This window comes from Planctomycetota bacterium (assembly GCA_035384565.1).
Classification (GTDB): Bacteria; Planctomycetota; PUPC01; order DSUN01; family DSUN01; genus DAOOIT01.
This window is the reverse complement of record DAOOIT010000019.1, coordinates 1-91797: the sequence shown is the minus strand read 5'-3', so window position 1 is coordinate 91797 and position 91797 is coordinate 1. Positions and strand designations below refer to the sequence as shown.

68 protein-coding genes are annotated in these 91797 nt (G+C 68.6%); 38 read left to right on the top strand and 30 right to left on the bottom strand.

Going from position 1 to position 91797, the window contains the following annotated elements:
• The 7 genes from PLE19_09380 to PLE19_09350 form a co-directional block, all read left to right on the top strand.
• Nucleotides 1-1021: glycosyltransferase (locus PLE19_09380; protein ID HPD15151.1), on the top strand; the 1021-nt coding region annotated here is incomplete at its 5' end.
• Between the two features lie 4 nt (nucleotides 1022-1025).
• Nucleotides 1026-2270: a glycosyltransferase gene (locus PLE19_09375; protein HPD15150.1), complete on the top strand. Its 1245-nt coding sequence runs from the start codon at nucleotides 1026-1028 to the stop codon at nucleotides 2268-2270.
• Nucleotides 2245-3078 (top strand): WecB/TagA/CpsF family glycosyltransferase, encoded by an 834-nt coding sequence (locus PLE19_09370; GenBank protein HPD15149.1) that lies wholly within the window; start codon nucleotides 2245-2247, stop codon nucleotides 3076-3078. The genes PLE19_09375 and PLE19_09370 overlap by 26 nt, the downstream gene beginning before the upstream one ends.
• A gap of 213 nt (nucleotides 3079-3291) precedes the next feature.
• Nucleotides 3292-4338 carry an NAD-dependent epimerase/dehydratase family protein gene (locus tag PLE19_09365; protein ID HPD15148.1) on the top strand — a complete coding sequence of 349 codons (1047 nt, stop codon included), beginning with the start codon at nucleotides 3292-3294 and terminating at the stop codon, nucleotides 4336-4338.
• Between the two features lie 286 nt (nucleotides 4339-4624).
• A complete protein-coding gene (locus PLE19_09360) occupies nucleotides 4625-5563 on the top strand; it encodes an NAD(P)-dependent oxidoreductase (GenBank protein HPD15147.1) in 939 nt (312 codons plus the stop codon).
• A gap of 20 nt (nucleotides 5564-5583) precedes the next feature.
• The gene (locus PLE19_09355) at nucleotides 5584-6969 is read left to right on the top strand and encodes an FAD-dependent oxidoreductase (protein HPD15146.1); all 1386 of its coding nucleotides are present in this window, start codon (nucleotides 5584-5586) and stop codon (nucleotides 6967-6969) included.
• A gap of 95 nt (nucleotides 6970-7064) precedes the next feature.
• Nucleotides 7065-8600, top strand: a complete 1536-nt coding sequence (locus PLE19_09350; protein ID HPD15145.1) for a glycosyltransferase family 39 protein — start codon at nucleotides 7065-7067, stop codon at nucleotides 8598-8600.
• Nucleotides 8601-9963: 1363 nt separating this feature from the next.
• Here PLE19_09350 and PLE19_09345 read toward each other — a convergent pair.
• Nucleotides 9964-10971, bottom strand: coding sequence for a hypothetical protein (locus PLE19_09345; protein HPD15144.1), 1008 nt, complete (start codon nucleotides 10969-10971; stop codon nucleotides 9964-9966).
• 92 nt (nucleotides 10972-11063) lie between these two features.
• Here PLE19_09345 and PLE19_09340 point away from each other — a divergent pair, with 92 nt between their 5' ends.
• From PLE19_09340 to PLE19_09330, 3 genes are read left to right on the top strand one after another with little or no spacing between them, the layout of a single operon-like run.
• Nucleotides 11064-11789: an SGNH/GDSL hydrolase family protein gene (locus tag PLE19_09340; GenBank protein ID HPD15143.1), complete on the top strand. Its 726-nt coding sequence runs from the start codon at nucleotides 11064-11066 to the stop codon at nucleotides 11787-11789.
• 53 nt (nucleotides 11790-11842) lie between these two features.
• The gene (locus PLE19_09335; GenBank protein HPD15142.1) at nucleotides 11843-12709 is read left to right on the top strand and encodes a carbohydrate-binding protein; all 867 of its coding nucleotides are present in this window, start codon (nucleotides 11843-11845) and stop codon (nucleotides 12707-12709) included.
• 30 nt (nucleotides 12710-12739) lie between these two features.
• Complete coding sequence (locus tag PLE19_09330; protein ID HPD15141.1) at nucleotides 12740-14785, top strand: beta-galactosidase; 2046 nt, start codon at nucleotides 12740-12742, stop codon at nucleotides 14783-14785.
• A gap of 170 nt (nucleotides 14786-14955) precedes the next feature.
• Here PLE19_09330 and PLE19_09325 read toward each other — a convergent pair whose 3' ends face one another.
• The gene (locus PLE19_09325; GenBank protein HPD15140.1) at nucleotides 14956-16317 is read right to left on the bottom strand and encodes an SGNH/GDSL hydrolase family protein; all 1362 of its coding nucleotides are present in this window, start codon (nucleotides 16315-16317) and stop codon (nucleotides 14956-14958) included.
• Between the two features lie 13 nt (nucleotides 16318-16330).
• Nucleotides 16331-18550 (bottom strand): M60 family metallopeptidase, encoded by a 2220-nt coding sequence (locus tag PLE19_09320; protein HPD15139.1) that lies wholly within the window; start codon nucleotides 18548-18550, stop codon nucleotides 16331-16333.
• Nucleotides 18551-18699: 149 nt separating this feature from the next.
• Between PLE19_09320 and PLE19_09315 the strand changes: the two genes are divergently transcribed.
• Nucleotides 18700-20892 (top strand): glycosyl hydrolase family 28-related protein, encoded by a 2193-nt coding sequence (locus PLE19_09315; GenBank protein HPD15138.1) that lies wholly within the window; start codon nucleotides 18700-18702, stop codon nucleotides 20890-20892.
• Between the two features lie 61 nt (nucleotides 20893-20953).
• On the opposite strand, the gene PLE19_09310 is transcribed toward PLE19_09315, so the two are convergent.
• The 3 genes from PLE19_09310 to PLE19_09300 all read right to left on the bottom strand — a co-directional run bounded on the left by PLE19_09310 (nucleotide 20954) and on the right by PLE19_09300 (nucleotide 22761).
• Nucleotides 20954-21949 carry a Gfo/Idh/MocA family oxidoreductase gene (locus PLE19_09310; GenBank protein HPD15137.1) on the bottom strand — a complete coding sequence of 332 codons (996 nt, stop codon included), beginning with the start codon at nucleotides 21947-21949 and terminating at the stop codon, nucleotides 20954-20956.
• A 199-nt stretch (nucleotides 21950-22148) separates the two neighbouring features.
• A complete protein-coding gene (locus tag PLE19_09305; protein HPD15136.1) occupies nucleotides 22149-22565 on the bottom strand; it encodes a PIN domain-containing protein in 417 nt (138 codons plus the stop codon).
• A complete protein-coding gene (locus PLE19_09300; protein HPD15135.1) occupies nucleotides 22549-22761 on the bottom strand; it encodes a type II toxin-antitoxin system VapB family antitoxin in 213 nt (70 codons plus the stop codon). Before PLE19_09300 ends, PLE19_09305 begins: the two co-directional genes overlap by 17 nt.
• A gap of 158 nt (nucleotides 22762-22919) precedes the next feature.
• On the opposite strand from PLE19_09300, the gene PLE19_09295 reads away from it, so the two are divergent.
• Nucleotides 22920-27314, top strand: a complete 4395-nt coding sequence (locus PLE19_09295; protein HPD15134.1) for a carbohydrate binding domain-containing protein — start codon at nucleotides 22920-22922, stop codon at nucleotides 27312-27314.
• A 48-nt stretch (nucleotides 27315-27362) separates the two neighbouring features.
• Here PLE19_09295 and PLE19_09290 read toward each other — a convergent pair whose 3' ends face one another.
• The 4 genes from PLE19_09290 to PLE19_09275 form a co-directional block, all read right to left on the bottom strand.
• Complete coding sequence (locus PLE19_09290) at nucleotides 27363-28925, bottom strand: hypothetical protein (protein ID HPD15133.1); 1563 nt, start codon at nucleotides 28923-28925, stop codon at nucleotides 27363-27365.
• Nucleotides 28926-29113: 188 nt separating this feature from the next.
• Nucleotides 29114-30535 carry a twin-arginine translocation signal domain-containing protein gene (locus PLE19_09285; protein ID HPD15132.1) on the bottom strand — a complete coding sequence of 474 codons (1422 nt, stop codon included), beginning with the start codon at nucleotides 30533-30535 and terminating at the stop codon, nucleotides 29114-29116.
• 87 nt (nucleotides 30536-30622) lie between these two features.
• A complete protein-coding gene (locus PLE19_09280; GenBank protein HPD15131.1) occupies nucleotides 30623-31753 on the bottom strand; it encodes a DUF362 domain-containing protein in 1131 nt (376 codons plus the stop codon).
• A 168-nt stretch (nucleotides 31754-31921) separates the two neighbouring features.
• The gene (locus tag PLE19_09275; protein HPD15130.1) at nucleotides 31922-32785 is read right to left on the bottom strand and encodes an NAD(P)-dependent oxidoreductase; all 864 of its coding nucleotides are present in this window, start codon (nucleotides 32783-32785) and stop codon (nucleotides 31922-31924) included.
• Nucleotides 32786-32952: 167 nt separating this feature from the next.
• Between PLE19_09275 and PLE19_09270 the strand changes: the two genes are divergently transcribed.
• Genes PLE19_09270 through PLE19_09260 form a run of 3 tightly spaced genes read left to right on the top strand, consistent with a single transcriptional unit; the run spans nucleotide 32953 to nucleotide 36420 of the window.
• Nucleotides 32953-35082 carry a LamG domain-containing protein gene (locus tag PLE19_09270; protein HPD15129.1) on the top strand — a complete coding sequence of 710 codons (2130 nt, stop codon included), beginning with the start codon at nucleotides 32953-32955 and terminating at the stop codon, nucleotides 35080-35082.
• Nucleotides 35083-35107: 25 nt separating this feature from the next.
• Entirely contained in the window at nucleotides 35108-35887 is a 780-nt protein-coding gene (locus PLE19_09265) for an N-formylglutamate amidohydrolase (GenBank protein HPD15128.1), read from the top strand.
• The gene (locus tag PLE19_09260) at nucleotides 35884-36420 is read left to right on the top strand and encodes a cysteine peptidase family C39 domain-containing protein (protein ID HPD15127.1); all 537 of its coding nucleotides are present in this window, start codon (nucleotides 35884-35886) and stop codon (nucleotides 36418-36420) included. Before PLE19_09265 ends, PLE19_09260 begins: the two co-directional genes overlap by 4 nt.
• 161 nt (nucleotides 36421-36581) lie before the next feature.
• Here PLE19_09260 and PLE19_09255 read toward each other — a convergent pair whose 3' ends face one another.
• Nucleotides 36582-38876, bottom strand: coding sequence for a right-handed parallel beta-helix repeat-containing protein (locus PLE19_09255; protein HPD15126.1), 2295 nt, complete (start codon nucleotides 38874-38876; stop codon nucleotides 36582-36584).
• Between the two features lie 229 nt (nucleotides 38877-39105).
• On the opposite strand from PLE19_09255, the gene PLE19_09250 reads away from it, so the two are divergent.
• The gene (locus tag PLE19_09250; GenBank protein ID HPD15125.1) at nucleotides 39106-42081 is read left to right on the top strand and encodes a discoidin domain-containing protein; all 2976 of its coding nucleotides are present in this window, start codon (nucleotides 39106-39108) and stop codon (nucleotides 42079-42081) included.
• A gap of 69 nt (nucleotides 42082-42150) precedes the next feature.
• Here PLE19_09250 and PLE19_09245 read toward each other — a convergent pair whose 3' ends face one another.
• Together PLE19_09245 and PLE19_09240 are read right to left on the bottom strand one after the other, a co-directional pair.
• Nucleotides 42151-42942, bottom strand: coding sequence for a Nif3-like dinuclear metal center hexameric protein (locus tag PLE19_09245; protein ID HPD15124.1), 792 nt, complete (start codon nucleotides 42940-42942; stop codon nucleotides 42151-42153).
• Nucleotides 42939-43373 carry a CGGC domain-containing protein gene (locus PLE19_09240; GenBank protein ID HPD15123.1) on the bottom strand — a complete coding sequence of 145 codons (435 nt, stop codon included), beginning with the start codon at nucleotides 43371-43373 and terminating at the stop codon, nucleotides 42939-42941. Before PLE19_09240 ends, PLE19_09245 begins: the two co-directional genes overlap by 4 nt.
• A gap of 140 nt (nucleotides 43374-43513) precedes the next feature.
• Here PLE19_09240 and PLE19_09235 point away from each other — a divergent pair, with 140 nt between their 5' ends.
• The gene (locus PLE19_09235; GenBank protein ID HPD15122.1) at nucleotides 43514-44365 is read left to right on the top strand and encodes a hypothetical protein; all 852 of its coding nucleotides are present in this window, start codon (nucleotides 43514-43516) and stop codon (nucleotides 44363-44365) included.
• Nucleotides 44366-44384: 19 nt separating this feature from the next.
• Nucleotides 44385-45338 (top strand): PmoA family protein, encoded by a 954-nt coding sequence (locus PLE19_09230; GenBank protein HPD15121.1) that lies wholly within the window; start codon nucleotides 44385-44387, stop codon nucleotides 45336-45338.
• Nucleotides 45339-45513: 175 nt separating this feature from the next.
• On the opposite strand, the gene PLE19_09225 is transcribed toward PLE19_09230, so the two are convergent.
• Nucleotides 45514-46374 carry a DUF362 domain-containing protein gene (locus PLE19_09225; GenBank protein ID HPD15120.1) on the bottom strand — a complete coding sequence of 287 codons (861 nt, stop codon included), beginning with the start codon at nucleotides 46372-46374 and terminating at the stop codon, nucleotides 45514-45516.
• 102 nt (nucleotides 46375-46476) lie between these two features.
• Between PLE19_09225 and PLE19_09220 the strand changes: the two genes are divergently transcribed.
• Nucleotides 46477-50838 (top strand): hypothetical protein, encoded by a 4362-nt coding sequence (locus PLE19_09220; protein HPD15119.1) that lies wholly within the window; start codon nucleotides 46477-46479, stop codon nucleotides 50836-50838.
• A gap of 321 nt (nucleotides 50839-51159) precedes the next feature.
• Here PLE19_09220 and PLE19_09215 read toward each other — a convergent pair whose 3' ends face one another.
• Entirely contained in the window at nucleotides 51160-52440 is a 1281-nt protein-coding gene (locus tag PLE19_09215; protein HPD15118.1) for an AGE family epimerase/isomerase, read from the bottom strand.
• A 23-nt stretch (nucleotides 52441-52463) separates the two neighbouring features.
• Entirely contained in the window at nucleotides 52464-53357 is an 894-nt protein-coding gene (locus PLE19_09210; GenBank protein ID HPD15117.1) for a sugar phosphate isomerase/epimerase, read from the bottom strand.
• 159 nt (nucleotides 53358-53516) lie between these two features.
• Here PLE19_09210 and PLE19_09205 point away from each other — a divergent pair, with 159 nt between their 5' ends.
• The 12 genes from PLE19_09205 (at nucleotide 53517) to rbsK (ending at nucleotide 67253) form a co-directional block, all read left to right on the top strand.
• Complete coding sequence (locus tag PLE19_09205) at nucleotides 53517-53690, top strand: hypothetical protein (GenBank protein ID HPD15116.1); 174 nt, start codon at nucleotides 53517-53519, stop codon at nucleotides 53688-53690.
• 426 nt (nucleotides 53691-54116) lie between these two features.
• On the top strand, nucleotides 54117-55163 hold the full coding sequence (locus PLE19_09200) for a hypothetical protein (protein HPD15115.1): 1047 nt from the start codon (nucleotides 54117-54119) through the stop codon (nucleotides 55161-55163).
• A 99-nt stretch (nucleotides 55164-55262) separates the two neighbouring features.
• Nucleotides 55263-55934, top strand: a complete 672-nt coding sequence (locus tag PLE19_09195; GenBank protein HPD15114.1) for a protein-L-isoaspartate(D-aspartate) O-methyltransferase — start codon at nucleotides 55263-55265, stop codon at nucleotides 55932-55934.
• Nucleotides 55935-56084: 150 nt separating this feature from the next.
• A complete protein-coding gene (locus PLE19_09190) occupies nucleotides 56085-57143 on the top strand; it encodes a MotA/TolQ/ExbB proton channel family protein (GenBank protein ID HPD15113.1) in 1059 nt (352 codons plus the stop codon).
• Nucleotides 57140-57565, top strand: a complete 426-nt coding sequence (locus PLE19_09185; protein HPD15112.1) for a biopolymer transporter ExbD — start codon at nucleotides 57140-57142, stop codon at nucleotides 57563-57565. Before PLE19_09190 ends, PLE19_09185 begins: the two co-directional genes overlap by 4 nt.
• A 95-nt stretch (nucleotides 57566-57660) precedes the next feature.
• Nucleotides 57661-60207, top strand: a complete 2547-nt coding sequence (locus PLE19_09180) for a tetratricopeptide repeat protein (protein ID HPD15111.1) — start codon at nucleotides 57661-57663, stop codon at nucleotides 60205-60207.
• Between the two features lie 21 nt (nucleotides 60208-60228).
• Nucleotides 60229-62028 (top strand): VWA domain-containing protein, encoded by a 1800-nt coding sequence (locus PLE19_09175; GenBank protein ID HPD15110.1) that lies wholly within the window; start codon nucleotides 60229-60231, stop codon nucleotides 62026-62028.
• A 25-nt stretch (nucleotides 62029-62053) separates the two neighbouring features.
• Entirely contained in the window at nucleotides 62054-62656 is a 603-nt protein-coding gene (locus PLE19_09170) for a hypothetical protein (GenBank protein HPD15109.1), read from the top strand.
• The gene (locus PLE19_09165) at nucleotides 62653-64212 is read left to right on the top strand and encodes an O-antigen ligase family protein (protein HPD15108.1); all 1560 of its coding nucleotides are present in this window, start codon (nucleotides 62653-62655) and stop codon (nucleotides 64210-64212) included. Before PLE19_09170 ends, PLE19_09165 begins: the two co-directional genes overlap by 4 nt.
• Before the next feature lie 51 nt (nucleotides 64213-64263).
• Nucleotides 64264-65304 carry an N-acetyl-gamma-glutamyl-phosphate reductase gene (gene argC / locus PLE19_09160; protein HPD15107.1) on the top strand — a complete coding sequence of 347 codons (1041 nt, stop codon included), beginning with the start codon at nucleotides 64264-64266 and terminating at the stop codon, nucleotides 65302-65304.
• 28 nt (nucleotides 65305-65332) lie between these two features.
• The gene (locus PLE19_09155) at nucleotides 65333-66310 is read left to right on the top strand and encodes a cation diffusion facilitator family transporter (protein HPD15106.1); all 978 of its coding nucleotides are present in this window, start codon (nucleotides 65333-65335) and stop codon (nucleotides 66308-66310) included.
• A gap of 19 nt (nucleotides 66311-66329) precedes the next feature.
• A complete protein-coding gene (rbsK, locus tag PLE19_09150; protein HPD15105.1) occupies nucleotides 66330-67253 on the top strand; it encodes a ribokinase in 924 nt (307 codons plus the stop codon).
• Here rbsK and PLE19_09145 read toward each other — a convergent pair.
• The 13 genes from PLE19_09145 to pheA form a co-directional block, all read right to left on the bottom strand.
• Nucleotides 67225-68559, bottom strand: coding sequence for a CCA tRNA nucleotidyltransferase (locus PLE19_09145; protein HPD15104.1), 1335 nt, complete (start codon nucleotides 68557-68559; stop codon nucleotides 67225-67227). The genes rbsK and PLE19_09145 overlap by 29 nt on opposite strands.
• Nucleotides 68560-68586: 27 nt before the next feature.
• Nucleotides 68587-69675, bottom strand: a complete 1089-nt coding sequence (locus PLE19_09140; GenBank protein HPD15103.1) for a hypothetical protein — start codon at nucleotides 69673-69675, stop codon at nucleotides 68587-68589.
• A 73-nt stretch (nucleotides 69676-69748) separates the two neighbouring features.
• Nucleotides 69749-70504 (bottom strand): 3-deoxy-manno-octulosonate cytidylyltransferase, encoded by a 756-nt coding sequence (gene kdsB / locus PLE19_09135; protein ID HPD15102.1) that lies wholly within the window; start codon nucleotides 70502-70504, stop codon nucleotides 69749-69751.
• Nucleotides 70504-71649: a glycosyltransferase family 4 protein gene (locus tag PLE19_09130; GenBank protein ID HPD15101.1), complete on the bottom strand. Its 1146-nt coding sequence runs from the start codon at nucleotides 71647-71649 to the stop codon at nucleotides 70504-70506. Before PLE19_09130 ends, kdsB begins: the two co-directional genes overlap by 1 nt.
• A gap of 25 nt (nucleotides 71650-71674) precedes the next feature.
• Entirely contained in the window at nucleotides 71675-73219 is a 1545-nt protein-coding gene (gene amrB / locus PLE19_09125) for an AmmeMemoRadiSam system protein B (protein HPD15100.1), read from the bottom strand.
• A 72-nt stretch (nucleotides 73220-73291) separates the two neighbouring features.
• Nucleotides 73292-73975 (bottom strand): phosphopantothenoylcysteine decarboxylase, encoded by a 684-nt coding sequence (locus tag PLE19_09120; GenBank protein HPD15099.1) that lies wholly within the window; start codon nucleotides 73973-73975, stop codon nucleotides 73292-73294.
• Nucleotides 73976-73999: 24 nt separating this feature from the next.
• Nucleotides 74000-74554, bottom strand: coding sequence for a flavoprotein (locus PLE19_09115; protein HPD15098.1), 555 nt, complete (start codon nucleotides 74552-74554; stop codon nucleotides 74000-74002).
• A gap of 17 nt (nucleotides 74555-74571) precedes the next feature.
• Nucleotides 74572-74817, bottom strand: a complete 246-nt coding sequence (locus tag PLE19_09110) for a DNA-directed RNA polymerase subunit omega (protein ID HPD15097.1) — start codon at nucleotides 74815-74817, stop codon at nucleotides 74572-74574.
• A gap of 20 nt (nucleotides 74818-74837) precedes the next feature.
• A complete protein-coding gene (gene gmk, locus PLE19_09105; GenBank protein ID HPD15096.1) occupies nucleotides 74838-75440 on the bottom strand; it encodes a guanylate kinase in 603 nt (200 codons plus the stop codon).
• Between the two features lie 4 nt (nucleotides 75441-75444).
• Nucleotides 75445-76329 (bottom strand): YicC family protein, encoded by an 885-nt coding sequence (locus tag PLE19_09100; protein HPD15095.1) that lies wholly within the window; start codon nucleotides 76327-76329, stop codon nucleotides 75445-75447.
• Entirely contained in the window at nucleotides 76326-76841 is a 516-nt protein-coding gene (gene secG / locus PLE19_09095; GenBank protein HPD15094.1) for a preprotein translocase subunit SecG, read from the bottom strand. Before secG ends, PLE19_09100 begins: the two co-directional genes overlap by 4 nt.
• A 45-nt stretch (nucleotides 76842-76886) precedes the next feature.
• Entirely contained in the window at nucleotides 76887-77636 is a 750-nt protein-coding gene (gene tpiA / locus PLE19_09090; GenBank protein ID HPD15093.1) for a triose-phosphate isomerase, read from the bottom strand.
• 83 nt (nucleotides 77637-77719) lie between these two features.
• Nucleotides 77720-78817, bottom strand: a complete 1098-nt coding sequence (gene pheA / locus PLE19_09085) for a prephenate dehydratase (GenBank protein ID HPD15092.1) — start codon at nucleotides 78815-78817, stop codon at nucleotides 77720-77722.
• Between the two features lie 730 nt (nucleotides 78818-79547).
• On the opposite strand from pheA, the gene PLE19_09080 reads away from it, so the two are divergent.
• The 5 genes from PLE19_09080 to PLE19_09060 all read left to right on the top strand — a co-directional run bounded on the left by PLE19_09080 (nucleotide 79548) and on the right by PLE19_09060 (nucleotide 83776).
• A complete protein-coding gene (locus PLE19_09080) occupies nucleotides 79548-80684 on the top strand; it encodes an aminotransferase class V-fold PLP-dependent enzyme (protein HPD15091.1) in 1137 nt (378 codons plus the stop codon).
• A 46-nt stretch (nucleotides 80685-80730) separates the two neighbouring features.
• Nucleotides 80731-81342 (top strand): sulfurtransferase-like selenium metabolism protein YedF, encoded by a 612-nt coding sequence (gene yedF / locus PLE19_09075; protein HPD15090.1) that lies wholly within the window; start codon nucleotides 80731-80733, stop codon nucleotides 81340-81342.
• Entirely contained in the window at nucleotides 81339-81569 is a 231-nt protein-coding gene (locus tag PLE19_09070) for a DUF3343 domain-containing protein (protein ID HPD15089.1), read from the top strand. Before yedF ends, PLE19_09070 begins: the two co-directional genes overlap by 4 nt.
• Before the next feature lie 84 nt (nucleotides 81570-81653).
• Nucleotides 81654-82931, top strand: a complete 1278-nt coding sequence (locus tag PLE19_09065) for an ATP-binding protein (GenBank protein HPD15088.1) — start codon at nucleotides 81654-81656, stop codon at nucleotides 82929-82931.
• A gap of 44 nt (nucleotides 82932-82975) precedes the next feature.
• Nucleotides 82976-83776, top strand: coding sequence for a hypothetical protein (locus PLE19_09060; protein ID HPD15087.1), 801 nt, complete (start codon nucleotides 82976-82978; stop codon nucleotides 83774-83776).
• Here PLE19_09060 and PLE19_09055 read toward each other — a convergent pair.
• The gene (locus tag PLE19_09055; protein ID HPD15086.1) at nucleotides 83766-85250 is read right to left on the bottom strand and encodes a glycosyltransferase family 39 protein; all 1485 of its coding nucleotides are present in this window, start codon (nucleotides 85248-85250) and stop codon (nucleotides 83766-83768) included. The two genes, PLE19_09060 and PLE19_09055, sit on opposite strands and share 11 nt — an antisense overlap.
• A gap of 167 nt (nucleotides 85251-85417) precedes the next feature.
• Between PLE19_09055 and PLE19_09050 the strand changes: the two genes are divergently transcribed.
• Both PLE19_09050 and PLE19_09045 read left to right on the top strand, forming a co-directional pair.
• Nucleotides 85418-88591: a glycoside hydrolase family 2 TIM barrel-domain containing protein gene (locus PLE19_09050; GenBank protein ID HPD15085.1), complete on the top strand. Its 3174-nt coding sequence runs from the start codon at nucleotides 85418-85420 to the stop codon at nucleotides 88589-88591.
• Nucleotides 88592-88718: 127 nt separating this feature from the next.
• Nucleotides 88719-91553, top strand: coding sequence for a tetratricopeptide repeat protein (locus PLE19_09045; GenBank protein ID HPD15084.1), 2835 nt, complete (start codon nucleotides 88719-88721; stop codon nucleotides 91551-91553).
• Nucleotides 91554-91797: the final 244 nt, after the last annotated feature.

The following is a 91797-nucleotide window of genomic DNA, read 5'->3' as shown; positions in this document are numbered from 1 at the left end:
ACTATCATCGCACACTGGCCTCAACTTGGAAAGATGTGCTTCACCGGACGGTTACATCGCATTGATGTGGCGCACTGGCGAACCGGGGCTCCGTGGGCGGGCCAGGCACTTCGCCTATCTGCTGGAGGCGATGCTGCTCACGCGTCTGATGACGTTGGCCGGGGTCCAGCATCTGCACAACCATTTCGGTGAGAACTCGGCGACAGTCGCCATGCTTGCATCCTGCATCAGTGGCATCCCATATAGCATGACCATACATGGGTGTTATATCTTCTTCCACCCACGCCGATGGGCCCTGGGGGAGAAGATCGCCCGGTCTCGGTTCACAGCCTGCGTCAGCCACTACTCCATGAGCCAGTGTATGGTCTTCACGCCAGAGCAGGCGTGGGGGCGCATGTACTTGGTGCGCTGCTGCGTGGCCCCGGAATTCCTCAGCGCGACGATCACTCCCGTGCCGGAAGCTCCGAGATTCGTGTTTGTGGGGCGGTTCTGCGCCGAGAAAGGCATTCCTCTGCTCCTGGAAGCCGTGAGGCGGCTCTCTAGCGACGGGGTGGACATCCATCTGGCGATGATTGGTGACGGGCCGCTTCGGGAGGGAATCGCGGCGAGGATAGGCGAACTGGGCCTCACGAACAGCGTAACACTGAGCGGCAACCAGGATAGCTCGTACGTGCGCCATGCCATCCGGAATTCTCGGGCTCTTGTTCTGCCGAGCCTCGCCGAAGGTCTCCCTGTAGTGCTCATGGAGGCCATGGCTCTTGGCAGGCCTGTGATCGCGACGCGGGTAGGCGGCGTTGGGGAACTGGTTGAGCACGACCTGAACGGCTGGTTGGTGGACCCAGCCTCTGTTGACGGGTTGGCCGAAGCGCTGCGGGAGGCCCTGAGCTCGCCGACCAACCGACTTGAGGCCATGGGCAGGGCCGGCGCCGCCCGCGTGGCCGAACTGCACGACGTCCGAAAGGAAGCGACGAAGCTCGCGGCGCTCTTCCGTGATGGCACGACGGGAAAAAGCGGAGAATAGACGCGTGCATCTCGCGGTCAACCTCCTCCTCCTCGGACTGGCAGTCGGGCTGCTCATCCCGGTCGCCGTTCTCTTTCTGGAGTGCGCTGCCGCCGTGCTGCTGCGAAGGCGAAGTGCCGACCGCCCCGAGGCGCCGCGGCCATCCGTTGCCGTGCTAATCCCTGCCCACGATGAGGAACCCGGGATCGGGGCGACGATCTCATCGTTGCTTCCTCAACTGACCCGGGAGGACCGGCTGCTCGTGGTGGCAGACAACTGCGCCGACGGGACGGCTGAGGCAGCGCGCCGAGCGGGCGCTACCGTGATCGAGCGTTATGACCCGGAGCGGCGGGGCAAGGGCTATGCACTGGCGTACGGTATTGACTACCTCAGAGATGATCCGCCTGATGTAGTGGTGCTCCTGGACGCAGACACGCAGGTCGATCCGAACGCGCTGGTAAGTCTGGTGCGTGCGGCATGGTCCACCGGATGCCCGGCTCAAGCGGTCAATCTGCTCGATCCACCGCTCGATCCCGCGCCACGCGATCGCATCTCCTGCCTTGCCTTCACCATCAAGAACCTCGTCAGGCCGACTGGCCTCGCTGCGCTCGGGCTCCCTTGCCCGCTGACGATGGGCGTCGCCATGCCGTGGGCAGTTGCCGCTAGGGCGCCGTTGGCGAGCGGCAGCATAGTGGAAGACATGCAACTGGGCCTCGACCTTGCCATCGCGGGACACCCGCCCCGATTCTGCCCCCAGGCGTTGGTGAAGGGGCGACTTCCCGGCAAGGAAACCGCCGCGGTGTCGCAGCGGACCCGGTGGGAACACGGGCACCTTCAGACGCTGCTCAGGCAGACGCCACGGCTGCTCCGCGAAGCCCTCAAGCAGCGGCGAGGGGACCTGCTCGCCATGGCCCTTGACCTCGCGGTCCCCCCCCTGTCCCTGCTTCTCCTTGCGTGGACTGTGGCGGCGGGAGGCGCACTGGTCGCATGGTTGCTCGGGGCAAGCCCGTGGCCGGCAGCGCTGCTCGGGGTGAGCGGGGCGATGCTCGCCGGCGCCGTGCTCATGGCGTGGGGGCGCTTTGGGCGAGAGATCATCCCCTTGCGTGTCCTCCTTCGCGTCCCGGTCTATGTAGCCTGGAAAGTGCCGATCTACCTGGCGTTCCTCATCAACCGCCAGAAAACCTGGCTACGCACCGAACGGGACGCCTGCCCCGCCTCACAGGCCTGCTACCCACGGGTGGAAGATGGCGACGGCAGAACTGGCCAGTAGACTGGCCCCCGGATTGCCTGCCGTGACGCTGTGTGGCGTCAGGCTTGACGCTGTCCGCGAGGCCGAATGCGTGTCCCTCATCCTCGAGCGGCTGAAGGCGGGCCGAGGGGGGTGGGTGGTGACGGTGAACCTTGACCACCTGCGCCGCCTCGTGCGCGACGCCGAGTATGCTCGGCTCTGCCAGGGGGCCTGCCTGATGGTGGCCGACGGGATGCCGCTCGTCTGGGCGAGCCGCCTTCAGGGCACGCCGCTGCCGGAACGTGTCGCGGGCTCGAACCTGATCTCAAGTCTCAGCGCTGCGGCTGCGCGGGAAGGACGGTCGGTGTACCTCCTCGGCGGCGCTGCGGGCTCGGCCGTGGCGGCGGCCTCTCGCCTCCAGCAACGCTACACGGGCCTCAAGGTGGTCGGGACGGACTGCCCCCCAATGGGGTTCGAAGGCTCTTCCGACCAGATGGGGGCGATCGAAGAGCGGTTGCTTCGCGCACGGCCCGACATCGTCTACGTAGGCCTCGGCTCGCCCAAGCAGGAGCGGCTGATCGGTCGCCTGCGGGGCGGCTTGCCTGGCGCCTGGTGGCTCGGGGTGGGCATCAGCTTCAGCTTTCTGGGCGGCCAAGTTCGCCGTGCCCCCCGATGGATGCAACTGGCCGGGCTCGAGTGGGTGCACCGTCTGGCGCAGGAACCGCGGCGACTGGCTACGCGCTACCTCGTCCAGGGAGTGCCCTTTGCCCTGTTGCTCTTCGCGCGCGCCTGCGCCGCGCGTGGCCTCGCGCGGCACGTTGGGCCCGGCTCTGATGGTGGCTGCCGCTGAGCCCGGGCTGAACGGCCTGCTTGCGGAGGCGGGAAACCTGGGCGGTTTGCGCAAGCGGCCTCCCTGAAGTTGAGGCACCCAGTGCTGGTTCGCAGCCGGGCGCAAGAGAGGGAACTGAGCGGTTTCACGGGGGAGTGCACGCTCGGGCCATTGTTGTGGCGCGAGGGTGGATGTGACGGCGGTGTGCCCCAACCTGAAGTTGGAGGAGCTATGATGGTCGAGGGCAGAACGATCTTCATCACGGGCGGCGCCGGGTTCATCGGTTCCACTCTGGCCGGGCGACTGGTTGAGAGGAACCGGGTGATCATTTTCGACAATATGTCCAGGAACTCCCTGAAGGACAGGGCTTTCGCGGATGCCCCGAATCTCAGAGTGGTGCGAGGTGATGTGCTCGACTTCGATGGCCTGAGGAAGGCGATGCAAGGGGCCGATATCGTGGTGCACTGTGCCGCCATTGCGGGTGTCCCGACAGTCAGCAAGAGCCCAGTGACCACCATGAGGGTAAACATGATTGGCTCGGCGAATGTTCTAGCCGCGGCGGCCGAATTGGCGCGGTGCGACCGGGTGGTCTGCTTCTCCACGAGCGAGGTTTTCGGGTCCCAGGCCTTCAACTCCGAGGAGAACGACGGCGCGGTTACAGGGACTGTCGGGGAGGCCCGATGGACGTATGCAGTAAGCAAACTCGCTGAGGAGCATCTCGCTATCTCTTACTTTAACGAGAAATGGCTCCCGACCACTGTCGTGAGACCCTTCAACATCTATGGCCCTGGCCAGGTGGGTGAAGGCGCAATGCGGACATTCGTCCTCCGCGCGTTGAGGAACGAGCCCCTCGAGGTCCACGGAGACGGTACACAAATTCGGGCCTGGTGCTATGTTGACGACATGATTGAGGCTGTGCTGGTGGCCATGGGACATCCTAGGGCGGTAGGCGAATGCTTCAACATTGGGAATCAGAGAGCCGTAGTCACGATCTATGGTTTGGCAAACACAGTTGTTCGCGTCCTGCAATCGAGGTCGCCAATTGTCTTTGCGCGCAAGGAGTATGCCGATATCGAGCTTCGCATCCCCTCTGTGAGGAAGGCCAAGGAGGTGCTGGGCTTCGAAGCGAAGGTGGACCTGGAGGAAGGCATCTTGCGTACGGCGGAGTACTACAGAACTCAGCTTGCTGATGGGTTGCAGGCTGCTGTCCTCCGAAGCGAGCGAACTGGATGCCTCGGAGCCCCTGTCGATGTGGGCTCCTCTCGGGCTGCTTCGCGCTAGAGCATCTCTCGTGTGAGGTCGACATGCACGGACCAGGCCTGTGTGGACCTGGTTGGCGCGCTCCACCGTGAAGGACACGCGTGGTATAGCGGTGCTCTCGGAGGCGCCAACTGGCGTTGCGATTCCAGTGAGATGCCAGTTTTCTCCTTCGGCTTCGGTGCCAACCTGGCCATGCGTCGAGTGCCGCCAGCATCCGACGGATCGCTGAGGGTGCCCGTGGCGCCTCTACCATCATCACCGCATGGACGTGCAGGAACCCCATTAGTCCTATCTACGGTGAGCATCTGTGAGAGTCCTGATCGCAGGAGCATCCGGGTTTGTTGGGCGCAACGTGCTAATGGCCTGTCCCCGGTCATGGGATGTGGTGGGGACGTGGTGCCGGCGGGGAGATCTTGTGGGCTTCATTGAGGCAAATGGACTGAACCATGTACAACCGTTCCATTGCGACCTGGGGACACCTGAAGGCGCTGAAGCGCTATCATGCTTTGTCGGTGGGCGGGTCGACGCTGTGTTACACTTGGTCTCAAGCAGCGACCCAACGTGGTCCATTGCTCACCCTGCCGAGGAATTCAATTACACCGCGCTCCCACTCGCGCGACTCTGTGAACGGGTGAAGTCGGACCGTTTCGTCCTTGTCTCATCTGGCGCGGTGTACGAAGGGCTGACAGGAGTGGTAGGACCGAGTCGGCCATTGCGCCCGACCTTGCCCTATGCGGTTGCCAAGCTTGCCGCAGAACGTCTCGTGGAGTTCTTCCGCCAGAGAGGAAGTGTCGGGAGCTATGTGATAGTGCGGTTCATGGGCGCCTATGGCCCGTACGAGCCGCCACGGAAGATCTATACGAGGCTTGTGGAGGCATTCGGTGTGCGCCGGCAACGACAGTTCAAACTCCGCGGCGACGGGGAAAACTGGATCGACGCGATGTACATCGACGACGCTGTCCGGGGACTCCTTGCCATGCTCACTGGCGAGCCATCAGACTTGACGGTTGACTTCGGCATCGGCATGCCGCTAACGCTGAACGACTTGGTCCGAGCAGCGGCCCGCACTTTCGGTGTTGAGGATGTCCAGATCGCGTACGAGGGGGCAGTCGCCGAACACCATCGATTCCGCGTCTCTCCGGCGCGCGTGGCCGAGTTGTACAATTTCGTGCCCCACGTACCGCTGGAGGATGGACTGCACCGCCTTCACAGGTTCATCTTGGAGCACGCCGGACTGGAAAGCTGAACGGACGAAGGAGCCACATGATGCGCGTCGCAGTTCTAGGGGCAGGGCCTGCGGGGCTAGCTGCGGCCTGGCGGTTGACGCAGGATGGCCACGAGGTAACCGTCTTCGAGCGCGAAGGCCGCGTCGGGGGCCAGTCGGCAACCTTCGAAGCCGATGGGTTCCGCCTGGACTACGGGCCACATGCCTATCACGTTCGAGGAACCCGTGTCGATGCGCTATGGCGCGAGGTCCTCCACCACCGCCAACCACCGAAGCGGATTGATCAGCAGGTCTTGTTGGGTGGCAAGCGCTTCCACTACCCGTTCCAGTTCTACGAAGTACTCCGCGGTCTGCCGAAGGCTCTGGCAGCGCGCATGCTATTCGACTACTGCTGGGGCTCGCTCACAGACCTCCTCAAGAAGAGGCCCGAAGACTCATTCGAGGCATGGGGCATCAAGAGGTTTGGACGGACACTCTACGAGCTCTGTTTCGGTCAGTACACGCGCCGAGTATGGGGGATGCCACCTTCCCAGATATCGGCAAAGCTGGCGGCACAGAAGCTCTCGCAGCTCACCCTTCGCGACATCATCCTGAAGCTTCTGGGCGGCCGTGGCGAAGAGCAGAAGACCTACTGGACTGAGTTCTTCTACCCTGAGCGCGGGATCGGTGCCTTCTTCGATGCGTTGCGCAATGAGATAGTTGGAGCCGGTGGCACCATCCATCTGCATGCGGTCGTCAATACGGTACGCCTTGCAGGCGGTCAGGCAGCTGAGGTCCAGGCTGGAAGCCCCGATGGGCCACTTGTCGCCCGCGCCGACTGGGTGCTGTCAACCATTCCTATCGCTGCTCTAGCGAGAGCTGTTGCCCCGCCACTCGATGCGACGGCGCAGCGGGCAGCGGACCTTCTCCGCTTCCGCAGTCTGATGCTTGTGAATCTGGCTGTCGACCTCCCGACAGTCATGCCCCAGCACTGGGTATACCTACTAGACCCGAAGTTTCGCTTCAACCGCGTCGCGGAGCAGAAGAACCTGGGTAGGCTCTGCGCGCCTGCGAGTCGCACAGCCCTCGCGTTCGAGCTCTCGTGCAACGAGGGCGATCAGCTCTGGCAGACACCTGATCAAGCCCTCTATGAACTCGCCGCCGAGGAAGCCCGAGCCACGGGGCTCTTTCCCGAGAAGCCGATGGAGGGTATCTGTGTTCTGCGCCTCGCGGAAGCGTATCCCATCTACGACCTGGAGTTCGAACGGAACCTGGATGCCGTCCTTAGCGCGCTACGGGGGGTACCGAACCTGCTCACCTTCGGGAGAGAGGGGCTCTTCCTCAACTGCGATATTCACGACTCCATGCTGATGGGCATTGAAGCTGCCGAGTTCGCCACTGGCAGCACGGGGTCACCCGCCGCATGGTACGATAGGATGTGGGCCTGACAGGGCAAGGGGCAGGAGACCACCCTGCGGTTCCCTTGTCTCCCGGGGGCGAAGTTTCGCGACGACTCACCGGCCTCTGGCCACGGAACGCATGCATGGCACTCACATCGCCCGGAAGGCGGAACCTCATCGGAGTTTTTCTGGCCATCGCTGCCTTGTACCTTGCCCTTGTACCGAGGATCTGGCAGCTTACACCGGACAGCGCACTGTACATGGGCCTCGCCCGCTCGCTCGTGGAGGGGAAAGGCTATACGTTCAACTTCGCCCCGCACGCCATGGTGCCCCCCGGGTATCCTCTGATGCTGGCGGCTGTCCGCCTCGCTCTGGGGCAGAACTTCTGGGCCATGCAGGCTGTGAGCGCCGTGTGCGGTGTCGGCGCACTGCTCGCGGTGTACGGCCTCGTGAAGGCAAGGGCCGGGTTCTGGCCGGCGCTGGCGATTGTCCTGCTCACAGCCACGAACCGATTGTTCGTGCAGAACTCCTCGCGACCATTGTCGGACATGCCCTACGCGTTCCTGTCGCTTGCCGCATTGTGGTATGTAGAGCGAGAGCTGAGGTCGGCTAGATTGTCGGTAGCAGGATGGATGGCCGCCACAGTGCTGGGGTTGGCCGCCATCTACACCAGCCTCCGGGGCGTCGTGCTCATTCCAGCGGCGCTCTACGGTGTGCTTTTCGCTCGGGGGCGGATGCCCCGAGGCCGCTTCCGCTGGATCGCAGGAGGACTGTTGTGCGTTGTCTGGTCTGGAGCGGTTGTTTTCTGGGTCCTAAGGGGGTGGGCGCTGCCTGGCCAAGCATCGTATGCTGGGTACCACCTGACGCAGGCACGAAGTGTGCATTATGTCATGGCCGCTGTGGGGCTTCGCCTGCGTGAGTGGGCTGCGGCTCCTTTCGGGATAAGTGGGTGGCATGTGCCGACAGGCTTTGCGGCAGCATTCCTTGCTCTCGTGATTGTGCCTGGCATTGTGAAAGGGATGCGGGCACTCAGGGGGTGCGCCGAGGCCTATCTGTGCGCGTACTTTGCGATGTTTGCACTGATCCTGGGGCCTGATCCGTCCGGTGAGCCGCATCATGACATGCGGTACGCGATGCCGATCGTGCCGCTGTTGTTTTACTGTGGCTATCTGACCCTGATGGCTCTTGCGGAGTGGGCGGGCCAAAGGGGGCGCGCTCCGCGCCTGTTCCGCTCTCTGCCTGTGTTGGCCGGGTCCGCCATGCTCGTCTGGGGGCTTGCGGCTTCGGCGTGGTGGGGACTGGTGATCCGGCCTCGTGACCTCCAGGCGGTCGCTCGGTGCGTGGCATCCTTGGAGGAAGCGGGCCATTGGGCACGGGACCACATGGCTCCGGCCGCCAGGGTCTGCACCCATTTCGGCAACATCGTGCACTTCTCTACCAGACGCAAGACCACCGAATTGCGCTTGCGCACCGAAGACACCAGCGCGCCACTCCGGCGCGTCGTCGAATCCAAGTGCGAGTTCCTCGTCGTGACCAACACGCCATGTGCGCTTGGGCCCGATTGGCGCCTTCGCAAGGTTGCTGTGGACTCTCCCGAGTGCTTTGAGCTTGTGCACAGGAACGAACTTCTTTCAGTCTACCGTATCAGCGTTCAACCGGTCGCCGGCAAACCGGAATGAGGGAGAGCCTGGGCGGTCGCCAATCACGGGCAACGGCCTGGCAAGGCGCAGGTGGGGCAATGGCTCGGCCCTGGGCAGTCAAGGAGGCTGAGGCAGGCATGATCTCCGGTGGCGCCCAGAAAGGCTCGTGCCCGTCAACGGGCACCGACATGCGGTCTCCGCGCCTCGCGCGTGGGCTTGCATCAGACCCGCGTGGAAAGGTGAACCCGATGCACAAGGTCACGCTCATTTGTGTTGGGCTGTCGCTGCTGGCCTGGGGGCGGGCGGAACCTGGGACCGTCGGGATCAGCAGCTACTACCCTAACCGGACCGCCGCCATTCAAGCGCCATCCGCGCTACAGGCGCCCCTGAGCCTGGCTGCCCGGTCGCCCAGTCTCGGTTCATCAGGGAATGGGTCGCTGTCCTCGGGGGGAGTCGGCCAGAGATGGACGCCGCCACCGAGCAGCTATGGGCTCTCCAGGAACCCCGGCGCAGACCTCAGGTATGGCTACCAGGACCCGAGAACGCGTGCGTTGCTCTACCCGTCCACGTACCTTGGGCTGAGTTCTCAGTCCTCTCTGGATGCCCTGTGGCGTCGGGAGACGCCGTCGCTTGGGATGAGCGCTCCGCGGAACATGGAGCTTTTCCAGGCTGACCCGCCGTCATCGTTGGATGGGTTGCCTCACCGGCGGATTCCTCTGGGCATGGCGGTCCCCGGCAACATGGAGTTGTTTGGACGGTGATGACGCGCAGAGACTGCGCGTAGCCCTTGCCCTGCGCCAAGGGGCGTCGTGGTGCGGGGCAAGGGCTGGACCCGAGCGGCGGCGGGCGCCGCCGAGGGATGGGGTGTGTGCGGAAGGGCAGGGGGCTGCCAGACAGCTCCCTGCCCTTCGGTCATTTGGGGGCGGCGCGCTGCGAAGTGCGCGTCGGGTCCGGGTGTTCGGAGGCGACGTGGTGAGTCCGGCGCCAGATGCTCCAGGGCCAGTTACGCCCCCCGGGTTGGGCGGTCGTGGCTCGGCTGGCCTGGGACATAGGTGTGGGTGTGGCCGCTCGTCGCGGACCCGGGGGTTCCTCGGGGAGGCTGTGCCGAGTGCCTGGTGGGCGCAGCCTGTCCATGCTGTATCAACCCTGTGAGGTGGGAAGTGATACAGCATGGGTGGATGGCCGAGAATGGGCGATTCCTGCGGCTCCGGCCATACTCGCTCATCTGCGCGATGAGCAAGCATGGGAGGGGGGATGGCCTGGGAGCGTAAAGTGTTGCGGCATAGATGGTTATGGGGCGGACCTGGCTGGCGCAGCAGCCCCCGCCCCACGATCCCCACCGGCGGCCACGGCCGGGGCGCCGAACGCGGGTGAGCTCTAGCTGTCCTTCGGCCGCTGTACGTCAGCGGGGCTTCAGAGGGCCGATGTAGCTGCGGGCCAGCACGAGGTCGTCGAACCATACCTTGCTCTCGTGGCCCTGGGGGGTCTTGGTGATGTAGACGAGGACCCAGAGGAAGTTGAGCTTGAGGGCGTCGGTGTTGCGCCAGCGGAAGCCCTCAAAGGGCTCGCCGCCCTGGGCGACGCGAAAGGTCTCGCGGTCGCCCTTCTGGTCGTTCCAGCGGATGCACTCGCCGCCTTGGCCGGGGAGGAACCGGTCGAAGGTCCACTTGCCCTTGGGAAATCCCTTGCCCAGGTGCCCCGCGAGCTTGCCGTCCACCCACAGGGCCTGCTCGCCGTTGGAGTCGCCCACGTCGTTGAGCTTCATCATGACTTCGATGCATTGCCACTGGCCCTTGGGGACGGGCGGCTTGGCGTCGCCGAGGAACGAGTTGCCCCAGCACTGCCCGCGCGGCGGGCTGCCGCGCATGTCCATCCAGTAGCTATAGAAGTCCCACTGCCAGGCGTTGCCGTAGGGCTCGATGCCGGTGGTGAAGCGCTCGTGGCCTTTGGGGCGGGTGCCCGCCCCGCCCTGGGGGTGAGGCGTCGGCGGGTTGTAGCCGCCGAGGTGCATGAAATGGTGGATCTGGCCGCAGTCCTTGTCGAACTTGACGTAGAAGCGGAGGAAGAGCTGGTCGAAGCCGGGCTTGAAGTTCTTGTAGAGGTGGCCGCCCTCGCCCTGGCCGCCGATGTGGGTGAAGAGGATGGACTTCTTGCCGCGGCTGGCGGATGGCACGTCGCTGGAGAGGGAGGTGATCTTGTCGTTGACCTGGTTCCAGCGGCCCTTGAGGGCGTCGAGGGACGGGGCCTCGAAGTTCTCGACGAACACCACGTCGGGGTGCTTCTCGATTCCTGCGTCGCCCGGGTGTTTCGCCGCGATGCCGGCGTCGCCCTGGGGGAGCTTGGCGGTGCCGGCAGCGGCTGTGCTTGCCAGCACGGCGGTCCATAGCAGGCCGGCCCCGCGGGTGCGCATTCGCTTCTCCTTGCAGCGCTCTTGCAATCTCCGCCCCTCTCATTATACTGCTTCCGGCTGAGAAAATGTTCCATTCGACAGGAGGCAGGAAGATGAGTCGGCTCTGGCCTATGGCCCTGGCGGCCGTGTGTCTTGCGGCGATGCCCGCCGCGGCCGCCGAGGGGGGAAAGGAGAAGCGTCGCGTGGACCCCGCTTTCGAGCCTGTGCCGGATGAGCCGGGCCTGCCGCGTGTGCTGCTGATCGGCGACTCGATCTCCATTGGCTACACGCTGCCCGTGCGCGCGCTCTTGAAGGGCCAGGCCAATGTGCATCGGCCGCCGACCAACTGCGGCTCCACGACGACGGGCCTCCAGGAGCTCGACCAGTGGCTTGGGAGCGGCAAGTGGGACGTCATCCACTTCAACTTCGGCCTGCACGATCTGAAGTATGCAGATGAGCGGGGCAATCTCGTGGCGGTGGACCGCGGCACGCAGCAGGTGCCCGTGGGGCAGTATGAGAAGAACCTCGAGGAATTGGTCACCCGCCTCGAGAAGACGGGAGCCAAGCTCATCTGGGCCTCGACCACGCCGGTGCCCGAGGGCGCCCAGGGCCGCGTGCCGGGCGACGAGGTGAAATACAACGCCGCCGCGAAGCGGGTGATGGACAAGCACGGCGTGGCGATCAACGACCTTCACGCCTTTGCGAGCCAGTTCAAGGACGAGAAGGCGATTCAGATGGAGAGGAACGTGCATTTCATGCGAAGCGGCTCGGTCGAGCTGGCCAGGCAGGTTGTCGCCCACATTCTCAAAGCCCTGGGCAAGCCAGCGGCGGAGAAATGATGAGGAAGCCGGGAATGCAGGAAAGGAAGCGGGGAGCCAGGGGGAGGGCGTGCATGCGCGCACGCGGAATCTTCGTTGCCGCGCTCGCGGCGGCCGCGGCCTGGGCCGGCGAGGCGGCGCGGTCTGTGGGGATCGAGGTGCTGGATGCGGCGGGCGCCGTCGTCGCGCAACGAGCGGCATCGGCCGATGGGATCGCCACTCTGGCCTTCGAGCGGGAGTTTGCCAAAGGCGACCGCGTCCGCATCACGGGGCCAAAGCACCTCGTCGTCCGCCTCAACGAGAAGATGCCCCAGTGCCTGGTCTATGCTCCGCAGGGCGTGGTCGAGTATCCGATCCCCTCGGGCACCGAGCGGCGCGTCTACCCGCCCGAGCAGTTCGCCGGCGTCCGCCACTCGGCCATGGCCCGGCCCGCCGCGGCGGAGGACCTGGCCACCTACCGCAACGTGGCCTTCAACCCCTACGACGTGCGCGGCACGAGCACCTTCTTCCCGCACGCCACCTCGAACAGCGAGTGCCGCAACGAGCCCGACTTTGCGGCGCGCAACGCCATTGACGGCCTGTCGAAGAACAAGGGCCACGGCCCCTGGCCCCACCAGTCGTGGGGGCCGGACAGGCGGGCCGACCTGTGGTGGAAGGTGGAGTTCGGCCGCCCCGTCGAGGTGGACAAGCTCGTCCTGCACATCCGCGCCGACTTCCCGCACGACCGCCACTGGCACGCCGCGACCGTCGAGTTCTCCGACGGCTCCCGCGAGAAGATCGAGATCAGAAAGCAGGCCGAGCCGCAGACCTTCGAGTTCACGAAGCGCGCGGTCGCCTGGCTTCAGCTCACCGATCTGATGCAGCAGCCGCCGCTCGGCTGGTGCGCTCTCACCGAGGTCGAGGTCTGGGGCAAGGACGCGCCGCCCGCTTCCGTCCAGTGACGCGAGCCGTCCACAACGAAAGGACCTGTGATGCCCAACCGCTACCCGCCCATCAATCCGAAGTGCCCCCACTTCCTCCACGGTGGCGACTACAATCCCGACCAGTGGCCGCCCGAGGTGTGGGACGAGGATATGCGCCTGATGACGCTGGCCCACTGCAACGCCATGTCCGTGGGCATCTTCGCCTGGGCGCGCCTCGAGCCGGCCGAGGGGCAGTTCGACTTCTCCTGGCTCGACACCATCATGGATAAGCTGGCCGCGAACAGCGCCTACGCCGTCCTCGCCACCCCCAGCGGCGCCCGGCCCGCCTGGCTCTCGCAGAAGTATCCCGAGGTTCTCCGCACCCGCCCCGACCGCACGCGCAACCTGCACGGCGGCCGCCACAACCACTGCCTCACCTCGCCCGTCTACCGCGACAAGGTGCGGATCATCAACACCAAGCTGGCCGAACGCTACAAGGACCATCCCGCCCTCCTCGTGTGGCACCTCTCCAACGAGTACAGCGGCGAATGCCACTGCGAGCTCTGCCGCGCCGCCTTCCGGGCCTGGCTCCGCGGCAAGTACGGCTCGCTCGACGCCCTCAATCGCGCCTGGTGGACCGCCTTCTGGAGCCACACCTACACCGACTGGTCGCAGGTCGAGCCGCCCAGCCCCATCGGCGAGGGCAGCGTGCACGGCCTCAACCTCGACTGGAAGCGCTTCGTCACCGACCAGACGACCGACTTCATGCTCGCCGAGATCGAGCCGCTCAAGCGCCTCACGCCCGACGTGCCGGTGACGACCAACATGATGGGCACCTACCCCGGCCTCAACTACTGGAAGATGGCCCCGCACCTCGACGTGATCTCGTGGGACAGCTATCCCCAATGGCACGGCGAGCGGCCCGACGAGCAGCTTGCCTGCGAGGTGGCCTTCGTGCACGACATCAACCGCTCGATGAAGGGCGGCAAGCCGTTCATGCTCATGGAGAGCACGCCCAGCATGACCAACTGGATGCCCGTGGCCAAGCTCAAGCGGCCGGGCATGCACCTCCTGTCGTCCCTCCAGGCCGTGGCCCACGGCGCCGACACCGTGCAGTACTTCCAGTGGCGCAAGAGCCGCGGCTCCGCCGAGAAGTTCCACGGCGCCGTCGTGGACCACTGCGGCCACGAGCGGACCCGCGTCTTCCGCGACGTGGCCGAGCTCGGCCAGGTCCTCGAGCGGCTCGACCCCATCGTCGGCACCACCGTCCGCCCCGACGCTGCCGTCCTCTACGACTGGGAGAATAACTGGGCCATCGCCGACGCCCAGTGCCTGCGGCGCGACAAGGGCTACCTGGCCGACTGCCTCGCCCACTACCGCCAGCTCTGGCGCCGCGGCATCCCCGCCGACGTGATCGACATGGAGCAGGACTTCGCCCGCTACAAGCTCGTCATCGCCCCGATGCTCTACATGGTCCGCCCCGGCGTGGCCGAGCGGCTCGCCGACTTCGTCGCCAAGGGCGGCACCCTCGTCGCCACCTACTGGAGCGGCATCGTGGACGAGAACGACCTGTGCTTCCTCGGCGGCTTCCCCGGCCCGCTCCGGGAACTCCTGGGCATCTGGGACGAGGAGATCGACTCCATCCACGAGAGCGAACGCAATCATGTCGTGCCGATCGCGCGGAATGGCCTCGGCCTGAGCGGCGAGTACGAGGCCCGGCAGCTCTGCGCCCTCATCCACGCCGAGACCGCCAGGGTGCTGGCCACCTACCGCGATGACTTCTACGCCGGCCGCCCTGCGCTCACGGTGAACAAGGTTGGCAAAGGGCGGGCCTTCTATGTCGCCTCGCGCAACGACGAACGGTTCCTCAGCGACCTCTATGGCGCCCTGGCCGACCAGCTCGACCTGTTGCGCGCTCTCGACGCCTATCTGCCCCAGGGCGTCAGCGCTCAGGTCCGCACCGACGGCGAGCGGCAGTTCATCTTCCTGATGAACTTCGCCCCGAACGAGGCCGCGGTGACGCTGGGCCGGACCCGCTTCACCGATCTGCTCACGGGCCAGCGCGTGCGCGGCAAGGCCACCCTGCCCGCCTATGGCGTGATGGTGCTCGGCTAGGAGCCTGTCCAGGAATCCGCGTGAGGCTGCGACGCCTGCGATTCTGGCCGCAGGCAACGCCATGCGACGGATAGGACCGATGGGGCGGATAGGCCAGAGCGGACAGGGCAGGAAACGCCCCCCAGCCTGTCCGAGAGGGAGTGCCTGCGGCAGCGGCTAGCGCTCCATCGCTACGGCTCCGCTTGCGCACGGATCGGCGGCTTGTAGATGCGGATAGCCTTCAGGGCCGCCTTGCCCACGAGTTCGAGCTTGTGCCGTGTGTTGGGCAAGCCCTGGGCGAGGGTCGTGGGCAATTCCTGGCCCAAGTAGTCGCCGAGCGTGGGGGCCTCGAACTCGTCGCGGAACAGCGGGAGGACCCGCCAGCGGACCTTGAATCCGTCGGGCGTGGGCTTGTTCGACACCTTGCGGTCGTAGGCGAAGACCCAGTCGTCGGGCTGGATGACGATGCGGCCCGACTTCGAGACGAAGCGCTCCTTCGCCGTGCCCTCGCCGTCGGGGCCGGTCACGGAGCCGACGACGCTGAACCGGAACTCATCGGCCGCGTCGTTGAAGCCCGTGCACGTGGCGGTCCACTCCTCGAGCACGAGCGGCTTCTCGTGCCCGATGGCCTTGATGGCGGGCCAGCCGATGTTGGCCGTGCCGGTGGGGCGGGCGTGGTAGTAGAGCTCGGGGAACTCGCTCGGCCTCCTGCCGTCGAGAAGCACGCGGCACTTGCCGCCGCCGGTCGGCTCGGCGAGAGCGACCACGCGGTTGCCCTCGAACTCCAGTGTCAGGCGGTCGCCCTCCCACTTCACGTCGTCGCCGACCGCGTAGTCGCGCACCAGGCCCTTCCACTCGTCCTGCGGCAGGTCGGGGCGGTAGACGAGCTCCTGATTGACCAGCTCGGCCATCAGGAACTCGCCATGCTCGTTGAGGTGGACTCCGTCGCGAAGGAGTTGCTGGGGCTTGAGGGCGCGGTCCGCGAGGTACTGCTTCCACGACTCGCGGATGCGGCTGAGCTGGCAACCGTATCTCGCCGCGTAGGCGGGGAGGAACGTGTAGTTCATCTTCTTCGTCCAGTCGTCCTCGGCCTCCTTGGTCACGTGGTCGGTCTGGATGAGGATTTCGGCGGTCGTGCGCTCGCGGGTGCGGCGGATGATGTCCTCGTAGCGCACGTGGTGGCCGTAGACGTGGAAGATGAGCAGATCGGGGTAGAAGGGATAGAGGTCGTACTCGGCGGTTCGCACGAGGAGTTGCGAGGCGAAGCCGCCGATGGCGAGGTTGGCGCACTCGAGGTCGGCATGGGGGAAGCGGCGGCGCAGGTCGGCCTCGACCCGCTTCCACCACGGCTGCACCGTGATGCTTTGGCCGTAGAAGAGGATGCGCACCTTGTGGCGCTTCTCGGGCGTGCTTGTGGCGAGCAGCGTCATCGTGCGCTGAATGTGTTGGCCATAGCCCGCCGTGTCGGCGGGCGGCTTAGGCTTTGGGTACTCGCCCGCGGTCGCGGCGATCGCGGCCAACGCCAGCATCGCGCACATCCAGGGCTGAGGCATTCGGGCCTCCTGCTCAAGGGTCGAGGGTGAAGGGGATGCCGCTCTTGAAGTCGGGCGGCAGCCAGACGGGCAGGCCCGCGAGCGACTTGCGGGCGGCCTCGCTGGTGGGGATGCCCCAGGCGGTGAAGAACGGGCCGAGGTCGCGCCCCACTTCGCGCGAGAAGCGCACGAGGAACTGGTCGCGCTTCTGGTCGTCGTTGTGCGGCAGATCGCCGGACCGCGCGGCGCGGTAGCCGGCGAACACGCGCTGGTAGGCGCCCCAGCCGAACGCCTGCTGGAGCTGGGCGTAGAACATCAGCGACAGGGCGGGGTCGCGGCACCAGTCCTCGAACTTCGCGCCGTCGGCGAAGTACTTGGCCACGGTCTTGTTGCGTTGGGGCGGGTTGAGCCACGAGTTCTTCGCCACCGGCTCGTTGCTCACGCGCTCGCAGCAGTAGAGGCTGAAGAGGTTCACGGTGGTCTCGCCCGTGCCGCCGAAGGTCCAGTGGCCGCTCTGGTGGTTGTGGCCGAGTTCGTGCCAGAAGCCCCAGCAGGTGCTGGCGCCGCCCTTGACCAGCTTGTCGCGGTCCACCATGGTCGGCGGCACGTCGAGGAAGGTCATGATGGGATAGCCCGAGTGCATGTAGCCGGCGCTGATCTGCTGGTCGGAGCAGATGCGCTCGGGGCGTTCGCGGTCGCGCGGCATCGCCGCCAGGTCGGCGATGGCGTCGAGGCCGGCGTCCCACACGTTCATCAGGGCCTCCGGGTCGTCGAGGCCACGCACGACGGAGGCGGGGATGATGAGGATGATCTTACGGGTGGCCAACTCGGCGAAGGGCGCGGGGCGCTTGCGGATCTCGGTGCGCCACAGGTGCAGCGGCGTCTCGCCCTGGACGAAGTACGGCATTTCCACGGCGCCCTTGATGCGGACCTCGATGCGGCCGAGCTTGCAGCCGCGCGGGACGGTGATGTAGACGATGCCGCCGAAGGGATTGCCGAACCGCGTCGTCGGCGCCGTGAGGGCGGTCGCATAGCTGATCTCGGGAAAGCGGCTCCAGCGGTCGTGGCCCCAGATGTGGTCGGTGTGGGCTCCGATGCGCAGGCCCAGGCCGGCCTTGGCCGCCTCGGGCGGCAGCGTGACCTCGAGGGCCTCGCCGGGCGCGGCGTAGAGGCCCGTGCTCGCCCAGTCGGGCACCGCGGTGTCCACAGTTACGGTCCTCTCGACGCGCCTGGCCTCGGGCGGCACGGGGCCTGGGAAGCCGGCGGCGGCGGGATGAGCCTTAAGCTTCTCGGCCGGGGTACGGCGCATCTCGGCGTTCTGGAGCACGCAGGCGATGCGCCCAATGGGGTTGTCGAGCCCGAGCGGCTGCTTCGGCATGGGCACGGCGGCTTCGCCCTGCTTCGCGATGAGGGCATGGAGCTTCGGCAGGAGCAGCGTGTCGCCGTCCGGCACGGCGGCGCACGCGCTGGTGAGCGTAGCGCCCACCTGCGCAAGGTCGTCCTTCGACAGCTTGGGGCCGTCGTTCGCCTGGCGCTCGAGGGCGGCCAGGGCGCGGCCGGCGTGGGTGAGGTCGAGCCCGCTCCGGTCGGCCAGGAAGCCCTCCTTGCCCGTGTTGCCCACGATGCCATCGGCGATGACGAGGCCCATCTGCGCCGTCAGGCGGTTGCCGCCGTGGTCGTTGGGCAGCGACAGGCGCGGGTTGAGCTGCTGCCAGCCCCAGCCGGGGATGCCGTCGAAGTAGCCGCCGCCGCCCTCGATGAAGGCCGCCACCGCGTCGCGCAACGGCCCGCGGTCGGGCGCCGTGAACTGGTTGCCGCTGACGAACAACACGTCGGCCTTCGGCAGGCTGTCGGCGAGTTGCCCCACGCCGAGGACCGAGACCTCGAAGCCCGCCTCCTTGAGCACGGGCGCGACCTGGCGGTGGTCCACCACCAGCACGCGGATCGGCTTCGGGCGGTCGCCGGCCAGCCACGTGGCGGTGTTCACGATGAGCTGGCGCTGGTCGGGCCGCTGCGTGGTGCCGTAGAGGCCCTCGTGGCCGGCCAGCACCACCCGCCCCTTGCCCCAGCGTGCCGCGGCGAGCACAGGCAGGCGGGCCTTGCCGTTCCGCCCTGTCATCACGGGAAATGCCTTGTCGCCGAACACGGCCACGGGGCCCACGGCCGCGCCGGGCGCGACGATTTCCGTCACGCCCTTCAGCAGCGCCTCCAAGTCGGCCGGCTCGGCCCCCGCCAGCCGAAGTCCGGCGAGCACCGCCCACAGAAGGCCCCACGAACGAACGAGGTTGGGTTTCAGGGTTGATTCCTCTCTTTCTTTGTGCCATGCTTCAGACGGCCCATCCCTGAGTCTACCGGTTGCTCGGGGTCGTGGCAAGCCGCCTCATCTCGCCGAGGAGCCCGCAAGTGGTCCGCGCCGCCCTGTCGTGCCTTGGTCTGGCTTTGGCCGCCTCATCGTGCATGCCCGTTCAACTCGCCGCGACCGATGAGGAATTCGCCGGCCCCTTCCCCAGTTGGGCCGATGCCAGGCGCGATTACGGCGCCGTGGGCGACGGCCAGGCCGACGACACGGCCGCGCTTCAGAAAGCCCTCGACGACCTGCGCAAAGAGGACGCCACCCGCAAGGTGCTCTGGCTGCCCGCCGGCACCTACCGCATCACCCGCACCCTCGAACTGCTCCGGGCCAAACACCACGAGTCCACCGGCATCAGCATCCTGGGCGAGGACCCGCGCACCACGACCATCCGCTGGGACGGTGCGCCCGCCGGCGTGATGTTCCTCGCCAATCCCTGGTATGCCCGCATCGGGCGCCTGACCTTCGACGGCGCGGGCAGGGCCCTCACCGCCCTCCGCCACGGCGAGGCGTTCACCACCTTCAACGAGCTGTCCGACCTGGCCTTCCGCGACGTGGCCTTCGGCATCGAGGCGGGGATGAAGAACGGCATCGCCGAGACGGCCGTCTACCGCTGCAAGTTCCTCCGCTGCTCGAAGGCGGGCATCAGCATCCAGAACTTCAATTCGCTGGACTGGTGGATCTGGAACTGCGAGTTCAGCGATTGCGCCGTGGGTGTCACCAACCGCTACGGGGCGGGCCACTTCCACGTCTACGACAGCGTCTTCCTGCGTTCCGCCGAGGCCGACATGTCCATCGGCAACACCCAGTACTTCAGCGTCCGCAACAACACCTCAGTCGGGTCCAAGGCGTTCTTCGTCGCCGGGCCGCAGGGCGCGGGCGCCCAGATCACCTTCCAGGGCAACACCACCGATTCGCCGATCACGATCGGCAACCGCGGCCCCGTGCTGCTCCTGGACAACGTGTTTCTCCTCGACGCGGGGCCGGCCGTGAAGCTCGCCGAACACACCCATGCCGCCTCGGTGGGGAACACGTTCCTGCATAACGACGCTGTGCGGCATGGAGCGCGCTTCCGAGCGCTGGACGACCGCGTGACGCGGCGTGAGAAGGTGCCCCCGGGGTTCCTCGACCTTCCCGAGCCGCTGTCGCGCAAGGCGCGACCCGTCATCGAGGTCGCCGCGGGCGCCGACGCCGCGGCGATCCAGAGAGCGATTGACGAGGCCGCTCGCCTCCTCGGCCAGCGGCCCATCGTCCACCTGCCCGCGGGCAAGTACCGCATCGAGGCCACGCTCACCGTCCCCGCGCGCTGCGACGTGCAGCTCGTGGGCGATGGCGTGCTCACGGCCACCCGCCTCGAGTGGGCGGGCAAGGGCGAGGGGCCGGTCGTCCGGCTCCAGGGGCCGTCGCGGGCCACGCTGCGCGAGTTGAGCATCAGCGGCGGCAAGGAGGCCGACGGCCTCGTCGTCGCCGGCTGCGACCAGCAGGGGGGCCGCGTGTTCCTCGAGCAGGTGCTCGCATCGAGCAGCGAGGTGGGCCTGCTCGTCGAAGGCCTGGGCCGCACGAACGTGGTGGCGCGCGACTTCGGCCACGGCTCGAACAAGGGGGTCGGCGTCAAGGTCGTCGGCACCGGCCAGCCGCCCGTCGAGGGCGGCAAGGTGCTCATCTTCAGCGGCGCATCGAGCAACAACGGCCTCAGCTACGACGTCTCGAAGCACGGCTGGCTGCTTGTGCGCGATATGTGGTACGAGTCGGGCAACGAGCCGCGGTTCATGCGCTGCACCGACGCCGGCACGTTCACGCTGCACAACGCCGTGGTGGCGCACAACCGCAAGAAGGTGGCGCCCGGCATTGAAGTCGAGGGCTTCCGCGGCAGGCTCGCGTTCCTCGGGTGCTGCTTCACAGGCGAGCCCGCGACGCTGCCCGCCATCGTCCTCAAGGGCGACGGCAAGGAAACGCAGTTCCTCGCCCTCGGCGCGCATGGCAACGGCGAGTACTATGCGAACGAGTCAGCGGGCGCCCGTGCGGCCCGTCTGCTCAGCGTGCAGTACACCCCAGGCGGCGGCGCAAAAGAGATTGACGACGCGGGCGAGTGGGACGACGCCTTCCTCCGCGACATGCTCGAACAGACCCGTTCGCACCATCCTGAGCCGCTCGCGCGCACGCCTCTGGGCGCCACCGACGCGCGCCTCTTCCGCCTCACCGTCAGCGGGCGCACGGCAGTGGTGGTCAAGTCTGCCCTGAAGTAGATCAGGAGTTCTTGGGGGGCTGGGGGGAGCTTCTTGCAAGAAGCTCCCCCCAGGGCATTTCTCAGCAGCCTTCGGCCATGCAGGCCTTTTCAACGTCGGCCAGGCGCACGCGGGCGCCGTCGTGCAGGGCGGAGCGGTGGACGGCCGCCTCGAAGAGCAACTCGTTCCACGCGGCGTCGCCATCGGCGGGGAAGGGCTGGCCCGCCTTCATCGCCTCGATGACGGCGGCGGCCATGCGGCCGAACGATTCCTTGTACTCCTGCACGCCGGGCTCGACCTCCCAGGTCTCTTCGACCGCGGTCGGCCACGAACTGCCCTTGCAGCGGCGATACCAGCCGTCCAGGCCGCGGGCCTCGCCGTAAGCCGTGTCGCCGCAGATCTGGATGCGCAGCGGATGGTCGTCGTAGCCCCAGAGGTTCGAGCCGTCGAGTTCGCCGATAACGCCGTTGGCCCACTGCATGCGAATGAACCGCGTCCAGCCCCCCGGCTCGCTGGGGTTGCCCGACACGCTCACCCACTCGGGGCGGCCCATCGTCCAGAGAATCTGGTCAATCACGTGCGACCAGCAGTTGAAGTGGGCGCGGGCGCGCACGAGGCGCAGCGTGCCGAACCTGCCCTCGACCGCCTCGTTGTGCAGGCGCTGGAAGTGGCGGAAGAAGCGGTAGTTGTAGTTGATGCCGAACTGGAGTTTCGACGCCTTCCACTCCTTGATGGCGGCGGCGGCGATGCAGGCGTCATGCTCGCGCACGCGGTACTGGCCTTCCATGCCGCACAGGGGCTTCTCGGTGAACACGTGCTTGCCGGCGGCGAGCAGTTGGCGCAGCGGCGGGATGCGCCGCGTCTCGTTCGTGATGAGCAATGCCAGCTCGAACTCGGCGCCCGCCAACAGTTCCTCGATGGACGCGAAGCCGGGCGCCTTGAACTCCGCCTTCGCCGTCTCCAGCAGCTTCGGGTCCATGTCGCACACGGCCACCACCTTGGAGTCGGGCAGGCCGTGGAAGTTCTTCCCGTGCAGAATGCCCATGCCCTTGCCACTGATCAGCGCGCAGCGAATCACGGACGGCTCCTTTCCGGCCACGACGCAGGATTGCTCTCCCACACCGCAGGGGATCATAGTGGGCGGCGTCTGCCCTGTCAAATGCCAGATGGGACCCAGGGGACAAAAGGGACCCAAGGGACGCGAAGGTGCAGCATGTCTCCTTCGTCCCTTGGGTCGCTCTGGTCCCTCACGGTCGGCCTATCGCGCGGAGGCGGTCTCAGGCAGGAAGGGGCGGCAGGAGGATGAGTTCGCAGTGCTCGGCGATGCGGGCGAAGTCGGTGTCCGAGGTCAGGAGCGGCAGACCCTGCTCGATGCAGGCGGCAGCGATCAGGGCGTCAGTGTGGCCGGCCTGGACGCCCCGGCGCTGGCACGCGTTGCGGAGGCGCGCTGCGGCCACATAGGTGTCGCGCCCCAACGGGACGAGTGGGAACGACCGCAGGGCCTCGACCAGGCGGTCGAAATCGCGCGCCAGCCGCAACCCCTCCAGAAGTTCCTCGAGGATTGGCCCGATGAGGTGAATCTCGTCGCCCCGGGTCACATGCGCGTGGAAGGCCCGAACCCACTCATTCGCCGCATCGGGTCGCGGACGACGGAGCACAAGCGACCAGACGCAGGTGTCAATGACGATGTTCACGGCCGCGGCGGTCCTGCTTGTAGTCCCAATCGCTTCGGAACTCGAACGTGCCGAGGTGCTTGATGATCTTGCGCTGCTCGCGGCGCTCGATCAGTTCTTCGAGGGCCGTGGTGACGGTCTCTTTCTTGGTGCGGAAGCCGCCCACGCGCTTCGCCTTGTCGAGCAGCGCATCGTCAATCGCCAGATTCGTTGCCATGGCCTTGCTCCTGAGTGTGTAGCCTTTACACATAGCGTATCACTGCCTGGGCCGCCTGTCAACGGCAATTGCCGTGCGACCGAACCAGGGCTTGATCTCCCGCCCCGATTCGGCGATGGTAGAGGCGCGCGGCCTCAAGCCCACTGGAGGAGAGCCCCATGCATCTGCCCTCGTTGTTTACCGTGGCTTCGCTGCTCGTTGCCGCAACCTGGCTTGGGGCCGCCGAGAATGCCCCGAGACCCGTCTGGGACCTGGCGAAAGCGTACCGCGAGACGACGCCGACGCGCGAGCGGGTGTGCATCAACGGCCTGTGGCGCTGGCAGCCGGCCGCGCCCGATGCCACGCAGCCTGCGGCCGGCAGCTGGGGCCTCTTCAAGGTGCCCGGCTCCTGGCCCGGCATCACCGACTACATGCAGAAGGACTGCCAGACGGTGTTCCCCCACCCAAGCTGGCAGAACGACAAGCTGAGCGGCGTGACGGCGGCCTGGTATCAGCGGGAGATCACGGTTCCGAAGGAGTGGAGCGGGCGGCGCATCGCGCTCGCCGCCGATTACGTGAACTCGCTCGCCTCGGTCTTCGTGGACGGCAAGAAGGCGGGCGACATACGGTTCCCGGCAGGCGAGGTGGACCTCACGGCGGCCCTCCGCCCGGAGGGCAGGCACGTGCTGTCGCTTCTGGTCACGGCGCTGCCGCTCAAGGGCGTGATGCTGTCTTACAACGACACGAACGCGGCTCGCCAGGCGAAGGGCTTCGTCGCAAGGCGCGGCCTGTGCGGAGATGTCTTCCTCGTCAGCACGCCGGAGGGGGCGCGAATCGGCGACGTGCGGGTGACGACCTCGGTGCGCAACGGCGAAGTGACGTTCCAGGCGACGCTCGATGGCCTTGACCCGGCAAGGACCTACGTCTTGCGCGCGGCTTGTAGTGCGGGCCTCAGCCCGTCGGAGCCCAGGATACGGCCTGAAGGCCGCACTACGAGCGAAGTCGAGTTCACGAGCCAGCCCTTCAAGGGGGCCGAGGTGAAGGACGGCCGTATCGCCTTCACGGGCAAATGGAAGCCTGAGAAGTTGTGGGACACGCATACACCGCAGAATGTTCACGCCGCTCGCGTGTCTCTGCTCGATGGCGATGGCAAGGCGCTGGATGCCGCGTTCCCCGTGCGTTTCGGCTTCCGCGAGTTCGGGATTGACGGGCGGGACTTCTATCTGAATGGCAGCCGCATCTGGCTCTCCGCCGTCCCCTTCGATAACGCCCAGGTGGGCGCGGCCTGGGCGAGCTATGAGGGGGCGAAGGAGAGCCTGCTTCGCCTCAAGAGCTTCGGCATCAACTGCGTCTACACCCACAACTACGGCTGCGAACCCGGCTCCCACCTCGGCTTCGAGGAAATCCTCCGCGCCGCCGACGACGTGGGGATGCTCGTCTCCCTCTCCCAGCCCCACTTCGGCCACTACGACTGGAAGATGGACGACGCGGACAAGGCCAACGGCTATGCCCGCCACGCCGCCTTCTACACCCGCGCCGCGGGCAACCACCCCTCCGTGGTCTTCTACTCGATGAGCCACAACGCCACGGGCTACGCCGAGGACATGAACCCCGACCTGATAGACGGGAAGTTCGCCGACCGCGACCCGTGGTCGCTCAACAACGTCAAGCTCGCCCTCCGCGCCGAGGCCATCGTCAACAAGCTCGACCCCAGCCGCATCATCTACCACCACTCCTCCGGCAACCTCAGCTCGATGCACACGAGCAATTTCTATCCCAACTTCGTGCCCATCCAGGAGATGTCCGACTGGTTCGAGCACTGGGCCACGGAAGGCGTCAAGCCGGTCTTCACCTGCGAGTACGGCGCACCCTTCACCTGGGACTTCGCCATGTATCGCGGCTGGTTCAAGGGCAAACGCGAGTTCGGCTCCGCCGCCGTCCCCTGGGAGTTCTGCTTCGCCGAATGGTGCGCGCAGTTCCTCGGCGACAGGGCCTACAAGCTCTCCGAGGCCGAGAAGACCAACCTGCGCTGGGAGGCCAAGCAGGCCCGCGCCCGCGAAGGCTGGCGCCGCTGGGACTATCCGCACGAGATCGGCTCGCGCATCTTCGACGACCGCCACGAAGTGATCGCCATGTACACCACCGACAACTGGCGCGCCTTCCGCACCTGGGGCGTCTCCATGAACTCCCCCTGGGAGCACGGCCACTTCTGGCGCCTGCGCCCCGGCATGGACCGCAATGCCCGCACGGAGCTGAGGGTGGACTGGGACAACCTCCAGCGCCCCGGCTTCAGCCCCGACTACCTCGAGGACCGTTACGAGCGGATGGACCTGGCCTACGACCTCAAGGATTGGGAGGCGACAGCCGACGCGAAGGCCCTTGTCCGCAACAACGGCCCGCTCCTGGCCTACATCGCGGGCAAGCCGGCCCGCTTCACGAGCAAGGACCACAACTTCCTCCCCGGCGAAACGGTCGAGAAGCAGATCATCGCCATCAACAACTCCCGCGTGCCCGTGACGTGCGAGTGCTCCTGGACGCTCGCGCTCCCCAACGCGGTGAAGGGCGCGAAGCAGGTGAGCGTCGAGACGGGGCAGCAGGCTCGCATCCCGCTGAGCATCCTCCTGCCGCAAGACCTGCCGCCGGGCGCCTACAGGCTCTCGATGGCGGCGAAGTTCGGCACCGGGGAGACGCAAGCCGATGAGTTCGTGGTTCACGTCCTGCCCTCGCCTCCCACCGCCAAACCAGCGGTCAAGATCGCGCTCTTCGACCCCAAGGGCGAGACGGCGAAGCTGCTGAGCGCGATGGGGGTGGCCTTCGAGGAGATACGCGGGGCGGAGATGCCCCGCCCACAGACCGAGTTGCTCATCATTGGCAAAGGAGCACTAAGCGCCACGGGGTCGGGGCCGGACCTCGCCCGTGTGCGCGACGGCCTGAGGGTGCTGGTCTTCGAGCAGACGCCTGAGGCGTTGGAACAACGGCTCGGGCTCCGCATCGCGGAGTACGGCCTACGCCAGGTCTTCCCCCGCGTGCCCGACCACCCCGCGCTCGCCGGGCTCTCCGTGGAGAACCTGCGCGACTGGCGCGGCGAGGCGACCATCCTCCCGTCCCGTCTCAACTACACACTGAGCCGCCGCTACAACATGACGCCCACCGTCGCCTGGTGCGGCCTCGAAGTGCCGCGCCTCTGGCGCTGCGGCAATCGCGGTAACGTGGCATCCGTCCTCATCGAGAAGCCCGCCTGCGGCGACTGGTTGCCCATCGTGGATGGCGGCTACAGCCTCCAATACAGCCCGCTGATGGAGTACCGCGAAGGCAAGGGGATGGTCCTTTTCTGCCAGATGGACGTGACCGGCCGCACGGAGAGCGATCCTGCGGCCGAACGCATCGTGCGCAACCTGTTCAATTACCTCGGCTCCTGGAAACCGGCTCCGAGGCGCGAGGTAGTCTATGCCGGTGACGCGGCCGGCCGCTCCCACCTTGAGAAGGCGGGCATCCGCGTCGCCGCGTTCGCGGGCCAACTCAAGCCCGGCCAGGTGCTTGTCGTCGGCCCGGGCGGCGGTGCCGCCCTCGCTCCCCACAAGGCCGCCATCGTCGCCTGGCTCAAGCAAGGGGGCCAAGTGCTCGCCATCGGTCTGGCCGAGCGCGACGAGCCCGCTTTCCTGCCCTTCGCGCTTTCGTTGAAGCGGGCCGAGCATATCGCGGCCACCTTCGAGCCGCCCGGCGCCCAGTCGCCCCTGGCCGGCATCGGACCGGCCGATGTGATGAACCGCGACCCCAGGGAGATGAACCTCGTCTCAGGGGGAGCCACCGTCGTGGGCGATGGTGTCCTCGCAGTCGCTAAGGACGCCAACGTGGTCTTCTGCCAATTGGCCCCCTGGCAGTTCGACTCCGAGAAGATACCGACCCGCCGCACGTTTCGGCGGGTGAGTTGTCTTGTCTCGCGGCTCCTGGGCAATCTGGGCGTGGGGGCGGAGACGCCGCTCCTCGCCCGCTTCGCCGAGCCAGTGGGCGCCGGTCCACAGGCCGCCAATCTGCTGAAGAACGGCGATTTCAGCGCCGATGCCGACCGCGACGGTGTGGCCGACGGCTGGCAGCTCAGCGGTGGCATCGGCAAGATGTCTGCGCCACCAGAGGGTGGAGCAGGCCGCGCTCAGTGTCTCACGCTTGCGGCGCCGGTTGACCAGAAGCCCGCCACGATCATGCTCGCCCAGCACGACGTGCCGATGCAGAAGGGCCAATGGTATCGCATCTCGCTGCGGGCGAGGGCCGAGGGGATGAAAGGCGCCCGCGTGAGCCTCGTTGTTCAGAACACCGCGACCTGGCGGCAGTTCTTCGACTACCAGGAGTTCGTCCCGGGCGATGCCTGGAAGGCCTTCACCTTCACTGTGGAGGCCAACGACACGGCGGCCAAGGGCACGAAGTTCCAGGTCTGGCACGGCGCCCCGGGCACCCTGTGGCTCGCCGAGCTGCGGATGGAGCCGTGCGATCCGCCGAAGCAGGGCCGCTGGCTCGCCGGCCTCTACCTCGACCGGCCCGAGGAGTGGGACGACCCGTATCGCTTCTTCCGGTGGTGAGGCTCTCGGAACCTCCCGCAGGTTACGAGCCTGCGGGAGGTTAGCCGTTCACGCCTCCTCGACGATCTTCATGCCCGTGGCCTTGGCGAACTCCTCGACCTGGGGCCGCAGGTCGCCGTAGAAGGTCACGCGGTGCCAGCCCCAGCCCCAGTTCGTGGTGAGCTTCTCGAGGTCGCCCTTGAGGTCGCCCGCGAGCTTGGTGCGGCAGGCCTTGTCCTCGTCAATGTTCTCCACGCTCTTGGACTGGTGGAAGAGGATCTGCTTCGAGCCGCAGTTGAGTTCGAGGGTGGTGGTCATGTAGCCCAGCGGGAGGAGGGAGCGATAGACGGCGCCCTTGCGGTCCTCGGAGTGGCTGCGGATGTCGGCGGGGTTGGAGGGGCCGCTGGGGCCGAAGACCTTCCGCGGCGCCACGCAGTGGGCGTAGATGATCTGGTTCTTCGATGTGTCCACCACGGGGTCTGAGATGAAGCCGGGGCGGCCCGTGAGGGTGCCGAAAACCATCATCGTGATGGTGGACATGATGTCGGCCTCGCAGGCGCCAACGAGGCCGTCGTCGTTGAGCTGGGTGAAGCCGAGGCAGGGATAGGCCTTGATGTGGCCGCCATAGAAACCGCCCAGGCAGTTGATGGTGATGGCCTGGGCGTTGCGCTTCTTCAGCACGTCCAGCATGGCGAGGTACATGGCGCCGGAGCGCTGAATCTCGTCGGGCGTGGGCTCGATGAGTCTCGTGTCGGGGGTCTTCAGCCACTTGTCGGCCCATTTCGCCGCCGCGTCCTTCTCGGCGGCCTCGTAGGCGGCGTGCAACTCCTTGAAGTCCACGGGCACCACTTTGACGCCGACGGCGTCCTCGATGGTCTTGGCGATGCCGGGCATGCCCCATCCGCCGCCGACGGTGAGCATGGTCTTCTCTTTGAGGCGCTTGAGGCACTCAGCCATGTCAAGGGCCTGCACCCTGTCTTCCTTGCAGGCCGTCATGTCGCCCATGGGCGCGGAGTTCTTCAGGCGGGCGGCTTTGGCCGCGGCCACGAAGTCCTCGGCGGTCTTGCCCTGCTTGAGGAGCGCGAAGCAGTTGGCCGAGGCCACCACGTCGTCGAGGCGCGACGACGAGACCCACTCGACGGGCTTCTTCGAGCGGAGGACGCCCGGAAGCTGCGTGAGGAACTCGCCCGAGCCGCCGTAGAGGTCATCCACGAACAGCGAGGGCTTGCCGGTGGTGGCGAGGAGGCCCGAGGCGCCGGTCCAGAGGCCCAGGAGGAAGACGAGGTAGCCATCGAAACCGGCGTCCTTGTCCTTCTCGATGAGTTCCTCGGCCTGCTTGCGGTTGAGGACGTCGGCGGGGACGAACTCGACGTTGGGGCAACCGGGGACCAGCTTGTCGAGGATCTCCTTCTTGCGCTTCTCGAAGTCGTAGCCAATGTTCGGCCAGATGGGGCCGGTCGAGGGCACATAAGTGAAGGCCAGTCGCACCTTGGCCTTGCCGCCCGCGGCCGGAACGGGGGCATCGGCCGCGCCCGCCCTCAAGCCCATCAGCCCAGCGGCTCCTGCCGCGCAGCCGCCCAGGAACGCCCGGCGGCTGAGGGGGCAACGGCAACAACCCATCGGTCTGTTCATGCCCGTCTCCTTTCAGAGCTGTGCGGTAGTTCGAACGGGTGTCATCCCGAGCCTGTCGAGGGATTTTCCAGCAGGCTCAGCCGATTTGAGAGTGCGGTGCTCCATCGCGGCGGCAAGCCCCCGAAAGGTCGTTCGACAAGCTCACGACAAGAAGACTGGCCACCTGCCCTGGACCGTGGCGTGGGTGATCAGGCTTCCTCCACGATTTTGAAACCCATCAGGGCGCCCAGGTGCCTGATGTCCTGCGTGTGGTCGCCGTAGAAGACGGCGCGGTGCAGCAGCGCCATCACGCCGCCTTTGAGCACGCCGGCGCCCCAGTTGTGGAACATCGAACGCGCGTCCTTGACCTCGGTAACAAACTGCGTGCGGCAGCCCAGCGGGCTGTGGGTGACCTCGATGATCTTGCCCGTCGAGATGAGCATGGTGTCGAGGTTGATGAGCTTGGCGCACGTGACCACCTGCCCCACGCGGTTCTCGACCTCCAGGGCCACGCCGCCCTGGGTGTCGGTCTGGCAGCGAATGTTGAACGGCTGCCGCTTGCCCGACGGCCCATCCAGCTTCGTGGCGGACGTGCAGTGGAAGTGGATGAGGGCGTTCTTCGCCGTGTCGAACACGGGGTCGGTGATGAAGCCGGGGACGCCGAACGCGTAGCCGAACATCAGCATGGTGAGGGTCGAGTCAATATCGCCCTCGCAGGCGCCCACGAGCCCCTCGTCGTTGAGCTTGCTGAAGGTCAGGCAGCCGCGCGGGTTGCCCATGCAGTGCGAGCTGGTGATGGCCCGTGCCCGCTCTCTGGCCATCATGGCCCTCACCGCGAGGTACATGCGGGCCGACTGGATCACCTCGTCGCGCTTCGGCTCCACGAGCTTCTGGGCCGGCTTGAGCCAGTACTCCTCGGCCTCGGCCTCCGCGGCCTTGAGGTCCACCGCGTTCATCGCTTCCAGCACCTGTTCGTTCTTCACGACGAGCGCCTCGGTGCCCAGGCGCTCCTTCACCTGCTTGAGGTCACAGGCCGCGGCGGTGCCCACTGGGCCGCCCACCACGAGCACACGGGTCTGCCGCATCCAGGCCGGCACGCGGAGCAGCGCGACCATATGGTCGAGTTCGCCCCAGTCGCTCGTGGGCAGCAGCACCACCTTCTTGCCCGCCTTGGCGAGGGCGGGGAAGTACATCCAGCCGTGGCCGCTGAAGGGCTGCGAGAAGACCGCCGCAGGCACCCCCGTGTCGAGCAGCTTGCTCAGCACCGGAGCATCGCCGCCGTGGCCCGACAGGTGGAAGAGCAGCGCACCGTCCGCGTTCTTCAGCTTCGCGGCCACCTCCTCGACTTTCACGTCGGGGATCAGGTCGCCGCCGACGAACTCCACGCCGCCGAGCTTCCTGGCCACGCCGTCGAGGTACTGGTTGAACTTGCCGATCTCGTCGGTTGGCCTGGAGAGATAGTGGCCGCCGGTGCGTCCGGCAAACACCTTGTAGATCTTCACGGTCGGCAGCTTGGGCGGCCAATCCTCTCCGTCGGCGCCTGAGACCAGGTCCCTCCACGAACCTGCCAGCAGCGCCCCGGCCGCCGCGGACGCGGCGAGGAACTCGCGGCGAGTAACACTCTTGCGCATGGTTCCCTCCTTTCGACCTGGATGGCGAATGGGCCGGCCGGAACCAGCTATGGCATGCGCCGACTATAGCCCGCCAGCAAGGCGTTGTCAACTGCAAACAGTGGCCAGGAAGTCCTTGATTCGCGCGACCGAGGGCGGGCAACCGGGGAGGTAGCGATGGCCGACGGCGTGCTCGGCGGCGCAGCGGCCGATGAGGATCGCGTCGGGTTCGCGGGGTGCAGAGCCCTCGCCCACAACCTTGCCAATCGCGATAGGACGCCCTGGGAGCGAGATGCCCGCCTGGCGGTTCTCGCGCAGGGCGCGGATGACGTTGAGCTTGCATGCGCTGCACGCGGTGGTCATCTGGAGGCGCAGGCCGGGCAGCTCGCGCATCATCGCCTCGTAGGGGCGCTCGAAGCGCCGGCGGATGGTCTCGACGGGCACACCGACGACGCGGATGGCCGCGGGGTCCAGCAGCCCCTCCTCGAAGGCGTACTGGAGGGTCCGCGCTTCAGCGATCTCGACGCCCATTGCCGAGGCCGCCACGGCGTCCACCGACGGCGTGTGCCGGCTGGCGAAGATGTGGCCGAAGTTCGCCGGCCGCCCGGCGTGCGGGCCGATGCCCTCCATCCCCAGCGTGCCGTCTACGATCGTCAGGTCGGGCGTGATCAGGCGGTTGAGGGCCACGAGGGCGCGGTTGATGTCGAGATCGTTGTGGAACGCGCGCTTGTCCTCGTTGCGGATGCAGCCCTTGAGGTTCTTCATCCCAAGGGTCACGAGGCAGTCAATGTGCGTCTTCATTACGGCCACGTTGATGAGCCTGTCGCACTCGAAGACGAACTGGCTGATGCCGGTTTCGGGCGGCAGAAGGGGCGAGGCGTTGGCGAAGACGCGATAGCCGTGGCTCGGCATCGCCGCCCATTCGGCCCCCGCCGCCTCCACTGCCGCGGCCATGCCGGTGTCAACGAAGACTTGCTCAGGTTTGGGTGTGCCGTAGTATGAGCCGTCGGCCACCACAATGCGGCCGGCCCCTCTCGCCCGCGCCCACTCGATGAGAGCGACGACAAGGGCGGGGTTGGTCGTGCCCGCGGTTGTCCAGTGCTGCGCCGCGTGGAGGTTGGGCTTGATCAGCACGGAGTCGCCGGGCCGCATCACGTCGTCGGCTTCCGCCAACGCCAGCACGCGGTGCAGGGCGCTGCTGTGGTCAGCGCCGCTCTGCACGACGGCAACTGTGTTCATCCTGACGTGGCCTCATCGCATCCCATGGCGTGTCATCGTGAGCCTGTCGAACGACCTTTCAAGGGCTTGTTGTCGCAATGCAGGCTCCCCCACTCTCTGCGGCTCCGAGCCCCCGAAAGCTCTCTCGACCCCCTCGGAAGAGGTCATGGGGGCCTGGGCTTCGCTCCTCTAGGCGGTCTTGGCCAGCGCCTTCTCCAGCCATTCGCCGAAGCTCCACTTCGGCTCATAGCCCAGCAGCCGCTCGGCTTTGGCGAGGCTGTACCAGCGGTCAATCTTCTTCGGGAGTTGAACGCCGCGTTCCTCCAGGAGCGCTGCCTTCGGGAAGTAGCGGAGGATCACCGGCCGCGCATCGCTGAGGAGGGCAGGGGCGTCGGCGCTTGTGAAAGGCACCTTGGCCGTGATGATGATCGCCTCGTTCCTCAGGTCGCTCCTCAGTGCCAGCACGTGCGCCATCGCAATGTCGGACACGTGGAGCCACTGGGTGAGCAGCGAAAGCCCCCAAGCGGGGTCAGTCTCGTCGCGAGGGATGAACGTGCCGGGCCGCAAGGCGATGTAGGGCATGCCGTGGCGGTGGCGCATCATCTCGCAGAGCTGCTCGCCCACGTGCTTCGAGACGCCATAGAGATCCTCGCACGGGCGGCAGGGGCGCGATTCGTCGAAAGGCAGCTCTTCGGGCCGCTCGTAGCGGTAGCCCATCGCCGCGATGCTGCTGGTGTAGATGACCCGCTTCACCCCCGCCTCCGCCGCGGCCTGGAGGATGTTGTAAGTGCCCTTGATATTGCAGTCCAGATACTGCTGCGGCGTGTACTGCTTCCACGGGTGGATCGCCGCGATGTGAAGCACCTCGTCCACGGCGCGGCAAAGCCCATTCGCTTCCTCCCAGTTTGCCAGGTCGGCCTGGAGGAACTCGTGGCGCGTCGCCAGCGGCACCACGTCGGTGAGCCGAAGCCGTACGCCCGGCTCGCGTTCGAGGAGCGCCGTCACCGCCTTGCCCAGCACCCCCGCCGCGCCCGTGACGAGGACCGTTTTCACGCTCTGCTCCTCTGCGCCTTGACGCCTGCCCCTGAGCCTGGTAGGGTGTACGTACTTGCACACCGACGCTCCGCGTGCGGAGACCGGCCCGAGGGCTTTCGAAGGCCGTGCACGCCCCATGAGTATGAGCACAAACGGCCGCCAGGGTCAAGTTGGAGGTCTTGCCGATGGAGGCGCTGACTCGACGCGAGCTGGTGATGACGGCAGCGGCCACGGCGGCCGCGCCCTTCGTGTTGCCCGCGAGGGCCTCTGCGGCGGGCGAGGGGGCGGGGGCGTTCCGCGCAGGGGCTTGCGCGGTGGACGTGATGCCGAAGACGTGGCCGGTCCTCGTGAGCGGCGGGTTCCTCGAGGCCAAGGCGACTGGACCGGCGGGCACGCTCCACGCCCGCTGCCTGGTGCTCGACGACGGGACGACGAAGGTGGCCCTCGCCATCGTGGACACGCTGATGATGACCCGCGAGTTCTGCGACGAGGCGAAGGAACTGGCCAGCAAAGCCACGGGCATTCCCGCCAGCCACATCCTCATCTCCGCCGTCCACACGCACTCCGCCCCGTCGGTGATGGGCGCGCTCGGCACAGGCGTGCAGGAGGACTACGTGCCGGTGCTGCGCGACGGAATCGTCCAAGGCATCGCCCAGGCGGCGAAGAACCTCGCGCCCGCACGGGTCGGCTGGACGGTTGCCGATGCGCACGAATGGACCAACTGCCGCCGCTGGATTCTGCGTCCCGACCGCATCGGCACCGATCCCTTCGGCCAGCGAAATATCCGCGCCATGATGCACCCCGGCTATCAGAGCCCGAACCACGTCGGCCCCTCCGGACCGATAGACCCCGACCTCACGCTGCTCGCCGTCCAGTCGCCCGATGGGAAGCCCATCGCAGTGCTGGCGAACTTCTCGATGCACTACTTCGGCGCAGCCGCCGTGTCGAGCGACTACTTCGGCATCTTCTGCGCCAGGCTGGCCACCATGCTGGGAGCCGAGACGCTGGAGCCTCCCTTCGTCGCCCTGATGTCGCAGGGCACCGCGGGCGACCTGCACTGGATGGACTACAGCCAACCGAAGAAAAACATCGGCCTTCAGCAGTACGCCGAAGCGGTGGCCAGAGTGGCCGCGGAGGCCCACAAGAAGATCGAGTACCGCGACTCCGCTACGCTCGCGGCCTGCGAGAAGAAGCTCACACTCGGCCGCCGCACCCCCGACGAGAAGCGCCTGGAGTGGGCGAAGGCCATCCTCGCCAAGATGCAAGGCCCCGTGCCGCGCAGCCAACAGGAGGTCTATGCCAAGGAAGCCATCTACCTGCACCAGGAGCCGACGCGCGAACTCAAGCTCCAGGCCATTCGCGTGGGAGACTTGGGCATCACGGCCATTCCGTGCGAGGTGTTCGGCATCACGGGGCTGAAGCTCAAGGCCCAGAGCCCGCTTCAGCCCACCATGAACATCGAACTGGCGAATGGCGCCGAGGGCTACATCCCGCCGCCCGAGCAGCACACGCTGGGCGGCTACACCACGTGGCCCGCCCGCACGGCCGGCCTCGAGGTCCAGGCCGAGCCGAAGATCGTCGAGACCGTGCTCCAGTGCCTCGAGGAGGTCGCGGGCAAGCCCCGCCGCAAGCTGGCCGTGACGAATGGCCCCTACGCCCAGGCCATCCTCGCCTCCAAGCCGCTGGCCTATTGGCGAATGGAAGAGATGGTTGGCCCAACCGCGGCCGATGCCGCGGGCAACTGCCCCGCGACCTATGAGGACTGCATCGCCCTCTACCTTGAGGGCCGCGTCGGCCGCTGCCCCCACTTCGCCGGCGGGCGCCTCAAGGCCGCCATCAATGGCCTCGGCCCCGCCTACACCGTAGAGTTCTGGTTCTGGAACGGCCTGCCCACCGACGCCCGGGAGGTCACCGGCTACCTCTTCTCCCGCGGCTCCGATGGCGACAAGGAGGCCCGCGGCGACCACCTCGGCATCGGCGGCAAGAAGGACGCCCAGGGCAAGCTCATCTTCTTCAACGGCAACATCGCCCAGGAGCTACTCACCGGCAGCACCGACATCGCGCTTCGCACCTGGCACCACGTCGCCCTGGTCCGCGACGGCAGGAAGGTGACGGTCTACCTCGACGGCAAGCAGGAGATTTCGGGCGAAGCCGCGGTCACGACGCCCGACGGCTGCGAGACCATCTTCCTTGGCGGCCGGAACGACAACATCGCCAACTTCGCGGGCAAACTCGATGAGGTGGCTGTCTTCCCCCGCGCCCTCTCGGCCGAGGAGATCGCCAAACACTTCGCCGCTGCGAGAGGGGTCCGCTGAGCGGCGGCCAGACGGAGGAGAAGCGGTGTTCGCGGAGCTGCTCGTCGTCATCCCTCACAGCGGCCTCGCCGTGCCAGCCGAGGTGCCGCTGGACGCGCTGGCTGACGATTTCGCCGCCCTTGCGCGGAACGTGGACTGGTTCACGAACTGGCTCTACGACTTCCGCGACCTGCTCGGAAACGGGCAGATCGTGTTCCCCTTCTGTAGTCTGATCCTCGAGGCCAACCGGCACCCTGCCCACATCGAGGACTGCGTGCCGCTGAAGGACGTATTCGGCCGCCCCGTCTACAAGCCGGGCCGCGAGCCAGACGCCGCCCTCCGCGAGCGAATGGCGCGCAAGCACCTCGACCCCTTTCACGCGGCGATCGAGGCCGAGATCGCAGGGGGCAGGCAGTTCCTGCTCGACGGCCACTCGACGATCACGGCCCGCGGCGTGGCCGCCAACCAGATCGAGCTGATGAGCTTCCAGCACTCGACGCTCGACGCCGGAAGGGTCACCTACTGCCCCGACCTCTACATCGAAACCTATGCGGCCGAACTGCGCCGACGCCTGCCCGACGTCAAGGTCACGGTCAACGAGTCCGAGTACTGGCGCGTCTACGGCCACGTGTGCGCGGCGCATTCCGTCCACGCGATGGGCCGCGTGGGCACCCGCTGCCCCGCGCTGCTCCAAGAGACGAACGACAGCCTCTACCGCAACCCCGACGGCAGCCCCAACATCGGCGCGTTGAACCGCCTGCGGCGCGCCTTTGCCGAGGCCCTTGCCGCCATGCGCCGCACCGTGAACGAGGAGTCCGCCCGGTGATCAACCTGAGGGTTGGGAGGCAGACATTCGACTTCGACTGCGGCCCGAAGGCCCTTCAAAGCGTGCTCGCCTACTATGGCATCGAGGTGCGCGAGGACGCCTTGATCCGGGAACTGGGCGCCGACAGGGGCGGCACGCCGCCCGAGCGGATGGTCGCCGTGGCCAGACGCATGGGCTTCGACGTCCACGCCCACGACGGCTTTTCGCTCGACGAGGTGAAAGCCTATGTGGACCACGGACACCCCGTCATCGTGCTGCTCCAGGCCTGGGCCGACAGGTACATGACGCTCCAGGACTGGGCCCGGGACTACGACAACGGGCACTACGCCGTCGTGATCGGCCACGTAGAAGGCGTGATCATCTTCGAGGACCCCGCATCGTTTCGCCGCACATGGCTCACCGAGGAGGAGTTCCTGGTCCGCTGGCACGACATGCACCCGCACACGAAGCGGCGGTATCAGCACTTCGCCATCGTGCTGCTGGGCCGCGAGCCGGTGGGGAGCGGCGAGGACGAGGCCCAGCACATGGACTGATGGGTTCCTCGCGACGCCGTTCCGCGCCCGCCTCTCAGATCAAGATGGCCACCAGGGATGCCAGCCTCCCCGCTGAAGCTCCGGAGCGAGAGGCACAAGTGCAGGCCCGCGTCCGCCCGCGAGCACTTCCGGCGGGGCCGAGGCAGCGAAGCGGGCAGAGATCAGTGTGGCGGCTCGGGCTTCCAGGCGGGCAGGAGGCCGATGTCGTCGGCGAAGGCGGCACCCGCACCGGGCTTGGCTATGAACACGGTGGCTTTCGTGTTCGCTGCGCCTGTGGTGAAGTCGAGCGTCACAAGCTGCCACTTGTTCCCAGAGACAGCTTTGAACGCCTCCGCGCCACCGTGCCCGCGGACGCCCAGGCGGATGCTCGCGGCGTCCTTGGCCTTGAGCCAGCCGGCAAGGAGATACTTCGTGTTGGGCTCGAGGGTGGTGATCTCCTGCTCCACGCCGTCGTCGGACGGGCCGCTGAGGCAGAGGCCCTGGCCGATGATGGAGTCGCGCTCGTCATAGTGGGTTTGGATGCCGCCGCGGCCGGGGACCGGCTTGCCGGCCTTGGCGCCTGTGAGGGTCCAGGGATTCAGGGAGTCGTTGACGGGGAGGGTGGTGACGCGGTTCAGATCGAACGAGCCGTTGCGCACGTGGTTGCGGAGCGGCGTCTTCGGGGGCTTGTAGGCGGCCCGGTGCGCGAGGGCGAAGTCGTGGCCCGGCTTCCAGGGCGGGTCGTCGCCCTTCTCGTAGGCGCCGCAGTCGGGAGCCTTGCCGAGGAACTGGTCGGCGATGCCGGGGACCACGATGCCCACGTCCACGCCCGGCCGATCCTTGCCCGTGCGGATGCTGGCCGTGTCGAAGGCAGCATTGGCCGCGTTGTGCGAGAGGATGAGGTCGGGATGCTTCTGGATGCCCTTGGCGACGAGGTTGTTGTAGAGGCGCACGGCGAACATGCGGTCGGTCTCCCAGCGGCCCCAGTTGGCGACGGGGCCGACGAGGGTGTTGTTGGCGATGAGGTTGTAGGTGGAGGGCTTGTTGAGCCGCAGCGGGTCATCGCAGTTCCAGACGAGGTTGTGGTGGACGAGGTAGTTGGAGGTGAAGTTGTCGAGGTAGATGCCGAGACCGAGACCCGCGGCCTTGTTGTCGTGGAACCAGTTGTGATGGATCTCGGTGTTGCCGCCGTCGTTGCCCACGGTGTAGAGGAGGCCGGTGTCGCGGGCGAGGCGGCCGGTGTTGTAGACCTCGCAGAACTGCACGATGTGGGCCTGCCCGCCGAGGAGAATGCCGTCGCGGCCGGTGTCGTGGATGGTGCAGTGGCTCACCAGGTGGCCCGTGCCTGAGAGGGCGAGCGGGGCGCCGTAGGAGCCCAGATAGCTGGTGTGGTGGATGTAGCAGTTGACGATGCGGTTATCGTTGCCGCCGACGCGGATGCCGTCGCCCGCGCTGAAGGCGATCTCGCAGTCGCGGATGGTGTTGCCGTCGCCGGCGATGTAGAGGGCGCACTTCTCGTTGAGCGATGCGGCCGTTTGCCCGCCGCGTGTGTGGGCGATGTAGGTGGCCCGCATCCGCTCAATGAGGCAGCGGTGCGCGTCGTCCATGTCCACCCCGCCGGCGTGGATGTGGATATCGGCGAACTGGATGTGCGAGCGGCCTTTGAGGTCAATGGCCGTGGTTCGGCGGCGGGCGAGAACCTCGTGCTTGTTGGGGTCATCGTCCACGGGCGGGATGAGGTAGAGGGTCGAGTCGCCCTTCTCGTAATACCACTCGCCTGGAGCATCGAGGCCGGCGAGGCAGCCGACGAGGTAGAACTCGCCGCCGCGGCGCGGGTTCATGTGCTCGCGCACCCAGGCGGGGTCGGGGATGGAGAAGAGGACCTTCTTTTCGGCGGCCTTGTAGCTGGCGATGGTGGCGGTGAAGCTGGTCCAGCGCGCGCCGGCCATCACCCAGGCCACGCCGCCCTGCCAGGCATCGGTGGCCAGGGTGTCGGGCAGCAGGTCGCACGAGAGGCCCCAGTCGCCCCCCGTGCTGATCGGGGCGCCGTCGGCTGTAAACGGGTCGCCATCCGTGTCGTTGGGCCAGCGGGCCTCGGGGAGCATCTGGCCATCGAAGAAGACCTGGTTGTTGCGCCCGAGGCTCCAGGGCATGTCGGCCTTCCAGATGTTGCCCCTGTAACGCTTCCAGCCTGTGACAGGGTCGGCGCCTGAGACGACGACCTGTTCGCCCTTCTGGGCGACGAAGCGGATGGGGCGGCCCTCCTGGCCGGACTTCCAGGGCTGGACGGTCTCGCGGTAGGTCCCGCCGCGGATGTGGCACGTGTCGCCGAGCCTGATGATGCTGGCGGCGCGTTGGATGGTGCGGAACGGCTTGTCCGCGGTGCCGGGGTTCTTGTCGTCGCCGGTCGGGGCGACGTGGTATTCCACGGCCTCGGCCAGAGCGGCTGAGATGACGAGGAGGGCCAGCCAACGCACGTTGTTGTGCTCCGCCGGTGAATGGGGGCAACTCCCTCCCGCAGGTTTCAATACCTGCGGGAGGCTGATGATACGCCGAGCCGAGAACCCCGGGCCTTACCCTCCCGAAGGTATTGAAACCTTCGGGAGGGCGCCTGTGATTGGACCATTCCGCCGCCGGAAGATCAACTTGAAGTCGTCAAGCAGATGGCGTAGGATCCTGGCAGGCACGCATGCCAGGAGAAGAGAGATGGTACGGCGAGCTCGGCATGACGGCGTTCGGGGCAGCGGGCCGCTGATGGCCGTCGCGCTCTGCCTGGTCGGGGCGGCGATGGCCGGCGAAATGGCCATCCGCGCCGACCAGCCGAATCCCGTGGCCTTCCCCACGTGCGAGGCGAAGTTCGTCCGCCTCGTCATCTTCGCCAGCTCGGCGAGCCAGGCGTGCATTGATGAGCTGGAGGTCTACGGCCCCGACGGCACGGCCAACCTAGCGCTGGCCAAGCACGGTGCCAAGGCCTCGGCCTCGTCGTGCCTCCCCGGCTACGCCATCCACCAGATCGCCCACCTGAACGACGGCGAGTATGGGAACGACCGCAGCTGGATCGCCGCGGGCACGGGCCAGGAGTGGGCGCAGATCGAGCTGTCCAGACCCGCACAGGTCGCGAAGGTCGTCTTCTCGCGCGACCGCAAGGGGCGCTACGCCGACCGCGTGCCCGTGGCGTTCGAGGTGCTGGTTTCGCAGGATGGCCGCGAGTGGAAGTCCGTGGCCAAGCACGCTGCCAGAGTCGCCCAGCCCAGCCGGTTCCCCGGCCTCCCCGTGGACCAGTTGCCCGGGAAGGGCTGGGACGGCTTGCTCCACTACGCCTTCCAGCGGGAGCGGGCGACGCTGAGCCGGATTCCTGCGGACGATCATCTCTCGCCGCTGCGGGTGGACCGGCCTGCCCTGCCGGGCGGCGCGCCCTACTGGGGCCGCTTCGCGCGACTCGAGCCACTGGAGCGCGTGCTGGTGCTCTTCGAGGACATGATCGAGCGGCTCGCGGGCCAGGGCCTCGACGTGAGCGCCGAGCGGACCCAGGCGGCCGAGCTGCGGCGCCGGGCCGCGGCAGAGCCGGCCTCCGACGCCGTGTACCTGGCCGCGCGGCGGGCGAAGCGCGACCTGTTCTTCCGCGACCCCGCCCTGGCGCCCCTCGAGCGCATCCTGTTCGCCAAGCGCCACCCCTTCCTCGAGTCGCACAACTACAGCGAGCACCTCGACGGCGTGCTGGAGCCGGGCGGCGGCGTGTTCGTGCTGCACGTGCCCCGCGATGAGGGGGGCCGCCTGCGCCCAGATCGCGCGCGCGTCGAGCAACTCTTCGACGGCTCCGCGGGCATCGTGCGCGAGCCGGCGGCTGACTACGATGCGAAGACCATCTACTTTGCCTACCGCCCCCAGAAGCCCGAGGTAGAGGGCTGGGCCTCGTACTGGCACCTCTACGCCATACAGGCCGATGGCACCGGGCTGCGGCGGCTCACCGAAGGGCCGTTCCACGACTTCGACGCCGTGTGCCTGCCCGACGGCGGCCTGGCCTTCCACACCACGCGATGCACAGCACGCTTCCTGTGCTGGCGCCCGCAGGCATACGTCCTCTATCGCATGGAGCCCGACGGCACGGGCCTGCGGCGCCTGTCCCACGCCAACCTCAGCGAGTGGAAGCCCTCCGTGATGCGCAGCGGCCGCATCCTCTGGACGCGCTCCGAATACCTCGACAAGGGGGCCGACTTCGGCCACACGCTGTGGGCCATCCGCCCCGATGGCACGCACCCCGAACTGGTCTTCGGCAACAACACCCCCAACTGCTACAGCCAGGCGCACGAAGTGCCGGGTTCCCACGAGATCGTCTGCACCCTCATGTCCCACGGCGACCACAGCGGGCCGATTGCCCTCATTGACCTCGCCAAGGGACCATACGACGCAGAGGCGCTAACGAACATCACGCCGGACACGCGGCCACAATACCAGATGAGCCGCTCACACAGCGAAACGTTCCGCGACCCCTATCCCCTCTCGCGCGACCTCTTCCTCGTGGCCCACAACCCCGACAACCGGAACAACTGGGGGCTCTACGTCATTGACCGCTACGGCAACCGGGAACTGCTTTACGTGGACCCGCAGATCAGCAGCTACCAGCCCACTCCGCTGCGCGCGCGCCCGCGGCCGCCCGCGCTGCCCGCCACCCTCGACCCCGACCTGGCCGAGCGGGGCCTCGGCCAGTTCACCGTCCACGACGTCTACCTCGGCCTGGGCTCTGCCGTCGCCCGCGGCAGGGCCAAGTTCCTGCGCGTCGCCCAGGAGGTCCCGGCCACCCTGGAATCCCTCCCCTGCGGCGAGTTCCGCGCCGACCACCCGCCGTTCCAGGACTTCTACGCGGCACCGGTCCACCTGGTGCACGGCCCGACGCCGAGCTACCTCACGCGGACGCCGAACGCGCCGCTGGCTCCGCTGCGGACCGGCTACAACTGGCCGAGCCAGGTGACCGAGGTCGAGCCCGGGCTCTACCGCGTGCGCGAGGGCGGGGGCTGGCCGAGCTACGTGGCCAAGGCGTCGTTGGGCACGGTGCCCATCGAGGAGGACGGCTCGGCCAACTTCCTGGCGCCGGCCGGCAAGGTGCTCTACTTCCAGTTGCTCGACGGCGACTACAACGAGTTGCAGCGGATGCGGAGCGTGGTGCAACTCCAGCCGGGCGAGCGGCGCGGCTGCATCGGCTGCCACGAGGCCCGCGGCAGTTCGCCGCCCTCTGCGGCCGGCCTGGCCCTCCGCAAGCCGCCGCGCACCCTCGAGCCGCCCCCCTGGGGAACCGCCCCCTTCGACTACCAGAAGGTCGTGCAGCCGGTGCTCGACGTCCATTGCGTGCGCTGCCACAACGGCGGCGGGAAGGCGCGGTTGGACCTTCGCGGAACCCTCGATGCCCAGCGCGTCCCCGCCTCTTACCGCGCGCTGATCCAGGGCGGGTGGGTGCACTACTTCGACCTCACCTACGGCATGCGGCACTTCAAGGCCGAGCCGCTCTCGTTCGGCACCCTGCAAAGCCGCCTGTGGACGGTGCTGGGAGACAAGGACCACGAGACCGTGAAGGTGCCCGAGGCCGGCCTGCGCGCCATCAAGGCCTGGATTGACTTCAACTGCCCGCTGTGGCCCGATTATCTGGAGCGCACTTCCCGCCCGGGGCCCGTGGCCGCGAAGCCGTGAGCCGCGCCCGGCCCATCAGGACTGATAGTAAGGATAGGACCCCAAACGGAGAAGGGCCCCCTGCAGGTCCTATCCCACCAGGCGGAACGAGGCGCCGTGGGGCAGGTGCTCGGCGCGGACGCCCGCGAGGTTTTCGTTGATGTATTGGGTGAGGGTGGCCATGCCCGGCTCCTCGCTGGTGCCGTGGTTCACGCGGATGACCGCGTGGCCGTCGTCCTCGGCGCGCTGGATGGGGCCCCAGTAACACGAGCCGTCGTCGCAGACGATCGAGACATCGCAGCCCATGCACTGGAAGGTGCGGATGTCGCAGGCGCAGCCGGTGCCGATGCCCACGGCGGTGACGAGCTTGCGGCCGTTGCCGACCACCTGGACCATCGGCTCGCCGAGCTTGGCCGTGCGCTGCGCCACGCGGGCCGCGAAGCTGTCGAGCGGCGTGGGCTCGATGTCGTAGCGGTGCTGGTAGCCGTCGGCCCCAAGCACCACGGGGTCCTGGTCGAAGCCCAGGAACTCGGCCCAAGCCCAGGGTACGCCCACCTCGGGCCAGCGGTCCCAGGCGTCGTGGATGCGCAGCACGACCAGGCCGCTGCGCTGGAGGTAGAGCCACTTGGTCGAGGCGATCTGCGAGGTCTCCATCTTCTCGAGCTCGTTGGCGTGCACCCAGAAGGTCGGCTCGTGGGTGATGAGCATGTCGAAGCCGCGCTCCACGGCCGTCTTCACGGCCCGGAAGCTGGCGATCCACGTCACGAGCACGCGCCGGATGTCCTTCTGCGGGTCGCCCACGATCAGGCGGTCCACCGTCTTCGCGGGGTCCACCCAATCGGCGGAGGAAAGGAAGTGCTCGCGGATGTCGGTCGCGTTCATGGGGTTCCCCTGCTCTGGTAGACACCCTCCCGGCGCCGCCGCTCGGAGAGCTGGCTGATGTGGGTGCCCTCGCGCACGTCGAGGCCGAGGCGGGCGATGAAGGTCTTCATGTAGTCCAGGTGCGGGCAGGGCGGCGCGTGGTGGCTGTCGTGCGTGATGCACGAGGAGAGCTGGACGACGAGGCGGCTCCTCTCGATGGCCTCCTGCTTGTGAATCTTGCGCACGAGGTGGGCGAGCTTGCGCTGGAGCGCCCGCCCGCAGCACCCGCCGCACGTGAGGTAGAGGGTGCGGTAGGCCTTGTCCCGCGCATAGTCGGCGAAGCCGCCCGACCGCGCGTGGAACGCCTGCTCGCAGAAGTAGCCCGAGCAGCGCTGCTTCACCAGGTCGCACTGCACCACGACGATGTAGTCCTTGCCGGTCACGTTGCTCACGCGTGTCTCCGGGGCGAGGGCCGCAGGGATCGGGCCTTGCATTGCATAGCGGCCTACAGTATACCAAGTGGCGGTGTCAAGCGGCAAGGGCGCGCAGCGCGGGCGCAGTCTGGCTCTACCCGTGTGCGGAGGAGCGGGTCGTGGTTCCGAGAGGCGCGATGGTGCGTGTGCTGTCGGCGTCGGCGGCGTGGGCGCTGGCTGTGGGCTGCGCCAAGGTGCCGTATGTTTGCAGCCAGAACGTCGAGGGGCCGAAGACCCTGAGGCTGGCGCCGGGGGAGCCGCAGATCGAGCGGGGCAAGCCGCTCTGGCTGCTCGACGGCCTCGGCCACTACGTCTTCTCGCTGCCCAGCAAGCTGCTGCTTTGGAACTGGAGCGTCTGCAACCACGACATTCCGCCCGAGGTCGAGGCCAAGCTCCGGCAGTACTTGGCCGAGAACGACCTGCGGAATGTCAAGGTGCGCCTCAACCAGTATTCGCCCGGCGGCGAGTGGCGGCGGCTGGTGCACAACCGGGACTTCAATCCCTTCTGGCGCTACGTGCTCGGCGTGCCCTCGTGGCTGTGGTACACGCTCTTTCCCAACCGGCTCTGGGCCGGCTTCCCGCTCCTCGGCATCGGCGATCACTACAACCCCTGCACCAACACCATCCACCTCTACTCGGGCCACAAGGCCATCGCCCTCCACGAGGCGGGGCACGCGAAGGACTTTGCCGACGAGAGCAGCAAGGCGCTCTATTCGCTCCTCTACGTGCTGGTGCCGGGCGGCGCCCTCTACGTCGAGGCCCAGGCCACGGGCGACGCCATCGGCTACGACATCGCCCGCGGCCTCACGGACGACGAGAAGGCCGACTACCGCATCCTCTACCCCGCCTATGGCACCTACGTGGGCAGTTTCGGCGGACTCTACCTCTACCTGCCGCTGACGATCGGCGGCCACATCGCCGGCCGCATCAAGGCGGCCGAGGTCACACCCCGGCCTTCGACTGCGAAGTAGGCTGTTACAGGAGAACCCCATGGACGCGGCAGGCATTCCCGCGCTCGCTTTGGCCCTTTGCCTCGCCACGGTGGCGGCGGGGGCGGGCCTCCAGCCCAAGCCTGTGCCCCGCATGCAGGCCGTGCCGCAGCCGTACCACCAGGTCTCCTTCCAGCGCGACGGCCGGGAGGTGGCCCGCTACCACTTCGGGCAGGACCTCGACCGTCCCTTTCTCTTTCCCGTCATCGGCCCCAGCGGCCGCCCCCTCACCCGCATGGGCCACCCCCACGATCCCGAGGGGCACGGCCACCACAACTCGGTGTGGGTGTCGCACAACAGCGTGAACGGCGCCGACTTCTGGGCGAACGGCACCGGGGCGCGAATCATCCATCGGCGCCTCGAGCGCCTCGACGACGGCCCTGACTCCGCCGCCGTCATCTCGCTCAACGACTGGGTGAACACCAAGCAGGGCAAGACCCTCCTCAAGGAGCGCCGCACCGTCACCGTCCAGGCCCTTCCTGGCAATGAGCTGCTCATCGTGGTGGACCTCGAGCTATCGGCCGAAGGCGCCGACGTGACTCTCGGCAAGACCCCCTTCGGCTTCTTCGCGGTCCGCATGGCCAAGACGATCGGAGTCCACGACGGCGCCGGCACCCTGCGCAACTCCGAGGGCGGGGTGGACGAGAAGGGCGTGTTCTGGAAACGGGCGAAGTGGATGGACTACTCGGGCGCCGTGGCCGACGGCGTCGTCGAGGGCATCGCCCTCCTCGACCACCCCTCGAACGCGAACCATCCCAGCATCTTCCACGTCCGCGACGACGGCTGGATGGGCGCCGCCTTCACTCAGGACGCCCCGCGCACCATCCCGCTCGGCGAGCCGCTCAAGCTCCGTTACGGCCTCTGGGTCCACGCCGCCCTCCCCGACCCCAAGGCCATCGAGGCGAAATGGGACGCGTTCACCAAACTCCCCTTGCCCGAGCCGAGGGCCAAGTGAGAAGCGATGCGGGGGAGGAAGCCCTTCCTGGCAAGAAGGGCTTCCTCCCCCAACCCCCTCCTTTCCAAGATGGGCTGCGGCATTCGAGCGCTCGAATGCCCCAGCCAACGTGGAAGTTCTTGAAGAGGGGTGTGGGGAGGAGCTTCTGCCCAAGAAGCTCCTCCCCAGATCATCTTCACGCCTTCGGCTCGGCGCCCCAGGCGTCGGCGCGCCAGCCGCGGCGGCGGAAATGGCGGCGGACAGAGGCGATGGGTTCTCCGCGGACTTCGATCTGGCCGAGGTCGGCCACGCCGTAGCCGTGCTTTGCGGCCAGTTCCACGTGGGGCACCCCCAGCATGTCCATCGTCGCGGAGCCCACGGCGTCCACGGCCACCATATCGGTCCCGGCAAGCATGACGCCCATGGCCGCCGGCTCGCCGTGAATCTCGCCCCAGGTCCGGCCCACAATCCCGTCCACCACGTTCACCGTGGGCCGCACCACCTTCAGCAGATCCATCAGCCTGTTGGCGAAGTCCTTGTGCATCTGGCCGCGCAGCGGGCGCTCGATGCAGCCCATCATGTTCTTCATGCAGATCGTCGTCACCGCCTCGCCGTTGTGCACTTTGAGGCAGGGCAGATTCAGGATTGCGTCGCACGAGCGCACGGTCTTGAGGATCGAGAAGCGGGGCACCACGAGCGGGTTCGGCACCTCGACCCATTCGGCCTGGTCGCGGTTGAGGTCCACGATCGGCACGCCATAGCGGGCCGCGATCTCGCGGTAGCCGAACTGGTCGAAGGCCACGCTCACGTCATCCCCGCCGCCCTCGGCCACCACCACGTTGCGAATGCCGTGGTCGGCGAGATAGGCCAGCGCCCCATCGAGCACCGACGGGAACGTGATCACTCCTGATTCCGGCGGCAGATTCGCCGTGATATTCAGCTTCACCAGGATCCGCGACCTCGGCTTCAGAATCGCCGCCGCGCCCATTTCCGCCATCAGGCGAATCGTCGTCGCCCTGCCATCCGATGCCTTCACGAGCCACACCACGGGCCTCACGCCGTCGTCTCCTCAACACGATCCCACTGGGCCTTGCATGCCGCGGCACATTTGCTCATTATACCCGAAACCCTGCGTGCCCGGAATTCGAAGGAGGCTGCCATGAACGGTCGCTGTTCGCTCCCCTCGCGCCGTGTGCTGCTCGTGGCTATGGTTGGAATGGCGTGGAACGCTCTGGGCGCGCCGCCGCGCCCCGCGCCGTTCATCAGCCTGCCCGAGAAGGAGGGCTGCGTCGAGGCCGCGTTCCGCCAGCAGGTGGAGGTTCCCGCGGGCAGGATCGTGCGCGCGTGGACGGCTGTCAGTGCGGTCCACGAGTTCGTCCTCGCGATCAACGGCCGGGAGGCGTGCCGCAGCCGCTACGGCCGCGTGGCGAGTGCCTTCCGCCTCGCCCAGGAGGTCGAGGACCTCGCGCCCTTCTTCAAGGCTGGCTCGAACACGCTGGAACTGACGGTGCGCCGCTGGAGTCCAGGCGTGCCCTCGGCCTATCTGCGGGCCGAGGTGCAGGTGGAGACGCCCGACGGCGTCGTCCCCGTGGCGATCGTGACCGACGGCACGTGGACCGGCCGCTACGGCGGCTCGCGCGAGGCGCGGCCCGTGAAGGTGGCCGACGCGGCGCCGATGGCGCCGCGCATCCGCCGCGACCAGGAGCCGCTCATCCGCCCCGACGTGCCGCCGCCGCTGCCGAAGGCCGCCCTCGACGCGTTGCCGCAGATCGCCGAGATGAGCCTCTGGAGCCAGCAGGTGGTCACCCGCGACCCGAAGGCCGATGCCGAACGCCTGATGGGCATCTTCCACACGCCCTTCGTCGCCCAGGCCTACGCCGAGGCCATCGAGCGCGCCAACACGCACATGGGCGACAGCTTCTCGATCAACGGCTACCCCGTGGGCAACGGCTGGGTGTTCACCGCCCTCGGGCCCTGGCCCTTCGTCAACACCACCGGCATCGTCGGCCCCGAATACCAGTACCCCGTCCAGTGGAACCCCGGCAGCACCTTCTGCGGCGACCAGGTGTCGCTCGCCGTGGGTGGCCAGCCGGTCGCGCTCAACGACCAGTGGATGTGGAAGATTCGCAAGACCGACGTCGTTGTCGCCGCGGCCTCCGACCCCGCGCGGAAGCTGGCCTTCTATGCCCTCACGCTGGCCCCGCCCGGCCTCAAGGCCCTCCTCCGCATCTACGCGGTGGCCAACACCTCCGACGCGCCGCTCCAGTCCGTGGTGCTCACGAACTCCAATCCCCGCACGAAGGTCGAGGGCAAGACCCTGACCGAGACGATCAAGCACGGCCCCATGCCCGACGCCGCCGGCGATGGCAACACGCGAACGATCCTGACAGGCGTGCTCGACGACCTGCCCGTCGAGGCCGCCCGCGACGAGAAGGCCAACGTCGGCTCGCTGCGCATCTCCCTCGGCGACCTCGCGCCCGGCGAGGCCAGGCGCTGCCTCCTCTACCACGTCGCCTCGCTGGAGTCCGTCAACGACAAACCCGTGCCTTCCGACGCGGAGCAGACGCTTGCCAGGGTGAAGGAGCGCGGCTACGGCCTCCTTGAGGACACAATCAAGTACTGGCGCGACTACAACGCGACGACGACCCACCTTGAGGCCCCCAGCCCCTGGGGCCAGCGCGTGGCCGACTTCATTGACGACGTGAAGATGTCGGTGCAAGTGCAGCAATTCGAGCGCACGGGCGCCGTCGGCCCCATGTGGTTCTTCTCCGACCAGTGGATCCGCGACGCCTGTGGCCCCGTCAAGAGCTTCCTCCGCACCGGCCGCTTCGACAATGCCAAACGCGTGCTCGACTACCATTACCTCGCCTCCATCGCCTGCCGCAAGATCCTCAACTGGCTCCCGATGGATGTGGATATTCACAAGCCATGGCCCCCGGTGGACGACTGGTCGCAGATCACCATGTCCTACGCCGACCGCCACGCCAACTGCGAGGTCCCGAGCTGGATCATCCTCAAGCACCACTGGTACTTCCGCTCCACCGGCGACACCAGGACCATCGCCGACCACTGGGGCTACCTCAAGCGCTGCTTCACCGGCCAGTTCGACAACCCCACCGACAAGGTCTTCCGCCCCGACTTCCGCATCCCCTTCCACGGCGACGAAACCTACATCTACTCCGGCGGCGAAGCCCTCTGGCCCAACCGCTACGACCTCCAGCAGAACAGCTACCCCGGCGGCAACATCACCTCCGCCGACTCCTCCTTCGAACTCGCCGCCGCGGGCGACGCCCTCGTGGAAATGGCAAACGCCCTCGGCAAGAAGGATGAGGCCGCCCAGATCGCCGAAGTCACCGCGAAAATCCGCGAAGCCACCGAACGCTACTACTGGATGCCCGACCTCGGCATGTACGCCCAGGGCGAAAGCGTCCTCTTCCCAGGCCAGCTCAACCGCTACCCGATGGGCAATATCCAGGCCAATGTCGTGTGGAGCGGCTACGCCAAGCCTTCTGACCCCAAGGCCATCTCCAACGCCTTGCGGATGACCGAGTACCTGGCCGAGGAGTCGGGCGTCTTCAACCCCATCGTCGGCTACGACGTCACGGTCGGCATGCTCCAGGGCCAGTGCCTCCACACCCTCGCCGCCATCAACCACCCGTGGGCGGAGAAAGCCTTCCACGCCCTGCTGATGATCGCGGGCGACACCACGGAGTTCAGCGAGTGGATGGCCCCCGGGGCGGACTTCCGCACGATGTACCGCGCCAACCGCATCCGCCCCTGGGAGGCCGGCATCAACCTCGACGCCGCGCTCTACTACCTCAGCGGCTTCGAGCCCGACGCCCCCAACAAGCGCTTCTCTCTGACCCCCAGACTGATCAGCGGCCCCCCGTTCCTCTGCGGCGACATGACTTTGCGCCGTCTTCCAATGGGGCGAGGCGCTTTCGACCTGACGGTGGCAGACTGGTGCAAGAAGCACCCCGCCCCTGAGCGCGCACGCGGCTACCTGCTCGCCAGCCACAGCCCCGATGACGTCACCGTCACCCTCAATGCCCTCATCCCGTCGGCCCGCATCCGACGCGTGCGCGTGGACAACAAGGAGGTCAGGGCGAAGGTCTCGAAGGTCTTCTCGCAGGCACTGGCAACGATCGAGCTCCGAGTGCCATCTGGCAAAGAGCTGGATGTTCAGGTTGACTACGATCCGCTATCCACGAAACCGGCGACGGTTGCCCTCAAGCCCTTCGACCCGCCCAGGCCGAGCTTCGAGAAGAGCGACATCGTGGTCTTCACCGCCCTCCGCCCCCAGAAGGAGAAGAAGCTGCTGCGCGACCTGTTGGCCGAGAAGCACAAGGTCCTCTGCCTCGACGCCACGCTGCCCACCGACCCCGCGACCTTCGAGGCCGCGCTCCTCACCCGCTTCGGCCGCCGCACCGACCTGCTGATCCTCGACGACGGCTCGATGGCCGGGCCGCGAAAGGACACCTTCTGGCACGACCCGCGCTTCGACGAGGCCGTCGGCAGGTTCCTCTCCCGCGGCGGAGTCGTGCTTGAGACCAGCAGCCGCAACGCCTCCTCCAAATGGCTCGCCAAGACCCTTGCCCCCGCGACGTTCAGCGTGGACTATGCTCGCGGCGCCGACATCCTGGCGATGGACGCCCCCGACGAGAAGCTCGACCGCCAGTTCTACTGGCTCGACGAGAAGCAGGCCGAGGCCTGCGGCAAGTGGTCCGGCTACTGGGCGGGCACCTACACCATGCCTTACCTCACCCTCGCCCCCGGCGCCACGGAGCCGGCGAGCGTGCCCGAACTCGACGAGGCCGGCCCGAAGAAGCTCCCACTCGTCGCCAGCGGGGCCATGATCACCGATCGCCCGCTCATCTGGGGCACCCAGGAACAGCCTCACGGCTGCATGCAATACGAGATGAAGGCCACACCCGGCAAGGACCACCTCATCCGCATCCGCACCTGGCCCATGCCCAAGAAAGGGTTCACACTCCAGGTTACGGAGGACGACGGGAGGACCTGGAAGCCCATCCAGACCATCTGGGTGCCGCAGCCCATTGACCCCAAGGAGAATGGCTGGATAGACGTGTTTCTCACGCTGCCGGGCAAGTATGTGACGAAGAGCCCCACGGTCTTCCGCATCGGGGAGCCCGAGGGGTCGAGCGGCGGCATCGGCTACGCGGGGCACCACTCGACGGGCGCCGCCCGCATCTGGATCCGCGACACGCTCGAGAAGCCCCCCTCGATGGGCGAGATGAACACCCGCAGCGCGGTGGCCGCCAAGCTGGGCCTGCCCGACAAGGGGATCGTCAGCTACAGCAGCGGGAGAATCATGTTCGACGGCTTCACCGCCCCTTATCGCATCCTGGGCGACAGCGGCAAGGCCGCCCTCATCCTCAAGCCCGTCGGCCGCGGCCTGTACGTCAAGACCGAGCTGACCTCCCTCTTCCCCGTCGAGGCCATGGCCGCCTTCATCGCCAAGCTCCTCGACCCCTCGGCCCGCCGCGCCGCCCTGCGCTGATGGGCAGGGGGCAGAAGGGACTGACGGGACACACGGGCCAGAGTGGGATCAAAGGCAGATGCCTCGCCCGGCCCCTGGCCGCAGGCGTAACCGATTTGCTACGGCGCCATACTTGCTCAAAGCTGAGGGGGAGGGAATTGAGCAAGTATGGTGGCGGAGGCCGTAAAGCCTGCCGGATCGCCAAAGCGCCATACTTGCTCACTCCTTGAAGCAGGGGGAGATGAGCGAGTATGGCGGCAGACACCGCAGGGCGGCCAGGACGGCCAAAGCGCCTGCCCGAAGAAGGGCAGGGCGCAAGGCAGGGAGCCGTGGGCCACGGCCTCACGCCCGGTCGAGGAGGAGGCGGAGGCGGCGGATGCTTTCGATGACGGAACGCACGGTGTGGTAGCTTATCTTCCAGGCGTGGCCAAGGTAGTCCCAGATGACCGTGCCGTCGCGGTCGAGTAGGGCGTACCATTCGCCCACGTCGTGGTTGATGCCGTGGTTCCAGAGGAACTTCCAGGTCATGTCGAACGCCGTCCAGTACTTGCGCTCGCCGAAGAGGAGGCAAGCGTCGAGCATCCCGACCAGGGTCTCGGCCTGCTGCCAGAACTCCTTCTGGAGGTCGCGGGCCGGGCCGTCCATCGGGCCTTCGACGTAAACCCCGCCGTATTCGTGATCTATGCCGAATCGCTCGGTGTGTTCGTATATCTTGCGGATGGCGGGGAGGTAGGGGTCGAAGGGGTCGCCGAGGACCTCGACGGCCCACTTGAGGAGCCAGGCGAGTTCGACATTGTGGCCGAACGAGGTGTTGTTGAGGGGGCGGGGGGCGCCGGCGTTGTCGCGGTCGGAGCCCCACACGTTGCGGAACATGATGGCCTCGAGGGGCGTGAAGTCGAGGGCGAACTGTGCGATGCCACAGCCTGTCCTGGGGTCGAGCATGCGGGTGAGGAGGATGGCGATGACGTCGCGTAACTTCCGCTCGTGCAATGGGTTACGGGTGAGGTCGTTGAGGTTTGTGAGGGCCTCCATCATGTGCATGTGGATGTCGAGGCTCTTGCGGTCGCCGCCGTAGGCGCCGCCGGGCTTGGGCGACCAGTCGCGGTGGAGCATCTCGTAGTAGCCGCCGTGGAGGGTGTCGGTGGCGCCCACTTGGATGGCGGCGAAGGTTTTCAAAGCGTATTCGCGGCCCAGGTCGCCGCCGCCGGCGAGGGCGAACTCGGCGGGGGCGTAGATTCCGAAGTTCTGGCCGTACATGATCTTGGAATCGTCGAGGATGCGGCCTTGGCGGTCGGCGATCCAGAACCAGCCGCCGTGCTCGCGGTCCCAGTAGGTGTCGACCATGAACTGGAGGCCCTGGCGGGCGAGTTCGAGGCAGCGGCCGGCGCCGTAGCCGCAGCGGTGGGCGTGAGACAGGGAGTAGACCATTCGCTCCTGGCAGAGGAGGGTCTTGGTGGTTTCGCCGGTGGGTTTGCCGTTGCGGTCGAAGTAGGTGAGGAAGCCGCCGTACTGGCGGTCAACGGCGTTCTCGATCCAGAATGGGAGAAGCTTCGTTGTGAGATAAGTCTCCATCTGTTCGATGGTTGCGGCCACCTGCTCCCTTGGGACGTCGGCGTGGGGCACGGCAGTCTCCTTTCCGCAGGGGATCAGCCGAGGCTGATCTGCAAATCATTGGCTACACGACGGATATGGCTTGCCGCTGAACTGTACTCCTCGGCGGTCCGCAGGTGTTCCATCATCAGCGGGACGTCGCGACCGAGGGAGTCGAGGCACTCGAGGTAGGTGCGATAGTCGAGGCGGCCGGTGCCGATGGGGGTTTCGGTGAGGTGGACGATGGCGTCGGTGAGGTTCATGGCCACGTCCTTGGCGTGGCAGGCGGCGATGTGGGGGCCGAGCTTGGCGAAGCAGTCGCGGATGACGGCGGCGGTGTCGTAGAAGCGGCGGGGGGAGTTGATCAGGTTGACGGGGTCGAGGTGGACGCCGAACTCCTTGCGGTCTATGGCCTTGATGAGGTCGAGATAGGCGTCGGCGCTGTCGGGGAGGGTCCACTGCATCATCTCGTAGGTGAACCTGGCGCGGCGGGGGCGCACGGCGTCAATGATAGCTCGGGCGATGACGACCGCGGCCTCGAACATCTCCTCGGTCACGTTGTCGGGATGTGCCCCGTGCCAGCTCTCGGGGTGGAAGGAGCCTGCGATGTCTACACAGCATTGGGCGCCCACGAGGTCGGCCACGCGGAGGCGGCGGATGGCGCGCTCGACGTTTGCCCGCGTCTCCTCGGGGTTCGGGCCGGCGAGGCGGATCCAGACGCCGGCTTCTGCGACCATGAGGCCATGGCGTGCAATGGCGACGCCGTACTGGCGGCAGCCCTGCTCATCATCGGGATTGAGGTCGGGGCAGTAGATGGCGCCGTAACCCAGGCTCCGACAGGCTGCGGCCACGGCATCGGGGTTTGCGGCATCTACGCCGAAGAGGGGGCCGCCGAAGCGGATCATCGCGTCGTCCTCCTTGACAGGGTAGGGGCCGGTCGCGGGAGGCATCGTAACGGCTCGAGAGAATTTTGTCAAATGGGGCGGAAAATTTGCTTGACAGAAGCAGTTACCGATCATAAAATACGGGTCTACGTACCAATTCCTTATGGCCATGGGATTGCGAGTAGTTCAATGGTTGGCTGCTGTTCGATGCAGGAGAATGCTTAGATGTCTCACAAACTGGATCGGCTCCAATTGATCCGCGAGCGACACCGGAAACTGATCCTCGAGCCTCGCAGCAAGGTGGAGTTCGAGTTCTTCGACGACTGGAACGAGGATTTCGACCTGACGGACGAGGCGCTGCTGGCGCGCGACCTGCGCGACCGCAGCGAGGAGGAGTGATCGAGCTGCTCCCGCGCGGCTGAGGCCGTGCTTCCCCCGCCTTGGAGTTCCCGCCGTGCCTTGTGGAAGGAAACGCCGCCGCCGCAAGATCGCCAAACACAAGCGCGACAAGCGTCGGCGCGCGGATCGTCACAAGAAGAAGCTGCGCTAGAGGGCGAGCCCGCCCGGGCGCCGTGTGCACCTCCTCCGGTCTGGTGGGCCTGAGCGAACATGCGCTGGCCTCCGGCCTGGTCCGGCCACGGGCCGGAGCGTGCCGACAGCCTCGCCGCGCACGTCAGGGGTTCGGCGACCGCCACGGCCCGTGGACGGTGCTGGGTGCATTGACTCCCGTGGATCGCGATGCTATAATTCCGGCGAGGGCAGGAGAGTGCGGCTGCGCGTCCTGCCCAGGGGGCTTTGCGCCGTGTCTCTTGAGGAGCGCCGGCCATGCGAAAGGCTCTGGTGTGTCTTCTTGGCCTCGTCGCCCTGGGGTGCCACGGCCTGTGGCGGCCGCTGAATCCGTACCCGCCCGCTTACCTCAGGGCTCTGGAGACCGCCCGCGCCGTGCTGTCGCGGCACTTCGTGGTCACCAACGTGGACCGCGCTCACGGGATCGTGGAGGCGTCGTCGGTCGTGCGCGCCAACCTGATCACCAAGTATCGCACGAAGGCGGTCGCGCGGGTGTTCCTGGTTGACCAGGACGCCTATGGCGCAGAGATCCGGGTGACGAACGAGTTGGAGGTCTCCGAGGTCTCGTCCCTCGGCGGCGCACAGCCGCCGCATGACTGGCGTGCCGTGGGCTTCGATCATCTGGCCGAGACGGCCCTGATGGCCGAATTGCAGGCCGAGTTCCAGGGTCAGACGATTGTGGCGAAGCCGCGGTCCTCTTACATCATGTTCCGCCCTGGGGCTGCGCTGCCGCTGGGGCAGCCGGGCCCGACGCAACCGAGCGTGCCCCCGCAGCCGGCGCCCGCGCCGGCGGCTGAGCCGCCGGCCAAGTCGAGCGCCGCGCCGGCGCCGCCGCGTGCGGAGGCGCTCTTCGCGCAGTATCTGGCCCTGGGCGACATGCAGTGGCAACGCAAGGACTTCGAGAAGGCGTTGATGGAGTATCAGCGGGCGGCGCTGGCCTGCCCGGGGAATCCCATCGGGCACCTGTCGCTGGCAGGCGTGTGGGCGGCGCTGCGTCGGTACGGCGCAGGGGCGGACGCGCTGCGGGCGGCCGCGGCGGCGGGTGGCGACCAGGCGCTGGATGCCAAGCAGGTGGGGCGTCTCCGCGGGCCGGAGGACGCGCTGGGCGAGCGCCTGCTCCTGCTCAAGGGCTGGTGCAAGCAGAGGCCGGAGGACCTCGACGGGCGGCTGCTGCTGGCCTATCACTACTGGCTGGCGGGCCGCACCGAGGAGGCTCGGGCGAGCCTCGGGGAGATCATCCAGGCCAGGCCCGAGGATGCCGGCGCGCGCTTCCTGGCGCGCCAGCTTGAGGGGGCTCGCATCTGAAGCCGTGCCGCGGGGAGGGCAGGGCGCCATTCAGCTCCTAACCTATGGGCTCCCAGGAACCAGCGGGCCCGGCATGGCCTCTCCATTGAATCGCTGAGGATGCAAGCCACGGACGCGCTTCCCGACGCCGAATCCCGCCGCGACGAGCGCGAGCAGATGGTCGAGCGGCAGCTCCGCGCCCGCGGCATCCGCGACCCCAGGGTGCTCCAGGCCTTTCGCGAGGTGCCGCGCCACTTCTTCGTGCCCCCCCAGCGCGCCGCCGAGGCCTACGAAGACTACCCGATTGACATCGGCCGGGGCCAGACCATCTCGCAGCCCTACATGGTGGCCCTCATGACCGAGCTGCTCGCTCTCCGCGGCAGCGAACGCGTGCTCGAGGTGGGCACCGGGTCCGGCTACCAGGCCGCGATCCTGGCGAAACTGTGCCCCGCCGTCTACACCGTGGAACGGCTGCCGGACCTCAGCCGACGCGCGCAGGCCCTCCTGGCGCAGCTTGGCCTGGCCCACGTGCACTGCCGCGTGGGCGATGGCACGCTGGGCTGGCCCGAGGAGGCGCCGTTCGACCGCATCATCGTCACCGCGGCGGGGCCGAGCGTCCCGGCGTCCCTCGAGGCGCAACTGGCGGAGGGGGGGCGGCTCGTGATGCCGACGGGCGGCCGGGGGACCCAGGAGCTGGTGGTCGTGGAGCGCCGCGGGGGCGCGCTGCGCCGCGAGACCCATGGGGGCTGCGTCTTCGTGCGGCTCATCGGCCGGGAGGGGTGGCCCGACTGACCGTGGGACGGGCCGCGGCCGCGGCTTCCGCCCTCTCGCCCGCGCGCTTGCGATTTTTTGACTTCCTTGTCGCGCCAGTGGTATAATCGCCCGGTCTGTTCATCCCGCGAAGGATTTGCGTTTGAGCCTTCCAGCGCAGGAGAGGCATGCGTGAGAAGTCTTGCCAGGATGGGGGCCGCCGGCCTGGCGGCCGCGGCGGTGTTCCTCGGCCTCTTGGGCAGCCGGCATTGCGACGCGGGGGCCGCGCCCGCGCGAGCCGAGCCGGCCGAACGGCTCGCGATCGCCTACGTGGAGCCGGCCACGCCGGTGGCGGGCAAGGAGGCCTGGATCGTCGTCTACGGCCGCGGCTTCAGCGAGGACGAGGCGAACGTGCAGGTGTTCGTCAACGACCTCAAGGCCCTTGAGGTGCGCGTGCCGGCCCCCGAGCGCCTCAAGGCCCGCCTGCCCGCCACCACCCAGCCCGGCTCGGCCTCGGTGACCGTGAAGAACCCCGACGGGGAGACGGCCACGCTGGCCGCCGCGGCCTACTTCCGGCCGAAGGAGGGCGGCGGCGGCTTCGGCGCCTTGATGGCGAACCTGCGGCACGACTGGCGCGTGTGCGTCGAGTGGTTCCGCCTCGGCGGCCTGGTCATGTACCCGCTTCTCGCCATCTCCTTCTTCACGGTGGCCTGGGCGGTCCACTGCCTCCTCGTGCTGCGCGCCTCGCAGGTGCTGCCGCAAGGCTTCATGGACGCCCTGGGCACCCACCTGTCGCAGGGCGACCTGCGCGGCGCGGCCGGCGCCTGCGAGAGGTCGGGCTCGGCCTTCGCCCGCGTGGTGCTGGCCGGCCTGCGGAAGGTCAAGGACGCGCCCGAGAAGGTCCGCGAGGCCATCGCCGCGGCCGGCTCGCGCGAGGTGGCCCACATGCACCAGAAGATCGGCTACCTGGCCAACATCGGCACCATCTGCCCCATGCTGGGCCTCCTCGGCACCGTGACCGGCATGGTCATGGGCTTCAACGTCATCGCCTCGGGCGAGGTGCGCCACTACCTGCTCGCCGCCGCCATCGCCCAGGCCCTGATCACCACCGTGGTGGGCCTGTGCATCGGCATCCCGGCCATGGTCGTCTACTACTACCTGCGGGCCAAGCTCCTGCGCCTCACCACGCAGATGGAACTCGTGGCCGACGACGTCGCGGGCACGATCATCGAGAAGGGGGAGGAAGCATGAACTTCCGCAAGGCCGACGAGCAGGACGCCGGCTTCCAGATGGCCCCCCTGATCGACATGGTCTTCATCCTGCTCGTCTACTACGTGCTCACCACGGCCATGGGCCAGCTCGAGCGGCAGATGGACCTCAGCCTGCCCACGGCCGAGAAGGGCGTGGTGCCGCGCCAGCGCACGCCCTACTTCATCAACGTGACCCGGCAGGGCGACGTGCTGATCAGCAACCGCTTGATGACCCAGGACGAACTGCTGACCTGGCTGAAAGACCTGCACGCCGCCTACGGCGCCTCGCCGCCCCCGGTCGTCATCCGGGCCGACCGCGACACCGCGTTCCAGCACTTTGTGCGGGTGCTGGACGCGTGCGCCGCGGCCGACATCCGCAACGTCGCCTACGCCAGCATCGAGGGGCCGAGGCGCAGCCCGTAGACCCGAAACCCGAAGCACGAAATCCGAAACAAGCACAAAGGCCAGAAACCCCGATGCCCCAAACACGCAGACGCCAGGAAACGACTTGTGATCTGGTGCTTGGAGCTCTGGATCTGTGTCGGATCTCGGATTCCGGATTTCGGGCTTTCCGCACGGCCGTCATCCTCCTCGCGCTCTCCGCGGCGGCGCTCGGCGGCGAGCGCGCCGCGGAGCCGGCCGACCTCCAGTTCGACTTCGTCGAGGGCCTCTTCCGCGACAAGCTGCGCAAGCAGTGCATCGCCGAGGGCGACAAGTTCCTCAAAGCCTACCCCAACGACCCGCGCGCGGGCCGCGTGTGGTTCTACCTCGGCGAATGCCACTACGAGGACAAGCGCTACGACGCCGCGCTGCCCGCCTACGAGGCCGCGGTGAAGGACCCCACGCTCACCATGCGCCCCGTCGCCCTCTACCGCATCGGCGACTGCCGCTTCCGCCTCAACGACATGGCTGGCGCGATCCCGCCGTTGCGCCAGTTCCTCGCCACCGACCTCACCGTGCCCGACCACCGCCGCTTCGTCGTGCACGCCAGGTATGCCGTCGGCCGCGCAGAGTTCGCCCTTGGCCGCTTCGCCGAGGCCCTGCCGCTCTTCGAACAGGTGCTCGCCGACCCCTCGCCCGAGAACACCTACAAGGCCTACGTGCTGCTGCCCATCGGCGACTGCCTTGTGGCCCTCGGCAAGGCCGACGACGCGCTGGGCCGCTACCGCGAGCTGGCCGACTTCCTGGAGGCCGCGCTCAAGGCCAAGCCCGACGGGCCCGACGCCAAGGCCCAGACCGACCTGCTGGCCCGCGTGCGCACCAAGATCGCCAGCCTCCTCCTCACCCAGAAGAAGCACGCCGAGGCCCTGGCCCTGCTGGGGCAGGTGGACCCGGCCGGCCCGCTGGGCGCCGAGGTGCTCTACGGCCGCGCCCAGGCCCTCTTCTTCCTCCAGCGCTACCAGGAGGCCCTGGTGCCCGCCCTGGAATACCTCCAGCGCTTCCCCCAGGGCGACTTCCTGGTGAGCACGCTCTACATCGCCGGCGAGTGCGCCTACCGCGCCGGACGGTTCCCCGAGGCCGAGGCCCACTTCGCCGCCCTGCTCGCCGCCGACAAGAGCGGCAAGGACCCCGCGCGCGAGCCCGCCGCCTTCGGGCGCGCCGCCGCGGCCTATCGCCAGGGCCAGCCCCGCGCCAAGGAGGCCGCCGCCGCCGCCGAAGCCTTCCTCAAGGAGTTTCCCCAGAGCAAGTACGCCGCCGAGGTGCTCTACTTCCAGGCCGAAGCCGCCTTCTGGCTCGGAGCGCACGCCGAGGCCCTCGACCGCTACGCCAAGGTGCCCCCCAACGGCCCCAACGCCGAGGGCGTGTGCCACCAGATCGCCGTGTGCCTCGACCTCCTCCAGCGCTTCGACCAGGCCGCCGCCGCCTACGAGACCTATCTCAAGCAGTACCCCAACGGCGCACACGTCAAGGGCGCCCTCGACCGCGCCGCCCGCCTCTACGGCCAGCTCAACCAGTATGCCAAGGCCATCGAACTCTACGGCGAATACTACAAGCGCTTCGCCGCCACCGACCCCAAGACCGCCGAGGAGTTCCTCTACCGCAAGGGCGCCTGCGAGTACGAGATCAAGCAATACGACGCGATGTTCGCCACCTTCAACACCTACTTCGAGCGCTTCCGCGACGGCGTGCACAAGGGCGACGTGCTCTACTTCCTCGCCTGGTACTACGGCGAGGTCAAGCAGCAGTACGACGCCGCCGTGCCGCTCTACGAGCTGTGCGCCAACATCCCCGGCGCCTACCAGAAGCGCGCGCTCCGCCTCCTCGCCCACAGCTACGCCAAGCTCGGCAAGACCCGCCTCGCCGCCAAGGAGCAGAAGGAAGCCAACGAGTTCTTCGCCAAGGCCGCCGACGCCTTCCTCCAGCTCATCCGCAACAACCCCGACCTGCTCACCGACGCCACCGAGTACCTCTGGACCGCCGAGGTCTTCCGCGAGCAACGCCGGCCCGCCGAGGCCATCGAGACCTTCGAGGCCCTCGTCAAGCGCTTCCCCGGCGAGGCCAAGCCCTACGTCGTCTACTGGCTCGGCGAGCTGTCGCTCAACCTCCCCAAGCCCGACCACGAGCGCGCGAAAACCTACTTCAAGGCGTTCATCGAGAAATTCCCCGACCACGAGCTCCTCATCTGGGCGAAGTTCGGCCTCGCCGAAACCCTGCGCGCCGTCGGCGACAACGACGGCGCCTGGCAGTACTACCAGCAGGTCGAGCAACTCGCCCCCAACGCCGTCGGCGACCCCGCCGTCCGCGACGCCCTGATCCTCAAGTGCCAGCTCCAGATGGGCCGCATGGCCTTCGACAAGAAGGACTGGGAGTTCGCCCAACGCTACCTGCTCCGCGTGGCCATGCTGGCCACCGGCCCCGACGCCGCCGCCGAGGCCGCCGAGGCGCGCTACAAGGCCGGCGTCGCCTCGTTCCAGCTCAAGCAGCCCGACTCCGCCGTCGCCGTCTGGACACGGCTCCTCGAACGCCACCCGAAGTCGGAGTGGACCGAGCGCCTGGTGAAGGAGCTCGACGGCTTCGGCCTGCGTGTGACCGCCGACGGCAAGGGCCTCGAGAAGAAGCCCTAGCCGCGCGAAGGGAGTGGCCCCGTGGCCGCCGCGAAAACCGCCCGAACCCGCAAAGACGACGTGAGCCGCTGGGTGCTCACCTCGCTCGCCGTCTCGCTCCTGTGCCACCTGGCGCTCATCCGCTTCGTCGGCAGCATTCGCCTCTTCGACGTCGAGGAGTTCTCCGCCTCCGTCCTCAAGTGGTTCCACGTCGTGGACCTGCCAGAACCCCAGTCCGTCCCCGTCGCCACCTCGACCACCGAGGCCCCCGCCAAGGGGGGCGCCCCTGTGCCGGTCAAGGCCTACGAGGTGCCCCTCTTCGACCCCAAACAGCGCATCCCCGGCCCCTCGTTCCCCAACGAGAAGGACCTCTCGACCCTCGAGCACACGCCCACCCCCTCGCGCACGCCCGACACCGAGCACGCCGTCATCCACCGCACCGGCCCGCCCAAGGTCGAGCAGACCAATACGGCGATCGGCGAAGTCGCCCCCGTTCGCACGGTGGCCATGGCCGACGTCGCGCCCGCCGGCACGGGCACGCGCGGCGTGCTGCACGGCTCGCCCGGCCTGCCGGCCCCGCCGCCCGCCCAACTCCACCTCCGCGAGGTGAGCGCCCCGAAGCCCGCCACCGACACCCATGCCGGGCCCCTCGCCCCGCCCACCATCAACCCCAGCGCCACCGCGGTGGTCACCGGCGTCACCGCGCCGCAGGGCATCGTCATCCCCCTCGAGGACAAACTCGCGCGCCGCGACGTCGGCACCTCGCCCGTCATCCTCTTCCCCAGCGCCGGCCCCGAGGACGAGGAGGTGCCCGTCTACGCCCTCCGCGACGAAGTCAAGATCAAGATGGACCTCTACGCGCGCCCGGGCGAGGAGCGCCAGTACTTCCGCCTCGAGATCGCCGTGGCCCGGCCCGACAAGCTGCCGGTGATCCCGAAGGACGTGGTGTTCATCTGCGACGTGTCGCTGAGCATCCAGCGTGCCGAAGTGGTCGCCACCCGCGAGGCCCTGGGGCGCTACCTCGCCGCCCTGCGCTCCACCGACCGCTTCAACGTCATCCTCTTCAGCGAGGAGCCGCGCAAGCTCTTTCCCGACTTTGCGGATCCGACCCCCGAACGCATCCAGGCCGCGCTGGCCTTCGTAGACCGCATCCCCGGGCAAGTGCGCACCGACGTCTACCGCGTCCTCAACGCCGTGGTCCGCGACGTCGCCGAGCAGGCCGTGCGCAACCGCCCGACCAACATCTTCTTCATCAGCGACGGCCGCTCGACCCTGGGCATCCGCGATGCCCGCCGCATCGTCAACGAGATCAGCTCCTACGCGCGCCCCACCTTCGCCATCCTGCCCTTCGACGCCGGCCCCGGCGGCAACCGCTACCTGCTCGACCTCCTGGCCTACCGCTCGCGCGGCGAGGCCACGTTCACCGACGACGTGCAGGCGGCGGCCAAGCCCCTCGGCGAACTCTTCCACGCCTACGACAAGCCCATGCTCATGCAACTGCGCGTCACCTACACCAACCTCGATGTGGAGGAGACCTACCCCGCCTTCCTCCCCAACCTCTACGCCGACAAGCCCATCGTCCTCTACGGCCGCTGCAAACCTGGCCAGAACGTCACCATCCAGATCGAAGGCAGAATCCCCTACGCCGGGCGCACGCTTCAGTTCAGCCACACCCCCGGCGCCCCTGACCCCAAGCGCGCCGACATCGCCCACGAATGGGCGCGGCAGAAAATCCATCACATCGTTGCCGACATGGCCCGCGGCGGCGAAACATCCGCCCAACGGGCAGAGATCGAGCGTATCGGCCGCGAATACGGCGTTCGCACCCCGTACGACCGCTAGCGCGCCGCACAGGTGAGAGGCCCGCGTGAAGATCGCCCACGTTGTCCCCATCCTCCTCTCGGTCGTCTTGCCCGGCACCGGCCACATCGCCATCGGCAAGACCCTCAAGGGACTCCTGATCTTCTTCTGCTTCGGATTCGCCGTGGATGGCTGGGTCTACAGCCAGGCGGCCCGCGTGCTGCCCCCCGAGCACAGCGTCCTGAGCATCCCGGCCCTCCGCCGCGGCTCCATCGCCCTGGGCGCGCTCCTCTGGGCCTTCGCGACGTTCGACATGGCGCGTCTCGCCCTCCGACGCCGCAGGCTGCTTGCCAAGGCCGATGTGGCCGATGGCCATATTCGCGACGCGCTCGTGGCGCATCTCCGCAACGACTCCGAGGCCGCGCTCCAGGAGCTTCGCGCCGCACGCCGCATCAACGACCAGGACCCCGATGCCTTCTTCCACCTGGGCGTCCTCTACGCCAGCCGGGGCGAGCGCAAGAAGGCCCGCAAAGCCCTCCTGCGGTGTATCCGGTATGACCACGAAGGCAAGTGGGACACCCACGCTCAGCAGCAGCTCCGCGCCCTCGAGGCCCCGGCGCCACGCTCCAGCGCCCGGGCCCCGGCGGCCAGAGAGGAGGGCAGTGGATGACGCTCCGCCTGCGCGCCGTCAACCTCGGGCTGGCGGTCCTTCTCATTCTCGTCATGGGCACGCAGCTTGGGCTGAGCCTCCCCCTCGGCAAGCTCGCCCTGCCGATCACCCTGGCCGATGTGGTCCTGGCCGCCTCGGCGCTGGGAGTGGCCCTGGAACTCGTTGCCCGCCGGCTGCGCAAGGCCAAGCTGCCCCCGCTCCAAGGGTTCGTGCTGGCGGCCGTGGCGTGCGTGGCCCTGGCGCGCTCGGCCAGCAAGCCCGAGGCCGCGAAGGAGGTGCTCCAAGTCGTCGAGTACTTCCTCGTCGCCTTCGCCGTGTTCCTGAACGTGGCCGAGAGGGGCGACCTGAAGCGGCTTCTCATCGCCTTCACGGTCGCCGTCGCGTGCGTGGTGCTCTGGGCGGCATGGCACTATGCCACGTGCGCATCGGCGCTCGACGTTCGCGCCGGCTTCCGCAACCGCAACGCACTCGGCGCGTTTCTGGCCTTGTCGCTCCCCGTGCTCTATGGCCTGGCGCTGCATGCCCGCGGCTGGAGCCTTCGGCTCCTCCTCCTGGCCATCGTGGCCGCCGGGCTCCTCGTCAACCTGTCCGGCGGCGCGGTGCTGGCTACCGTCCTTGTTCTCGGCCTGCTCAGCGCGCTCCACGCCCGCCGGACGGCGTGGGTTTTCCTCGGGGTGGTTGGTCTCGTGCTCCTGGGCGCGCCGCGCCTCCTGCCGCGGCCCTATCACACGGACGCCCTGTTCAGTTCCGTGGCGCCGTTCGTGAGCGACAACTTCCTGCTCGGCGACCGGGCCCTGGCGGCCCGGGCGGCCGAGCTTCACGCCCGCGCGCACGAGGTGATGGCCGCCGACCCCACCGCCGCGCCGCCGCGTGATCTGTTCGATGCCCGCTACCTCATGGAGTTCCTCCAGCGGCGGCGCGGCGGCGAGCGCCGCCTCACCGCCGAGCAGCGCGCCCTGTACTTCGAGCTCCTGGCCGAAACGGCCGAGGCGGCCAAGCGGTTCCCCGGGGCCGGGCGCGACTCCGCTTTCGCCGAGAACCGCGTCGCCATGCGCTACCAGCGCTGGCAGGCCGCCCTCGCCTGCTCGCGCCAGCTCTGGGACGGCCTGGGCAGTTCCCTCTTCGGGCTCGGCTACACGGACTATCACGCGGTCATCGAGCCCTTCCGGCCGCAGGCCAAGCTCCAGTACTTCAGCAACGTGCCCGAGGTCTACAACGTGGCGACCAGCGAGCCGTTCACCCACGACGCCTGGCTGAAGGCCCTGGTTCAGACGGGCCTCGTCGGCCTGCTGGCCCTCGCCTGGCTCGTCGTGGAGTTCCTCAGCCGCGCCCTGCGGCTCCAGGCCGCCGCCCACAGCGAGCTCATGCTCGGCGTGGGCCTCGGCGCCGCCGGCGGCATCCTCGGCTTCGCTCTCGCCGGCATCTTCACCGAGACCGTCTCGCAGGGCCTCGCCGTCCCCTTCGTCTTCGTCTGCGCACTCGTCGCCATCGGCGAACGAATCGTCTTCGGCCAGAACGGGGCCAGAGTCGAACAGATTGCGTCGCGCGAGTACTGAGCGGCGGCGGCCCGCCGCTCGCACCCGAACCCCAGGAGAGAACACGCCGCTATGGTGAGAGTAGGCATTCTGGGCGCCACCGGCGCCGTGGGCGAGGCCCTCCTCCGCATCCTCCTCGGCCATCCGCAAGCCCGCCTGGCCTTCCTGGGCTCGGACCACGCCGCCGGCACGCGCGTGGACGCCGCGCTCCCCGTCCTGCGCGGGCAGACGGACGCCCTTCTGCGCAAACCCGACCTCGACGGCTACGCGGCCGAGACCGACGTCGTGTTCCTGGCCAAGAAGGGCGCCGACTCGCTCGAGTGGGCGCCCAGGCTCCTCGCCGCAGGCTGCAAGGTGATTGACTGCGGCGGCGAGTTCCGCTTCCGCGACGCCGCCGTCTACGAGCGCTTCTACGGCACCAGGCACACCTGCCCCGAACTGCTCGCCGAGGCCGCCTTCGGCCTGCCCGAACTCTACCGCGACAAGATCAAGGCCGCCCGCATCGTGGCCACGCCCGGCTGCTACCCCGCCAGCGCGATTCTGCCCCTCGCCCCGCTGCTGGCCGAGGGCCTCGTCTCGCCCAGGGGCATCATGGTGGACTCCTATTCGGGCCTCTCCGGCGCCGGCAAGACGTATAGCGACAAGGCCCGCAACCTCTTCGTCAACTGCGACGAGAACTGCCGCGCCTACAGCCCGCTCACCCACCGCCACGCCCCCGAGATCGAGCAGGAGCTGTCCCTCGCTGCCGGCGCCCCGGCCACGGCCCTCTTCGTGCCGCACCTGCTGCCCGTGGACCGCGGCATCCTCACCGCCATCTTCGCCGACCTCGCCCGCCCCGCGGCCACGGCCGACGTCGTCGCCGTCTGGCGCCGCCGCTATGCCGCCGAGCCCTTCCTCCGCGTCTTCGACAAGCTCGACGACGTGGAGCTGGCCAACGTGCACCGCACCAACTACTGCGACTTCGCGGCCATCGTGGACCCGCGGACCGGCAAGGTCGTCATCTCCTCCGCCCTCGACAACGTCATCAAGGGCGCCTGCGGCCTCGCCGTGCAGTGCATGAACCTCATGTTCGGCATCCCCGAGACCACGGGGCTCCTGCACCGCTGCGTGTGACGCGCGCGGGGAGAGGCGGAGGCCCGCCATGCACTCCCACGACCACGACGCCGAAGGCCCCGAGCACAGCCACGGCCACTCGCACGTCCACAAGGGCCTCGAGCGCCGCCGCCTGCTCGCCTCGCTGGCCCTCACCAGCGTGATGATGCTCTTCGAACTCGTCGGCGGGCTGCTGTCGAACAGCCTGGCCCTCGTGAGCGACGCGGGCCACATGGCCACGCACTTCGTGGCCCTCGCCATCACCTTCTTCGCGATCCGCATCGCCGCCATGCCCGCTCCTGCCGAGCGCAGCTACGGCTTCTACCGGATGGAGATCCTGGCCGCCTTCGTGAACGGCGTGGTCCTTCTGGGCGCATCGGCCTACATCCTCTACGAGGCGGTGGAGCGGCTCATCGAGCCCCGCCCCATCGCCACCCTCGAGATGCTCGTCATCGCGGTAGCCGGCCTCGCCGTGAACCTGGCCTCCGTGCTCCTCCTCGCCGGCGTGGGCAAGCACGACCTCAATGTCAAGAGCGCCTTCTTCCACATGCTCGGCGACACGCTCTCGTCGGTGGCCGTGGTGGGCGGCGCCATCGTGATCTACTACACGGGCTGGCTGCGCCTCGACCCGGCGCTCAGCGCTCTCATCGCCGTCCTCATCGCCGTCTGGTCGCTCCAGCTCCTCCGCGACTCGGCCAACGTGCTCCTCGAGGCCACGCCCAGGCAGGTCAGCATCCCCGCGCTCATCGAGGCCCTCAGGCACGCGGCCCCCGAGGTCCGCGACTTGCACGATCTCCACGTGTGGGAGATCACCTCGGGCATGTACGCCATGACCGCCCACGTGAACGTGGGCCCGGAGCTCACGGTGGGGCAGCTTGAGCAGGTGCGCGAAAAGCTGGAGGCCTGCGGCCGCGAACGCTTCCGGATCGGCCACATGATCTTCCAGTTCGAAAGCGCCGATGTCGCTTGCGCGCACATCACGGTGCCCTTCGGCCAACACCACGAGCCAGGGCACGAGAGCCTGTGAACTCGGACGGAGACGAGCCATGTCCCGCACGCCCCGCGTGGTCGTCGTCGGAAGCTCGAACACCGACATGGTCATCCGCTCGCCGCGCCTGCCGCGGCCGGGCGAGTCGGTGGTCGCAGGGCAATTCTACATGGCCGCGGGCGGCAAGGGCGCCAACCAGGCGGTCGCCGCGGCCCGGGCGGGGGCCGCCGTGACGCTGATCGCCAGGCTCGGCCGCGACGTGTTCGGCGACGAGGCCATCGCCGGCTTCCGCCGCGAGGGGATCGAATGCCGCTGGATCGCCCGCGACGCGAGGGCCCCGTCGGGCATCGCCCTCATCCTCGTGGCCGAGGATGGCGAGAACCTGATCTCGGTGGCCCTCGGCGCCAACCTGCGGCTCGCACCGGCCGAAGTCGAGCGGGCGGCGCCCGCCATCGCGCGGGCCGGCGCGCTCGTGGTCCAGCTCGAGGTGCCGCTGCCGGCCGTGCGCCGCGCCGTGGCGCTCGCGCGACGCCACCGCGTGCCCGTGGTCTTCAACCCTGCCCCCGCGCCGCGCGCGCCGCTGCCCGCGGCGCTCCTGCGCCAGATTGACTACCTGGTGCTGAACGAGACGGAGCTGGAGGTGATCGCCGGCCGCTCCGACTTCACGGCGGCCCGCGGCCTGCTCGACGCGGGCGTGGGCCACGTGATCCTCACGCGAGGCAAGCAGGGCGCTGCCGTGCTCGACGGCACGCCCCACCCCAAACAGATCCCCGGGCGCAAGGTGAGGGCCGTGGACGCCGTGGGCGCGGGCGACGCGTTCGTGGGCACCCTGGCGGCGTTCATCGCCGAGGGCCGGCCGCTCGACGAAGCGCTGCACCTTGCCAACGCCGCGGCGGCCCTCTCGGTCACCCGCAAAGGCGCGCAGCCCTCGATGCCCACGCGCCGCGAGATTCTCAGCTTCGCTCGCCGTCCGCGCCCGTGAGCGGGAACTCGCGCCGCACAAGCTCGAGCGCCTCGTCCCGCGTGGCGATCTCTCCCTCCAACTGCGCGTCCTCGACCCGTGCGAGCATGGCGGCGAAGGGCGGGCCTGGCCTGTAGCCGAGGGCGATGAGGTCGTGGCCCGTGACTAGGCGGGGCGGACGGATCACGTCCTCCGGAAGGCTGGCGAGCTTCTCCTTGCAGAACTCGTAGTTCTTCAGGCTTCCGTGGCTGGCCACGCAATCCGCCCGGTGCAGTTCCAGCCCTTCGGCGAAGTGGGGCGAGCGCAGAAAGCGCTTGAGCGTGCTCGGCCGCATGTCGCGCACGGCCATGAATCGCATGTGATCGAGCACCAGGGCCGCAATGGCCTCGGTCTGCTCGGCCGGGAAGCGCAGCCGTTCGCAGATCTCCCGGGTCATCTGCGCCCCGGCCTTGTCGTGCAGGTTGAAGCGGATGCGGTCGCTCTCCACCTGGGTCACGGGCTTGCCCACGTCGTGCAGCAGCGTGGCAAAGGCGAGGGTGAGGCTCGGGTTCTCCAGCGCGTCGAGGCACAGGCGCGTGTGAGCGAACACGTCGCCTTCGGGGTGGAACTCGGGCGGCTGTTGGCACCCGACCATGGCCTCGACCTCGGGCAGCACGTGCGCCAGGAGGCCCGTCGCCTGTAGCAGTTCGAGTGCGGCGCCGCGGTTCGGGCCGGTGAGGATGCGCGTCAACTCCTCGCCGATGCGCTCGGCGCTCACGCGGCGGATCTCCCCGGCGTGCCGCCGCACCGCAGCGGCCGTGGCCTCGTCCAGGCGGTAGGCATAGCGGGCCGTGAAGCGCACGGCCCGGAGCAGGCGAAGCGAGTCCTCGCGGAACCGGGCGTCCGGGTCGCCGATGGCCCGCACCACGCCCTCCGCGAGATCGCGGCGGCCGCCCACGAAGTCCAGAACCTCGTCCTTCAGCGGGTCGTAGAAGAGGCCGTTGATCGTGAAGTCACGGCGGAGCGCGTCCTCGCGTGCCGCGGCGGGCCGCACGGCGTCGGGGCGGCGGCCGTCCGAGTAGCCCAGGTCGGCCCGGAACTGGGCCACCTCGAACTGGTCCTCGCCGTCCACCACCACGACCACGCCGAACTGCGCGCCGACCGGCACGGTGCGCTCGAAGAGGGCCTGGACCCGGGCCGGCGTCGCGTCGGTGGCGATGTCGTAGTCGTGCGGCTCCTCGCCCCGGAGCATGTCACGCACGCAGCCGCCGGCGAAGAGGGCCTGATGGCCGGCGTCGGCGAGACGCCGCACGATGCGGTCGGCCTTCTGTCTCAGGGGGGCGCTCACGCGGGCCTCGCTTGCGGGGATGGCTCCCTATGGGCCGGGCTCGTCGGGCGAAAAGTAGCGCCGCACCGCCGTGCGATAGAGCCAGGGGATATCGTCGGCTCGCGTGGCGGCCTCGGCGGCGGGCCGGGCGGCGACGAGGCGACTCTCGACCTTCACCGCCTCGCGGGGCGGGGGCGCAGCCTCCTGCGGGCGCACGAGGTCGGGCGCGCGCTCCGCAGACCCGCCGCCTTCCCTCCTGTCGCTGCCCTTGGCGGTGGGGCTGGTGCCGCCGCGGCTGCCCGCGGCCAGGGCGCGCTCCCAGCCCTCGAGGATGCGCGCGGCGCCCGCCAGCAGGTCGCGCTCGTTCTCCAGCCTGGCGCGGTCCGCGGGCGCGGCGGGCGAAGCCAGGGCGGCGTCGTTCGAGGCTCTCGCCTGGGCGAGGGAGCCGGCGGCCTTGGACGCCTCGCGCCGCGCCTCGGCCGCGGTCGGCTCTCCAGCCTCCAGGCCGGCGAGGGTCCGGTCGAGTTGGTCGAGCACCTGGGTCGGTTGGTTGAGGCCCTGGGCGCGCCCGGCGGCCGCCAGACGTGCCAGACTCGCCCTGGCCGCCTCGGTCGCACGGCGCACGTCTGCGCGTTCCGCGGCGCGGGCGGCGCGTTGCGCACCCCAGCCAAAGAGGTCGGCCTGCGGCGCCAGCGCAGCGGCCAGCAGAACGAGGGCCAGCACGGCCAGCAGTCGCACGCTGCGGGGCAGACGCAGGGGAAGGGCGTGGCTCAGGTCCACGGTCGCGATGTGCCGCGCGGCGTCGGCGCGCACAAGGTCGGCCATGGGGCCGACAGGCGCGGCCAGCGCCGTCGAGAGGCGCTCGGCGAGGTGGAACCGCTCATCGGCGCGCAGGGCGGCCTCGTGGAGGCTCGGCCACCGCGCCAGGCCCGCCGCCAGTGCGCCCAGGCCGGAGGCCAGGAGGGGCACCGCGACGAGCAGGCCCGGATTCGCGCCCAGCGACGCGAGGCGCTCGGCGAGCAGCGCCGCCGCCGCCGCGCCCGCGCCCAGGCACAGCCAGAGGCCCGCCGCGTCGAGCAGCGCCTGGGCGCCAAGACGGGCCGCCACCTTGCCGGCGAACGCGCGCACGGACTCCATGCCTCTCCTCCGGCCTCCCCCACCGGTCATTATACGGCGGTTCTCCCAGGGATTCAACGAGCAGGCTCGGAGCCTAGGGCTGGCGGCGAGAGCGCCAGCGGCGGAGGAATGCCTGATAGTCGTCGGGCGTGTCAATGCCCTTGGGCTGATAGGAGGTGATGCCGACGATGATCCGGTGCCCGTGTTCGAGGGCGCGAAGCTGCTCGAGGCTCTCGTGCGTCTCGAGCGGAGAGGGAGGCAGGCTGGCGAAGCGGAAGAGGAAGTCGCGGCGATAGGCGTAGAGGCCGATATGGCCGAGATAGGTGTGGGGGTCGCCGGGCGGCACCTCGGGGTAGCTCTTCGAGGCCGGGAGCAGCGCCCGCGAGAAGTAGAGCGCGTAGCCCTGCGTGTCGAGCACGACCTTGACGAGGTTGGGATTTCGCAGGTGATCCGGCTCGGCGATGGGCGCGGCGAGGGTGGACATGTCGGCCCCCGGGTGGCGCTCGAGGAGGGCCACGGCGAGGTCAATGGCGTCGGGCTCGATCTCCGGCTCGTCGCCCTGGACGTTCACGATGATGTCGGCTTCGACGTGGCGCGCCGCTTCGGCAATGCGGTCGGTGCCCGAGCGGTGGCCCGGAGAGGTCATCAGCGCCCTGCCGCCGAACGACTCGACCGCGGCGCGAATGCGCTCGTCGTCGGTCGCCACCACCACGTCGTCCACGCACGGGGCCAGCGAGACCTGCTCGTAGACGTGTTGGATGAGGAACCTGCCGGTCTCGCGCAGGAGCGGCTTGCCGGGCAGGCGCGTGGACGGGTAGCGGGCGGGAATGGCGACGACGACCTTAGCCACTAGCGTGCCTCCGATCTCTCGATGCAGCGGGCGTAGAAGCCCAGGAGCCGGTCCGTGGTGGCCTCGAGCGAGTAGCGTTCGCTCACCATGCGGTAGGCGGCGTTGACGAGGGCCTGGGCCAGCTCGGGTTCGCGGAGGAGGCGGATGACCTTCTCGGCGAGGGTGGCGGGGTCCTTCTTCGGGGCCAGCAGGCCCGTCTCGCCGTCGCTGATGAGGCTGCACGCGGGCCCGGCGCCCGTGGCCACCACCGGCTTGCGGCAGGCCATCGCCTCCAGGACGTCGAGCCCGAGGCCCTCGCGCACCGCCGGGATCACGCAAACGTCCAACACCGCGATCATGCGGCGGTAGTCGGGCACGGATTCGGCCACGGTGACCCACTTGTCAATCCGCAGCTCGTGGATCAGACGCCGCAGGCGGAGGAGCTCGGGCCCGTTGCCGGCCAGGAGGAACTGGGCCTCGGAGCCCCGGTCGAGGATCTCCTTCGCCGCCCGGACGAAGTACTCGCAACCGCGCTCGGGCGTCAATGGGCCGACCGTGCCGACGACGGGGATGGCCGTGCGATCGTGCGTGGCCTGGTAGCGCTCGTACTCTCCGAGCGCGATGCCGATGGGGATCACGGCGATCGCATCCTTGGGGATGCGCGCCTGGTTGACGAGCTCCTCGCGCAGTTCCTCGCCCACGGCCATGATGGAGCCGCGCCTCCAGTCGCCGGGCAGCCGCGCCCGGTGGCGGTGCGGCGCGAACGTGGTCACGGTGAGGACGTAGGGCTTGTCCGCCAGGGCGGCCAGGCGGGCCGCCCAGCGCGCCATCGGCCGCCCGAAGAAGTGCAACAGGTCGGGCGCGAAACGCGCCACGTCGTCCAGCAGCGCCCGCGGCGCCAGAAGGGGCGGCCTGGGATTCGCCAGCCGGCCCATCACCACGGTGGCGATGCCGCTCTGCCGGAACCCCCCGACAAGCGGGCCGCCCCCGCAGGCCATGGCCACCTGGGTGCCGCGCCGCCGAAGCTCGCTGGCCAGGCGCAGCACGCTGTGGCAGGTGCTGTCGTCGCCCACCCCTGCGGCGACGAAGAACACCTTGCCCACCTTGGGCGGCCGCGCGCCGTTCGACGCGGGGCCGCCGTTGCCTGGGACAGGCGTGTGGCTCACGCGCATTTCCTGGAGCCCGAAGCCCTCACTTGGCCTTCGCCGCTGGCTTCTCGCCGAACACCTGGGCGCTGTAGATGAGCACGCTCGTCTCGGGGTCGCGCCACATGGCCGACAGCATGCCCGCCTTGCGGCAGCAGGCCGAGAGCATCTCTTCCTTCGTCTTGAAGTGCTCGGCCACCTGAGGCAGGAACGTGGCCTGCTGCCAGCCGCGGCGCACGATGATCCCGTGCTTGCCGAACTCCCAGCCCAGCGGGTCCTTGATCGGCTTCTCGGGCATCAGGACCGAGATCTCAATCTCGATGTCCTTCACCTCGGCGGGCTGGACAGGCTGGAAGCGCGGGTCGTGCAGCGCCGACTGCTGGGTCTGGACCGCCACGGTCTCGTAGAGCGGGGTCTCGGGGCGGAAGTTGCCGATGCAGCCGCGGAGCTGGCCGTCCTTGTTGAGCGTCACGAACACGCCGTTGCGGCCCTGGAGCTCGGCATCGTCGAGCTTGGTCTCCGGGAGGTCCTTTCCGGCGGTCACGGCCTCCAGGGCCTTGCGGGCGATCTCGAGGAGCTTCTTCTGGCCCGCCTCGCTGATCTGGACGTCGAGCGGCCCGACGGTCGGCTTCGCGGCGGGGGGCTCGCCCCACTGGCCGGGCGCGGTGAAGACGATGGCGCCGTAGCTCACCGAGTGGCGATAGTCGTTGGCCTCGTCGCCCGAGGCGTAGTAGCTCACGAGCTGTCCCGTCGCCCTGTCGGGCAGAAGCTGAAGCAGCACACGGATGGGGCAACGGCCGCAGATGGTGGCCCCTGTGCGGGCGAGGTACTTGGCGAAGCCCGGCCCGTCGCGCCGCAGGATCAGGTCAATGGCTCCCTTGTCGAGCTTCTCGATGTTCTCGCGCACCTTGTCCTCGAAGGGGGCGAAGCCGAAGTTCCGGCCGTAGTGCGTGAAGTCGCTGCTCGCCACCACCAGGGTGTCCTGGTCCATCACCTTGCGGAGCAGGGTGGCCATGGCGGCATAGTCGTCGTCGGCCAGATCGCCCAGCACGATCGGCACGAGCTGGAAGGTGCCGAGGGCCTCCTGGAGGAAGGGCAGGTGCACCTCGAGCGAGTGCTCCATCCGCTGGGCCGAGGGGTGCTCGCCGAACAGCTCGCTCTCGCGGAGGGTGGCGCAGGCCGCCTTGTCCACCGGCACGTTGCCCAGGGGGGTGCGGTAGGCGTCCACGCTCAGAATCGAGCCGCCGCGGAAGGGCATGCCGCGGTGGTTCACGGCCAGCACGATGACGCGCTTGTAGGGCTGGCCCTTCACGGTGGCGTAGGCTACCCCCGCGCAGCGGCCCGAGTAGTCGTAGCCCGCATGGGGCGCGATCAGGGCGATCGGTTTGCCCTCGACCTTGGCTTTGCCGGCTCCCGCCTCGAGGAAGGCGGCCACCTGCTTCTTCAGCGCGCTGGCCTCGGCGGGGTAGAACTGCCCGGCCACGGCAGGCTCGCGCACGGGGGCCTCCTCGGCGGCGGTGCTCTCGCCGACCACCAGCATTGCGAGGCAAAGGAGCAGGATCGCCGCGGCGGAATCCAGCAGCCAGACCATTGTGGTTTCCCCCTACTGCGTGGTTCGGAACTGCCCGTTCCTCTCCATTCTACCGCGCGGAGTCCACACGGATCAAGCCCGCTGGGCTGAAGAGGGGCCGCTCTCGCACGGGGGAGGCTGGAGAGGCGCCCGTTTGCGGGCGGCGACCAGGCGCTCGACGGCCTCGAGGAGGCGGGCGGCGATGGCGTCCTTGGGCGCCTCCTCGAGGGTCTCCCCGGAGCCGTCCGGGTAGAGGAGGCGCACGGTCGAGCGCTCCGCCGCGATGGCTTGCGGCGAGTTGGCAACGATCAGGTCGAGGCCCTTGGCCCGGAGCTTCTCGCGGGCGTTCCGCTCGAGGTCGTGGGCCTCGAGGGCGAAGCCCACGAGCACCTGCCCGGTTCGGAGGCGGGCCAGCTCGCGCAGGATGTCAGGCGTCGGCTCCAGGCGGAGCGTGCGGGGTGCGTGGGCCTTCTTGATCTTGCCCGCCGCGCGTTCGGCGGGGCGGAAATCCGCCGGCGCGGCGGCCATGAGCACGGCGTCGGCCGCGGGCAGCAGGCGGACGCAGGCTTCGAGCATCTCGGCGGCGGTGGTGACGCGGCAGATGTCGCAGGGGGGAGGGGGGACCTCGAGCGGGCCGCACACGAGGGCCACCTGGTGGCCGCGCGCGAGGGCCGCGCGCGCGATGGCGCAGCCCATGCGGCCGCTGGAGGCGTTGCTGAGGAAGCGCACGTCGTCGAGGTACTCGCGGGTGGGGCCGGCGGTGACGAGGAGGCGCATGGCAGCTTCCCCGGTCGGCAGGCGTCAGCGGAGGGCCGCTTCGGCGGCGGCCAGGATCGCCTCGATGTCGGCGAGGCGGCCCACGCCCTTCTCGCCGCAGGCGAGCCAGCCCTCGGCCGGCTCCACGAGGCGGTAGCCCATGGCGCGCAGGGCGGCCACGTTGCGCTGCACGACGGCCTGCGTCCACATGCGGTGGTTCATGGCCGGGGCCAGGATCACGGGGCAGTGCAAGCTGATGAGGAGGGTGGTGAGCGCGTCGTCGGCGATGCCGGCGGCCAGCTTGCCCAGCACGTTGGCCGTGGCGGGGGCCACGAGGGCGAGGGCCGCCTTGTCGGCCAGGGCCACGTGCTCGACCTCGTAGTGTTCGGGCGCGTCGAAGAGGCCGGTGATCGGCTTGCGGCCGCTGAGGACGGCGAAGGTGAGGGGCTGGACGAAGCGCGTGGCGGCCTCGGTCATGACGACGGTGACGCTGGCCCCGCGCTGGCGCAGGCGCGAGACGAGCTCGGCCGCCTTGTAGGCGGCGATGCCGCCGGCGACGCCGACGACGATCTCGCGCGAGTGGAACGGGTCGCTGGCCACGCGGCGCTCCCTGGCGGCTACTCGTCCTGGACGATGTCGGTGCTGGCGTCGGCCACTTCCTCGGGCGCGGTGAGCCGGGGCACGAGGCGCACGAGGTCGAGCTCGATCTCCTTGAGGGCCGACCGCAGCATGTTCGGCCCCTCAGGCTCGACCAGCGGCTGCGAGCCGCGGTTGATGTCCACCAGCCGCTTCATCACGAGCGATGCGAGCTTGAACCGGCCACCGACTTTGCGGGCGAGACGATCGATTCTTGATTCATCCATTGACGGTTTGCCTCCAGGCGTCAGGCTCTTGGCTGTGCGAGGATGGCTCGCAGTTCGGCCACAGTGCGGTCGAGGTCGTCGTTGACGACGCAATGGTCATAATGTTCCTTGTATCGGCGCTCCGCCTCGGCGGCTTCGCAGCGGCGCCGCCGCTCGTCTTCGGCTTCGGTGCCGCGCCCGGCCAGGCGTTGCTCCAGGGCGCCGTCGGGCGCGTCGAGAAAGATGAGCAGGGCGTCGGGGCAACGCTGCTTCACCTGCATCGCGCCCTGCACGTCAATCACCAGCAGGCGGGTCTCGCCGGCGCGGAGCGCCTGCTCGACGGGCGCCCGCGGCGTGCCGTAGAGCCGGCCGTGCACGCGCGCATGCTCCAGAAACTCGCCTCGGGCCACGCCGCGGAGGAACTCGTCCTCCGCCAGGAACAGGTAGTCTCGGCCGTCCACCTCGCCGGGGCGCGGCGGCCGGGTGGTGGCAGTCACCGCACGTCGGATGTCGGTCTCGCGGCACAGGCGTTCGGCCACGGTGGTCTTTCCCGCGCCCGCCGGCCCCGAGAGCACGATGAGGCGGCCACGGGGTTTCCCGGCTCGCCGCTTGTCCGCCTGTGTCGCCCCGGGGTTCTCGGCCACGGCTCTACTCGATGTTCGACACCTGCTCGCGAATCTTGTCCACCTCGCCGTGCAGGGCCACGATCTGCCGGGACAGGGTGGCGTCGGCGGCCTTGGCGCCCATGGTGTTCACCTCGCGGTGGAGTTCCTGGGCGATGAACTCGAGGCGACGCCCCACCGGCTCGTCCTGGCCCAGTGCCTCGCGGAACTGGGCGACATGGGAGCGCACCCGCGCGATCTCCTCGCAGATGCTCGAGCGGTCGGCGTAGATGGCGGCCTCGCGGGCCACGTTCTCCTCGGTCACGGCGATCCCGGTGCCCTGGAGCATGCGGTTCACCCTCTCGACGAGGCGGCGCTGATGCTCCTGGAGGCTCGCAGGCTGCCGCTCCTCGGCCTCGCCTACGAGGCGTTCGATGGCGTCGCAGTGCCCGAGAAGCTCGGCGCGGAGGTTCTCGCCCTCGGCGAGACGCATCCGGTCCGCCTCATCCAGGGCGGCGGAAACGGCGGCGGTCACGGCGCCGGCGAGGGCGGTGGCCTCGGCTTCGCTGATCTCCTCGGGTTCGAGGACGCCGGGCAGCGATGCGATGGCGTCGGCCGACACGGAGACCTGCACGCCCAGCCGCTCGCCCAGCTTCTGGAGCTCGGCGAGGTAGGCGGCCAGAGCCTCGCTGTTGACGGGGCGGGCGGCTCGGGCGCCCGTGAGTTCGACCCGCACCGTCAGGTCCACCGACCCGCGGGCCACCCGGGCTCGGACGAGCTTCTCGAGGTCGCGCTCGAGGGCGGCGAACTCGTGCGGCAGGCGCGTGGAGACCTTGAGATAGCGGCCGTTCACCGAGCGGACCTCGGCGGCGATCACGCGCCCGTCGGCCTCGCGTCGGGCCTGGCCATAGCCGGTCATGCTTCGTATCACGGCGTAGCCCCGGGGGTGGTGGCCGTGCCTGGTGCGCTCTTGGCGGGCGCTGCCTCGTCGGTCTTGGGGGCCGGCGGGCTCTGCTTCGCGGCGCTCCCGGCCTCAGGCGTGTCGGCCTTGGCCGGCGGCTCCTTGGCGGCCTCGCCCTCCTTCGCCTCGGGCGTGGCTTGGGTTTCGGGGGCAGCCTTGGCGTCGGGCGCGGCCTTCGTATCGGGCGCGGCTGGCTGCTCCGGCGCGGTCTTGGCGTCCTTGGGCCTGGTATGGTCGGCGATCTGGCGCGGGCGCGAGACGATGCCGATGAGGATGGCGGCGAGGAAGAAGATGCCGGCCATCACCCCGGTGATGCGGGGCAGGCCGCTCTTGGGGCCGAGCGCGGACTCCGCCATGCCGACCCCGCCGAGCATGCCCGAGAGGCCGCCTCCTCGGCCCGACTGGAGCAGGACGATGAGGACCAGGAGGACCGAGTCGATGACGAAGATGATCCACAGCAGCGTGACGAAGACCTCTTTCAACCGAAGCACTCCTTGCGTTGCGGCGGGCCGGGGCCGGCGAGGCGGTCAGGCCCGCACGATGGCGACGAACTCCTCGACCTTGAGGCTCGCGCCGCCGACCAGCGCGCCGTCTATGTCGGGCTCGGCCATCAGGGCCTTCGCGTTGCCGGGCTTCACGCTGCCGCCATAGAGGATGCGCGTGGCGCTGGCCACGGGGGCGCCGAACAGCTCGCCCAGCAGGGCCCGAATGACCCCGTGCATCTCGTTGGCCTGTTGCGGGGTGGCCGTCTTGCCTGTGCCGATGGCCCACACGGGCTCGTAGGCGACGGTGATCCGTTCCATCTCCTCGGCGCGGAAGCCGCTCAGGCAGGCGCGCACCTGGCCCTCCACCACGGCGCGGGCCTTGCCGGCCTCGCGCTCGTCGAGGTGCTCGCCCACGCACAGGATGGGCAGCAGGCCGGCGCCGAGGGCCGCGCGCAGCTTCTGGTTCAGGAAGGCGTCCTTCTCGGCGAACAGGTCGCGGCGCTCCGAGTGGCCGACGATGACCCATCGGCATCCCACGCTGGCGAGCATGGGCGCCGAGACCTCGCCGGTGAAGGCGCCCTGGGCCTCGGGGTGAACGTTCTGCGCTCCCACCTCGATGCTCGAGCCCTCCACCACGTCGCACACGTCGGCCAGGAACGGGAAGGGCGGGAACAGCACCACATCGCGGTCGGCCAGGTCGGCGAGCTCGCGCTTGAGCCCGGTGGCGAGGTGCAGCGCGCCGCGGAGGTCCAGGTGCATCTTCCAGTTGCCGGCCATCAGCAGTCGTCTCATTCGTTTCTCCCAGGCTGGTGCCCCGGCGCGCCGGGGCGGCAGTGGCCAGGGCCTGTCGGCGGCCCGCCGCGGGGCCGTCGCCGCTAGTCGATGGACACGGTGGTGTCCGCGATCGGGTACGAGCCGAGGACCTGGAGGTAGTTGCAGGCCTTGCGCACGTGCTCGATGGCGTGACGCACGGGCGGGTCCTCCTGGTGGCCCTCGACGTCCACGAAGAAGTAGTACTCCCAGGGGCTGCGCTTCGAGGGGCGCGACTCGATGCGCGTGAGGTTGATGCCGTCGGCCCGGAACGCCTCGAGGGCCTCGACGAGCGCGCCAGCCCGATGCGCCACGGAGAGGACGAGCGAGGTCTTGTTCCGGTCGCCGGGCGGGCAGGCCTCTTTGCCGAGGACCACGAAGCGGGTGACGTTGTGGGCCATGTCTTCGATATTCTTGTGCACCACGGTGAGGCCGTAGGCGGTGGCGGCGGCCGAGTGGGCGATGGCGGCGGCCTTCGGCTCCTGGCGGGCCACCTCGCAGGCGCGCGTGGTGCTCGACACCGAGATCAGCTCCGCGTCGGGATAGTGCTCGCTGAGCCAGCGCCCGCACTGGGCGAAGACCTGCGGCTTCGAGTAGATCCGCTCGATCACCGTGTCGTGGCTCGGCGCCATGAGGCAGTGGTGCACTTCCATGAGGAGCTCCGAGCAGATCTGCACCGTGTAGCTCATGAAGGCGTCGAGCGTGTCGGTCACCCCGCCGTCAATGGAGTTCTCGACGGGGACGACCCCCAGGTTGGCCGCGCCGCTGGCCACCGCGCGGAAGATCCCCACGATATCGCGGTTCGGGATGTACTCCACGGAACTGCCGAACCGCGCGTGCGCCGCCAGGTGGGTGAAGGTGCTCTGGGGGCCCAGATAGGCCACCTTCAGCGGGTGCTCGAGCGCGATGCAGGCCGACATGATCTCGCGGAAGATGGCCCGCAGCGCCCCGTCGGGCAGCGGCCCCTGGCTCAGCTCGCAGGCCCGGCGCAGCACCTCGCCCTCCCGCAGCGGGTCATAGATGCGTGCGCTGTTCCGGCGCTTGAGGGCTCCGATCTCCACCACCACACGGGCGCGCTGGTTCAGCAGATCGACGACTTGCGCGTCGATCTCATCGATCCGGCGGCGGAACTGGGCGATGGAGGGGGACTCTTGGCTCGGCAAGGGCGAGGCTTCTTCCACGCTCTGCCTCCGCGGGAAAAGCACCAGGCGGCAGATCTCACATCCGCGAAATAACTATTGTACTCACCAAGGGGCAGGAGAGTCAAGCAAAATTCCTGCCTCCTCCCGCTCCGGATGCAGTTGCGGGCCTGCGCGCAACGGCCCATCGCCAACGCTCGGGCCGGGCTCGCTTGCGCCGTCGGGTGTAGCGGCAAGCATCCCGCCCGCCCCGCGCAACCAGGGACGATTGCCACCCCGCGGGGCGCCCGCGCGCGCAAGTCCGCCACAGGCCGCCTGCAATGTCCTCCACTGACGGGGGCACCTGTGCCCTACGGCCACCTGCCTTCTGCGGCTCGCCCATGGGTGCGGGCCGGAATTGTGGGCGGCTGCGGGAGCTCCGAAGGAGCGAAATAGGATAGCCCAGGGCAACGCCCTGGGAACCAGACCGCCCCGCGGCAGCCCTGACAGGGCGGAATCGAGAGCTTCTATCTCGCCCCTTCAGGGCTGGACCCGTGGACCCCGCTGAACCCAGGGCGTTGCCATCGGCGATCCCAGGCGAGCCCTTCAGGATCCAGAGACAATCACCCTGCCTACAGTTCCGGCCCGCACCCGTTCGCCCATCGCGCCCTTGACAGTGCTCAGATGCTTAGGCATACTGAGGGTTGGCGGTTCGGCTCCGCTCGAGGGGCGGCGCGGAGAAGCGCCTGCCCTGCCGATGGCACCGGGGAGCAACGTGAGGCCCGTGATCTACCTCGACCATGCAGCCACCTCGTGGCCGAAGCCCGATGCCGTTCGCCGGGAGACTGTGCGCCTCTTCGACGAGCTGGCGGCCAACCCGGGCCGCAGCGGTCACCGCGCGTCCCTGGAGGCCGCGCGGGTGATCTTCGATGCGCGGACGCGCCTCGCGCGCCTGCTGGGCGTGGCGGACCCCGCCAATCTGGTGTTCACGCGCGGCGCCACGGAGGGGCTGAACCTGGTGCTCAAGGGGTTCCTGCGGGCCGGGGACTGCGTCGGCGTGTCGCCGCTGGAACACAACAGCGTCATGCGGCCCCTGAGCCGGCTGGCCCGCGAGCGAGGCATCCGGGTCGAAGCGCTGCCAGCCGACGCCTATGGGCGGGTCATCGTGGAGGCCGCTGCGCGGCTCGCCGGCCGCTATCGGCTGGTGGCGGTGGCCCACGCCTCGAACGTGAATGGCATCGTGCAGGACGTGGCCGCGCTCGCCCGGGCGCTGCCCGGCACGGCGATCCTGAGCGACGCCGCTCAGACGGCCGGCGTGCTGCCCATCCACGTGGCGAACGAGGGCATTTCGTTCCTCGCCTGCTCTGCCCACAAGGGCCTGCTGGGCCCCATGGGCGTCGGCGCCTGTTACATCAGCCCCGAGCACGACGTGGCCCCACTGCTCGAGGGCGGCACGGGCAGCCAGAGCGAGTTGACCGAGCACCCCACGTTCCGCCCCGACCGCTATGAGGCGGGCACGCCCAATCTCCACGGCATTGCCGGGCTGCGGGGCGGCCTCGAACACCTCGAGGCCCACGGCCTCCTGGGCGAGCACACGCGCCGCCTCGCCCTGCAACTCCTGGAGGGCCTGTCCCGCATTCCGGGCGTGCGGGTGTACAGCCCGGCCGACGGGTCGGCCCTGGTCGCCAGCTTCCGCGTCGAGGGATTGCCCCCCGATCGGGTGGCGGCCGCTCTCGAGGCGGAGCACGGCATCCTGTGCCGTCCCGGGCTCCATTGCGCTCCCGCCGCGCATCGGCACCTGGGCACGCTGCCGGCAGGGGTTGTGCGCCTGTCGCCCGGGTTCGGCAACACCGCGGACGAGATGGAGCTGGTCATCCGTTCTGTGCGGGCCGTGGTCGGCCGGAGGTCGTGATTGCCCCGGCGTGGCCGTCCCTTGTCCCCGTGAAAGGTGGTCTGCCATGGAAACGCTCGATCTCCGAAACCTGGCGTGTCCCGAGCCCGTCATCCGCACGCGGAACGCCATCGCGGCCCACCCGCAGTCCGTCTTCGAGGCCCTCATCAACAACGCGGCCACGCTCACCAACGTCACCCGCATGGCGCGGGCGCTGGGGGCGCAGGTGGTGTCGGAGGAGCTCGACTCCGGCGAGTACCGGCTCACCATCTCCACCCCGCCGGCGCCGGCCGAGGAGGTTCCCCTGGCCCAGGCGGAGCCGTGCGAGGCCGGCCTCCCGAAGGGCCGGGCCACGGTGTTCATCAGGAACAACGTTCTGGGCCTCGGCGACGACCGGCTCGGGCGCATCCTGATGAAGGCGTTCCTCAAGACGCTCAAGAGCGCCGACCCCCTGCCGGCCGAGATCATCTGCGTGAACAACGGCGTGCACCTCACCACCGAGGGCTCGGAGGAACTGGCCACGCTCGGCGAGCTGGCCGAGAAGGGCGTCGAGGTCGTCTCGTGCGGCACGTGCCTCGACTTCTTCGGCAAGCTCGACAAGGTGCGGGTGGGCGGGGTGGTGGACATGCTGGATATCGTCACCCGCCTCAATCGTGCCGCGAAGATCATCACCCCATGAGGCGCGAGGCGCGGGTCCTGCTCACCTTCAAGTCCATCCATCACGTGCTGGAAGCCGAGAAGGCGCTGTTGGCGGCGGGGCTGAGGCCCGACCTGGTGCCCGTGCCCCGGGAGATCAGCGCCAACTGCGGCATGGCGATCACCATCGCCCTCGCGGATCGCGCCCGCGCGCTCGACGCCCTGGCCCCCGCTCCGCCGCTGCACGTGCTCGACGACTGGCGGCCGTGAGGCGGCCAGGCGAGTCGAACCTTGACTCGGCATGGGCACGCCTCTACAATCATCGGGGGGAGGAAGAGTCCGCCGGAGGAGCCAATGCCGCACCTCAAAGTCCAGGTCCAGCGTCCCCCCGTCGGCGAGGAGCTGCCCGTAGCCTGGGTGCTGCTCGGCGGCTTCCTCGATGCCTCGACCGTGCTGACGTTCGAGAGCACGCTGCGCGCGCTCCATCGCGAGGGGCGCGGGGATGTGGTTCTGGACTTCGGCCGCGTGCTGTATGCCAACAGCTCGGCCATCGGCGCCATCCTCAACTACCACAACCTCCTTCATCAGGAGGCGCGCGACCTGGTGCTGGTCAACGTCACGGCCGACGTGCAGACCACGTTCGAGCTCCTGGGCCTCCTGCACGTGCTGCCGAGCCTGCCCGACGGCGACGCGGTGGCTCGCTACCTCCTGAGCGGGCCGCCCGGGCAGCGCCGCTATGAGCCTCCCGCGGCCAGGGCCGCCGCGCCGGCCAGACCCGCCCCAGGCCCTCCCAAGCCGGCGGCGGGCGCCGCGCCGGCCCGGCGCCACATCATGATGATCGCCCCCGAAGAGAACCGCTTCACCGACATCACCAAGATGCGCCTGGCGGCGCCGAGGGGGCGCTTCCACATCGTCACGAGTTGCACGGAGGCCCTGCATCACTTCGACGAGATCCAGCCCGCCCTCATCATCCTCGAGGACCCGATGGCCGGCTCCGAGGACTTCCTGTGGGCCGTCAAGACCGAGAAGGGCAAGAGCATCGTGCCCGTCATCAAGCTCTATTGGACGGGCACCGACATCGAGACGCGCAAGGACTTCAAGGTGTGGGAGGACGACTTCCTGGTGGAGCCGTTCGAGGTGGCCGAGCTGTTCGCGCTGAGCGAGGCCGAGTTGGCGCGGTATCCCGAGGACCGCAAAGTGCTGCTGCACCAGACGCACTTCGAGTTCCGCACCCGCAAGGAGAACCTCCAGCGGGCCGGCGAGTTGGGGGCGAGCCTGCTCAGGAAGTCGGGGCTCGCCGACGCCGCCGCGGCCGCCGTGGCCAACGCCTTCGCCGAGGCCCTCGAGAACGCCGCCCGCCACGGCAACGGCTACGAGCGCGAGAAGTGCATTGACGTCGTCTTCCTCCTGGACCGCGAGAAGGTGTCGGTCACGGTGACCGACGAGGGGCGCGGCTTCGACTTCGGCCCGGCTCTCGAGCGCGCCCGGCAGGAGGAGCCGGTGGCGCCGGAGCGCCTGCGCCAGAGCCGCGGCAGCCTGGGCAAGCTGGGCATCGCGCTCATGGCCCGCTCGGTGGACCGCCTCGAGTACCTGGGCGCCGGCAACAGCGTGCGCCTGACCAAACTCCTGTAGCCGTTCCAGGCGCCGGAGCAACCCGACGGGAGGAGGCCGATGCCGTGACCGCTCTCCGCGACTCGCTGTGGCTCTGGGGCCACGAGGCCGGCAGCCACAACGAGCACTGGGGCCTGCCAGGGCCGTCGCGCATGACGCCCGCCGAGGCCGCCTTCTACCTGGGAATCCCCAACCTCGTGATGGTGGTGTATCAGGGCAAGCCCGAGCCGCCCTTCGACCAGCACGCCAGGGCCTTCCGCCCCCTGCGCCGCGTCGTCTGGTCCATCGTCGGCGACTCGTCCTCGAAGCGGAACGACGAGAAGACTGACCTGGACGAGGTGTTGCGCCTGGCGGGCGAGCACGCGAACGTGAGCGGTGCGATCATGGACGACTTCTTCCACGAGCCCGACGCGGCGGGCGCCATCGGGCGCTACACGCCACGGGACCTCGCAGGCTTCCGCCAGCGCCTGCGCGCCGCCGCGCGGCCGCTGGACCTCTGGGTGGTGCTCTACGCGCAACAGCTTCACTTGCCCGTGCGCGCCCACCTGGCCGAGTGCGACGTGGTGACCTTCTGGACCTGGCGCGCCCGCGACCTGCCGGCCCTGCCCGAGAACTTCGCGCAGCTCGAGGCGCTGGCCCCCTCGGCCCGCAAGGTGCTGGGGTGCTACCTGTGGGACTATGGCGAGCGGAAGCCGATGCCGCTCGATCTGTTCCAGGGGCAGGTGCGGCAGGGGCTGGTCTGGCTGCGCGAGGGGCGGATCGAGGGGATCATCTTCCTCGCAAGCTGCCTGTGCGACCTGGGCCTCGACACCGTGGAGTGGCTGCGGCGCGCGCTGGCCGGCGAGGCCCCCGCGTTCACGGCGTAGGCGGCGAGGGGGCGGCCCGCCGCAACAGCAGGCGGTACGTCTCGTCCAGGTCGAGCACCAGCTCGAAGCCGGCGCGCGTGAGCTCGGGCACGTAGCGCTCGCGGGTCACCGCGAAGCGCGTGGGCGACCGCAGCAGGTCGTCGGCCTTCGTGTAGAAGCGCACCGTGCGGTCGAGGTAATAGGTGGCCTTCGAGCGGAGGCCCCAGGGCCCCTTCTCGCCCTCAGGATCCTCGAAACGCGCCTCGGGAATGAAGCCGGCGAGCGACGTGCCCGGCTCCACCTTATCGAGCAGGTCGCGCGCGTCTACGAATCCCCGGCACGAGTACGTGTGCAACAGCCCGGGGTAGAGGGCCAACGCCACCGCCTGCATGAGAGCGAGCGTGCGCACCACACGAGGCACCCGCTCGCGGACGCTCTCGGGGATGAACGCGGCCAGGCCGCAACCCGCCAGCAGGGCCACGGCGGGGAATGCCGTGGCCACGTAGCGGTCGTAGCGCTTCGGCGGCACCGCGGCGGTCACCAGCACCTCCGCGATCCACAGCACGGCCAGGAGCAGGCCCCACCGCTCGCGGGGGCCCGCCTTGCGCCAGCGGAAGAGGGCGACCGCCGCCAGCAGGCCCCACGGCGCCGTGAGCGCGAGCAGGCCCGCGAGGTTCCCCGCGAAGTTCCTGGCCAGATGGCCGCCGACGACGAGGCGTTGGCCCATCTCGCGCCCGAAGTAGGCCCCCGTGAACTCCTGCCCGTGACGGCCCGCCACGGCCAGGTGCCAGGGAGCGGCGATGGCCGCGCCCAGCACCAGCGCGCCCCAGAACCACGGGTGCAGCAGCCAGCGGGGCCGGCTGACCATCAACGCCAGCGCCAGCATCGCCGGCACGTGCGCGCCGGCCGACATCTTGGTCATGAATCCCAGCCCCCCCGCCACCCCGGCCAGCAGCAGCCAGCGCGGGCGCTCGTCCTGCACGGCCCGCACCACGGCATACACGGTCGCGGTCACGGCCAGGGCCACCGCCGAATCGAGCCGAAGGTCCATCGAGACCATGATCATCCCGGGCGTGGTCGCCGCCACGCAGCCCACCAGCAGTCCGGCGGTGGCGCCGAAGAGCCGGCGCGCCGTGAGGAACAGCACCACGCACGTGGCCGCGCCGAACAGGCACGACCAGAACTTGGCGGCGAAGGTGCTCGGGCCGAAAAGCTTGAAGTTGGCGGCCACGAGCCAGAACATCAGCGGCGGCTTGTTCGCGTAGATCAGGCCGGGCGCATCCTGCATCGTCAGCCAGTCGCCGCTGGAGAGGATGTTCTTGGCGATGGCCGCGTAGTGCACGGGGTCGCCGTGCAGGTCGCCCTCCCAGGCGCGCCCGAAGAAGCCCAGCGCGGCCACGAGCAGCAGCACCGCCAACTCGCGGTTCGCCTTCAGCCAGGCCCTGGCGCCGCGCGCTACAGGGCAGGACGGGGCGGGCTTATCCTCTTCAGGCACAGCCTCTCCTTTCCGGCACGAGCCGAGCGTCGGACCCCTATGGTATGGGGCGCGGCATTGGGTGTCAAGCACGGCCGGCGGCTCACCGCCCTTGACCGCCGGCGTGCCGGCAGTAGAATCATGGGGGTGAGCAAACCGCAGGAGCACCGCAGCCCCGGAGAACCCCGATGAGCAAAGCACCCGCCGCGCCCGACTGGGCGAACCTGCACGTCCTGCACCGCAACCGCGAGGCGGCGCACGCCACGCTCGTGCCTTGCCCCGACGAGGCCACGGCGCGCCTGGGCGAGCCGGGCCTCTCGCCCTGGATGCGGCTGCTCAACGGCACGTGGAAGTTCCACTACGCCGCGGCGCCGCACGCCGCGCCCGAGGGTTTCGAGAAGCCCGCCTTCGACGCCGCCGCCTGGGCCGACCTGCCCGTGCCCAGCAACTGGCAGATGCACGGCTACGGCACGCCCGTCTATACCAACGTGCGCTACCCGTTCCCCGTGGACCCGCCGCACGTGCCCGACGACAACCCCACCGGCTCGTACCGCCGGCAGTTCGCCCTGCCCGACGCCTGGGCCGGGATGCAGGTGTTCCTGCATTTCGGCGGCGTGAACTCGGCCTTCCACGTCTGGGTCAACGGCGAGTTCGTCGGCTACAGCCAGGGCGCGCACATGCCCTCCGAATTCAACATCACGTCCGTTGTCCATCCCGGTGAGAATACCCTGGCCGTGCGCGTCTACCAGTGGTCCGACGGCGCCTACCTGGAGGACCAGGACTTCTGGCGCCTGAGCGGCATCTTCCGCGACGTGTGGCTCGTGGCCACCCCCCCCGTGCACATGTTCGACGTCCGCGTGCGCACGCCGCTGGAGAACGACTATCAGGATGCGCGGCTCGACGTGAGTGTGTCGCTGCGCAACTACGGCGTCAAGGGCGTGCGCGGCTACGCCGTGGCCGCGAAGCTGCTCGACGCCGACGGCGGCGTGGTGCTGGATCAGCCGGTGATGGGCAAGATCCTCATCGGCGCGGGCAAGGAGGTGGCTGTCGAGGCCGCCCTCCCCGTGGCCAGCCCGCGCAAGTGGAACGCCGAGCAACCCTGCCTCTACGAGCTGCTCCTCACGCTCCGGGACGCCCAGGGCCGCGTGGTGGAGGTCGAGCGCCTGGCCGTCGGCTTCCGACAAATCGAGGTCAAGGGCCAGCGCATCCTCGTCAACGGCGCGCCCATCAAGATCCACGGGGTGAACCGCCACGACATGAGCCCCGACACCGGCCACGCCGTCTCGCGCGAGCTGATGGAGCGCGACATCGTGTTGATGAAGCAGCACAACGTCAACGCCATCCGCACGTCACACTACCCGCCCGACCCGTACCTGCTCGACCTGTGCGACCGCCACGGCCTGTGGGTGATAGACGAGGCCGACCTCGAGTGCCACGGCATGCAGCCCCTCTCGCGCCTCTCGCAGGACCCCGAGTGGGAGGCCGCCTATCTCGACCGCGCGATCCGCATGGTCGAGCGCGACAAGAACCACCCCTGCGTCATCCTGTGGTCGCTCGGCAACGAGTCGGGCTACGGCGCCAACCACGACGCCATGGCCCGCTGGATCCACCAGGCCGACCCCACCCGCCTCGTGCACTACGAGGGCGCCGACGGCGCGCAGCGGTGGGACAAGAATTGCCATCGCCTCACGCCCGGCATCCTGGACGTCGAGAGCGAGATGTACCCGCACGTGGACCGCCTGATCGAGCGGGGCAAGGTGACCGACGACCCGCGCCCCTACTTCATGTGCGAGTACGCCCACGCGATGGGCCAGGGGCCGGGCAACCTCAAGGAATACTGGGAAGCCATCCGCACCTACCCCCGCCTCGTCGGCGGCTGCATCTGGGAGTGGGCCGACCACAGCATCCGCCGCCGAACGCCCGACGGCCGGGAATGGTTCGCCTACGGCGGCGACTTTGGCGACCAGCCGAACGACGGGAACTTCTGCATTGATGGCCTCGTGTTCCCCGACCGCGTGCCGCACACCGGCCTCATCGAATACAAGGCCGTCGTCCAGCCCGTCCACGTCGAGGCCGTGGACCTCCAGGCCGGCAAGATCCGCATCGTGAACCGCAACGACTTCGCGTCCCTCGAGAGCCTCGAGGGCCAGTGGTCGGTTCTGGCCGATGGCCAGATCGTCGCCCAGGGCACGCTGCCCGTCCTCGACGTTCCAGCCCACGAGTCCAGAGAGTTCTGCCTTGGTAGGGCGTGCATACCTGCACGCGGAGAGTTTCTGAACCTGAGCTTCGTGCTGCGCGACGCCACGCCCTGGGCGCCGCGGGGCCATGAAGTGGCCTTCGCCCAGCTCCCGCTGCCCGCCGCGGCCCCCGCCGCGCCGGCCCTTCGCATCGCGGACATGCCCGCGGTCCGGATCGAGGAGACGAAGGACGCCATCGCCGTCGCGGGCGGCGATTTCCGCATCGTCTTCGACCGCCACCGCGGGCGGATGACGGCCTGGGAGTGGCAGGGACTGTCGCTCCTCGCCCGCGGGCCGCAGGTGCAGCTCTGGCGTGCGCCCACCGACAACGATAAGCACCTGGCGAACGAATGGCGGGCCGCAGGCTACGATCGGCTCGTGCCACGGGTCACTTCAATGGAGGTCACTGTGGGCGGGACGTCCCCGTCCCGCGAATCGCGGCGTGTGGACATGCCGCCCACAAGCCAGGCGGCGCGGGCGCGCGTCGAGGCCACCCTCGGCGGCTGGTCAGTCGTGCCCCCGTTCCGCTGCACCTGCGCCTACTGCATCTATGGCAGCGGCGACGTGGTGATCGAGACGGCCCTTGAGCCGCTGAGGGACGGCCTCCCGCCGCTGCCCCGCTTCGGGCTGGAGATGCACCTGCCCGCCGGCTTCGAGCAATTCGCCTGGTACGGCCTCGGGCCGCACGAGTGCTACTGCGACCGCAAGGAGAGCGGCCGCGTGGGCGTCTGGCGCGGCACCGTGAGCGGCCAACACGTGCCCTACGTGAAGCCGCAGGAGAACGGCAACAAGGCCGACTGCCGTTGGGCCGCCGTGACGACGATCGGCGGCCTCGGCCTCCTCGCCGTCGGCATGCCGCTCATCAACGTCAACGTCCAGCACAACACGCCCGAGGACATGACGCTGGCCACACACACCTACGACCTCGTGCCGCGGGCCGAGACCGTGCTGCACCTCGACCACGCCCACAACGGCCTCGGCAGCAACAGTTGCGGCCCGCGCGAGCTGGAGAAATACCGCCTGATGCCCCGGGCGATGCGCTTCGCCGTGAGGCTCAGGCCGGTCGCCTTGAGTGCGGTTTCGCCGATGGCATTGAGCCAGCAAGCGCTCGCGCCTCAGGCCTGAGTCGAGTAGGCCCGATGGGACCGATAGAACCGATAGAACCCTCACAGGCCGCGGTCTGGGCTGGTCCTGCCGGTCCCATCAGTCCTATCCTCTCGGCAACCGCGCCACACTCCTCGGAGGCACTCAAGTGAAAGCCCCTCGCTTCTGCTTCTTCCGCATCGCCCTGCTGCTCTGCTGGCCCGCCGCATCGTTCGCCGGCGAGCCGCCCCCCCTCGACAAGGCCCGGGCGGCCATTCTCGGCGGCAAGTACGACGAGGGGCTGAAAGAACTCGACGCCCTGCTCGCCAAGCCCGAGGCCGCGGCCGAGCGCGACGCCCGCTCGCTGCGCGTCCGCGCGTACCTCGAAACGGGCCGCTACAAGGACGCCGCGGCCGACGCCGAAGCCCTCGTCACGCTCGCCCCCGATGACCCCAACCTGCTCTGCCTCCAGGCGAACGCCCTGATCGAGCTGGGGCGCTACGACGAGGCGGGCAAGCTCCTCGCCCGCGCCCTCGAGAAAAGCCCGAACCACACCAGGGCGCGCCTGCTCACACTCGAACTCGCCGAGGTCACCGGCCAGCGCGAGGCATTCAAGGCCCAGGTGAGCTTCTTCTTCGACCTCTACGCCAAAGGCCAGGCCAAGACCGCCGACGACCTGACCGCCGTGGCCCGCGCCGTGCGCAAGGAGGACCCCCAGGGCGCCTGGCGCGCCTACCAGCAGGCCGAGCAACTCGAACCCGCGAACACCGAGATTCTCACGCTCGCCGCCTTCCACTGCCTCGACAAATACGCCTGGCCCCTCGCCCGCAAGCGCTTCGAGGCCGCCCTCAAAGCCAACCCGAATCTGGCCATCGCCCACGCGGGCCTCGGCGTCATGCACCTCGCCACCGGCAATCACAACGCCGCACAGCAGGCCGCCGACGCCGCGCTCAAGGCCAACCCCCACCTCCCCCTCGCCCACCTGCTCAAGGCCATGATGCTGTCGGTGGACGAGAAGCACGAGGCCAGCCAGGCCGAAATCCAGGCCGCGCTCGCCGTGAACCCGCGGAACCTCGACGCCCTGGCCTTCCTGGCCGCCCACCACGAGGCCGTGGGCCACGCCGCCGAACGCGACAAGGTGATCGCCCAGGTGCTCCAGATCAACCCCCGGCGCGCCGAGCTCTACACCACCCTCGCCCAGGCCTGCGAGCGCCTCCGCCGCACCCCCGCCGCCGTCGAGTGGGCCAAGAAGGCCATCGCCCTCGACCCCGGCTTCTGGCAGGGCTACTTCGTGGCCGGCATGAACCTCCTGCGCGCCGGCGAGGAATCCGAAGGCTACCAGCTCCTCGACAAAGCCTTCGCCCTCAACTCCTTCAACGTCTGGGCCTACAACACCCTGTCCGTTCTCGACCGCGACCTGAAGAAGAAGGAATTCGTCTACCACGAGACCCCGCACTTCCTCGTCAAGCTCGACAAGGCGGAGGACGCCATCCTCTGGCCCTACATCGAGGCGATGCTCGAGCCCATGTACGAAACCCTCTCGCGCAAGTACGCCGTCACCCCCGTGGGGCCCAAGGAGTACGGCGAACGCACCCTCGTGCTGCTCTACCCCAAGCACGAGGAGTTCTCCGCCCGCACGATGGGCCTGCCCGGCCTCAGCGCGCTCGGCGCCTGCCTCGGACAGGTCATCACCATGCCCTCGCCCCGCCTCAGCCGCCTCAACCCCGCCAACGCCTTCAACTGGCGCGAGGTGCTCGTCCACGAGTTCACCCACATCCTCACCCTCCAGAAGACCCGCTACAACATCCCCCGCTGGCTCACCGAGGGCCTCAGCGTGCTCGAAGAGGGCGACACGCGCGTGAAGTGGGACGCCATGCTCGTGCAGGGCCTCGCCAACAACCAGCTCCTGCCCATCGAAGACCTCAACACCGGCTTCACGCGGCCCAAGTTCCCCACCCAGGTCGCCCTCTGTTACTACCACGCCTTCCTCATCTGCTCCTACCTCCAGGAGACCTGCGGCCCCGACGTCTTCGTCAAGATGCTCGACCTGTACCGCGACGGCGGGAAGACCGACGACATCCTGCCCAAGGTCACCGGCAAGACGATGAAGCAACTCAACGACGAAACCCTCGCCTACGTGCGCCGCTACGCCGAGCAGATCAAGATGGCGGCCCCGCCGCCCGACAAGGAAGCCCTCAAGAAGCTCGAAGAACAGGCGGCCAAGGACGAGAAGAACGCCGGCCTCCAGGTCCAGATCGCCTCGGGCTGCCTCGCCGCCGGCCGCCACGACGACGCCCGCAAGGCCGCGGCGCGCGCCCTCGAACTCGACCCCAAGGCCGCCCGCGCCCACGCCGTGCTCGGCCTCATCGCCCTCCAGAGAGACAAGAAGCCGGACGAGGCCAGGAAGCACTTCCTCGCCGCCAAGGCCGCCGACCCCGGCTACTTCTTCGCCCCCTTCCACCTCGCCAATCTCGCCGAGCAGGCCGGCCGCACCGACGAGGCCATTGCCGAGCTCGAGGCCGCCCGCAAGCTCTACCCCCGCTTCTTCCAGGGCGGCAAGAGCCTCCAGGAGCGCCTCGCCGACCTCTACCTCAAGCAGGGCAAGCCCAAGCAGGCCATCGAGGCCCTCCGCGAACAGGTCGAACTCGTCGGCTCGAACCCGCGCGCCCAGAAGCAACTCGCCGAACTCCTCGCCAGAGAGGGCCGCCACGCCGACGCCGCGGCCGCCTACATCGCCGCCGTCTACGTGGACCCCTACGACCCCGAAATCCACCTCGCCGCCGCCCGCGCCTTCGAGGCCGCCGACCAGGTGGACCTGGCCATCCGCGAGTACGCCGTCGCCGCGGCCATCGAGGCCCCGCATCTCGCCACCCTCATCGGCCGCGCACAGGCCTGGGCCGTCGCCGGCAACGCCGACCCTGCCCGCAAAGCCGTCGCCGCCATTCGGCGTCTCGACCCCCGCAACCCCGAGGCCGACAAGATCGAGAAGCTGCTCCCGAAGTAGCCGGCCCAGCCACCTCCCGAAGGTTCCAATACCTTCGGGAGGCTAACCCCCAACCCCCAACCTCCCGCGGGTTGCCAACCCGCGGGAGGTTAGGCCGAATTGTCAAAGAACCGGTGCGGCGGCCTGCCGCTACTTGTTTGGCTATCCTTTCGCCGGCCGCCTCCGAGCCGCACGCGAACAGGAGGTGCCTGCCTGCCGGCCAGGCACGGGAGCCGTGAGCCACGAGCTTCGAGCCACGAGCCGA

What these genes read in the sequence shown, in the direction of transcription:
- PLE19_09370 (HPD15149.1), top strand. Translation starts at nt 2,245, where the DNA reads ATGGCGACGGCAGAACTGGCCAGTAGACTGGCCCCCGGATTGCCTGCC.
- PLE19_09365 (HPD15148.1), top strand. Translation starts at nt 3,292, where the DNA reads ATGGTCGAGGGCAGAACGATCTTCATCACGGGCGGCGCCGGGTTCATC.
- PLE19_09355 (HPD15146.1), top strand. Translation starts at nt 5,584, where the DNA reads ATGCGCGTCGCAGTTCTAGGGGCAGGGCCTGCGGGGCTAGCTGCGGCC.
- PLE19_09350 (HPD15145.1), top strand. Translation starts at nt 7,065, where the DNA reads ATGGCACTCACATCGCCCGGAAGGCGGAACCTCATCGGAGTTTTTCTG.
- PLE19_09345 (HPD15144.1), bottom strand. Translation starts at nt 10,971, where the DNA reads ATGCGCACCCGCGGGGCCGGCCTGCTATGGACCGCCGTGCTGGCAAGC.
- PLE19_09340 (HPD15143.1), top strand. Translation starts at nt 11,064, where the DNA reads ATGAGTCGGCTCTGGCCTATGGCCCTGGCGGCCGTGTGTCTTGCGGCG.
- PLE19_09335 (HPD15142.1), top strand. Translation starts at nt 11,843, where the DNA reads ATGCGCGCACGCGGAATCTTCGTTGCCGCGCTCGCGGCGGCCGCGGCC.
- PLE19_09330 (HPD15141.1), top strand. Translation starts at nt 12,740, where the DNA reads ATGCCCAACCGCTACCCGCCCATCAATCCGAAGTGCCCCCACTTCCTC.
- PLE19_09325 (HPD15140.1), bottom strand. Translation starts at nt 16,317, where the DNA reads ATGCCTCAGCCCTGGATGTGCGCGATGCTGGCGTTGGCCGCGATCGCC.
- PLE19_09300 (HPD15135.1), bottom strand. Translation starts at nt 22,761, where the DNA reads ATGGCAACGAATCTGGCGATTGACGATGCGCTGCTCGACAAGGCGAAG.
- PLE19_09295 (HPD15134.1), top strand. Translation starts at nt 22,920, where the DNA reads ATGCATCTGCCCTCGTTGTTTACCGTGGCTTCGCTGCTCGTTGCCGCA.
- PLE19_09290 (HPD15133.1), bottom strand. Translation starts at nt 28,925, where the DNA reads ATGAACAGACCGATGGGTTGTTGCCGTTGCCCCCTCAGCCGCCGGGCG.
- PLE19_09285 (HPD15132.1), bottom strand. Translation starts at nt 30,535, where the DNA reads ATGCGCAAGAGTGTTACTCGCCGCGAGTTCCTCGCCGCGTCCGCGGCG.
- PLE19_09280 (HPD15131.1), bottom strand. Translation starts at nt 31,753, where the DNA reads ATGAACACAGTTGCCGTCGTGCAGAGCGGCGCTGACCACAGCAGCGCC.
- PLE19_09270 (HPD15129.1), top strand. Translation starts at nt 32,953, where the DNA reads ATGGAGGCGCTGACTCGACGCGAGCTGGTGATGACGGCAGCGGCCACG.
- PLE19_09250 (HPD15125.1), top strand. Translation starts at nt 39,106, where the DNA reads ATGGTACGGCGAGCTCGGCATGACGGCGTTCGGGGCAGCGGGCCGCTG.
- PLE19_09245 (HPD15124.1), bottom strand. Translation starts at nt 42,942, where the DNA reads ATGAACGCGACCGACATCCGCGAGCACTTCCTTTCCTCCGCCGATTGG.
- PLE19_09230 (HPD15121.1), top strand. Translation starts at nt 44,385, where the DNA reads ATGGACGCGGCAGGCATTCCCGCGCTCGCTTTGGCCCTTTGCCTCGCC.
- PLE19_09220 (HPD15119.1), top strand. Translation starts at nt 46,477, where the DNA reads ATGAACGGTCGCTGTTCGCTCCCCTCGCGCCGTGTGCTGCTCGTGGCT.
- PLE19_09210 (HPD15117.1), bottom strand. Translation starts at nt 53,357, where the DNA reads ATGCCTCCCGCGACCGGCCCCTACCCTGTCAAGGAGGACGACGCGATG.
- PLE19_09205 (HPD15116.1), top strand. Translation starts at nt 53,517, where the DNA reads ATGTCTCACAAACTGGATCGGCTCCAATTGATCCGCGAGCGACACCGG.
- PLE19_09200 (HPD15115.1), top strand. Translation starts at nt 54,117, where the DNA reads ATGCGAAAGGCTCTGGTGTGTCTTCTTGGCCTCGTCGCCCTGGGGTGC.
- PLE19_09195 (HPD15114.1), top strand. Translation starts at nt 55,263, where the DNA reads ATGCAAGCCACGGACGCGCTTCCCGACGCCGAATCCCGCCGCGACGAG.
- PLE19_09185 (HPD15112.1), top strand. Translation starts at nt 57,140, where the DNA reads ATGAACTTCCGCAAGGCCGACGAGCAGGACGCCGGCTTCCAGATGGCC.
- PLE19_09165 (HPD15108.1), top strand. Translation starts at nt 62,653, where the DNA reads ATGACGCTCCGCCTGCGCGCCGTCAACCTCGGGCTGGCGGTCCTTCTC.
- argC (HPD15107.1), top strand. Translation starts at nt 64,264, where the DNA reads ATGGTGAGAGTAGGCATTCTGGGCGCCACCGGCGCCGTGGGCGAGGCC.
- PLE19_09155 (HPD15106.1), top strand. Translation starts at nt 65,333, where the DNA reads ATGCACTCCCACGACCACGACGCCGAAGGCCCCGAGCACAGCCACGGC.
- rbsK (HPD15105.1), top strand. Translation starts at nt 66,330, where the DNA reads ATGTCCCGCACGCCCCGCGTGGTCGTCGTCGGAAGCTCGAACACCGAC.
- PLE19_09140 (HPD15103.1), bottom strand. Translation starts at nt 69,675, where the DNA reads ATGGAGTCCGTGCGCGCGTTCGCCGGCAAGGTGGCGGCCCGTCTTGGC.
- amrB (HPD15100.1), bottom strand. Translation starts at nt 73,219, where the DNA reads ATGGTCTGGCTGCTGGATTCCGCCGCGGCGATCCTGCTCCTTTGCCTC.
- PLE19_09120 (HPD15099.1), bottom strand. Translation starts at nt 73,975, where the DNA reads ATGCGCCTCCTCGTCACCGCCGGCCCCACCCGCGAGTACCTCGACGAC.
- PLE19_09110 (HPD15097.1), bottom strand. Translation starts at nt 74,817, where the DNA reads ATGGATGAATCAAGAATCGATCGTCTCGCCCGCAAAGTCGGTGGCCGG.
- tpiA (HPD15093.1), bottom strand. Translation starts at nt 77,636, where the DNA reads ATGAGACGACTGCTGATGGCCGGCAACTGGAAGATGCACCTGGACCTC.
- yedF (HPD15090.1), top strand. Translation starts at nt 80,731, where the DNA reads ATGGAAACGCTCGATCTCCGAAACCTGGCGTGTCCCGAGCCCGTCATC.
- PLE19_09070 (HPD15089.1), top strand. Translation starts at nt 81,339, where the DNA reads ATGAGGCGCGAGGCGCGGGTCCTGCTCACCTTCAAGTCCATCCATCAC.
- PLE19_09065 (HPD15088.1), top strand. Translation starts at nt 81,654, where the DNA reads ATGCCGCACCTCAAAGTCCAGGTCCAGCGTCCCCCCGTCGGCGAGGAG.
- PLE19_09050 (HPD15085.1), top strand. Translation starts at nt 85,418, where the DNA reads ATGAGCAAAGCACCCGCCGCGCCCGACTGGGCGAACCTGCACGTCCTG.